Raw genomic sequence first — 90,618 nt, forward strand, 5'->3', positions numbered from 1 at the left:
AAAACCGCTGGGTCAATACACTGCCCATACAGCCGGGCAACATGCACAGCACTTCCGCCGACACCCACGCACTGCAGGCCTGGGTCGGCTTTTCTCCCTCCATGCCTGTCACTGCCGGCGTTCAGCGCTTTGTGGACTGGTACCGCTCTTTTTATCGCGTATAAAAGTCACTGTTTTTGGAGCCGGCTATGTCGGCCTCGTGCAAGGTGCTGTGCTTGTCGATGTCGGTCACCAGGTACTTTGCGTGGATGTGGACGAGAACAAGGTCGTGGCCCTCAAGGCCGGGCAGATTCCTATCCATGAGCCCGGTCTGGACGCTCAGGTCATCAACAACGAGCAATTGGGTCGCCTGCAGTTCACCACCAATGCCGCAGAAGGCGTGGTGCAAAGCGAGCTGATCTTTCTGGCCGTTGGCACACCGCCTGATGAAGACGGCAGCGCTGATCCACACCGCCAAGGAAGTCGAGTTCGAGCCTCTACTGCTCAACGCCGTGGAAGACCGCAATGCCGCGCAGCGCAATGTGCTGTTCGAGCGCATCAGCGCCTTCTACAACGGGCAGTTGCAGGGTAAGATCGAGGCCGTCTGGGGTCTGGCCTTCAAGCCCAACACCGATGACATGCGCGAAGCACCCAGCCGCAATCTGCTGGAGTCGCTCTGGACAGCCGGTGCCAAGGTCCAGGCCTACGACCCCGTAGCCATGAAAGAAGCACATCGCATTTATGGCGACCGCACCGACCTGCAGCTGGTAATAGCTCCCTGGCCGCCATACAGGGCGCGGACTGCCTTGCCATCGTGACCGAGTAGCAGATCTTCCGCGCGCCGGACTTTGACCTACTAGCCAGCACGCTGACCGACAAAATGATTTTTGACGGCCGCAATCTCTATGAGCCGTCCCTGCCCGCCAGCCATGGACTGGGCTATGTCTCGATTGGCCGCCCTGTGCAGCAGCCACGCTGAAACAGTCCATAAAAAAGCCCCCTAGGCCAGAACCTGCGGGGCTTTTTATAGGCATGAAATTCAGGCCAGAGGCAGCTCAATCACAAAGCTCGCACCTCTTCGCCCATCTTGCCGGCCTTCGCAGCGCACCGTTCCTCCATGTCGCTCGGCAATCGAGCGCACCAGTGACAGGCCCAGCCCCACACCACCGGATCGCTCACTGGCTCCCGGCAGACGATAGAACTTTTCAAAGATGCGCTCGCGCTGGGCTTGCGGCACACCGGGTCCATGATCCTCAACACGAATCACGGCCATATGGTTTTCCTGACTCAGCGAGAGCGTAATCTCGCCTTCGCTGTAGCGGCGTGCATTCTCCAGCAGATTGCGCACTGCACGGCGCAGCAGTTTGGCGATTCCTTGCACTTCAAGCGATCCATCCGTCTGCATGTCCAGATCAGCGTCGATGCGCGCGCATTCCTCAGCTGCAAGACCAACCAGGTCCACCGACTCCACAGTCCCCACATCCACTTTGCTGGAGTCCAAGCGGCTGGCCAGCAAGATCTCGTCGACCAGCTGATCCAGCTCCGAAATATTGCGCTGAATCTCGGCCTTGGCACGCGCACTGGCAGGGTCATCGCCCATGAACTCCAGCCCCATGCGAATGCGCGTCAGCGGAGAACGTAGCTCATGAGATGCATTGGCCAGCAGTGATTTGTGCGACGTCATCAGCGTCTCGATGCGCGCTGCAGCGGCATTGAACTGATGTGCCAGATCCGCCACTTCATCGTGACCATGCTCGGGCACCCGAACCGACAAATCGCCCTCACCAAAGCGCTTCACACCGCGCTGCAGGTTCTCCAATCGCTTGAGCAAGCGACGAATAATGGGAAAAACCCCCACCGCAACCGCAATGCCCACCAGACCCAGCATCCACAAAAAGCCAAACGGCGGTCGCAGCCAGAATGCGACAGCCCCATCCCGCGGAGGCGGCCTTCCCTCGCGCCATTCACGAGGTGCCATCCACAACCCGTAGCTCTGTCCATCCTTGGTTTCAATCTCGAAGTGCACCCCATCCACAGGGGAGCCTGACACGCGATTTCCTCGGCCCTCGATCAGCACCTTGCCATCGGGGCCGCGCAAGACCATCTCGCGAGCTGGCGGAGTCGCGCTGTTTTGCGTGCGCTGCTCTTCGGCGATTTTCCAGGCCCAGGCTACGCACAGCGTGAGCACGGCCATGCCAACGACCACGGCCAGCCAGATGCGCAGATAAAGGCGCTGGGAAAAGATATGCAGTAGCTTCATCAGTCTTGCTGTTTGGCAAAGACATAACCCACACCACGCACCGTGAGAATGCGCTTGGGGGTCTTGGGGTCCACCTCAATGGCGGCACGAATCCGCCCCATGTGTACATCAATGGAACGGTCAAAGGCCTCCAGCTCGCGCCCACGCACCGCCTCCATGATCTGGTCACGCGTCAGAACCCGCCCGGCCCTCTCGGCCATCGCCACCAGCAGGTCAAACTGGTAAGAGGTGAGGTCGGCCTGCTTATCAGCCACAGAGACCGTGCGTGCATCGCGATCGATTTCCAGGCTGCCAAAGCGCAGAACAGCGTTTGCAGGTGCAGCCTGGCTCTCACCCCCCTTGCGGCGCAAGATGGCGCGAATTCGAGCCAGCAATTCACGTGGTTCAAAAGGCTTTGGAAGGTAGTCGTCAGCGCCCAGTTCCAATCCAATGATGCGGTCCATGGGATCACCCTTGGCGGTCAGCATCAATACCGGCACCTGTGCCGCAGCGCCTGGCATGGAGCGTATGCGGCGGCAGACCTCAAGCCCATCCATGTCCGGCAGCATCAGATCCAGAATCACCAGATCGGGCAGCTCCAGAGCCCCACCCGCACTGGACTGCAGTTGCTCCAGACCGGTTTTCCCATCGGCCATATGGGTCACTTCCAGGCTGTTATTGCCCAGATAGTCGCTCACCATTTGGGCCAGTCGGACGTCGTCCTCAATCATCAAAAGTTGGTGCGTGCTCATAGGGGGCAGTGTAGTCATGCTCGCGCCTCGATATTGCTTCAAGACGCCATGCTGCAGCACGTCCATGATCCGAGCTTGTCTGGCGCGTAAAGTTGGGTAAACACCAGATTCGCAAAAATAATAGCTAGCAGCGCTTATGCATCATGCGCTTGAGCCCATTTTCACTCTGGATGCCAGAAAGATCAGCAGCAAAACCGGGAAACCCATCAAGGCCGTGGTGTGGAAGAAAGCCTCGTAACCATAGGCATCCACAAACATGCCCGAATAGCCCGCCAGCCACTTGGGAGCAAGATTCATCATGGAGCTGAACAGCGCGTATTGCGTGGCCGAATACTGGACATTGGTCAGCCCGGAGAGATACGCGATGAAGGCTGCAGACGCAATGCCGCCAGCCAGGTTGTCTGCGCTGATGACCCAGATCAGTGCCGTCAGGTCATGGCCGCGCATGGACAGCCAGGCAAACAGCATGTTGGTGCAAGCCGAGAGAATCGCGCCCAGCATCAGGATGCGCATCACGCCCCAGCGGGCCGCCATGGTGCCGCCCAGGAATGCGCCCACCAGCGTCATGATGACGCCAAAGACTTTGGATACCGCAGCAACCTCCTCCTTGGTGTAGCCCATGTCCACATAGAACGGATTAGCCATGATGCCCATCACCACGTCGCTGACCCGGTACAGACCGATCAGCGCCAGCAGGAGCAACGCCTGCCAGCGGTAGCGCTTGATGAAGTCTGCAAAAGGCGCGATCAGCGCTCCCTTGATCCACTCCAGCGCATTACGGGCTGGATCCATGGGCTTGGCCTGAGGTTCGGGCGAGAACAACACCGTGCACATCCCCACCAGCATGCTGGCAGCCATCACGCTATAGGCCACATGCCAAGCCTGCAGCATATAACCAGCACCACCGCCTTGAACTTTGGATGCCACCCAGAGCACGCCAGCACCTGCCCAGATCATGGCCAACCGATAACCGCTTTGATACGAGGCAGCCAACGCTGCCTGCTCATCCAGCTTGGCCGATTCGATGCGATAGGCATCGAGGGCAATGTCCTGGGTTGCTGAACCAAAAGCCACCACCACGGCAAACATGACTAGGGCCTGCAAAGACTTCTGCGGGTCCGTGAACGACATGCCCAGCAAGCCCCCCACAATCACCAGCTGCGCAAACAACAGCCAGCTGCGTCGGCGCCCCAGCAAGCCATGGAGAATGGGCAGTGGCAATCTGTCCACCAATGGTGACCAGACCCACTTGAAGGCGTAAGCCAGGCCCACCCAGCTCAGAAAACCGATGGTGGTTCTGTCGATGTCGGCCTCGCGCAGCCAAAAGCTCAGGGTTCCAAGCACCAGAAGCGGCGGCAAGCCGGCCGAAAAACCCAGCGCCAGCATGCGCAAACTGGTGGGCTGGGCATAGACCTTGAAGGCCTGTCCCCAGCTGCGTTGCGGCTGGGTGGATACATCGGAGGAGGTGCTGCTTTTGGTTGACGGCTCTGTCATGGTCTGGCTCTCTAAGGCAGCAGGCATTATCGGTTGCTCACTACAACACACGGGCGCTACCATCGAGCCGCCCTTCTCTTGTTGTCTGCCTCTTTGATTCATGAGCCGCTATATCGCCCCCTCGCCTGCCGTGCTTGAGCATGCACAGGCATCGGTGCGCAGTTACAACGGCGAGCACCAGGCCCACGCCCATGCGCATGCACAGGTTCTGTTTGCGCTGCAAGGCCGCATGGAGCTGGAAGTCGGCGGCAGGGCCAGCTTTGTGGACGGCGCCTGCGGCATGGTCATACCCGCAGGCACAGACCACGGCTACCTGGCCTCCCCTGTCACTAGGGTCCTAGTCATTGATGCCCCCATGAGCCATGGTCTGGACAAGCCACGCCGCTTTGCAGTGCCTCCTGCCCTGCACTTTCCGCAAAGCAGGCTGTCCGCAGCTGCGCAAATGGCTCTGATTCTGGAAGCCCCCACGCTGCTGCAGCGTCGCGGCCTGGACCTGCAGTGGCTACAGCAGCAAGTGCAAGCGGCCTTGCACGAGAGCTGGCCGACAGCCCGTCTGGCAGGGCTGGTGCATTTGAGCGTGGCGCAGTTTCATGCCCGCTTTGTCGAGCTGGCACGGCGCACCCCGCAAGACTGGCTGCGCGACCTGCGCCTGGATGCCGCTGTGTTGCAGATCAGGCAAGGCAGCGCACTGGAGGCTACGGCTTTGCGCTGCGGCTATGCATCGGCCAGCGCTCTGGCCTATGCGCTGCGACGCGAACGTGGGCTGACATCGCGCCAGCTGCGTGAGCACTCTTCCATCAGCACCTGCACTTCAAGCGTTTCTCGATAGTCAGCCGGGCCGTCACCTGCATGATGGCAGTCTCATGCCTTCCTCCTCTGTACTGTCCTCCTCCAAGCCTGCGGCCCTAGGCCCTTTCGGTCTGGTATTAGCCGCCGCCATGCTCTGGGGTACCACGGGCACGGCTCAGCACTTCGCTCCGACTCAGCTCTCGCCCTACTGGGTGGGCGGCCTGCGCATGGTCATGGCCGCGCTGTTCTTTGTTGCCCTGGCAGCGGTAGTCGACAAAGCCCATGCCAGACCACCCCTGCGCTGGCTGCGCATTCTGTTCTGCGGCCTCTGCATGGCTCTTTACAACCTCAGCTTCTTTGCCGGGATCAAGGCCAGCGGCGTGGCCCTGGGCACGGCCCTGGCCATTGGCAGCGGCCCCATCTGGGCCGGGCTGATGCAGGCCGCAGTGCAAAAGCGCATGCCTGGCCCGCAATGGTGGCTGGGCACTTGCATAGGCGTTGGCGGCGGGATTGTCATGGCGCTGGCCGCCACCGACCGACAGCAGCTGCCCTGGGCGGGCATGGCCCTGTGTCTGCTGGCAGGCCTGTCTTACGCCGCCTATGCACTGGTCAACCAGGCTTTGGTGCTGAAAGCGCCCGTGGCCACCGTCAACGCCTGGGTGTTTGGCTGCGCGGCTTGCATGTCACTGCCTTTTGCCGCCTGGCTGGGCGGGCCACTGCACATGACGGCCAGCGGCTGGGCCGTAGTGGCTTATCTGGGCATGGTGGCCACGGGCCTGGCCTATCTGCTGTTTTCCGTGGGCTTGCGCGGCATGTCTGCCGCCACCGGCGTCGCTCTGAGCAAGGCCGAGCCGATTACTGCTTTTGCCCTGTCTTTGCTGGTGGTGGGCGAGCGGCCTGCATGGTGGTCCGTCATAGGCCTGCTGGGCGTGATCGGAGGTCTGTGGCTGGTCGTGCAGGCCGAGAGGAAATCTGCAGAAACCGTCTGACCCGAAACCGCCAGCAGCTCGCATAGACTTGGCCATCATGCAAGCCCTCACCTCCTTCATGCACATGTCTACCGTCCGCCATAGCCTGCTGCTGGCCTTTGCCTGCGCACCGCTGCTGCACACACCGGCACAAGCCCAGGTCGATGTAGGCAGGGCATCGGTCATGCGCCAGCTGGTTCCTGCCGAAACGCTGGAGGGCTCTGCCACCCAGCAGTACCAGGAGCTGCTGCAAAAGGCCAAGGCCCAGGGGGCGCTGGCCGATGCCAGCCACCCACAGCTGCAGCGCCTGCGGAGCATTGCCCAACGCCTGATTCCCTACGCTGCGCAATGGAACCCACGGGCCAACCAGTGGCGCTGGGAGGTCAACCTCATCGGCAGCAAGCAGATCAACGCGTTTTGCATGCCCGGCGGCAAGATTGCCTTCTATACCGGCATCATTGACCAGCTCAAGCTCACCGACGATGAGATCGCCATGATCATGGGCCACGAAATGGCCCATGCCCTGCGCGAGCATTCGCGCGAGCAGCTGGCCAAGAACCAGGCCACCAGCATTGGCATCTCGCTGGGCGCCCAGCTACTAGGCTTGGGCGATATTGGTAACGCAGCGGCCCGCCTGGGCGGGCAGTTGCTCAGCCTCAAGTTCAGCCGCAACGACGAGAGCGACGCCGATTTGGTGGGTCTGGAGCTGGCCGCCCGTGCTGGCTACAACCCAAATGCCGCAGTGAGTCTGTGGCGCAAGATGGGGGAAGCCACGGGCGAAGGCGGCATCGGCTTTCTGTCCACCCACCCTACCGGCCCTGACCGCATTCGCCAACTCGAAGGCAATGTGCCACGCGTCATGGGCTTGTACGAGCAGGCCCGCAGGCGCTGAGCCCTCACCTCAAAGCGGCTGAAAACCCGCTTTGCGACATCCCAGCAGCCTCCTATATTGGCCTGTGACCCACGCACCGCCACAGGAGTGATCGCATGCAGGCTCTGGACACCCATGACGTCTTCAATCAGTTCGACGAGCTGACCGACTTCCATCTGCTGCAAAGCGACCCTGCCTTGCAGGAAGTGCTGCAACGCCAGCAAGCCCAAGGCTTTGTGCCGGCCCTGAGCCGCTTTGCGCAAGAGCTCGGGCAAAAGCACCACTGGAAGCAGGCAGAACTGTGCAATCGCCACTCGCCAGAGCTGCAGCGTTTTGATGCGCGCGGACGCGTTCTGGATGCGGTGGAGTTTCACCCCAGCTGGCATGAGCTGATGGATCTGTATCGCCGGCAGGGGCTGATCTCTCTGCCTTTTGAAAATGCCGCCACCGGTCGCTGGAGTGCCTGGGCGGCAGGCTTTTACCTGCATGGTCAGGTGGAACAGGGCACGTTGTGCCCGGCCACTATGACCACAGCAGCCATCCCTGTGCTGCAAAAAGAGCCAGCGCTCTGGAGCCAGTTGCAGGCGCAGCTGTTCAGCCATGAATACGACCCGCGTGACCTGCCCATGGGCCAGAAAACATCCATCTGGATTGGCATGGGCATGACGGAAAAGCAGGGCGGCTCGGACGTGCGCGCCAACACCACGGTGGCGCGTCCCGTGCATGAAGGCGGACGCGGTGGCGAGTATCTGCTGCGCGGCCACAAGTGGTTCTTCTCGGCCCCCATGTGCGACGCCCATCTGGTGGTGGCCAGCATGGCCACGCCCAGTGGCGAGCTTGGTGGCCATGCCTGTTTTTTTGTACCGCGCTGGCGACCGGATGGAAGCAAGAACCCGGTGCGTGTGCAGCGCCTCAAGGACAAGGTCGGCAACCGCAGCAACTCTAGCTCCGAGGTCGAGCTGCAGGATGCCTGGGGCATTCTCATAGGCGAGGAAGGCCGAGGCATTCCCACCATCATTGAAATGGCCAGCTACACGCGACTGAACTGTGTGCTGGGCAGCGCCGCCATTTTGCGCAGTGCCACCGTGCAGTCACTGGCCTATGCGCGCCAGCGCTCGGCTTTTGGCAAGCGGCTCGCAGACCAGCCTCTGATGCGCACCGTGCTTGCGGATCTGGCACTCGAAAGCGAGGCCGCCATGCAGCTGGCCATGCATCTGGCGCAGGCCTATGAGCACGAGGCCGAAGGCGATCTGCTGGCCCGCGCCTGGAAGCGCATCATGACCCCGGCCGCCAAATTCTGGGTCTGCAAGCGCTCGGTGGAGCTCACGGGCGAAGCCATGGAGGTGTTTGGCGGCAACGGCTATGTGCAGGACAGCATCGTCTCGCGCCTGTTCCGCGAAGCACCGGTCAACTCCATCTGGGAAGGCTCGGGCAATGTGATGTGCCTGGATGTGCTGCGCGCCATGGCGCGAGAGCCTGAAGCCGCCCACCTGCTGCTGCAGGATCTGATCGACATGGCGGCGGGCGAGCCCCGCTTGATGGCACTTGCGCAATCACTGGCTCAGCGCCTGTCTGCCGCACCCGAATCTCTGGAGCCGCAGGCTCGCAGACTGGTGCAGGATTTGAGCCTGCTCGCGCAGGCCTGCCTGTTGCGCAAACACGCTCCCGGCTATATGGCCGAGGGCTTTATCCACACCCGGCTGGCAGAGCAGCAAGGCGCCCTGGTGGTCGGGGCATTTGACCCGGCAATGCTGGACATGGCAGCCATTTTGGAGCGCTGCCTGCCGTCTTGAATAAAGCGCTGAGAGCAGGCTCAGCCCCTCGGGCAAGGACCATACACAATCAAAAAAGGAGCGCCTAGCGCCAATCAGTATTGGATTTCAGGTGGTTTTTTATCTGAAACCCAATCAGACATAGCGCTGTCAGCTCATATTTTATGGATCTGCCATGGCTGCTGCGCCAGCCCAGAACAGGTCCGCAGCTTCACAAAGCCACGCTCCCCCAGTGCCAGAGTTCAGAGTGCACCGCCCAGGCTTAGAGCGGCGAACACCACCCTTGATACATCGTTGCTCTTAGTGAACGCCGCCCAATGAATCCTGATCCAGCCTGGCCCCCTTGGCCGCCTCGGGCGGAAGGATGGCCATGGTCAGGCTGCTGCTGCAGGTGAGCTTGCCCTCTTCATCGCGCAACTCAATCGCCCAGACATGGGTGGTGCGCCCCAGATGCGTGGGTCGTGCCGTAGCGGTGATCCAGCTGCCTTTGCGGCCTGCGCGCACATGGTTGGCCGTGACGCTCAGGCCCACACAGCGGTAGCCCTCTGGAATGCTGCAGGCTGCGGCCATGGAGCCCAGCGTCTCGGCCAGCACCACACTCACGCCGCCGTGCAGGATGCCGTAGGGCTGGCAGGTGCGTTCATCGACATGGATACGGGCACACACATAGTCGTCCCCGTACTCGGTGAACTCAATGCCCAGGTGGCTAATTGCCGTATTGGCACTGCCTGCGTTCAACGCTTTCAGATCAATCTCACGAGTCCAGATCGCCATACCAGTCCTTGTTTGAGCATGAAAAAAAGGACGCTCTTTCCAGAGCGTCCTTGGATGCTACAAGCTTGGTGCCACAACGCTAGCACCAAGCGGACTAGGCAGCGCGATCAGGCTCTCATATCGCCCTTGTCCATGAAACGCTGGTGCCAGCTCAGCGCCTCGGTCAGGATGTGGGGCGTATGCTGCGCGCCCTTGGCACGGGCACGGTCGAAGTAGTCTTGCAGCTGGTCGCGGTAGTCAGGGTGAGCGCATTGGTCGATGATGACTTGTGCACGCTGCTTGGGCGACAGGCCGCGCAGGTCCGCCAGACCTTGCTCGGTGACGATGATCTGGGTGTCGTGCTCGGTGTGGTCTACGTGCGAGCACATGGGCACGATGCAGCTGATCTTGCCGTCCTTGGCCACCGAAGGTGTGACGAAGAAGGACAGGTAGCCATTGCGCGCAAAGTCGCCCGAGCCGCCGATGCCGTTCATCATGCCAGTGCCCATGACGTGGGTGGAGTTGATGTTGCCGTAGATGTCGGCTTCGATCATCGAGTTCATGGCGATGATGCCCAGGCGACGCACCAGCTCGGGGTGGTTCGAGATTTCCTGCGGGCGCAGGATGATGCGCTCGCGGTAGAAGTCGATGTTGTCCTCGAAGTCCTTGCAGGCTTCCTTGCCCAGCGAGATGGACGTCGCCGATGCCTTGCTCATCTTGCCCGCGCGGATCAGCTCCAGCATGCCGTCTTGCAGCACTTCGGTGAAGCCCAGCAGGTTCTCGAACGGGCCGTGCAGCAGGCCTGCCAGCACGGCGTTGGCCACATTGCCGACGCCCGACTGGATGGGCAGCATTTCCTTGGGCAGGCGGCCCATCTTCATCTCGTGGGAGAGGAAGTCGATGATGTAGCTGGCAATCTTGTTGCTGTTCTCGTCCGGCACGGCAAACACGTTGTCGCGGTCGCCCTTGTGAGTCTCGACCACGGCAATCACCTTGGCGGGGTCAACCTTCAGATAGGGCTCACCAATACGGTCGTCCGCGTGCGTCATGCTGATGGGCATGCGGCGTGGCGGAATGGCCGTGCCGTAGTAGATGTCGTGCATGCCTTCCATCTTGGCAGGCGGCTTGGTGTTGACTTCCAGAATCACCTTGTCGGCGATCTCCAGCCAGGTCTTGTTGTTACCGACAGCGGTCGAGGGAATCAGCAGGCCATCGGCGGTCACGCCCAGCACTTCCACCACGGCGATGTTCATGTGGCCCAGGAAGCCGAACCATGCATGCTGCGCCACGTGGGACAGGTGCATGTCGATGAAGTCGATCTCGCCAGCGTTGATCGCCTTGCGTGCGGTGGGATCGGTGTTGAAGGGCAGACGCTGGCCCAAGGCTCCGGCTTCGGCCATCACGCCATCGCACTCAGAGGCCGTGGACGCACCGGTCCAGACATTGATCTTGTAGGGCTTGCCTTGGGCATGTTCAGCCTTGGCGCGGGCAGCAATCGCCTGGGGCAGGGCCTTGGGGTAACCGGCTCCGGTAAAGCCGCTCATGCCGACATTGACACCGTGAGGGATCAGGGCAGCGGCCTCTTCGGCCGTCATGACGCGCGAGAGGAATTGTGGGTAACGTACGCGATCTGCGATGGACATTGCATGCTCCAAACTCAGAGGCCCCGACCGGACGCGCGAGCCTGACCAGCGCGAGCACGATGGCGTTTTTGCGGCTCATGCTCAGCGCATGGCTGGCACCTCTAAAAAAAACCGCCCTGGTCAGGGCGGCGTATCTCCAACGAGAAATGTTACCAGCGCGGAACATTTATCCCGGGTTTACCCGTAAAGGCCCCGCGCAGCTGTCAGGGGAATATTCCCCGGGTTACATGTTGGTGCTCACTTGGCCTGTACCTTAGTTTCAGATTGACGCTCTCCCAAGTTGAGCAAAGCATACAGAATGATGGCGCCAAAGGTCGCGCAGCCAATGCCGCCCAGCGCAAATTCGCCGAACTTCAGCGTGAACTCGCCCGTGCCCAGAATCAGCGTAATCGCCGCCACGATCAGGTTTTTGATGTCGGAAAAATCGACCTTGTTGTCCACCCAGATCTTGGCACCAGCAATGGCGATCAGGCCGAACACGACGATGGAGACACCGCCCATCACGGGCAGCGGAATGGCCTGAATCAGCGCGCCGAACTTGGGCGAAAAGCCCAGCAGCACGGCCAGCAAGGCCGCCACAAAGAACACGGCGGTGGAGTAGATGCGCGTCGCCGCCATCACGCCAATGTTTTCGGCATAGGTGGTCACGCCCGTGCCACCGGCTGCGCCGCTGACCATGGTGGCCACGCCGTCGCCGATAAAGGCACGGCCCATGTACTGGTCCAGGTTCTTGCCGGTCATGGCCGTCACTGCCTTGATATGGCCCAGGTTCTCGGCCACCAGAATGATGACCACGGGCACGATCAGCAGCATGGCGTTCGTGGTGAAAACGGGTGCGTGAAACGATGGAATGCCAAACCAGGCGGCATTGGCCACGCCGCTCAGGTCCACGGGCTTGCCCCAGCCCAGGCCGTTGGTGAACAGCGCGTAGAGCAGGCTGGCCACGATCAGGCCAATCAGAATCAGCAGACGCTGCAGCATGCCGCGCGTGAAGACCGCCACCAGCGCGACCGACACAAAGGTCAGCGCCTGCATCCAGGCTTCGAAGTTGTTGGCCGCCATGTTCTTGATGGGGATGTGTGCCAGGTTCAGACCGATGATGGCCACCACGGCCCCGGTCACCACGGGCGGCATGAAGCGCTCAATCCAGCGCGTGCCGATGAGCTGCACCAGCACACCAACCAGCATGTAGACCAGGCCACAGGCGATGATGCCGCCCAGCGCCACGCCGATATTGGCATTGCTCGGGCCCTGGCTGGCCACATAGCCGGTGGCGATGTTCACCACGCCGATAAAGGCAAAGGACGAGCCCAGATAGCTGGGCACCTTGCCACCGGTGATGAGAAAGAAGATCAGCGTGCCAATGCCGCTCATCAGCACCGCGAGGTTGGGATCGAACCCCATAAGGATGGGAGCCAGCACGGTGGAGCCAAACATGGCGATCACGTGCTGAATGCCCATCAAGCCGGTTTGCGCCCAGGGCAGCCGCTCATCGGGGCCGATGACGCCGCCGCCCTGCAAGACATCGGACGACCGCTGCGTCCATTGAAACATTCCCATCCCGTCACTCCTGGAGTTATTAAACGGGGCAGATTATGGCAAGCCAGCCTTGTCCGATGGGGCGATGCAAGCACTGGCATGGAGCGCGCAGTGGTCTCTTGTGCACGCTGCAAAACCGGGGCTTGAGAGGAAAAACTATCAATTCAATAGCTGCTAGCGCCAGCCAGTCATCAACATCAGGAATAAATACCTTTAAAACCCATGATTGACCTGCGCAAGCAGCTATCAAAAATACTTATCTCTGCTGCAAGGCCCGCGCAATGCGGTCGCGCTTGACCGTGGGTTTTGGCACCTTGAACGGGAACCACATGCGCACATCTTCTTCCAGGCCGATGCCGTGCATGAAGTTGTAGATAGCCTTCTTGAGCGCCGCGCCCAGTGCGTCGTGGTCAACGCCCGTAGGGTCGATGAAGGGGCGGTCGTTCTTGGCAAAGTTGCCCTCGGGCAGCGGCGGCAGCTCGATACCGTACTCCTCGGGGTTGAGGCCCACGGGCGAGTGCACGGTGCAGCTGAAGCGGTGAAAGAAGCCGCTTTGAATACAGCCGTTGAGGAACAGCTGGCGCACATACTCGAGCGCGTCCACCGTGTCCTGCACGGTCTGCGTGGGAAAGCCGTACATCAGATAGGCGTGCACCAGAATGCCGGCATCCGAGAATGCCTTGGTCACGCGCGCCACCTGGTCCACGGTCACGCCTTTTTTCATCAGCGCCAGCAGCCGGTCGGACGCCACTTCCAGGCCGCCAGAGATGGCGATGCAGCCGCTGTCGGCCATCAGCTCGGCCAGCTCGGGCGTGAAGGTTTTTTCAAAGCGCACATTGCCCCACCAGCTGATGCCGGTGTTGCGCGCAATCAGCTCCTGCGACAGCGCCTTGAGCGCCTTGGGCGGCGCGGCCTCATCGACAAAGTGAAAACCGGTCTGGCCGGTTTCGGCCACGATGGCCTCGATGCGGTCGGCCAGCACGGCGGCGCTGGCGCCCTCGTAGCGACCGATATAGTCCAGGCTGACATCGCAGAAGCTGCACTTCTTCCAGTAGCAGCCATGGGCCACGGTGAGCTTGTTCCAGCGCCCGTCGCTCCACAGACGGTGCATGGGGTTGAGCATGTCCAGCAGCGACAGATATTTGTCCAGCGGCAGGCCATCCCAGGTGGGGGTGCCCACCTCGGCAAACGCAATGTCGGCCTCCATCATGTTGACGTACTGCACGGCGCCCGCATCGTTGCGCACAAAAGTGCGCACCAGGCGCGACTGACCACGCTCGCCGCGCAGGTGTTCCAGTAGCGCCAGCAAGGGGCGTTCGCCCGCATCCAGCGTCACAAAGTCAAAGTAGTCAAAGACACGCGGCTCGCCCAACTCGCGCAGCTCGGTGTTCACAAAGCCGCCGCCCAGCACGGTAGCGATCTGCGGGTGGTGTTTTTTGATGGTCTGCGCGATGCGCAGCGCCGCATACATCGCACCGGGAAAGGGCACAGACAGCAGCACCACCGTGGGCTGGTGGCGCTCCACGGCTTCCAGCGTCAAACGCTCCAGCACTTCATCGACCAAATTGGCGGGAGCCGCCAGCGCCTTGGCCAGCGGGTCAAACGTGGGCTGGCTGCCCGCCAGCGACTCGGCATAGCGCACGAACTCGAAGCGCTCGTCCACCGCATCGCGCAGCACATCAGCCAGATCGTTGAGGTACAGCGTGGCCAGATGCTTGGCCTTGTCCTGCAGGCCTAAAGCGCCAAATGCCCAGCCCAGCGGATCGCCGCCCTCTTCGTCCTCGTACACGTCCAGCGTGGCAAAGCGCGGGCCTTCGGGCAGAAAGTGGCGCCCCACGATGCGGTGGGCCAGCGTGGAGTCTCGCCCCTGCAAAAACGCAATCGTGGGCGCAATCGTGGCCAGATAGCGTTCCTGTTGTTCCACAAAGGACTGCACCGCAGGCGTGAGCTTTTGGACTGGCAGATTTTTGATGCACTCGGCCACGGCACGCAGACCATCGGGCGACAGCAATTGCAGCACCAGCGCCAGCGCCAGATCCTCCTGCACGGCATCAATGCCGCGCGAGCGCAGAAAGCCGGTCAGATAGGCGGTGGAAGGATAAGGGGTGTTGAGCTGCGTCATCGGCGGGATGACGGCCAGCACGCGGGTGGGCAAAGCAGACATGGGGTGCGGGTCGCCGGCATGCGCCGTTGACGGTGTAGACAGGCCTTGATTATCGATGAGGACTTACGCAAACATAGATGCACGCAAGGCTGCGTCCCTACAGCGCAGTTCCTGCTCGAACCTGATTTGCGTAAGTCGTGTCGGTTTGACCGCTGAGCTGTGCTGGTGTGCGCCCATACAGTCACCCTCGCTGCTGCACAGGTGACATCTGCAGGGGCCACCACCAATGACTTGCACGGACTGCAGCGCTAGGCTGGCCTCATGTCTTCCGCACACACCACCACCGCACCACGTACGGCCGAATTTGTGCCGCAGATCAGGCTTTATCAGGAATGGCTGCGCAGCACGCGCGGCCTGTCGTTCGACAGCTACGACGCGCTCTGGCGCTGGTCCACCACGGAGCTGGACGCCTTCTGGCAAAGCATCTGGGATTACTTCGATCTGCAGTCGCCCACGCCGCACAGTGCCGTGTTGGCCAAAAACGTGATGCCCGGCGCGCAGTGGTTTCCAGGCGCGCAGGTGAACTATGTGCAGCAGGTACTGCGTCATGTGCAACCTGCCCAGGCAGCAGGAATGCCCGCCGTCATCAGCCGCAACGAGCAAGGCCTGCAGCGCGAGCTGAGCTGGCCCGAGCTGCAGCGTCAGGTTGCCGCGCTGGCCCTGCACCTGCGCGCGCAGGGCGTTGCCAAGGGCGACCGCGTAGCCGCCTATCTGCCCAATATTCCCGAGGCCATCGTCGCCTTTCTGGCCTGCGCCAGCCTGGGCGCCATCTGGAGCATCTGCGCGCCCGACATGGGCACAAATGCCGTGCTCGACCGTTTCAAGCAGATAGCGCCCAAGGCGCTGATTGCCGTGGACGGCGTGCATTACGCAGGCAAGGACATAGACCGCCGCGAGGTGGTGCAGGAGCTGCGCCAAGGCCTGCCCAGCGTGCAGCATGTGGTGCTGGTGCCGAACCTGAATGCTCATGCAAAGATAGCTGATACCGCAGACTACACAAGCGTTACAGCCAGAAATGATGCTGAAACCGCAGCTTTTGAACCCGAATGGCTGCCCTTTGACCACCCGCTGTGGATCGTCTACTCCAGCGGCACCACAGGTCTGCCTAAACCCATAGTCCACGGGCATGGCGGGATGGTGCTAGTGGCCCTGCAGCTCAAAGCACTGCACAACGACATCGGCTGCAGCTACGAGTCCAACAGCTGGGGCGAGCGCTATCACTGGTACAGCTCCACGGGCTGGGTGATGTGGAATGCGCAAGTCAGCGGACTGCTGGGCGGAACCACCTGCGTCATCTTTGACGGCAGCCCCGGCGGCAGCAAGGACAAGCCCGACTGGGGCACGCTGTGGCGCTTTGCAGCCGAGACCGGCATCACCAGCTTTGGCTCTGGCGCGGCCTTCTACGCCAACTGCATGAAGGCGGGCTTGGACCTGTCCACCTGCGGCGATCTTTCGCGCATACGCGGACTGGGCAGCACGGGCTCGCCGCTGTCTGCTGAAGTTCAGCAATGGGGTACAGACCAATTCGAGAAACTGGGCCGCGCCAATATTTGGTGGAATAACTTATCCGGCGGCACCGACTTCGCAGGTGCCTTTATCGGCGGCAACCGCGATCTGCCACTGGTTCCCGGCGTCATGCAATGCCGCCAGCTGGGCGCGGCCGTCGAGGCCTGGAACGAGCAGGGCCAGCCCGTGATGGACGAGGTCGGCGAGCTGGTCTGCACCCAGCCCATTCCGTCCATGCCGCTGTTCCTGTGGAGCGACACAGATGGCGGGCGTTATCTGTCCAGTTACTTCGATATGTATCCAGCCGGCCATGGGCGCCAACCCGGCGGCGGTGACGGCCCGCAAGAGATGGGGCCGGTATGGCGCCACGGTGACTGGATCAAATTGCTGAGCGAAGGCGGCTGCATCATCTACGGCCGCAGCGACGCCACCATCAACCGCCATGGTCTGCGCATGGGCACCAGCGAGATCTACAGCGCCGTCGAGGCCCTGCCCGAGGTGCTGGACAGCATGGTGGTGGACCTGGAATACCTGGGCCAAGACAGCTATATGCCACTGTTTGTCGCCCTGCGTCCCGGCCTGGAACTGGACGATGCCTTGCGCGCGCGCATCAACACCGCCATTCGCAATGCGCTGTCCCCGCGCTTTGTGCCCGACGACATCTTTGCCGTGGCCGAGATACCGCGCACGCTCAGCGGCAAGAAGCAGGAGCTGCCCATCAAAAAGCTGTTGCTGGGTCAGCCGCTGGCCAAGGTGGTCAACAAGGACGCCATGGCCAACCCCGGCTGTCTGGACTGGTATGAAAGCTTTGCGCGACAACATCTGACGCGCACTACGGCATCCACCTGAAGCCCCCTTTAAAACAAGGTGCAGACACGGAGATATTGGCTGCCCCTAAAGGCGTGCTCACGCTCTCTTTGGCGCCGCCTTGGAGTGCGTGTAGAAACGTTCTAAAGACCAGAGCACGAACCCAAGGCTTCACTCATGTTGCAAAATGTTTGCCATAGAAGCTGACAAAGAGTTCATGAGGTGTGGATTGAAGGCGCTTGCGCGCAGTCTGGGATGTTTGCTGTATTGCTGTGCAAGCTGGGGAAATGCCCAGACCTGTGAGGGTGCACAGAATATTCGTCTAGTCCGTCCCGTGGCAATCAGCGAGCAGGAGCGAAAAGCCATTCAGGCCATGGCTCCGTTGCGCGTGCTGGCAGTCGATGCGCCACCCATGTCCCGCTATGACAAAGACAGCCAGAGCTATGGCGGGGTTGGCGTCGATGTATGGTGCTTCATCACCCATCAGCTGGGGCTTCGCTACCAGATCGAGCCAGGGCGCGAGCAGACAACCAGCCACAAGATCCAGCAAGTACAAAACGGCAGCGCTGACGCATTCATGCCGCTGAGCCTGACAACCGATAGAGCCAGGCTCGGCCACTTCACCCTGCCCTACTACGAGAGCTACTACGCCATCATTGCCCGCAAAGGACAAAAGCTGTCCATACGCAGCATCAACGACCTGGCCGCATACCGGGTCGGCGTTGTCAAAGGCGTGGCCCTGGACGGCAAACTACAAGGCATTGTTCCCGCAGAGCAACTGCAGCGCTTTGACCAAGCCAGCAGCGAAGGCCTGTTCCAGGCATTGCAGCAAGGCCAGATTGATGCGGCAGTGTTCAGCAAGGGAATCTTTGAAGAGAAACGCTACATCCACGACTACTTCGACCTGGAAGTCATCAACACCCTGACCGATGACCCACGGGAGTACCGCTTTTATTTCAGCCCCTCGCCCCAGAGCCGGCAAATCGCACAGGTGTTTGACCGCTATCTGGCTGCCATCGACACTTCGCACTCCACCGCCAAGCATGAAGAGGGAGAGCGCCAGTTCATAGAGCGCTATGTCCAGCAGCGCAACCAGCGCCAGTTGTGGCAGCTGACCAGTCTTGGCATTGCTGCGCTGGTGCTGATACTGGGCCTGGGTCTCTGGCACTACCGGCGCGTGGCCAGACTGCTGGCCAGGCACAATCAGGAGATACAGTCTCAAGCACAGGCTCTGGCGAGTGCGAACGAGAAACTGGAGCGTTTGAGTCTGTCCGACGGGCTGACCGATCTTGCCAACCGGCGGGCGTTTGACCAGATTCTGCAGCACGAGCATGCGCGCAGTCAGCGCACGGGGCTGCCGCTGAGCGTGATCATGGCGGACCTGGATCACTTCAAGGCCGTCAATGATCACTACGGCCACGCTACTGGCGATGAGTATCTGCGGGCCGTGGCCCTGGTGCTGACGCAGACCGCCACAAGAGCCACCGATCTGGCCGCACGCTATGGCGGTGAAGAGTTTGCCTGCCTGCTGCCCGACACGGGCGAGCAAAGCGCGCAGGCATTGGCCGAGCAGATTCGCGCAGCCGTCGCCAGACTTGCGCTGCCCAATGCACAGACCGCAACGGGCTTGCTCACCATCAGCCTAGGCGTGGCCACCCGCGAATCAGGGCAGGCCACCGCGCAAGAACTGCTGGAGCAGGCAGATGCCCAGCTCTACCTCGCTAAAAGCCTGGGAGGCAACTGTGTGCAAAACACCACCTTGCGCACCCATGCTCGCGAACTCGCCAGCACGCTCTAAGACCGGCTAAAAGCCTGCAGCCTAGCGACCGATGAATTGCGGCAGGCGCTTCTCGCGCCAGGCAGCCCCGCCCTCTTGCAGGTCAGCCGATTCAATGGTGGCCTGCACGGCGGCATCGATGCTGGCCTTGTCCTGCACGCCGCGGGCAATGGCATTGAGCTGCTTTTTCATGCCCAGCAAAGCCAGCGGTGCCATGCCCGCCAGCGTGGTCTGCAACTGCGCCACCCGCTCGCTGATATCTGCGCCATCGACCAGATCGGTCAAGAAGCCGCAGTCCTTCATGGCCTGAGCCTGAAGCTTTTCACAGGTCAAAAACAGACGCTTGGCCGTATCCACACCCAGACGGGTGACGTAACGCTCCATGCCCGAGGCATAGAAGTGCAGACCCAACCGCGCCGCAGGCATGAACATCTGGCTATGGGAGCCGCCCACCCGGAAGTCACAGGCCAAGGCCATGTCCGTGGCGCCACCAAACACGCCGCCTTGAATGGCGGCAATCGTCACCGGGCGGCAGGTCTCAATAGCATCCACCATTTCACCGAAGGAGCTGCCCTTGTTCTGGCTGTTGGCAATCTCGCCAATGTCATAGCCGCTGCAAAAATGCTTGCCCACCGCCTGCAGCGTCAGCACCAGCACAGCCGGGTTGGCATTGACCTCATCAAGATGGCGGCGCAACACGCTCAAATCTTCGGGCAGCAGTTTGTTGGCAACTTCGGGGCGGCGCAAGGTAATGCTGGCGCGGGCTCCCTGGATCAAAAGCTCTGGAGACATGCCTGTATTTTCATCCATGTCGAGCCGCAAAGATGGCCCGTAGTCGCATCAAGTGTTGCAGTGCAAACACTCAGTGACCATATCTTTTGCCAGTACACAGGTACACTTTGGCGTCCTCATAGAGCACCTTGCGTGCGCTGCCCCCATCCCATGTCTGTTGAATCGACCGGCGCCGAGCGCCCCAGCTTTGACCTCAAAAGCGCGCAACTGCCAGTGCTTTCCGTCGTGCTTCGCAGCACCGACATGCAGGCGCTGGCCCAGGATCTGGCCCGCCGTCTGGCCGATGACCCGGATTTTTTCGACAACGACCCCGTTCTCATCGACCTCAGCCACGTCTGCGATAGCGCGCAGGACATCGACTTTCCCGCACTACTTGAGGCTTTGCGCACCCATCACACCGTGCCTGTGGCCGTGCGTGGCGGCAACGATGCCCAGATGGAGGCCGCCAAGGCTTTGGGCCTGAGCGCTGCCCCCGATGCCATGCCCGCACGTCGTGCAGAGCCGGAGATTCACGAGATCATCCGCGAAGTCGAAGTCGTGCATGAGGTCGAAGTACCTGCACCGCTGGCCGATGCCGTGATCGTGGATCGCCCTCTGCGTTCGGGCCAACGCGTCTATGCCAAAGGCACGGACCTTGTGGTTCTGGACATGGTCAGCTATGGCGCAGAAGTGATTGCCGACGGCAACGTCCACGTCTATGCACCGCTGCGAGGTCGTGCGGTGGCGGGGGCTAGTGGCAACACCAGCGCAAGAATTTTTAGCACTTGCATGGAGCCACAACTGCTCTCCATTGCAGGTATCTACCGCACAATTGAAACCGATCTCCCCAAAGACGTCGCCGGCAAGCCTGCCAAGGTGCGTCTGGATGGAGAAAAAATCATCATCGAGCCGGTATGAACAAAGCCGGTCGCCTATCAACCAGCTCCATTTGTCTTTAAGGAATCGTGCAAACATGGCCAAAATCGTCGTCGTGACCTCTGGCAAGGGCGGAGTCGGAAAGACCACAACCAGCGCCAGCTTCGCATCGGGCCTCGCTCTGCGCGGCCACAAGACCGCCGTGATCGACTTTGACGTGGGTCTGCGCAACCTGGATCTGATCATGGGCTGCGAGCGCCGCGTGGTCTATGACCTCATTAATGTCATACAGGGCGAAGCCAATCTGAATCAAGCCCTGATCAAGGACAAGCAGTGCGACAACCTGTTCATCCTGGCCGCATCGCAAACCCGTGACAAGGAAGCCCTCACGCAGGAAGGCGTGAAAAAAGTGCTGGACGATCTGTCCGCCATGGACTTCGAGTACATCATCTGCGACTCCCCCGCCGGCATTGAAAGCGGTGCGCTGCTGGCCATGCACTACGCCGACGAGGCGTTGGTGGTGACCAACCCTGAAGTCTCGTCCGTGCGCGACTCAGACCGCATTCTGGGCATGCTCAGCTCCAAGACCGACCGCGCCACCAAGGGCGAGCGCATCAAGGAACACCTGCTGATCACGCGCTACAACCCTCACCGCGTGGAAGACGGCCAGATGCTGTCGCTGGAAGACATACAGGACATTCTGCGCATAGAGCTGATCGGCGTGATTCCTGAATCGGAAACCGTGCTGCAGGCCTCGAACCAGGGTATTCCTGCCGTGCACATGCAGGGTTCTGATGTTGCCGAGGCTTATCAAGATGTCATTGCCCGCTTTCTGGGCGAAGAAAAGCCAATGCGCTTTACCGAAGCCGTCAAACCCGGCTTCTTCAAGCGCATGTTTGGTGGGAGGTAAGCCTGATGTCCATGTTGTCGTTTCTGCTCGGTGAGAAGAAGAAGTCCGCCTCGGTCGCCAAGGAGCGACTGCAGATCATTCTTGCGCGCGAACGTGTGGGCGGCGGCGAAAGCAGCAAGCCCGACTATCTGCCGGCTCTGCAAAAAGAGCTGATGGCCGTTATTTCAAAGTATGTGGACATCAACCCCAATGACATCAAGGTACAGCTGGAGCGCCAGGAGAATCTTGAAGTGCTGGAAGTGAAGATCGAGCTGCCGGAGGCACGGATTACCACCCCCTGAGGCGCTTCGCGCCTTCCCCCTCTCTCGCTACGCGGGAGGGGGACGACAGCCTCGCTGCAGGACGGCCTTTGCTCGCTGTCACTGAATCAGGCCATGCGGGCGGTAGACGCTCGCGAAGCGACTCATATATTCATAGCTGCTTGCGCTTGTTGGATAAAGGAATGGGCCTGAAAAGGCCCATTTTTTTATATACACATCCGTTTGGGTGGTCGGACTGCCATGGCTTATTCCCGCACCGGCTCACGCATGGTGACCAGCTCTTCGGCCACCGTGGGATGAATGCCGATGGTCGCGTCAAACTGCTGCTTGGTCGCGCCGCATTGGAGTGCCACGGCAAAGCCTTGCATCAGCTCACCCGCGCCTTCACCCACCATGTGCACACCTCGCACGCGCTGGTCAGCCTTGGAGACGATGAGCTTGAGGAAGATGTTCTCAGGTTCTGCGCCCATGCGATTGCTCAGCGGCCGGAAGCGGGATTCAAAGATCTGCACCGCACCAAAGCGCTCACGAGCCATCTCTTCAGACACACCCACCGTACCCACCTGCGGGTGCGAGAACACCGCCGTGGGCACCAGCTCATAGTCAGGCGCGCTCTTGCCGCCCTGACCAAACAGATGATGGGCGACGACTGTTCCCTCCGCCAGCGCCACTGGGGTCAGTGCCATGCGGTCCACCACATCGCCTACGGCGTGAATCGACGGCACATTGGTGGTGAATTTGGCGTCCACTTCGATAGCCCCTTTGGCATTGACTTTCACGCCAGCCGCATCCAGCCCCAAGCCTTCGAGCAGCGGCACCCGCCCTGTGGCATACATCACGCAGTCCACCACCAGTTGCTCGCCGCCCTGCAGCTGCAAATGCAGGCCGTCGGTCTGCTTGTCAATGGACAGGATTTCCTCATTCCACCGGAAGCTGACGCCCAGCTGTGCCATTTCCTGCACCAGATGCAGACCCAGGTCGGCGTCAAATCCGCGCAGCAACTGCTGGCGGCGGTGGAGCAAGGTGGTCTGGGCTCCCAGGCCGTTGAAGATGGAGGCAAACTCCACCGCGATATAGCCGCCGCCCACCACCACCACACGCTTGGGCAACTGCGCCAGGTGGAAGGCTTCGTTGGAGCTGATGGCATGCTCGATGCCTGGAATATCGGGCAGACGGGGCGTCCCCCCCGTGGCAATCAGAATGTGTCGCGCCTGAATGCTCTGACCATTCACCTGCACTTCATGCGGCCCTGAAAGCGAGGCATGGCCGTGGATGACCGTCACCCCGGCCCCAGCCAGCATGCGGTCATACACGCCATTCAGGCGTGTGATTTCACGATCCTTGTTGGCAATCAGCGTGGCCCAGTCAAACTGCGGCTTGTCCAGTTGCCAGCCATAGCCTTTGGCTTCCTCGGCCTGCTGGCTGAAGTGCGCGGCGTGACTGAGCAGCTTTTTGGGAATACAGCCCACGTTGACGCAGGTGCCACCTAACTGGGCCGCCTCTACCACCGCCACGCGGGCGCCCAGACTGGCCGCCAGACGACTGGCACGCACACCGCCCGAGCCGCCACCGATGACCAGAAAGTCGTAATCAAAGTCCTGTTGCTGCATGTTTTGTCTCGCTGGTTGGGAGCTTCAAGACTGAAGCTCTTTGCTTTGCACTCTACAAGACAAGACTGCCGCAGCGGGCTTAACACCGCGTTAAAACGGTTTGTCACCAATGACCGTGGCACGGTGCATGCGGCGCACGGCAGGGAAATAGTCCTGAACCGCATAGTGCTGGGTAGAGCGGTTGTCCCACATGGCGATGGTGTTGGGCTGCCAGTGCAGGCGCATCTGGTACTCCAGAATGCCGGGCTGGCGCAGCAGATACTCCATCAGGTCTTGCTGCTGGGCATGGATTTCGTTGGCCGAACGAAAGCCTGAATAGTCGGAAGTGAAGTTGGAGAAATGCGTGACGAAGGTCTCGTTCACGTACAGGATTTTTTTGCCACTTTCGGGATGGGTTCGCACCACCGGATGCACCACTGGCGGATATTTGGTGCGGGCCTGGGCTTGCTCCTGTGGTGTCATGCGGGCACCGAAAGACGGCAGGATGTCATGCACGGCAAACAGCTTGGCAATCTGCTGCTTGCGGGCCTCAGGCAGTTTTTCGTAGGCCAGCTCCATGTTGACCCAGACCGTGTCACCGCCCACTTCCGGGCATTCCACACAGCGCAGCACCGAGGCCATGGAGGGCGTCTCGCGCCAGGAGACATCGGTGTGATAGACGTTCTCGGTACCCGGCATCTTGCTGTTGCCACCCAGCAGCACCAGCTCCGGGTGCTCAGGATGTGGCGGAAGCACAGGATGCAGCTCCAGATCCCCGAAGCTGCGCGCAAACGCCACATGCTGGGCTGCGGTGATGTTCTGGTCCCTGAATACAAGCACCTTGTGTGCCACCAGCGCCTGGCGCAGCTCCCCGGCCTGCTGCTCGCTCAGGGGCTGGCGCAAGTCCAGACCCGAAACCTCCACGCCTATGGCAGGTGTGATGCGCCTGAGTTCAATCCCGGTCTTGCTCTCCACACCCACTCTGGCATGGGTGTGTACCGCCACGTCTTCGCACTCGATCATGTTGGGCCTCCAAAACATGGAATTTGTCCGCAGACCTGATCATGCAGGTCTGCCGGTCAATCTAGGCCGGGTACAGGGGATCGGTATCGTTCAAGCCGACTAGGTAGGGCTACCAGTCAGGCTTCAGCGGTGCTCTCTGAGCGCTCTTATTTCTGAAAGCCGTGGGTGTGCATATGCCCTGCGTGGTAGAGCAAAGGGGCGCGGTCCAGATGATGTTCGCAGCGCTCCACTTCCGCGATGAAGAGCAGGTGATCGCCTTCTTCATGCAGGTTGCGGTGGCGACATTCAAAAACCGCTGCACAGCCTTCCAGCAAAGGCACTCCATGCTTGGAGTTGTGATGCGCTGTGTGGCTGAAGCGATCCGCGCCCTTGCGTGCAAACAGCTCGGCCAGCGGCTTTTGCGAGGCGGCCAGCACATGGATGGCGTAATGCGTGCAATGGCGGAAAACTGGCAGCGAGTTGGCGTGCAAGTTCAGGCTCCAGAGCACCAGGGCTGGAGACAGAGAAAGAGCATTGAAGGAGCTGACCGTGGTGCCCACCGGATGGCCCTCTGCACTGCGCGCCGTGATGATGGTCACGCCCGTGGCGAACTGGCCCAGCGCATCGCGAAATTCGCGCTGCGAGAAAGGCACGGCAGAACGCAAGACGGAGGAAGGCAAGGCAGAGTTCACGAAATTCGGCGCTAAAGACAGCGACCTCAACGGTGCACTGCGATTGAAGTTCAGCAGACTGTCAGCAGCTGCAGGGTTGGGCCGATTATCAACTTGAACCTCTCGAGTCACACTTCGTAAGGGATTAGTCGTCACGTTGTCATCATTTTTTGATAGCTATAACTGCTTGCCTGCTAATGGATGAAGAGCTGAAAGCCTCAAAACTCACGCTTTGCTGCCAGCAAGCTTTCTCTGCTCCTCTGGGTCAACCAGCTGCCGGCTTTGGCCTTGCTGCAACGCTGCAATTGCATCAGCAGCTCATGGTCGGGCCAGGGCAAGGCATGTCGGGCGCACAGGTCCTGCTGCATACGGGCTAGCAGGGCCGCCGTCATCTCGGCATCCACCATGGCGCGGTGGGCTCGACCTGTGGAGGGCAGCTGCAGATAGCGCGCCAGATTGCCCAGGCTGTGGCTGGGCGCCTGCGGATAAATGCGCCGTGACAGCAGCACGGTGCAGGCAAACGCCTGCGTCGCGGCTTCTCCCGCCAGCGCCAGCTCGGCCTGCCAGAACTTGCTGTCGAATGATGCGTTGTGCGCCACCATGGGTGTATCCCCCACAAAACGCGCCGCCTCGCGCATGACCTCTGCGGCCGCAGGGGCCGTGCGCAGCATCTCGTTGGTGATACCCGTCAGCTCGGTGATAAAGGGCGAGACCCAGGCACCGGTCTGCATCAAGCTCTGGAAGCGATCGACCACGCGCCCCTGCTCCAGCATCACGATGGCCACTTCGGTGGCCCGAGCGCCCTGACCTGGCGACATGCCCGTGGTTTCAAAGTCGATGACAGCAATCGCAGAACTCATGGCTGCATTGTGCCGTGCATCTCTCGCCTCAATCCGAGCACAGATCATCCTCACCGGGCAGGCCCAGGCTTTGCACCACATGCTCGAGTATGCGAAACAGCTGCTCGCTCTCGGCACTGCCCAGCTGGTTCTCTACCTCTACATAAATGTTCTCGAAAAGCGGCACGATGCGCTCCACGATCTCGGCGCCAGCGGGCATCAGCGCAAACTCCGAGCCGCGCAAGTCGCCGACATGCCGGCCACGCTTGATGAGCTGTCGCCCCTCCAGCGTCTTGAGCAGGCGCGAAAGGCTGGGCATGCTGATAAAGGTCAGCTGCGACAGCTCCATGGGCCGCAACCGTTTTTCCGACATCCACATGGTGCGCAGCACACGCCACTGCTGCTCGGTCAAACCATGCTCGCGCAAAGTCGGCCTGAAGCGCGAGGTGACGGCCTCCCTGGCCTTGAGCAAGGCCAGTGGCAAAGAGCGCGCAAAGCTGCGCGAAGCAGGGGCAGCAGGTGTGGGATCAGGCTGGGTCATGGTCGTGATCGGTAAGCTGGCCGGCATTGTAGTGAGAGCCCGGCTCAACAATACAGGCAATCTTCGCAAAACTCCAAGCGCAGACGCACGCGTGCTCCACGCTGACCTCCGGACGTCGCAAAGGCGTCAGCCCGTAGCGGCCAGCGAGCCGCTCAGGCCGCGCAGCTCTGACTGTCCCCAGAAGCCGAAGTCCAGTGCCGGGCGTTCACCACTCATCAGTGCCGCCATCGCCTTACCCGAGCCCGCACCATGCGTCCAGCCCAGCGTGCCATGGCCGGCATTGACCCAGATGCCTGCGGCCTGGGTGGCACCGATGCAGGGAATATTCGTCGGCGTCGCAGGGCGCAGGCCACACCAGAATTGCGGATCACCTCCCTCTTCAGGCAAGCGGGTGTCGCAGACGCCAGGCATCAGCGCTTCCACGCGCCTGACCAGCATTTCGCAGCGGGCTCTGGCCGTAGGCGTGTCCAGCCGCATGTCAAAGCCTCCCAGCTCAATCGTTCCCGCCACACGCAGCTGGTTGCCCAGACGGCTCATGGCGACCTTGCAGCTGTCGTCGATGGTGGAGACAAACGGTGCTTTTTCTGGCTGCAGCAGCTCCAGCGTCGCGCTATAGCCCTTGCCGGGATAGATGGGCAGCTTCACTCCCAATGGCTGGAGCAGCAGCGGCGTGTAGGAGCCGCAGGCGACCACCACCGCATCCGCGCTCAGGCGGCGCGCAGCGCCGCCGTTTTTTGCGTGAATCTGCACGCTGGCGGGCTTGCCTGCAGCTGCAGCTTGCAGGCTCAAAATGTCGTGCTGATAAAGGAATTCCACACCAGCAGCTGCGCACAACTGCGCCAGCTTTTCGGTGAAGACACGCGCATCGCCGCTTTCATCGGACTCGGTAAAAGTGCCGCCTGCAATATGGTCTGCATAAGGCGTGAATGCAGGCTCGATTTTCAGCAATTCATCGCGGCTGACAAGGCGGCGCTGCACACCGTATTGGCGCATCAGCTCCACGCCCTCGGCAGCCTCATCAAAGGCTTTCTGGGTGCTGTAGAAATGGGCAATGCCGCGCTCCAGGCGCTCGAACTCAATGCCGGTCTTCTTGATCATTTCCTTGAGCGCCGCATGACTGTAGGCGCCCAGCGCCACGATCTGCTGCACATTGCGGGCAAAGGCCTTGTCATTGCACTGCGCCAGAAACTGCAGGCACCAGTGCCATTGGGCAGGATTGAGCTGCGGCCGAAACAGCAGTGGAGCCTCTTTGTCGAACATCCACTTCAGCGCCTTCCACGGCGCCTGGCGATTGGCCCAGGGCTCGCAATAACTGACCGAAATCTGCCCGCCATTGGCATAGCTGGTCTCCAGCGCAGGGCCGCTTTGGCGATCAACCACGGTGACTTGATGACCGCGCTCGCGCAGATGCCAGGCGGTGCTGATGCCGATGATGCCGGCGCCCAGGACGATGATGTTCATGCAGGCAGTGTCCGCACTCTTGCCCACAACCAAAAGCATCATTAAATTTTCAGCAGTTTCATCAGTTCTGCTAATGCAGCTCAAGATTGATTGTCTATGAGTTACTGGGACCCGGTTGCACTGGAATGTCTGGCGGCCATCGTCGAAGAAGGCGGGTTTGAACGCGCGGCGCAAAAGCTGCATATCACCCAGTCCGCCGTGTCGCAGCGCCTGCGCGCGCTGGAGTCGCAAGTGGGCTCCGTTCTGGTCGAGCGCACACGCCCCGTCAAGCCCACCAGTGCTGGGCGCTTGCTGCTAAAGCATGCCAAGCAGCTGCGTCTGCTGCGGGCCGATCTGGCGCACGAGCTGCAGGAGCTGGCACCGCAGACCGGACAAAGCCAGGCCGGGGAAATCATCTCGATTGCCATCAATGCCGACAGCATTGCCACCTGGGCCATGACGGCGCTCGATGCGCTGGTGAAAAGCGGCCTGCCGCTGGAGGTGGTGGTGGACGACCAGGACTTCACGCAGGAGCTGCTGCACTCGGGCCAGGTCATGGGCTGCGTGACCACGCTAAGCCAACCCATGCGCGGCTGCACGGTACAGCCTCTGGGTGCCATGCGCTATGTGGCCGTTGCCTCACGCGAGTTTGCGCAGCAGCGGCTGCCCCAAGGCCTGACACGCAAGAATTTCAACCGGCTGCCTTACCTCTCCTTCAACCGCAAGGACGACATGCAGGCCGAGTTTGTAGCGCGCTGCCTGGGGCTGCGCAGCGTGTCTTTGCAGCACCAGATTCTGCTGCCCAGCTGCGAGGCACAGGTGCGCGCCGTGCGGGCCGGCTGGGGCATTGGCGTGCTGCCGCAATTGCTGGTGCAGCCTGCTCTGGACGCGGGCGAGCTGGTCGATGTGGCAACGGGCCAGTCGCTGTCCATCGCACTGTTTTGGCATTGCTGGAATCTGCAGTCCCAGGTGCTGACACGCGTCAGCCAGGCCTTGCTGGATGAGGCCATGCAGTCGCTCCAGACAGATGGATTCACTGCATAAAAAAGGCTGCGCTTTGCAGCGCAGCCTGAGGGGATATCACGCGGAGGTACTTTGTTTTTTGTAGCTGTGGACGCTCGTCTATCCTTGATTTCAAGCTGATTTATGGCTGAATTGTTTGAACCACCAGCGCCATCAGCTATGAAATTATTAGCGAATCAGCAGCACCGGAATCGTGCAGCCTGCCAGCACCTGCGAGCTGACCGAGCCCATGACCAGGCGGCCCAGCGCGCCGTGACCATGCGTGCCCATGCCGATCAGGTCGAACTTGCCGTCCTGCGCTTCCTTGATGATGGTGTCGGCAATGGGGCCGACCTTGGCAAGGCTTTGCGCTTCCACGCCACGTGCCTTCAGGAACTCCTGCACGGGCTGCAAAATCTTGGTGGATTCCTCATCGTAGTACTGCTCCACCACGTCCTTGCCCAGCGCAGCGCGTGCACGGGGAGGCAGTGTGGGCTGCACGGTGATGATGGTGTAGTCATGGCCCGTGCCCAGCATCTCCTGATGCGAGGTCAGGTAGTCCAGCATTTTCTGGGTGTAGGCACTGCCGTCCACGGCGAGCAAAATTTTCATGGAAACATCTCCTTGTTGATAGTGAAAGACTACGCGCTTGCAGCCTGCCGCGTCTTGACTTGGCTCAAGTCAATTGTCGAAGCTGGCAAAAAATCCTTTTGTTCACCCTTGCGAGCATAGCCAAGCGGATTGGCCACCACCCGGCATTGCCAGTCGCTACCGTCCTCGCGCTGGCCACGGGCGATGTAATCACTGGCGCAATGCAAATGGCCGTGCAGCCACAACTGGGCGTGGGGCAAAAAGTCATCCATGACATTGCAGAAACCGGCCGTTCCCGGCACCAGGCCATAGCGAGGGTCAGCGCTGCGCAGGCTGGGGGCAAAGTGGGTGACGGCGACCGTGGGCCCGTCAAAGGGCTGCTGCAGCGCATTCCTCAGCCAGTCCTGGCACAGCAGACTTTCTTCACGCATGGGCTCGGCCAGGAAAGGCTCGCCATGGCGGGTTCCGCCCGTCTTTCGCAAATAGAAGTTGGCCGCCCGAAACGCCTTCTCGCGCAGCTTATGCAGGCGCGTGACATCGCTCACGCCTTCATGCATGGCCATGGCATCAAAATCGCTCCACAGCGTGGTGCCCACAAAGCGCACGCCATCCATGACCACGGTTTCACGATCGAGCCAGATCAAGCCCAGCTGGTCGCAGACCCGCTGCAGTCGCAGGCGGGCCTCGTCAAAGTCCTGCATGTCGTACTCATGATTGCCGGGGACGAACAGCACCGGTGTGGGCCAGCTCGCATACTGGGGCAGCGGCGAAAAGCGCTCCAGCCCGAAGTGCTCACCGGCCACCTGGGTGCTGCTCTGGTAGGAGCCAATATCACCGGCCAGCACCAGCACATCAGCCCCCGAAGCCGGCTGGGCCACAAACTGGGGATGGACTTCGAGGTGCAGGTCGGACAGCAACTGAATCTTCATACGCCTAGTTTAGAGGCTGTACCCCTCAGCCATGCTGAGCCACCTGGGCGAAACCATTGGCAAAAGTGATCTCGGCCGAGCGCGTCAGCGTTCTGAGCAGCCAGTCATAGGCTTGTGGATGAGGCCCACGGCGGCGCCACAGCGCATCCACATGCACCGGAGGAACGTCAAACGGCAGCTCGCGCAGCACCAGCTGCTCGCTCATGCCGGTAACTGGCACAAAGTGGCGCGGCAAGATGGTCAGCAGATCGGAGTTGATGACCACCCGCGCAGCCGTGAAGAACTGGTTGACCGTGAGCACCACTTCACGCGAGCGCCCCAGTGAGGCCAGCGACTCATCGATAAAGCCGAACGAGCGCCCCGAAAAACTGACCAGCATGTGGCGCGCCGCGCAGTAGTTGTCCATGGTCAGCTTCACATGCTCCAGCGGGTGGCCCTTGCGCATCACGCACAGGTATTCCCCCTCATACAGGCGGCGGCTGTCAAAGGCCACCAGCCCGCCGGCCTGTGCACGCGCCGTCAGATCGGCCAGCACGGCCGGGAAGTAGCCCACGGCCATGTCGGCCTCTCCGTCGTCAAGAAAGGGCCGCGGATCACGCGTGGTCAAGGGCAGCACGCGTATCCCTATGCCCGGTGCCTCGCGTTCAAGAATCGGGTACAGCGGCGGAATCAGCGTGGCCGCCGTCGCATCGGCCATGGCAATCACAAAGGTGGTATCGGCCGTGGCCGCATCAAAGTCATCAGGGACCAGCACGCCTTCAAGTTGCTGCAGTGCTTCACGAATCGCCGGCCACAGCGCCTGGGCACGTGGCGTGGGCTCCACGCCCTGTCCCTGGCGCACCAGCAGCTCATCGCCCAGTGCTTCGCGCAAGCGGCGCATGGCATTGCTGACGGCGGGCTGGGTGATATTGAGCTTGTGGGCAGCTCGCGTCAGGCTGCGCTCGGACATGACCTCGTCGAAGACGCGCAGCAGATTGAGATCCAGAGAGCGGAAGTTCAAAGACATGGCATCACCCAATACATCACTGCCGTGAATGCTACAGATTCAAAATATAAATTTGAACACACCTAGGGTAATCCCTATAGTTATGCCTACTCCCCGGGCAATTCGCCAAAAGCGTGGGTCAAAGGGTCAACTGCCATGAGCAACTTTATTTACAACTCCTACTGTGTCGAGCACCCCGGTGTGGTGCGCATTTATCAGGCCAGCGATGAACGCATGGCCGCCTTGGCTGCCGAGCATCAGGCCAAGTCTCAAGCCAGCACACGCTGGATCGTCGCCCTGGTGGTGCTGGCCGCTTTGGCTGTGGGCATCTTTCAAGCCACGGAAACCTGGAACAACGGCCACATGATGGCGGCCTGGCTGGTGCTGTGGGCGATGGCCTTTGCCAGCGTCGCACTGTTCTCCGCCCCCGCACGCCGCGCCCTGAACATGGCCCGCAGCGGTTACCGCGCCTGGGTCAAGAGCCGCCAGCAAGCCGCTGCCGACGAGCGCGTCTGGAACGCCGCTTTGCAAGACGCACGCCTGATGGCCGATCTGGCCCGCGCCATGGATCGCCAGAGCCGCTAAGCGCCCTGCACCATCCAAAAAAAAGCCGCTGCCCACAAGGCCAGCGGCTTTTTGCATGGGGGAATAGATTTTTGAGTCAAACAAGTCTCTAGCCCAGATCTAGAAAGTGCTTACAGCTACAATAATAGAAGCAAACAAAAAGCCCTGCTGAAAAAATCAGCAGGGCTTTTTTAGTGGACACAATCTCCGTCAGGGACACCGCGCAAGGGCCGCCCCGACGCGCTGGTGTCGTCCCCCTCCCATAGCGCAAAGCGCGTAGAGAGAGGGGGAAGCCGCAAAGCGGCTCAGGGGGAGCTTTATGCGCTCAGGCGCTCTTCCAGCTTTGCCTTGGTATCCAGCATGGCCTTGGGCAGGTTGTAGGCCAGCTTGTCGAAATGCTCGCCGTGCAGCTTCATTTCTTCAGCCCAGGCAGCCTTGTCGATATTGGTCACGCTGTCGAACTGGGCGGCATCGAAGTCCAGGCCGGTCCAGTTGATTTCGGCGTACTGGGGAGCAATACCGAAAGCGGTTTCCTGACCTTGGGCCTGACCTTCCAGACGGTCGATCATCCACTTCAGCACGCGCATGTTTTCGCCGTAGCCGGGCCAGACGAACTTGCCTTCGGCGTTCTTGCGGAACCAGTTGGTGGTGAAGATCTTGGGCAGGGTCGCGCCCTGGGCTTCGATCTTGGCGCCCAGATCCAGCCAGTGCTGGAAGTAGTCGCTCATGTTGTAGCCGGCAAAAGGCAGCATGGCGAAGGGGTCGCGACGCACCACACCTTGCGCGCCAAAGGCAGCGGCGGTGGTTTCGGAGCCCATGGTCGCAGCCATGTACACGCCTTCGGTCCAGTCACGCGCTTCGGTCACCAGAGGCACGGTGGTGGAGCGACGGCCGCCGAAGATGATGGCATCGATCTTCACGCCAGCGGGATCGTCCCAGGCTTCGTCCAGCGCGGGGTTGTTGATGGCAGCCACGGTGAAGCGGGCATTGGGGTGAGCGGCCTTGGCACCGGTTTCCTTGGCGATCTGGGGTGTCCAGTCCTTGCCTTGCCAGTCGATCAGGTGATCGGGCAGCTTGCCCTGGTCCTTTTCCATGCCTTCCCACCACACGTCGCCGTCATCGGTCAGCGCCACGTTGGTGAAGATCACGTTCTTGTCCAGGCTCAGCATGCAGTTGGGGTTGGTGAGCATGTTGGTGCCGGGAGCCACGCCGAAGTAACCGGCTTCGGGGTTGATGGCGCGCAGCGAGCCGTCGGCCTGAGGCTTGATCCAGGCGATGTCGTCGCCGATGGTCGTGACCTTCCAGCCGTCGAAGGCCTTGGGCGGCACCAGCATGGAGAAGTTGGTCTTGCCGCAAGCCGAGGGGAAGGCCGCTGCCACGTGGTACTTTTTGCCTTCGGGGTTGGTCACGCCCAGGATCAGCATGTGCTCGGCCAGCCAGCCCTGGTCACGGCCCATGGTGGAGGCAATACGCAGCGCAAAGCACTTCTTGCCCAGCAGCGCGTTGCCGCCGTAGCCCGAGCCGTAGGACCAGATTTCACGGGTTTCGGGATAATGAACGATGTACTTGGTCTTGCTGCAAGGCCAGGTGGTTTCGTCTTTTTGGCCTTCGGCCAGAGGCGCGCCAATGGAGTGCACACAGGGCACGAACTCGCCATCGGTGCCGATCACGTCAAACACGGCCTTGCCCATGCGGGTCATGATCTTCATGTTGACGGCCACATAGGGACTGTCGGACAGCTCGATACCCACGTGGGCAATGGGCGAACCCAGAGGGCCCATGGAGAAAGGCACCACGTACATGGTGCGGCCAGCCATGCAACCGTCGAACAGAGGGTTCAGCGTAGCGCGCATTTCGGCAGGGTCCATCCAGTTGTTGGTGGGGCCTGCGTCTTCCTTCTTGGCGGAGCAAATGTAGGTGCGGTCTTCGACACGGGCCACGTCGGACGGGTCGGTCCAGGCCAGGAAGGAACCGGGGCGCTTGGCCAGGGGCTTGAAGGTGCCGGCGTCCACCAGTTGCTGGCACAGCGCGTCATATTCGGCTTGCGAGCCATCGCACCAATGGATCTTGGCAGGCTTGCACAGTGCGGCCATCTCGGCCACCCAGGCGATGAGCTTGGGATTCTTGACGTAGTCTGGAGCCTGAATGTTCAGGTTTTGCACAGCGGCGTTCATGGGGCAGTCCTTCAATTAAAAAACCAATTTTTCAAAGAAGCAGGCAGTCATCCATTGCCATGCATCCATCTGCGTCTTTGAAAAAAGGCTCGAAGGTGTCTCTCTTACTTTCCCTGGCGCTTGTCAACGCCTGAACTCCTGCTGCAACCGTCAAAACAGCCTGACCTTGAAAGGCAGCGGGACACCGATTCTAGGTAGGGGCTTTGAATTTGTCAGCAAAACAAAGGCAAAAAGTATGCATTTTGAGCATAAAAATATGCACATCAGTATTCTCCATGGGCTTCTTCGGGCAAGAAAAAACCCCGCATTGCGGGGTTGGGTGGAGAGATGAAAGCTTACCGGGGCTAGGCCATGTTGACGGCAATGAACGCCAGCAGAAACATCATGACCGCACCGGCGGCGGGAATGATGACCGGGATATAGGGCACCACGGCTTCCACCGCATCCTGCGGCTCGTGCTCGACAACGGGATCATGTGACATGCGATCAATGCTCCTTTCCACAACAAGAGTTGCCTGCATTCTGGCGCACCTGCTCCGGGGCATCGCTCAGGGAAATCCCGCCAGCCGCGTCAGCCTATGCGCTCTGCCTGCATGCCCGCTGCACGCAGCGCCTGCAGCACCTGCTCCACATGGGGCTGATTGCGGGTTTGCAGCACCAGCTCGATCTCCACGTTCTGCGCCGCCAGCATGGTGAAGGCACGCTGGTGGTGAACCTCTTCGATGTTGGCGCCTGCGGCAGCCACCGTGGTGGTGATCTGGGCCAGCACGCCGGGCACGTCGCGGGCGCTGACACGCAGACGCGCCAGCCGGCCAGAGCGCACCATGCCGCGCTCGATGATGGCGGCCAGCAGCATGGGGTCGATATTGCCGCCCGACAGCACCAGTCCCACCTTTTTGCCCTTGAACGGCTGCGGGTGGCGCAACAGCGCAGCCAGACCGGCAGCGCCAGCGCCTTCAACCAGCGTTTTTTCAATCTCCAGCAGCATCAGCACGGCCTGCTCGATATCGCCCTCATCCACCAGCAGCAATTCGTCCACACAGCGCTTGACCACCTCCTGCGTGATGATGCCGGGCTGGGTCACGGCAATGCCTTCGGCAATCGTCGAAGTGCCCATGGGCAGATCGGTCTGGCGCAACGCATTGACCATGGAAGGAAAGCGCTGTGTCTGCACACCGACCACTTCAATGCCAGGCTTGATGGCCTTTGCCGCCGTGGCAATGCCGGCAATCAGGCCGCCACCGCCGATGGCCACGACCAGCACATCCAGATCGGGCTGGGCCTGCAGCATCTCCAGCGCCAGCGTGCCCTGACCAGCGGCAATGGCTTCGTCGTCATAGGGGTGGACGAAAGTCAGTTGCTGCTCCTGCGCCAGCTGGTAGGCGTGGGCACGCGCTTCGGCCAGCGTGTCGCCATGCAGCACCACCTCGGCACCAAAGCCGCGTGTGCGCTCCACCTTCACGCCGGGCGTGAAACGCGGCATGACGATGACGGCGCGCAGACCCAGGCGCTGTGCGTGATAGGCCACGCCTTGCGCATGGTTGCCCGCGCTCATCGCCACCACGCCGTGGGCGCGCTCCTCGTCGCTGAGCATGAGCAGCTTGTTAAGCGCACCACGCTCTTTGAAGGAGGCCGTGAACTGCAGGTTCTCGAACTTGAGAAATACCTGCGCGCCCGTGATCTGCGAAAGCGTGCGCGACTCGACACAGGGGGTCAGCAGCACCGCACCGCTCAGGCGTTGGGCGGCGGCTTGGATATCAGCAAAGCTCAGCATGGTGAAGCGCTCCAATACAGCGAGGGGTGATGCCTTTGTGTCTCAAATAAAGGAGCTGATTGCGCTTGCTAGTCAAGGATTTCAGGATCTTTCCAACCTGAAATCAAGATAGTCATTGCGCTAGCAGCTCTTTATTCAGGAGTTGTCCTCGGATGACTCTGCCTGGCTTTTGGCCAGTCGTTCGCTCTTCCAGTACACATCGTCGCCGCCATCCACGCGATTGAGCACGCGAGACAGCACAAACAACAGATCGGACAGGCGATTCAGATACTGGCGCGGTGCGGCTCGCATGGCTTCGGCCTGCTCCAGCGCCACCACATTGCGCTCGGCGCGGCGGGCCACCGTGCGGCAGATATGGGCTTGCGATGCCGCACGCGTGCCTGCGGGCAGGATGAACTCCAGCAGGCGCGGCAACCCGGCGTTGTAGTGGGCCAGCGCGTTATCGAGCTGCAGCAGCGCATCATCTTTGAGCAACTCATATCCGGGCATGGACAGCTCACCGCCCAGGTTGAAGAGCTGGTGCTGGATGTCGATCAGCAACTCGCGTACATCCTGCGGCAGCGGCTCGCACAGCAGCAGGCCGATATGCGAATTGAGCTCGTCCACATCGCCCATGGCGTGCGGGCGGCCGCTATTTTTAGAAACGCGGGTGTTGTCACCCAGGCCGGTGGTTCCGTCATCGCCGGTGCGGGTGGCGATCTGTGTGAGGCGGTTGCCCATATGTCTTCCTTGTTGGTCGTCTAACAGTGCGAGGTCACGATTGTGCTTTACACACCGCTGGCAAATGTTGTCTCAAGCAACAAGCTGCAAGAGTGCCGGCTTGACAGGAGCATGAGATTTGGAATGCGGGCCTGAAACCTGCTTTTCCACTCGTTTCATGGAGTAGCTGCGATGGAAATGCAAAGCATCAGCTATGGCACCACTAGCGCAACACGCCCTTTGAGGTGATGAGCGTCATTCTGCTTTCCGCGCTGACCTTGGCAGCGCAGGTGCAGCAATGACGCATGGCGCCGCCAAAGACCACAAGGCTTCTCATATCCAGACAGTGCTCCCTCGGCGCGCACCAGACACCCCGCCGACAAGCTCACCGGCAACAGGCACGTATAAATACGCGTCATCCGGGCGCTGACCGAATGGTATTCTTTTGACCCCTTCAAGAGTTCCAAAGAGTCATGAACGCACCTGTTGCTGCGCATGAGCTGCAAGCCATGCAGCGCCCCGTTTCCGATGAATTTCTGCAAGCGCTGGCGACACGCTTTGGCACGCAGTGCTCCACCGCGCTGGCGGTACGAGAGCAGCATGGTCGTGACGAAGGCTCGATTGCAGCGCCCCCTCCTGCCGCCGTGGTGTTTGCCGAGTCCACACAAGACGTGCAAGACGCCGTCAAGCTGTGCGACCAGTTCAATGTGCCCGTGATTGCCTACGGCGCAGGCTCATCGCTGGAAGGCCATTTGCTGGCGGTACAAGGCGGCATCACCATCGACGTCAGCCGCATGAATCAGGTGCTGTCGGTGAACACCGAAGACCTGACCATCACCGTGCAGCCTGGCATCACGCGCAAGGCATTGAACGATGCGATCAAGGACACCGGCTTCTTCTTCCCCATCGACCCCGGAGCGGACGCCTCGATTGGCGGCATGACATCGACCCGCGCCAGCGGCACCAACGCCGTGCGCTACGGCACCATGCGCGAAAACGTGCTGGCACTGGAAGTGGTCACCGCCAATGGCGAGGTAGTGCGCACCGGCAACCGCGCCAAGAAAAGCGCCGCAGGCTACGACCTGACGCGTCTGCTGGTGGGCAGCGAAGGGACTCTCGGCATCTTCACCGAGATCACGCTGCGCATCTACCCGCTGCCCGAAGCGGTAAGTGCGGCCATCTGCTCTTTCCCCAGCATTGAAAAAGCCGTGCATGCGGTGATCCAGACTATTCAGATGGGCATTCCCATCGCCCGCGTGGAATTGGTCGATGTGAACTCGGTGCGCATGGTCAATGCCTACAGCAAGCTGGAGTTGCGTGAGGAACCCATGCTGCTGATGGAGTTCCACGGCTCGCCCACGGGCGTGAAAGAGCAGGCAGAAATGGTGCAGGACATTGCCAATGAGTTCGACGGCAATGCCTTTGAATGGGCCGAGCGCCCCGAAGACCGCACGCGCCTCTTTACCGCACGCCATAACGCCTACTTTGCAGCCGTATCCAGCGTGCCCGGCTGCCGCTGCATCACGACGGATGCCTGCGTGCCCATCAGCCGCCTGGCCGATGCGCTGCTGGAATGCGTGACCGAGGCGGACGCCAGCGGCATCCCCTACTTCCTGGTGGGCCACGTGGGCGACGGCAACTTCCACTTCGGCTACCTGATCGATCCCGACAACGATGCCCAGCGCCAGCAGGCCGAGCAGCTCAATCACACTCTGGTGGCCCGGGCCATTGCACTGGGCGGCACCTGCACAGGGGAGCACGGCATCGGTATCCACAAGCAAGGCTTTTTGCTGGAAGAAGCAGGCGCCGGAGCAGTACAGATGATGCGCGCCATCAAGCAGGCGCTGGACCCCAAGAACATCCTGAATCCAGGCAAGATCTTTCAGCTGTAAAAAGCATAGCTATCTGCGCTTGATCCATCTGCGAAAACCATAAAAAAGGGCCTGATTTCTCAGGCCCTTTTTGCATCCGCAACCAGTGCTTACTTGCCAACCTTCAGCTGGCCGCCACGGCCCAGGCCGCCCTTGACTTCCTGCGCCTTGTAGTTGCGCAGCGAGATCACCATCTTGTTGTAGGCATCCATGAAAGCTGCCACGGTGGCCTTGCCTTCGGGTGTGCGCGAGAAGCCTCCCAAGCTACCGCCCACACCACCGCCAAAGGCACCCAGAGCAGCGCCGTAGTTGGTGGCCGTGGCATTGCCTTCGGAGATCGACAGCTGCACACCCGAGCGGATGTCAAACATGCTCATGGTGACCACCGACTGCTTGCTTTGCAACGAACCAGCCAGCGCACCTGCAGTGCGGCCGAACAAGCCGCCCAAACCGGCCGCCAGACCACCAACGGAGTCATTGTTGATGATGATGGAAGGCTCCAGATAGTAGTCAGCGGCAACGCGCTGGCCCTTTTGCTGGCGCGAGCCGGCACGGAACTCACCGGAGTTGCGCTGCTTGTCAGTGATGGAGCTCAGCTTGCTTTCCGTGCGGTTGTTGCCGATGGAGGTGATCACAAAGCAGTTGGACTGCTGCACCGCCAGACGAATCAGCGGCTCAATGGTCGTGATCTGAGTGGCTGCACCAAAGCTGGCATACCAGTCCTTGCCGCGGCCATCATCAACGGCAATGGTGCCCAGGGGGGCATCACAGCGCTCCAACGACGAGTTGGCATCGACGCTGGTCGCGCCACCCGCTGCACCGCTGGCTGCGGTGGGTGACGAACCTGTGGAGAGCAGACCGCCACCTGGGGTCACGCAGCCACCCAGAGCAAGCGCCGAGGCAATGGCAGCCAGTCGCAGTGTTGTCTTCTTGGACATATTGATGCTTTCTAAAAATATAAAAAGTGACGATGGGCTCAAGGCCCATCAACGGTAATACCAACCCGATGATCGCCAGACCATGTAGTAGGGGGCGTGTGCGTACCAATAACCCCAGGACTTGCGTTCGTCCTCGATCGCCTGGTAGCGGGCATGAGCATTCTGTTTGGCAGCCTGGGCCTGTGGCAACAAGCGCTGGGCCTCCTTGAAACCCTTGGCTGCGGCGCGCGACAACCAGGCTTCGGCCTCGGCAGGATCCGAGCCCATTTCTTCAAAGCCCAGCAGATACAGGCGGCCCAATGCGAACTGCGCATCGCCATTGCCGGCGTCTCCCGCCTTGCGCATCCACTCGATGGCCTGGTAGCTGTTGCGCTCCACACCATCGCCGCGCAGATAGCGCAGGCCCAGATCATACGCAGCGCGCGGATCGGCCTCTGCCTTTTGCACCAGAGCCGCCAGACGACGCTCGGCCTCTGGGTCCACAGGATCGCCACGGAAGGTCGCCGTATTGCGTGCGACTTCTGAGCAATTATTTCCCTCGCACAGACGTACAGTGGAGGAAGCGGGCGTAATCTGCGCCTCAGGGGTTTGAGCAGCGCATGCTGTCAATGCGAGAACCGCCAATGAAAGACTGGGGGCGAGCAAGCGCATGAAGGTCTCCTATTCATTTTTGCCTTGGCAAGGCAAAAAGTATACATAAGCAAAAATTGGTAATTTTTACGATCAGTTGACACCGTGGGCACCCCTCTCAAGAGGGGTATCACTTACAAATTGAAAATCAAGGCAGCAGCAAGCGCATGCTTGCACGCCAGGCGGCCAGCACATGGCCTGCAACTGGGCTTTGTGTGCAACGACTGAGTGCACGCAAGCAGACTCTGAAAACAAGCAAAACTCATGCTCGACAAGCGGCTCTCTCTTTTTTGGCCCCTTCCTGCCTTGCTGACCTGGCTGCTGGCCTGGGCAATGTTGACGGTGTTTGCCCGCTTCATGCCCTGGTGGCTGGCTCTGCTGCTGGCCTGCAGCTTCAGCACCGTCGCCAGCCTTGCTGGGAGCAGCTGGTGGCGCCGGGTCATCATTGCCGCCGGATTTCCGCTGTCTTTTCTGGCCTTGTCAGGCAGCTTGCTGCCTGCCTGGGGGTGGTTGCTGCCACTGGCCTTGTTGCTGCTGATCTATCCACTCAACGCCTGGCGCGATGCGCCTGTCTTTCCCACGCCCAAAGATGCGCTCAAAGGCTTGGCGGACGTCATACAGCTGCCTGACCAAGCACTGGCACTGGATGCAGGATGCGGCATGGGCGATGGCTTGCGTGCATTGCGCAGCGAGCTGCCGCAAGCGCGTCTGCAGGGTCTGGAGTGGAGCTGGCCGCTAGTGGCTATCAGTGCTTTGCGCTGCCCCTGGGCCCGCGTGCGACGCGGCGACATCTGGCTGGCGGACTGGAGCGGCTATCAGCTGGTCTATCTGTTTCAGCGGCCCGAGAGCATGGGCCGTGCCGCCGTCAAGGCAGCGACGGAGATGTCGCCCGGCAGCTGGCTGGTGAGTCTGGACTTTCCGCTGCCGGGGACGGATGCGACGGCCTGCCTGGCAGGCAATAGCCGCCACAAGGTCTGGATCTACGCCATGCCGCTGGATGGCGCAGAACGCAGCTGACGCGGCTTACTTGGCGCCGCCACTGGCCTTGCTCACATAGAGGGCGACGGCGGCGATGTCCGCTTCGCTCATCGTGGCCTTGAACGAAGGCATGGTGCCAATGCCATCTTGCAGGGCGCGCACCACGCGGGCCATATCGGGCTTGAGTTCATCGAGCACAGGGCCGATAGCGCCCTCAGCACCAGCGTCTTGCAGCGTATGACACACAGCGCAAGCGGGCACTGCGGCGGTGTTGAACAGCTCTTTGCCGCGCGCCATCTGCGCAGCTTCATCGGCCTGGGCCGCCCCCACAAAAGCGGTCAGCATCACGGCAGCAAGGATGGAAATGGTCTTCATCATTGTTCTGGGAAAAATCGATTCATCAAGGGGAGATTCACAACCCCGGCAATGCTTCTTTCACCGTCGGGGTTGCTGGCCATCACATCAGGCCACCGTCACCGTCACTGCGTGGTCAGCCCAGCTGGTGTTGTTGTAGCCACTCTGGTTTTCACCACGCGTTTCGGGCTGCACATTGCCCTTGACGTCGGTGGCGCGGCTGGCCAGCGTATGCGTGCCCTTGGGCAGATGGGCCAGCAGCGCGAACTGGCGCCATGCGTACTTGCCCATATCGGGGCCAATCAGCCGTGCCTGCTTCCAGGTCTTGCCGCCGTCGATGGAGACTTCCACCCCCTTGACGGCGTCCATGCCACCAAAGGCCACGCCTTGAATCTGCACCATGCCAGCGGCTAGCTGGCCGTCTTCGGGAATGGGGCTGTTGATCCAGGACTTGACGCTCATCTCCTGCACCGAAGGCTGGCTGGGGTCACCCTTGCTGCCGGGGGGAGAGATGCGATAGCCATGCGACATGATCTTGGCTTCGCTCTCCTTGGGCGTAAAGGCCAGCTGCTTGATGTACTTGATGTTGTTCACACCGGTGTAGCCGGGCACGATCAGGCGCAACGGGCCGCCATGGGCAAGAGGCACGGGCTCGCCGTTCATCTCCCAGGCCAGCAGCGCGTCTTCCAGCGCTGCCAGGGGCACCGAGCGCTCCACGATCACGGTCTTGGGGTCCAGGCCTGCAGGCAGCACTTCGCCGCCTGTGCCGGTCATGTAAACCATGCCGTCAGCCACGCCGCCCAGCGCCTTGACCACGTCACGCACGGGCACGCCGCTCCAGACCACGCAACCTGCAGCGCCCACCGTCCAGGGCGTGCCGCTGGGCTTGCTGGGGAAGAAGGCACGGCCGTTGCCCGAGCACTGCAGCACCATGGTCACTGTTTCCAGGCCCAGCTTTTTCAGCTCGCCCACCGTGAGCTTGGCAGGCTTTTTCACGCCCTCAATCTGCACGGTCCAGGCATCACGATCGGCCACGATGGACTCGGGTGGTGTGGGCAGGTTGTTGCGCACATACAGCTGGTTGGTCGGCGTCACCACGCTGGAACCGAATGCACTGCGCTTGGTCTCGATGGTGGTGGAGCTGTGAACAATCACAGCGTCCGCATTCTTAAAGCCTGCGTAAGCGGGCAAAGGCTTGGCGGCAGGCGCTGCAGCGGGCGACCCGGCCTGCGCCAGAGCTTGGCTCTGAAAGCTGGCCAATCCTGCGGCAGCCAGAGCGCTGGCACTGCCAGCAAGCATTCGGCGCCGTGGCAAGGAAGTAAGTTGTTGCATGAGAGGTCTCCTCGTTACTCTGTGGGTGAAAAAAGAGGCAAAGAATCGGGTCAGCTATCGGCCTGGTCTGGTGCTCCCAGCACACGTGATGCCATGACCAAAGCCTGCTTCTTCTGTGCGATCAGCACCAACGGGCGGCCTTCGCGCGAGCGCACCACTTGCCAGTAGGTATTAGCCCACCAGCCTTGTCCATCGGGGATCTGCTGAGGCTGCTCAAAGGCGAGCACGGTGACGATGCCGCCTTTTTCAAAAAAGGTCGTCAGGTGATACGCGCGGCTGCCGTCGATCTCGCAGGGCCGCATGAGCTGGGTGTAGCCGGGCAGCTTCTGGTCGGCAGGCCAGTCCATATGCTTGGCGACCTCGGCCTCCGGAATGAACTGGCCGCGCAGGGTGCGTTCGTAATATTCATGTTCAATGGCCGAGCGCACCATCTCGGGCGGGCGCAGATTCAGCACCCCCCCCAGGGCTGCACTGCTGACGATCACGGCGGCACACAGCATCTGCAGGCCACGACGCGCATACCAGGGCGTGTGGCGCAGCAGGTGCGCAGGCACTTCTCCGGGCTCGAAGGCCAGCGCCAGCTCGGCACGCGCGCGCAGGTCGAAGGCCGTATCAAAGGCGGAGTCTTCGGGTCGGTCTTGGTATTTCATGGAGCACGTTTTCTCAGCGGTATCACGCTCGCAGCAACGGGGGATGGAGCAGGCTGGCGCACCGGCTCCTGCAGCGCCGCTCTCAACGCATCGCGCGCTCTTGCCAGGCGCGAGAGCACGGTTCCAGGCGCAATGTCCAATGCCTCGGCCATCTGCGTCGTAGGCATGTCATCGAAGTAGTAAAGCACCAGCACTTCACGGTGAATGGGGGCAATGCGGCCCAGCGCCTTCACAACGTCCAGCTGTGCATCGAGCGCATCATGGTGGTTCACGCCCTCTTCAGCGCTGTCTTGCAGCGGCAGGGCCTGCAGTTGTGCTGGATCAAAGTGACGAAAGGCATGACGGCGCATGATCTGGAACAACCAGGCTCTGGCCATGCTTTGGTCGCGCAGCTGATGGCGAAAACGCCAGGCGCTGGTAAAGCAGTCCTGCACCACATCCTCGGCCGTGGCGCGCGAGCCCGTCAGCGCCCAGGCGCTGCGCAGCAAAAAGCGATAGTGCTCGCGCACCCACTGGTTGTAGCGCGACTCGGCGGAGAAGATCATGGTGCTAAAGAGCGCACAGATGCCGCTTTCATTCCATGCCTGCGCAAATATTTTGCAAGCCGCCGCTCTGAATTAGCATCAAATCGGCACCTAGCCCTTTATCCACAAGCGCCTGCAGCTATACATTTTGCGCATGCATGCCAAAGAATTGTGCCGGTGGCATGCCCACGGTGCGCCGCACCATGGCGCTGAAGGCACTGGGGCTGTAGTCCAGCTCGGCGGCAATGCGCTGAATCGGCCAGTTGCGTGCGGCCAGGCTCACCGCATGGGCCAGCACCACCTGCTGGCGCCACTGGGTAAAACTGCATTCGAGCTGCTGGCGAAACAGGCGCGCCACCGTGCGTGGGCTAGCCCCGGTGTCGCGGGCCCAGTCCTCCAGCGTTTCAAACCGCGTAGGGTCAGCCAGTACGGCCTCGCACAGCAGGCGCAGGCGCTTGTCCTGGGGCAGGCTCACCCCCAGTTGCACGGCACTGGCGCGGCGCAGCTCGTCGAGCAGTAACTCGCTCAGGTGATGCTCACGCGCCCTGTCCTGCGCGGACAGGGCCAGACTGTCATCGGGCAAGGTGGGCAACTCGCGCACCACGGCCCGCAGCAGCGCCGAAGCATTGAGCACCCGGCACTGACGCCAGTGCGCCTCCTGCTCGGCGCTGACGTTGGGGCCGCAGCGGCCATTGGTTTGATAGAAGTACATGGTGCGCAGATCCGCGCTCTCCACCATGGTCACGGCATGCTCCATGTCCGGCGGCACCCACAGCGCCCGCGACGGCGGAACGATGTACGTGCCCTGCGCCACCGTCAGGCGAATCGTGCCCGTGGTAGAGATGGCCAGCTGCCCCCAGGGGTGGCGGTGCGGCTTGACCTGGGTGTCGGCTTCCAGCCAGCGGCATTTAGCGCGCACGGGCCGCTCGGCCGAAGGAACGTAGAGGTGCGGTGTGATGGTCTCGACATAGGTCGAGGCCTTTCCCGCACGCAGCGGCTCAGTGACAGAGGTTCGGAACATGGCAGCGTATGCAGTGGTTGGCTGGTTTGCGACAGCAATTGGCAGACTATCGCATACAAGACGCGAGAGGTCTGCCTAAGATGCGACACATGAACCGCCCTGCCTCCACAACACCTCAAAACCAGGCGCCTGAGACACTGCGCAGCGACGCGCGCACCATCAGCCTCATCGGCCTGGCCCATGGCTCCTCTCACTTTTTTCACCTGCTGCTGCCGCCGCTGTTTCCCTGGCTGATCAAGGACTTTAACTACAGCTATGCCGAACTCAGTGTCATGGTGTCGCTGTTCTTCATCGTCTCCGGCACGGGTCAGGCTCTGGCCGGCTTTGCCGTGGACCGCTTTGGCGCACGCCCCATTCTGTTTGCTGCCCTTGGCAGCTTTGTGGTGGCGGGCCTGATTGCCAGCACCGCCCAGGGCTACAGCATGCTGCTGGCCGCATCGTTCTTTGCCGGTCTGGGCAATGCGCCCTTCCACCCGGTGGACTTCACCATCCTCAACAAGCGCGTGTCGCAGCAGCGCATCGGCCATGCGTTCTCGGTGCACGGCCTGTCGGGCAATATCGGCTGGGCGCTGGCACCGCTGTTCATGGCGGGTATCACCACTGCCACCGGCTCCTGGCGTCTGGCCTGCCTGTGCGGCGCCATTTGCGCCGCCGTGGTGCTGGCCATCATGGTGATCAACCGTGATGCGCTCGATGACCGTGCCGAGACGGCCAACTCAGCCGCCAAGCCCGTTGCTGGCAATGCGGCCGTGGCAGATGAACACCCCATGGCCTTCATGAAGCTGCCCTCGGTGTGGCTGTGCTTTTCCTTCTTCTTCTGGAGCACCTGCGCACTCAGCGCCATCCAGAGCTTTGCCAGCCCCGCCGTGCAGGCCATGTACGGCCTGCCGCTGTCCGTGACAGCGCTGATCGTCACCGGCTACATGCTGTGCGGTGCTGCCGGTATGGTGGTGGGCGGCTTTCTCGTGGGGCGCGTGCAGCGGCTGGAGAAAGTCATTTCGATTTGCATGCTGGGCTCTGCCGCGCTGCTGTTTCTGGTCGGCACGGGCGTGCTGCCCGGCATGGCCGCTGTAGTCGTTGCATCGCTGGCCGGTGTGGGCACGGGTCTGGCCGGCCCATCGCGTGACATGCTGATCAAGCGTGCAGCGCCCCCCGGAGCCACAGGCCGTGTCTACGGCACCGTGTATTCGGGCCTGGACCTGGGCTTTTGCCTGGCCGCCCCCGTGTTTGGCTACATGCTGGACCACCAGATGAACAACACCGTGTTCTACGGCTCAGCCATTGCGCTGGTGCTCAGCGTGGTGTCCGCCGTCATCGTGGGCGATGGCGTGAGCAAGAAAAACAAGGCTCCGCTGGCCGCAGCCTGATCGCCTCGCCCCTGTCTCACAAGCCCTGCCCGCATCATGCCGCAGGGCTTTTTTAATGGTGTTTTTCCCCAGGCGATTGCACCTCTCGGCACCCGCAGCCACTGCTAAGCTGAATGGCCATGGGCCCCACCGCCCTCGTCCCAGCGTGCGCTTCCCCTTCAAAAACCCAGCCAGTCAGCACGCCTCATTTTGCATCCCATCAGGAGACAAGCATGCACCGAAGCATCACTCGCGCAGCCACCCTATTCCGCTTGGCCCCCATGGCCTTGGCCTTGAGCCTGGGCTGCGCCCATGCCGCGCCCCAAGCTCCGCTGCTGGAGCAGGCCCAGAAGGAGCAGCAGGCCTACCTGGACACCTTGCGCGACCTGGTGCACATCGAGTCCGGCAGCAAGGATGTGGCGGGCGTGAAAAAGATCGCCGAGTACATTGCCACCCGGCTGAAGGCCCAGGGTGGCAAGGTCGAGGTGGTCGAGCCCAGCGATATCTTTCGCCTCGATGACACGCCCGAAAAGCTCGGCCCCATGGTGCACGCCGAATTCAAGGGCAAGGGCACAAGCCGCATCATGCTGATCGCGCACATGGACACCGTCTATCTGCCCGGCATGATCAAGGATCAGCCGTTTCGCATCGACGGTGACAAGGCCTATGGCCTGGGCATTGCCGACGACAAGCAAGGCGTGGCGCTGATCATGCACATCGTGCCCCTGCTCAAGAAGCTGGGCATCGAGGACTACGGCACGCTCACGGTGCTGATCAATGGCGACGAAGAGATCAGCTCGCCCGGCTCACGCAGCACCATCACTCGTCTGGGTGCCGAGCAGGATGCCGTGTTCAGCTTTGAAGGCGGCGGCACCGACGGTGGCCTGCGCCTGGCGACCAGCGGCATTGGCTCAGCCTATCTGTCGGTACAGGGCAAGTCTTCGCACGCCGGAGCCAAGCCCGAAGATGGTGTGAACGCACTGTACGAGCTCTCGCACCAAATTCTGCAGATGAAGGATTTGTCGCAGCCCGAGAGCGGCCTTAAGCTCAACTGGACCGTCTCCAAGGCCGGCACCAACCGCAATGTGATTCCCGCCGAAGCCACGGCCCAGGCCGATGCCCGCGCCCTGCGCGTGGCCGACTTCACGGCGCTGGAAAAGGCCATGCAGGAGCAGATTGGCAAGCAGCTGCTGCCTGACAGCAAGGTCGAGCTGAAGTTCGAGGTGCGCCGTCCGCCGCTGGAGGCCAATGACACGGCGCGCAAGCTGGCCGCCCATGCCCAGGGCATTTACGAGCAGGAGCTGAAGCTACCCATGAAGGTCATGGACAAGGCCACGGGCGGCGGCACCGACGCGGCTTTTGCCGCGCTCAAGGCCAAGGGCGGCGTGATCGAAGGCTTTGGCCTGTCGGGCTATGGGGCGCACTCCAACAATGCGGAATATGTACAGATCAACACCATCGTCCCGCGCCTGTATCTGGCCGCACGCATGATTCAGGATCTGTCTCGTGGACAGATCAAATAAGCAAATTTAATAGCTTCTTGCGCATGACAAGAAAGCATTTCAGGCAGTTTTCAGCCTGAAACCCAAAAGGGGCTTGCGCTGCAAGCTCCTTTTTTCATAGACACGACATGCTCGGCGCATGCTGCGCAGCCCCGTCAACGGCGACGTATGCGGTAGAGAACATGCTCGGCCAGCGCGTGCTCCTGCGGCACAGCCGGGTGCATGAAGGTCTGCGCATCGGGCTGCATGCCCAGGCGCTGCATCACGGCCTGCGAGGGCTTGTTCAGCACCGCCGTGAACGCCACGACCTCACCCTGCTGCAGCACATTCCACGCAAATTCCAGCGCGGCTTTTGCGCCCTCGGTCGCCAGGCCTTGACCCCAGTATGGGCGGGCCAATCGCCAGCCCACTTCCACACAGGGCGAAAACGGCAGCTCTGGCGCGGGAGTGTGCAGGCCAATCATTCCTGCCAAGCGCCCTGAAGCTCTGTCCTGCACCGCCCAGAAGCCCCAGCCCTGCTTTTCAATCAAGGCCTGGGCCTTGGCGGCCAGGGCGTCGCTGGCCTGTCTGTCCAGCGTGCTGGGGAAGTAGCGCATGACCTCGGGGTCTGCATTCAGCGCGGCAAATTCCGGCAAGTCCTGCGGCTCCCATTGCCGCAGAATCAAGCGAGGCGTGGTCAGTGGCTCAGCCTTCACCACGCAGCTTTTCGATGATGCCGTTGAGCTCATCCAGCGAGCCGAACTGGATGGCGATTTCACCCATTTCATGCGCCTTGCCATGGCGGCGCACCGTCTTCTTGATGCGCACTTCCACATCGGCGGTAAGCAGGTCGGACAGCTCTTCCTCGATGCGCTTCACGTCGCGTGACTTGCCATCTTTCTTGACCGACTTCTGCGCCGTCAGATTGAACTCGGCACCGATTTTCTTGACCAGCGCCTCGGCCTCGCGCACCGACATTTTCTTGGCCGCAATCTGGTTGCCCGCCGTAATCTGCGTGGCGCGGTCCAGCGTCAGCAGCGCACGGGCATGGCCCATGTCGATATCGCCGGCCATCAGCATGGTCTGCACGGGCTCGGCCAGATTCAGCAGACGCAGCAAGTTGGTAGCAGCACTGCGCGAGCGCCCCACAGCCTGCGCGGTCTGCTCGTGGGTCAGACCAAACTCCTTGACCAGACGGGCCAGACCCTGAGCCTCTTCCAGAGGGTTCAGATCTTCGCGCTGAATGTTTTCGATCAGCGCCATGGCGGCGGCGGCCTCATCCGGAACCTCGCGCACCAGCACCGGCACTTCGGCCAGACCTGCCAGATGGGCGGCGCGAAAACGGCGCTCACCGGCAATGATTTCGTACTTGCCCGCGTTCTCGCCCTTGGAGAGCTGGCGCACCAGAATCGGCTGCATGATGCCTTGAGCCTTGATGCTCTCCGCCAGCTCGTACAAGGCCCCCTCGTCCATGCGCGTGCGCGGCTGATACTGGCCGGCCACCATCACATTGAGTGCCAGTGTGCTGGGTAGATTGGCCGGCGAACTGCTGGTCTGTGCATCCTGCTTTTCGCTGACCTTGGGGCCGAGCAGAGCTTCCAGACCACGCCCCAGGCCCTTGGGTTTCTTAGTCACCATTGCTGAATTCTTTCCTTAAAGGGTGAGCAGGAGTTCATGCCCTGCATCCCAGAGTCCCAGCCCGCTGGCCGTATTGATATGGCCCGCAGCACCAGCATTCACAAACCGGCTTCCCCAGCCCTCGGCCATGGCCTGCGCACGGGCCAGAGAGCAGTTCGGATCATTCTCGCTGCCCACCAGTATCGACGGGAAGGGCAGCAACTGCAGCAACACGGGCGACCAGCCGGGCAGCACGGCACGCAGGTTTTCCTGCTCCGTGTCACCGGGCGCAACCAGCAGTGCACCACGCACCTTGGTCTTGGCTACCGGCGCATGGGCCGCCCACCAGGCCACCAGCACGCAGCCCAGGCTGTGCGCGACCAGCGTCACCGGGCGCGGCGCATCGAGCACCAGCTCTTGCAGCTGAATGCTCCAGTCGCCACGCAGCGGATGCTGCCAGTTGTGCTGCTCGAGCCGCTGATAGCCATACTGCTGCTGCCACAAGCTTTGCCAGTGGCTCGCATCGGAGTTCTGCCAACCCGGCAGCAGCCAGACATCCTGAGGGTTCAATGCATCAGATGTCATAGCTGCTCACGCTTGCCAGATAAGGGCTGGAATGCTGTTTCACGTGAAACACTCATATTTTCTTGATGCGCTTGACCATTTCCTGCGCAAACTCAACAAAGGCCTTGCTGCCCTTGGCCGAGGCATCGAAGACCACTCCGGGCAGGCCATAGCTTGGAGCCTCGGCCAGGCGCACATTGCGCGGAATCACGGTATCGAACACCTTGTCGCCAAAGTGTTCCTTGAGCTGATCGCTGACCTGTTGCTGCAGTGTGGTGCGCGGATCGAACATCACGCGCAGCAAGCCGATGATTTGCAAGTCAGGGTTCATATTGGCATGCACCTGCTTGATGGTGTTGACCAGGTCGGTCAGGCCTTCGAGCGCGAAGTACTCGCACTGCATGGGCACGATCACCCCATTGGCGCAGCACAGACCGTTGAGCGTCAGCATGGACAGCGAAGGCGGGCAGTCGATGAGCACAAAGTCATAGTCATCCTTGACTGCGGCCAGCGCCGCTTTGAGCCGCTCGTTGCGGCGCTCCAGCGAAACCAGCTCGATTTCCGCGCCCGAGAGTTCGCGGTTGGCACCCAGCACGTCGTAGCCGACCTGCTCGGATTTCACAGCCGCCTCTTTGACGCTGGAATTCTCCAGCAGCACGTCGTAGACCGACAGTTCCAGCGCGCGCTTGTCTACGCCGGAGCCCATGGTGGCGTTGCCTTGCGGATCCAGGTCAATCAACAGCACGCGCTGGCCGACCTTGGCCAGACCTGCAGCAAGATTGACGGTGGTGGTCGTCTTGCCCACTCCACCCTTTTGATTGGCAACACAGAAAATTTTGGCCATTGAACTTCTCTTTTAGTTGACGGCCAGCTTGAGGCCAAAACCGATCAAAAACACTCCGGCTGTTTTTTCCAGCCACTTCACCACGGCCGGATTGGCACGCAGGCGCTCGGCCAGCACCGTTGTCAAAGCCACGACGACTATGCTGTAGAGCAAGGTAATCAGGGCGACGGTGGCTGCCATCACACCAAAGGTCATCAGCCCCTGATGCTTGGCGGGGTTCACGAACATCGGGAAGAAAGCCATGTAGAAAACGATGGCCTTGGGGTTCATCAGTGTGATCAAAGCACCCTGACGAAAATACTGGCGCGGCTGAATTTCAATCGCCGGGGCATCACCGGGCTTGGCTGTTAGCAGCTTGTAGCCCAGCCAGGCCAGGTAGGCAGCCCCCACCCATTGCACAGCATGAAAGGCTGCCGGGTAAGTGGCCAGCAGCGTGGCAACGCCTGCAACGGCCAGCCACATCAACGCCTGATCTGCCGCCATCACCCCCAGGCAACATGCGATGCCTGCCCTCCATCCGCCCTTGCCTGTGGAGGTAATCAAGGCCAGATTGCCTGGCCCGGGGATCAGCAAGAAGACGGTAACGGCTGCCGCAAAAGCGCCGTAATCAGAGATGCCAAACATTCAAACCCTGCGCGATGGAAAACAGCAAGTTTATGCGAGGGGCATGGCTGGCGCACCGCCTTGCACAGATGTTGCCCGATACGGTGTGTAAAAAGCATTTTTCGCCGTTGCCAGCGGCACCGACACGCCCACCTACGGCCTAGGTCGAAGACACCGTGCAAAGGCCGCCCTGCGGCGAAGGTGTCGTCCCCCTTCTAGGGGGAAGCGGCAAAGCCGCTCAGGGGGTTACTGCAGTTTTAGCCAAATGACGCAGCGCTCGGCATCCAGGCCGGGAACTTGCAGTGGTTCCACGTGAAACACCTTCACATCCGCAGGCAAGGCTGCGATCTCATCATCGGGGTGCTTGCCCTTCATGGCAAACCAGATTCCGCCCTCGGCCAGTGCCTTGCGCGACCAGGTGGTGAAATCCAGCAGCGATGCAAAAGCGCGGCAGCTGATAACAGGATACTGAGTCTTGAGGTTTTCCACCCGGTCGTGGATGCCACGCAGATTAGGCAGGCGCAAGGCCGCGGCGACCTGTTGAATAAAGGCGGCCTTCTTACCCACGGTATCCACACAGTTCACATCGACGTGCGGGCAGCAGATGGCGAACACCACACCGGGCAAGCCACCGCCCGAGCCCACATCCAGCAACGGCAGACGCTTGCCCTCTTCTCGCGGCAAGGTATTCACATGGCGCAGCAAGGCAGGCACGGCTGCCAGGCTATCGAGCAGGTGATGGGTCAGCATCTCCTGCGGGTCACGCACCGATGTCAGGTTGTATACCTTGTTCCACTTTTGCAGCAGATCCATAAAGGACATCAGCAAATCGATTTGCGCCGAGCTCAGCTCCAGCTTCAGTGCCTGGACGCCTTGCTCCAGTTGGGTACGCAAAACCTGACTCATGCGGATGCCTCTTCACTCTGAGCGCTGAAGCCCTTGAAGCCACCCTTTTTCAGATGAACCATGAGCAGCGAAATCGCAGCGGGCGTGACGCCCGAAATACGCGATGCCTGTCCCAACGTTTCGGGCTTGTACTTTTGCAGAATCTGGCGCACCTCAAAAGAAAGCGCAGCGACCTGGGTGTAGTCAAAGTCTGCAGGCATGCGCAAGCGCTCAATATGCGATGCACGCTCCACCTCATCTTTTTGCCGGTCGATATAGCCCGAGTACTTGGCAGCAATCTCCACCTGCTCAATCGCTGGCGCACTGAGCTCACCCAAGGCCTGGGGCTGCATTTCAGCCGATGTGTACTTGCCTTCATTCAGGCTCATGAGCTTGTCGTAGTCCACACCAGGGCGACGCAGCAGGTCGAACAGGTTGTACTCGCGCTCCATGGCCTTGCCCAGCACACGCTCCGCCTCTTCAGCAGCCACGATGCGGGGGTTGACCCAGGTGGACTTGAGGCGCTCTGTTTCACGTGAAACAGCATCGCGCTTGCGACTGAAGGAATCCCAGCGCGCATCATCCACCAGACCCATCTGGCGGCCCACTTCCGTCAGGCGCATATCGGCGTTGTCTTCACGCAACTGCAGGCGGAACTCGGCACGGCTGGTGAACATGCGGTAAGGCTCGGTTACACCCTTGGTAATCAGATCATCAACCAGCACGCCCAGGTAGGCCTCATCACGACGAGGCAGCCACGGACCTTCACCACGGCATTGCAGTGCAGCGTTCAGACCCGCGAACAAGCCTTGAGCCGCAGCTTCTTCATAGCCCGTCGTGCCATTGATCTGGCCCGCAAAGAACAGCCCCTGAATCTGCTTGGTCTCAAAGCTGCTCTTGAGCGATCGCGGGTCAAAGTAGTCGTACTCGATGGCATAGCCGGGACGCAGAATGTGCGCGTTCTCCATGCCCTTCATGCTGCGCACCAGTTCGTACTGGATATCGAAAGGCAGGCTGGTCGAGATACCGTTGGGATAGAACTCGTTGGTCGTCAGACCTTCTGGCTCCAGAAAGATCTGATGGCTTTCCTTGTCGGCGAAGCGATTGATCTTGTCTTCCACGCTGGGGCAGTAGCGCGGGCCCACGCCCTCGATCTTGCCGGTGAACATGGGGCTGCGGTCAAAGCCGCTGCGAATGATCTCGTGCGTGCGCGCATTGGTATGCGTGATCCAGCAAGGCATTTGCTTGGGGTGCATGGCGCGGTTGCCCATGAAGCTGAACACGGGCACCTCACCCTCGTTCACGCCACCGGGCATGCCATCACCGGGCTGCTCATCGCACTGGCTGAAGTCGATGCTGCGGCCATCGATACGCGGAGGCGTGCCGGTCTTCAGACGCCCCTGAGGCAGCTTGAGTTCCTTCAGGCGTGCGGACAGACTCACAGCAGGAGGATCACCCGCACGGCCTGCTGCATAGTTGTTCAGTCCCACGTGAATCTTGCCGTCGAGGAAAGTGCCGGCCGTCAGCACCACAGTGCGGCTGCGGAACTTGAGTCCCACCTGGGTGACGGCGCCCACCACGCGGTCGCCCTCTACCATCAGGTCATCCACCGCCTGCTGGAACAGCCAGAGGTTGGGCTGGTTCTCCAGCGTCTCGCGAATCGCTGCCTTGTACAGAATACGGTCTGCCTGTGCTCGTGTGGCACGTACCGCTGGGCCTTTGGAGCTGTTCAGGATACGGAACTGGATGCCGCCCTTGTCGGTGGCCAGTGCCATCGCTCCGCCCAGTGCGTCCACTTCCTTGACCAGATGGCCCTTGCCAATGCCACCGATACTGGGGTTGCAGCTCATCTGCCCCAGGGTTTCGATATTGTGGGTCAGCAGCAGTGTCTTGCTGCCCATGCGTGCAGCGGCCAGCGCAGCCTCGGTGCCGGCGTGGCCGCCACCGACCACGATCACATCAAATTCCTGTGGGTACAACATATTCTTGCTCCGGGCCATGCCCGGCCCTTGTCCCTGCACGAAGCACCCATGCCTCGGCTCTCATGGCAGGCAGGCATGTGTTTGCTCCATGTCCAGCCCTGCGGGGAACCGACAATTTTCCCACCATTGGCCCAACAATGCCTTGTCAGGGGTTGAGCTTGTTGTTTCACGTGAAACAACAGAGCCAAACCGCAAGCCTAGATGTTTGCCCTGATTGCCCCGTCTATGCATGAAAAATGCAAATGCTCTGTGCTGCAATCCATGAAATGAAGATTCTCATTTTTGCGGGCAGTACCCGCCAGGACTCGTACAACCGCAAGCTGGCCAAAGTCGCAGCCTCCATGGCTGAGCAACAGGGCGCAAAGCCAACTTTGCTGGAACTGTCGGACTATGACATTCCACTCTACAACGCCGACCTCGAAGCTCAGGGAACGCCTGCCGATGTTGTCCGCCTGAAACAGGCTATGCATGACCATGCCGCCTGGATCGTCTGCTGCCCAGAGTACAACGGCAGCTACCCTGCCCTGCTCAAGAATGCCATTGACTGGGCCTCCAGCCCTGTCAAGAACGATCCTCTGTGGTCCGACGGCGTTCTGCCATTTCGCAACAAGGTTGTTGGCATGGCCAGCGCCTCTCCGGGCGGCATGGGAGGCCTGCGCGCCCAGTCACACTTGGCACCATTGCTGCTGAATCTGGAGTGCTGGGTCGCTCCGCGCAGCCATGCCGTCGGTCATGCGGCAGAGGCATTTGATGCATCGGGTCACTTGGTACGTCCTCACAACCAGCAAGGCATGGAGGTCTTGGTGCAACAGGTTCTTTGGGCTGCGCAGCGCCTGCAATAGGTCGGCAAAGGCCTCCTTGATCTGGACTACTGCCATGCAAGCATGCATTTCAGCAGCAACCGGTTTAGCATGAGCGCTTGTCTTTTCAATGCATAGAGAGCCACTCACCATGAAGCTTTACTACAGCCCCGGCGCTTGCTCCCTGTCTCCGCACATCGTGCTGCATGAAGCAGGCCTCCCGTATGAAGCAGTGCTGGTCAGCACCAAGAGCCACAAGCTCCAGGACGGAACGGATTACTACAGCATCAATCCTCTGGGCTACGTGCCTTTTCTGGTGCTCGACGACGGAGACAGCCTGCACGAAGGCCCGGCCATCGTTCAGTATCTGGCCGACCTTGCTCCTGAAAAGAACCTGGCTCCGGCCAATGGCACGATTGGCCGCTACCACCTGCAGGAATGGCTGAACTTCATCAGCACCGAAGTCCACAAGGGCTTCAGTCCCCTGTTCAGCCCTGCAACTCCGGAAGACTTCAAACCCACGCTGCGAAGCAACCTGCTCAAGCGCCTTGGCTGGGTCAACGCACAGCTGTCCAACAAGTCCTATCTGATGGGTGACCAGTTCACCGTCGCAGATGCCTATTTCTTCACGGTCACAGGCTGGGCCCAGTTTGTCGGTCTCGATATTTCTGAGCTCAAGCACATTCAGGCCTACCGCGAGCGCATCCTGGGTCGCCCTGCGGTACAGGCCGCGATGAAGGCAGAAGGCCTGCTGAAGTAAACGCCCTATCTGGATAAAGAAAAAGCTCGGCACTGCCGAGCTTTTTTATGGGTGCTTGATTCGCCGTTCAATTCAAGCGATTGATGCTCGCTTCAGGCATGCTCCTGCAGCCGGGCCTTTTGCACAGGCAAAGCGGCGCTTGAGCCTGGAGCCGAAGGAGCCATGCCCGGTGGGGTTACGCCTCTGGAGCTGTGCCTGAATCCAAAGGCGGCAGAGCCCTCCTCCAGCTTGAACTGATGCACCAGTTGCGCCAGCCTTGCTGCCTGTTCCCGCAGCGATTCAGCCGCCGCCGCAGACTCTTCCACCAAGGCAGCGTTTTGCTGCGTCATGCGATCAATATCACCTACTGCTTGATTGACCTGACCAATGCCCAGAGACTGCTCGCTGGATGCGGCCGTAATCTCGCGAATGATGTCGCCCACCCGCTGAGCGCTGTCCAGCGTTTCCTGCATCGCCTTGCCGGCACTGCCCACCTGACGCGCACCAACATCCACAGTCTGCACACTGGTGTTGATCAGTGACTTGATCTCGCTGGCAGCCTGTGCCGAACGCTGAGCCAGGCTGCGCACCTCGGCTGCCACCACCGCAAAACCACGGCCCTGCTCGCCTGCCCGCGCGGCTTCCACAGCGGCATTCAGGGCCAGGATATTGGTCTGGAAGGCAATGGAATCGATCAGGCCGATGATGTCGCCGATCTTGCGGCTGGAGGCCGATATTTCCTCCATGCTGCGCACGGCCTGACCGACGATTTCTCCGCCCTGTACCGCTGTCGAGGATGCCGAAGATGCCAGCTGATTCGCCAGCTGCGAAGATGACGCCGTCTGCTGCACCGTTGCCGTGAGCTGGGCCAGCGAGGCCACGGTTTCCTGCAAGTTGCTGGCTGTCTGCTCCGTGCGCGCCGACAAATCCTGATTGCCCGTAGCAATCTCCTGGCTGGCAGTGGCAATACTTCCGCTGGCATCTCGAACCTGAGCCACCGTACTGCTCAACGACTGCTGCATTTGCTTGAGTGCCTGCTGCAAATCCGTCAGCTCATCCTTGCCACTGACCGCTGCCTGGTGTGACAGATCGCCACCGGCAATCGTCAATGCCATCTGGCGGGCGACCTCCAGTGGGCGGCAGATGGACAGCATGTTCAATAGCGTCAGCGGGATCACCACCACCAGCGCCAAGATCACGGCCAGCACAAACATCCAGCGAGTCTGGCCTGCCACATTGCGCTCGGCAGCGACCAGAGAATCGGCCTGCTGGCGCAGCAAATCGTCAAGCTGCGCCAGCAGCTTGTCAGCCTCCACCACTTCAGCCAAGGCTTTGCCGCTCATGCGATTGGCCGTGGTGGCAGAGTCATAGCCTCCCGCTTCGAGCTGGCGCGCCACCGGCTCAAAAAACTTTCGATAGTTATCGACATGGCCAATGATGCTTGTGGCCAGTTGTGCGTTCTGAGCATCAGCACCTGTCACAAACTTGCCCAGCGTCTGTTTGGATTTGTCGATGAACATGCCCCACTGCTGATAAGCCTTGCGCACTTCTTCAGGCTTTTCATACTGGATGACCATGTCCTTTTCACTGATGCGAATACCACCGAGCTCCATGCGCAGCTGTGCCATGTAACCGGACTGGACAAAAGCCGTGTTTGCAAACTCCTGGCTCATGCCCTGGATGCGGAGCATGCCCATCATTCCCGCCCCACCCAGCAATGCCAGCAACAGCATCACCACTCCAATGGCACCCAGCATGCGCGTGCGAATCGTGAAGCCCCTCATCATTTCCAACAGATTCATGAATCCCTCTCGACGTTGAATGACTGGCATTGTCGGGCCAGAAGCCTCAAATTGTTTCAAATTGTCAATAGATCTGAAGTAGCTTAGCTTGGAAGCAAGACCACAGCGCTCTTCAATATGACAAGTTCTTATCGACAGCATTTGCGACTTATCAACCCTGTTTGGCTTCGTGTTTTGTCAAAAGCTTGACCTTGTCATGATGTTAGGGTTGAGCATTCACTCACAGAGAGCTGCCATCCCGGCGGACTCATCTTTTGAAGGAGCTATCCATGCAACAAACATTTGAAGTTCAAGGCATGACCTGCGGCCATTGCGAACGTGCCGTCACCAACGCCATTCAAGCGGTTGACGCGCAAGCCCATGTCAAGATTGACCGCGCAGCCAATCGTGTGGAAGTCGAAACCAGCGCCAGCCGCGAAGCCGTGGCAGCAGCCATTGCCGAAGAAGGCTACAAGGTCGCCTGATCCAGGCCCATCCCCAGCGTCAGCAGCCCTCAGGAGACACCAGAAGGCCGCTGACGCGATTTTTCGGAAGTCACCATGCCTACCCCTCACCCAACGCTGAAAACTGCTCAGAACTGGCCTGTTGTCATCGGTGAAGCGGCACGCCGCGCCGGGGTTTCTGCGCGCATGGTTCGGCACTACGAGTCGCTGGGCCTGCTGGCGCCTGTGCATCGCACGGATAGCGGCTATCGGCAGTACACCGAGGCCGACGTGCACACGCTGCGCTTTATCCGCCGCGGACGCGATCTGGGCTTCTCCATGGAAGAGATCGGCACCTTGCTGGGACTTTGGCAAAACCAGGACCGCGCCAGCAGCCAGGTCAAGACCATTGCCCAAAAACACATCACCGCGCTGACGGAGCGCATTGCCGCTATGCAGTCCATGCAGCGCACGCTGCAAAGCCTGGTGCAGTGCTGCCATGGCGATGACCGCCCCGACTGCCCCATTCTTGACGACCTGGCCAGTGCAGATGCCCGGCCTTCGGCTGAGCGCCCATAAGCTGCCACCAGCGGCCGCTGTCACAAGGCGCTCACAAACGCCTGCAGGAGATGTATCGAAGGCCGTTTCACGTGGAACATCCCTGCCTCTCAAAATCGTCAACTGCGAGACGTGCTGCAGTGCAACAAATACTGCAGAATATGCACCGGATTCCGGGGGAGTCTTTCTTCTCCGAATCCTTGTATTTCATCATTAGCCATTGCAGCAGCAATGGAGGAGACAGTTGACATGAACACACGCGACATCTTCGTCGTCAGCGCCGCTCGTACGGCCATTGGTACTTTCGGCGGCAGCCTTAAAGACGTTCCCAACACCCAGATGGCCACCACCGTGGTCAAGGCCGCTATCGAGCGCGCGGGAATTGCAGCCGAAACCGTGGGCCATGTGGTCATGGGCAATGTCATCCCTACAGAAACACGCGATGCCTACCTGTCCCGCGTCGCTGCCGTCGATGCCGGCTGCCCCATCGAAACCCCGGCCTACAACGTCAACCGCCTGTGCGGCTCGGGCCTGCAGGCCATCGTCTCGGCTGCGCAATCCATCGCTTTAGGCGACTGCGAAGTGGCGATCGGTGCCGGCTCCGAATCCATGAGCCGCGGCCCCTACTTCGACCAGGCTTCGCGCTGGGGCGCACGCATGGGCGACGCCAAGAGCATCGACTACATGCTGGGCATCCTGCACGACCCCTGGCAAAAAATGCACATGGGCATCACGGCCGAGAACGTGGCCGAGCGCTACAAGATCAGCCGCACCATGCAAGATGAGCTGGCCGTCATCAGCCAGCAGCGCGCAGCGGCTGCCATTGAGGCGGGCCGCTTCAAGGAACAAATCGTTCCCGTGGAAATCGCCACCCGCAAGGGCGTGATCGTTTTCGACACAGACGAGCATGTGCGCGCCTCCACCACACTGGATACGCTGGCTGGCATGAAGCCCGCATTCAAGAAGGAAGGCGGCACCGTCACAGCCGGCAATGCCTCCGGCATCAACGACGGCGCAGCCGCCGTGCTGATGATGAGCGGCGAAGCCCTGAAGTCCTCGGGCGCCAAACCCCTGGCCCGCCTGGTCGGCTATGCCCACGCGGGTGTGGAACCTGCGTACATGGGCATCGGCCCTGTGCCAGCCACGCAAAAAGTGCTGGCCCGCACCGGCCTTAAGATCGAGCAGATGGACGTGATCGAAGCCAACGAAGCCTTCGCCGCCCAAGCCTGCGCTGTGATCCAGGAGCTGGGCCTGGACCCCGCCAAGGTCAACCCCAATGGCTCTGGCATCTCGCTGGGCCACCCCGTGGGTGCCACCGGCGCCATCATCACCACCAAGGCTCTGTACGAGCTGCAGCGCACCGGTGGTCGCTATGCGCTGGTGACCATGTGCATTGGCGGCGGCCAGGGCATTGCCGCGATTTTTGAGCGCGTCTGAAACGCTGAATTTCAAGCGGTTCAAACCGCTTGAGCCCCTCATCAAAAAAGCCTGCTGGAATCATCCAGCAGGCTTTTTTTAATAGCTGCTTGCGCCTGATTTATCTACATTTCAGGCTCAAAACATGCTGAGTTCATTCATGCTCAAGCGCAACCAGCTATTGTTTTTAAAGTCTTCAAAACGGGGCTTCTTCCGGCGCAGTATCCGCAGGTGCCGTCGCAGGCCCTGTGACCGTGCCCTGGCTGCGTCCCTGCGCCAGTCGCACTGGCAAGGTTTCCGCCGCTGGAGCGGCCTGCAAAGAGGCGGGCAAGCCATCGCCCAGACCCGTGCGCCCTTCTCCACCCAGCGCCTCGATCAGATCGGGGATCAGGCGCGAGAGCTCGCCCGTGGCAATCGTCACATCGGTATCAAAACCACCGTCGTCTTGCGACTGTCCGTCCATCACGGCATCCAGCAGCGCAATCTTCTTGATCTGCAGACCTTCGGTCAGCACAAAGCTCACGCGATCATCCCAGGTCATGGCCAGCTTGGTGGGCAGCTTGCCGTGCTCGATATGCTGGCGCACCTCGTCGATATCGAGCGGGTGGCGCGCATATCGCACCACGGCCTTGGACTCGTCCGCAGCCTTGAGTTCGCACTCGCGGTCGATCGCAAAACCCGCTGGCGGCTCCTGCGTCATCAGCCAGTGCGCCATGGCGGCCTGCGGGCTGGTCTGGGTGTCGACCAGCGCCACCGCAAAGCCCGGCAGTCCTTCCACCAACAGCGTCACGATCTCGTCGGCACGGCCCTGGGCGCTGGTGTCCAGCACCAGGGTACGCGCCTGCGGATCGATCCAGACCCACATGCTGCCCTGCTTGGTGAACGCCATGGGCAACAAGTCCAGCTTGGCCTCGTCCTTGAGTTCCTTTTTCTCTTTCTTGCCGGGCTTGCGACCTTCGGTTTTTTCGATGTGCTCGGCCTTTTCGTTGACCTTGCGGTTGAGCACGCTGGCGGGCAGCATCTTGGACTCGCTCATGAAGCGCATCACCCATTGCCCGGCCACGGATTCGGCCAGCGGGCCGTGCTGCTCGCCACGCGGCGGAACCCAGCCCACAGAGCGCTCCTGCGTGGCACCGCACTCGGCAAATACCGTCTTTTGCAGCGCATCTTCCAGCACCTGCAGATCGCCCTGCCAGCCTTCGGCAATGCGATAAACAATCATGTTCTTGAACATCAAAAACCTTTGCTAAATCTTCAGTCGACCTGCGAATTTCAACGTTGAAATCACGCGAAAAAAAGCGGCTGCCAACGCAGCCCATGCATGCATTGTTGCGCAGCTGCAGCCACGCAAACTTATCAATACTTTACAGAGCGGCTGCAAAACCTCACGCCGCAGAAACATGGGGCCCTCACACTTCAGTCATCCGCTGCCGAATGCCTTTCAAGCGAAGGATCTAGCGGCTACTTCTTCCACTTCATCTGAAAAGGAAATAGACATGACCCGCTTTCGCCAAACACTGACCGGTGCCGCTGTTGCCACTGCCCTGCTCGCTTCCCTGAGCCTGCCCAGCTTTGCCCAGACTACGGCTCCCGCAGAGCCCGCAGCCGCTGCCCAGAAGGCCTCCGAACACCACAAGCACCATCATGGCGACAAGCGTAGCCATCGCATGGAGCACATGAAGCAGCGCATGGAAAAGCTCAAGACCGACCTGAAGCTGACTGCGGCCCAGGAAAGCGCCTGGACCACCTACACCGACTCCATGAGGCCCGGTGAGCGCCCTGCCCGTGGCGACCGTGAAGCCTTTGCCAAGCTGACCACCCCAGAGCGCATCGACAAAATGCGTGAAATGCGTGCCAAGCGCAACGCAGAGATGGACCGCCGTGCAGAAGCCACCAAGGCCTTTTATGCCCAGCTGAATGCAGAGCAGCAAAAGACCTTCGACAGCGCCACCCTGCGCATGCACCAAGGCCCTGGTAAGCACGGTGGCCACCACCGTCATGCAGGCAAGCCCGGCCAAGAACGCCCAGCTCCTGCACCCGCCAAAGCCCAGTAAATACTGATATGGCGACAAAGCCCTCTGATGAAAATCAGAGGGCTTTTTTCATGCCATTGGCAACTTGACTGACTGCAGCCACCCGCCTTTGCCGACAGGCAATTTACACACAAGAATCTACTGTTATATCCACAGCACTTTCAGCATCGGCAACGCCCCAACGGCCCTCAATCCATTGCGGCAATGCATGCAATTGGAGGGACTTGAATATGAATTCGTTAAAGATTGCCAGCTATTGCAGCGCAATGCTGCTGAGCCCACTGCTATGCAGCCAAAGCTTTGCACAACCTGTACAAAACAATACCCTCTATGTTCAGTACGGGCAGGCTGCTCACAGCGCAGATAGCTGGGCGCTAGGCATCACCATCCCCTGGAGAGACTGGAATTACGCCCTGGGTTCGGGACTGGTCACCGGCTATTGGGATATCTGGGGCGGACAGTGGTCGGGCGACTACCAGGGCCGCAACCGTGCAACCTGGGTCATTGGAGCCAAACCCACCTTGCGCTGGCGTCCCAATCAGGGCCAATCCCCCTGGTTCATGGAAGCAGGCGTGGGGGTGAGCTATGCCATCAACCACCGCTACCAAACGGACCACAAGGACTTCTCCACCCGATACAACTTCGCAAGCCATATAGGCATCGGATACTTGTTCGGCGAGCAACGCAAAAACGAAGTCAGCTTTCGGCTGGAACACCACTCGAATGCAGGCATCAAGAGCCCCAACCCTGGAGAAAACTTCATTCAGATTCGCTACGCCCGGCACTTCTGACGCAGCAACTTCATCTCCAACCGACAAGCCACTTTAAGTGGCTTTTTTCATGCCTGTCCTTTGCCAAAAGGATTGTGGATAAACATGGTGATAAAAATCATTAAAAACCAATGTTTTCCACAACTGGATGTATCGCCCAAAAGTTTCTCCCAAAACAAGGACAGCAGGAGCCTCTATCGGAGCACAGCTTTTAACAAAGGCTAAGTCGTTGTTTTACTTATAAATTAATAAGTTATCAACAGTTAAGTAGGATACTTACTACTATTACTATTGAAAAAAGTAAGACTAGGAATAACAACTTCAGTGAAAGTTTTCACAGCATACACGGATGCTTTGGACAAAAAAAATGTCCGACAAATTCATGTCGAACACTTTTTAAAAAGTCACACGCTCGCCAAGCTATGTGATGAGAAGTCATATATCAAAGTTATTCACTATAAAAAAAATAGCGTTATGTACTTATAGATAAAGGATTTAAGGCTACCTCAATAGTTTTTTATAAGGGCTGCCAGAATGTGGACAAGCATGTATGAATTTCAGTGTTTTCCACAGATATTCATCAATAGGGCAAGTTGTTCAAGTCTGGAAGACAGCAGCAGCCTCTACTTGTCTCCATGCTTACACCCTAGAAAAGTGCTTGATTTCTCGTTGATTTATGAGGTTATCCACAGTATTGATCGATCTTTATTACTACGACTATATTTTTATAAGACTTCTAAAGAATAACTAAAGACAAGTTCGATAGATCATTAAAAAAAGAAGCGGTCAGAATGGTTCTGAGGCCTTCAATTCCTCTGTAGACAAGGGAAACATGACAAAAAAAGGCTTTATCGAAATTGAAGCGCGCCAGTCTGAAAATTTGGCGTAAGATGCGCTCCCTCTGATGAACGGACTTGGGGATAAGAAGGACTTGGAGAGCCTTCAACCGCATAGTTATCAACAGAATGTTATAAACAGCTGGGGGTAATCTGGTGTGAACCGCAGGGCGGTCATGCGGATGGCTCTCGTTATTTCTTCATTCAAAAAAATTCAACACATGTAAGGTGTTGTTTTCAAAGAAATTTTCTGTATTGGGTCCTGAGAAACAGAGAAGAGCCCGCCGGCCAACGCTGAAGGGGGTACGACTTGCATCTGATCAGGACAGGATGGCCATCCTGCATTCGCATAGATTCCCGATGACGTCTACGCACCGCTATCTTTTCTGGCAGATCGGGAAGGTCAGGTCGATTTGTCGAGGGAGCTTGCCGCTACGCATGACGGCATGCAGCTGTTAGAAAAATTACAAAAGCCTTGTGCAACCAGTCATGGTCGTCACAAGGCTTGGAAGCGATCCAAATCGCTTTGAACAGTGCAGGCAGGGTAGGGGCTTGAAAGCTCTTTTTAGCCTCGCTGAAGGCCTCTCAGACCGGTCTGCGCTGCAAAGTGAAGGGAGGCAGACCCTTGATCAATTGCTGGCCGTAGTGGGTGCCAGTCAGCCGCTTGTCATAGCAATAGACATGGGCCAGATCTTCCTCGGTGCGAATGGCGCGGCCCACCCATTGAGCCAGGCGAATGGCTGTAGCTGGCACCACCAACTCGTTGAAAGGATTGCGGCCACTGCTGCGCAGCCATTCGGACCGTGCCTCACCCACAGGATCATCGGGTGGAGCAAAGGGCAGCTTGGTGATGAACAAAGACTCGCAAAGCGCTCCCGGCAGATCCAGTCCTTCGCCAAAGGACTGCATGCCGAAGATGATGGATGGCTCGCCCATCTCCACTGCTTCGCGGTGCCGTTTGAGCAGGGTATGACGGGGCAGGGCAGTCTGAACGAGCACTTGGTCGCGCATGTGGGTAGACAGAGCTTCCACGGCCTGGCGCATTTGTTCGCGTGAGGTGAAGAGCACCAGTGCGCCGGCGTCAATGTGACTCAAATCGTTCAGCAAAGCTTCAACCATTTCTGCCGTGAAGCGGGCTGCTTCACGGGGGTCTGAGGTGGTTTCGCGGGCAATCAGCGTGCCTTGGCGTGCATAGTCAAAGGGGCTTGGTACTTCCAGCGTGGTGACAGCTATGTCATTGGACAGCCCAGCTTCGCGCAGAAAGAAGTCGAAATTTCCGCAACTGGTCAACGTCGCGGAGGTCAGCACTGCGCCACGTACCTTAGACCACAGATGTTGACGCAAGGTGGAGCCAGGCTGGATGGGGCTTGCGTGGGCCTTGACCACGATGAACTCCCCATCCATCTCCAGCGTGAACCATTTGGCATGGGGCACTGTTTTGCTGTCACCGTCGTTCTCGTTGTTCTGCAGCAGCAATTGCGTGGTGTTGAAGATGGCTTCCAGTCTGGGAGCCAGGGCGCCCACCTGCGCATAGACAGTGGACAGGCGCTGTGCTTCCTCGGGCTTGTCCTTGATTTCGGCGCGCAAAGCTTTGGAGACGGCACGCAGTGCATCCAGAAAGGCATCAGCATGGTGCGCAACCTGGCTCAGAGGCTCTAAAAGCGCTTCTGGCAGCTCGCCACGGGCTGCCCGTACCCTGGCTGGTCCATAGCTGTCTTTTTGCGATTTAAGGGCCTTTCCGTAGTGCTCCATGACCAGTCTGGCCAGCTCCTGCATCTGCTGGCGCAGCTGGCTGGCATGTTTGGGTACATCGGCCAGCTCTTCCACTTCTGCGACCTGATTCACACGCAACGCGCGGCTGGCAAGTTTGTCTATCCAGGTCAGGCGACTCAGATCCATTTCGCCTGCGAACTGGTCCAAGGCAGTGGCGGGCAGATGGTGGGCTTCATCGAGCACCAGCAGGCAGTTATCCAGCTCCGGCAGCAGCTTGGATCCCAGCGAAGAAAGCAGCAAATCATGATTGGCAACAATGACTTGCGCGGCTACTAAGTCCTTGCGGCGCTCGTAATAGACACAGTTGCTGAAAGCCGGGCAATGCTTGCCTGTGCAGGAAGAAGACTCGGCCGCAACGGGGCTCCAGGCCTCTGCCTCGGGAGGTGTTTCCAGAGAGTCTCGGTCCCCGTTCCACGCTTCTGTGGCTAGCGCATCGGCCATGGATTTATAGAAATGCATGCGTGCCTGCAACTCGTGCTGAGGGCGCTTGAACGGGGTCTGTTTTTGCTCATCGCCAAACAGGTCGTCCATCTCCTCATCCTGTGCTTCCCCTGTGCTTGCCAGGCGCTCCAGCTTGAGCTTGCAGACAAAACGGCCACGCCCCTTGGCCAGGGCGAATTTGAAGGGCTGGTCCAGCTTTTGTGCCAGTGCTGGCAAATCCTTGTTCACCAACTGTTCTTGCAGTGCCACGGTTGCAGTAGAGATCAGCACCCGCGTGCCACGCGACAGTGCCATGCGAATGGCCGGGATGCTGTAGGCCAGCGACTTTCCAACGCCGGTCCCAGCTTGCACGACAGCGATGGCACGACGGGGTTCTGGCTCGCCTTCATCGACTTTGCCGAGCTGGGCCTCGCTCAAGGTTTTTGCGATCTGGGCTGCCATTTTTCGCTGTCCATCACGGCTGCGAAATCCAGGCATGCCACCGACCACGGCATCAAAGGAATTCAGGGCCTCTTCAGCCCACTTTTTTTCATACATTTCAGCGTTTTTTGAGACGCAAAGACGCTGTGCTTTTGCGTTTTATAAGTATTCGTACAGAGATATGTATTAAATAAGATTGAATTTCTTATGCAATACGCCATACAAACAGCAGTGTTTGTGTGGCCTGAGATGTATCTCATTGAAAGTCTCTTGGTGAGACTTCTCCACCACTTGTATGTGACTTGTTCATTGTAGTTGTGGATTGTTGAGTGTGGAGTTCTTCAGAAACTTATCCACAGAATAATGTCGATCAAATCCTGTTGTAATCATGTTTACAACCTTGTTGTTAACTATGTTGACTATGTTGTTAAATTTTTATGAATAAAAAGATTTTTTTAGATTTGAGAATGTCGTTGATAGAGGTGGAATTCGAAGTTTTCAAGCTCTGTGAGTAAGCTTATTCTTGCCAACTTCTCTTTGAGAAAGCCAAGGAGCTGTGATATTTATCCACAGGTGCAATGTGTGATTTTCTGGGGTGTTTTATCTGTGAAAAAAGGCATGACTCTAGGGCTTGCAGCCGTTTTGTATGCCAGAGATGCTTTTTCTGTTGACAGATGCTTGAGAGTGCGTATGACGTGCTTGATCTATCCACTGAGTGGATAACTTTCAAGCTCTACTTTTGATAGTACTTATCCATTGATTGACAATGGTTTGAGGCACTTTTTCTTGAAATTCAAAGGACTTGCCTTGAACATCTTTGCCTCGTTATTTTTTGATACTAGTAGTACTCATGTATGAAAAAAACATCAAAATTGCTTGTTTTTTGAGCATTTTTTGATTTTTCATCGAAAGTGATGAAAAAGTGAGCAAACCGCTTCAATGGATGTCTTGAGCACTTGCCCTCTTTGAAATGGAGGTCGATCTGCGCTTGGTGACCTGCAGGGCCTTACTAAACCGTAATGCTTGCGTCACCCACGGCAGGAGGCGTCGTTCCTAGCATGGCAGTCAGTACTGAAGGTGAAGTCATGGCCCCGCCTGTCGCCCGTCAGTGATGGACATACAGGTGAACGATGAACAAGAACCTCGTGGGATTGCCGGGCTCGGCGTATTTGCAAAACGGATCGCTGACGAAAATGCCGCTGGTGGTGGCTGCTCTGGCAATTGCCACAGTGCTGGCGGGCTGTGATGTCTCCAGAGCCACAGAAGAAAAGCAGACGCTGGCTGAGCCCTTGCCTAAGGGGTTTATCCATGTCAAACCAGAGTCGGTGAAGATGCTGGACATCGCTGCCGTGGCCGACCCCCAAGGCGTGCAGATGGCGTGGGCACCTGCACATGTGGCTTTTGTGGAAGATAGGGTGGCCTCCGTGTCTGTACCGGTATCGGCGCGTGTTCAGACAGTCAGCGCGCATGTGGGCGATATGGTCAAGGCCGGTGATCTGCTGGCTACACTGGTCAGCCCTGATGCACTGCGTACCCGCTATGACGTGGCTGCCGCCAAGACAGCGCATGACGTGGCCGTGGTGGAGGCCCAGCGCCAGCAGACCATGGTGGACAAGGGTGTCGGCGTGGAGGTGGATTTGCGTGCTGCACAGGCCAAAGTGCGTGAAACCTCGCAGGAGTTAGCGCGTGCTCAGGGCACAGCCGCACTGCTGGGCTCGGGTGGAGGGGATCGCATAGAACTGCGTGCACCGCGTTCCGGGATCGTGGCCGAGCGCAAGGCCGTGGTGGGAACGTCTGCCGAGCCTGGCGCAGCACTTTTCACGATTGGAGATCCTCAGGCCATGAATGTAGTGGCTGAGGTGTTTGAGTCTGATTTGCCAGGCATTCTTGTGGGGAGCTCCGTTCAGGTCGAGGTTCCTCAGTTGCCCAAACCCCTCAAGGGTACGGTGCGATATCTGGGCGCTACGCTGGATAAGGAGTCCCGCCGGGCTGCCGTGGTGGTGGCGTTGAGTGAGCAGAACCCGGTGCTGCGTCCAGGTATGCAGGCCAAGGTGGGTGTGCAGCTGTCGAATCTGCATGAGATGCTGATTCCTGTCAGTGCCGTGCTCATCAAGGATGAGAGCCACAGCGTTGTGTATGTCCAGCATGAGAACAGCCAGTTCGAGGCGCGAGCGGTGACGCTGGGTCGTCCATCGCGTGGCCTGGTTCCAGTCATCAGCGGACTCAAGGTTGGTGAAAAAATTGTGGTGCGTGGTGGCCTGCTGCTCGACGGCGCAGCCAGTCAGCTACTGTAGTCCTAGCAGGAGCCTGAACCATGCTGCGTTCCTTTATTGCATTCGTTGTCCATCGTCGCTTGCTGGCATTGTTTGCCACGCTGGCGATCGCTGTTTACGGCGTCTACGCCTATCTGCAGACAGCCATTGAAGCCTATCCTGACGTGACCAATGTGCAGGTCGGGGTGATCACTCAGGCCCCAGGCCTGGCGCCTGAAGAAGTGGAGCGTCAGATCACCCAGCCGCTGGAGCGAGAGCTTAATGGCACGCCGGGGCTGATATCGCTGCGCTCGGAGAGCTATTTCGGTCTCTCCATGATCAATCTTGTCTTTAACGATGACGCCCAGAGCTTTAAGGCGCGTGCAGAGGTTTCGCAGCGACTGCCTCAGGCAGATCTGCCGGATGGCATGACGCCGGAAATGGCGCCTGACTACACACCGCTGGGAAAAATCTTCTACTACCGCCTAAAGAGTGACAGGCACAACCTGGCGCAGTTGCGTACCGAGCAGGAATGGCATGTGGTGCGCGTGCTCAAGCAGGTGCAGGGCGTGGCTGATGTAGTGAGCATTGGCGGCTTCGTCAAAGAGTTCCACGTTGAAGTGGACCCTGAAAAACTCTACAGCCTGGGCCTGTCTTTGGACGATGTGAACGATGCCCTGTCCAAGTCCAACCGCAATGTGGGCGGAGGGCTGATGCGCCGGGGTGAGCAGTCCTTCATCATTCGCGGCATTGGCTTGCTGCGCACACCGCAGGAAATTCAGGATGTCGTGGTGGCCATGCGTGGCAAGGCCCCCGTTACCATTGGTGACGTGGCACGCGTGGCGCAGTCGCATACCCCTCGTCAGGGCTCGGTCGGCATGGATGACCAGGACGATGTGGTACAAGGCATTGTGCTGCTCAAGCGCGGGACCAACCCCTCCACGGTTCTGGACGAGATTCATCTCAAGGTCGCCGAACTCAATGGTGGTGGTTTGCCCGCAGGCATGGAGATGGTCACCAATTACGACCGCTCTGACCTGGTGGGGCATACGCTCAAGACCGTGCAGCACAACCTACTGTTTGGCGCGACGCTGATTGTTGCCGTGCTGTGGCTGTTCTTGCGCAGCTTGCGCGGCTCGTTGATTGTGGCGACGGTGATTCCTCTGTCGCTGCTGGTGGCCTTTATTGGACTGCACTGGCTGGGCATGCCTGCCAACCTGATCTCCATGGGAGCCATCGATTTCGGCATCATGGTGGACGGTGCGGTGGTGCTGGCAGAAAACATCATTCGCAATGCACGCCAGCGCAAGCCACAGACGGCCAATGACATGCGCCACATCATTGTGGATTCGGCGGTTGCCGTGGCCAAGCCCACGCTGTTTGCCATGGCTATCGTGATTGCCGCGCTGATCCCGGTATTTTCTCTGGAAAGCATTGAAGGCCGTATCTTCCGCCCGCTGGCCATGACCTACAGCTTTGCCTTGCTGGGCGCACTGGTGTTTGCCATGGGGCTGGTGCCGGCCTTGTGTGCGCTGTTTCTCAAGCCCAAGCATGTGATGGTGGAAGAGCCCAAGATCTTTGACCGGGCACACCATGGTTATCAGCATTGGATTGCCGGCGTACTGGGAGCTGCCAAATGCCGAACGGCCGTGATTGCCGTGTTTGTGAGCGTGCTGGTGGTGGCCGGGGGTTCAGCCAAATGGCTGGGTACCGAGTTCCTGCCCGAGCTCGATGAGGGCGATGCCTATGTGCTGGTGCAGATGCCGGCTTCCATCTCGCTGGAAAAAGGCCAGGAAGTGCTGCGCGATGTGCGCCTGCGCCTCAAGGTGTTCCCTGAGGTTATTAGCGTCACTACAGAGCAGGGGCGCCCCGAATCGGGCACCGATAACGAGACGCTCAACCTGGCCAAGGTTCTGGTGCGCCTCAAGCCTCATGAGGAATGGCGCAAGAACTTGACCAAGCCCGCGCTGATTGAGCAAATGCGTACAACGCTGGGCGAGATTCCGGGTGTAGCCTTCAACTTTGCACAGCCCATTCGTGACAGCGTGGAAGAGTCCACATCGGGCGCACGCGGACAGGTCGTACTCAAGCTGTTTGGCCCGGATATTCCCACGTTGCGCGGCCTTCTTCAGCAGACCAAGACGTTGGTGAAAGACATTGATGGCGTGGTGGATCTTGACCTGTATCGCGATGCTCCGGCACCGCAGGTGCATGTGCAGTTCGATCGCCAGGCGCTGGCACGCCAGGGCATTGCCATGGAGACCGCGCAGAAGACACTGGAAGTGGCTTTGGCCGGCAATGTCGCCACCACTTTGTGGGAGGGCGAATATCCCGTGCCGGTGCGTGTGCGACTGCCTTATGTAGATCGCATGGATGAAGAGCGTATCCGTAACATCGCCATACCGCTGCCAGAAGGTGGCTCCGTACCTCTGGGTTCGGTCGGTACTGTCAGCATGAAGATTGGTAATTCCTCCATCTTCCGCGAAGGTAATGCGCGCTACATGGCGCTCAAGTTCAACGTTGAAGGGCGCGATATCGGCTCGGTCGTGAAGGATACGCTGGCCACCTTCAAGAAGAACGTCACTCTGCCAGAAGGCTATCAAGCCGTCTGGGGCGGTGAGTGGGAGAACCAGCAGCGCGCGGCTGCACGCCTGAAGGTAGTGGTGCCGTTGTCGTTGGTCATTGTCTTTGCCCTGCTGTTTGGTGCGTTGGGTCAGGCGCGCAGCGCTGGTGTCATCTTATTGTGCGCTCCATTTGCCATGGTGGGCGGTATTGCCGCATTGCATCTGGCACATATCGAGCTGTCCATCAGTGCGGCGATTGGCTTCATCGCTCTGCTGGGGCAGGTGGCACTGGCTGGATTGCTGGTGGTCTCCGCGGTTGAAGATTTGCGCCGCCAGGGCATGCCCTTGATGCAGGCCTTGATCGAAGGCGCTGCCGAGCGTATGCGCTCCATCGTCTTGGTGTCATTGCTGGCGCTGCTGGGCCTGTTGCCCATGGCCTTGTCCACCGGCGTGGGCAGTGAAACCCAGCGCCCCTTTGCATCGGTCATTGTGGGTGGCATGGTGGTTCTGCCGCTGGTGGCCTTGGTGCTGCTGCCCGTGCTGTATGCCTTGCTGGGCCCCAAGAACATGTTGACGCAGGAAGAACGTGATGAAAGCGCGCAAGATGAATAAGTGGCACTCTCTGGCCATGGAAGCCGCCCTGTGCTGCAGCGTTTTTGGCAGCACGGCCCATGCTGCCGATGCGGCGGATGCGGCAACCCAGAGCATGGCAGCCGAGGGGCGTATGACTGCTCCTGTGCAAGCTGTGACTTTGCAGGAGTACCTGCGCATCGTCATGCAAAACCAGCCGAATCTGGCCGCAGATTTGATGCAGCGAGAGCTGGCCAGGGCAGACAGCAAAACGGCAGCCACCATTCCTAACCCCTCCATGCATTACTCCAGCAAGCGTGGTGAAAAAGAGTGGGGCGTGGAGCAGCCCATTCCCATCTTTGGTCAGCGCGGCATGCGCATGGAAAACGCCAGACTGGGAGAGAAGTCTGCAGCGGCCAATGCCGATGTCGCGGTTGCCGTCACCATGAGTGATGCAGCCCATGCCTTCAACGAGTTGCTGGTGGCCCAGCAGCGCTATCAGGTGTGGCTGGCTGCGCGCGATGAACTGGAGAAAGCAGGGAGCATCGTCAAGGGCCAGATCGAAGCAGGTACGCGCAGTCGCTATGACGGCGCGCGCCTGAACCTGCAACAGGCTCAGATGAGCATGCAGGTCAGCAAGGCGCAGGCAGGCTTGCGAGATGCAGCATCCCGTGTCGCTGCCATTGCTGCCATGCCCCAATGGCAGGTGCGAGTGGAAGGCAGTTTGCAGGCTGCCGATTTGCGCAAGGCTCCCAGTTATGAACAGCTGTGGAATACGGCTCAGACTCGTCTCCCTAGTCTGAGAGCAGCGCAGGCAGAACTTGATCAATCGCGCCAGAAAATCAAGCTGGAGCAGCGAGAGGCTTTGCCCACTCCATCGCTTGGTCTAACGCGCATTCGCAATAGCATGGATGGTAACTTCAACCAGATTGGCGTGAGCGTGGAAATTCCGCTGTTCGATCGTCGCCAAGGTCCGATTGAACGCGCCAAGGTTGAGGCCGACCAGGCCGAGCTGCGACGCGATGCGGCGGTGCTTGCTGCACAGTCTGAGCTGCAGCGTTCTTTGCAGCAGCTGTCACTGCGCCGCACGGCCGTGCGTGACTATGAGAAAGAAGGACTGGCGCAGATTGCTCCACTGCACCAGATGGCACAAGATGCCTACAAGCTGGGCAAGGGTACGATTCTGGAGCTGATCGATACCCTGGGCTCGATTACCGAGCACCGGCTGGAGCATCTGGAGCTGGTCAAGGATATGCTGGATGCCGAATGGGAAGTGCGGCTGGCCAGTGGCGACCTGCCCCTGATTCAGCCTTGAGCGAGGCCGGGAGATGCTGCAGACCCCTGCTTCCCCTCCTCCTTGCTCTGCTGTACAGCATACAGTGGATGGCAAGGCAACGGCTTATAGTGTCTTCCCTCCAACGGCCAGAGACAGACTCCACATGTTCCGCTATCTCATCATCGAAGACGATGCACTCAATGCGCGTTACATCGCTGAAGGTTTGCGCCAGCAAGGCGCGCATGTCAGTGTCTGCGGTGACGGCGTTCAAGGCATTGCACAGGCCGTTGGCGAGAACTGGGATGTCATCATCCTCGACCGCATGTTGCCAAATGGCTTTGACGGGCTGCAGATTCTGCAGGCACTGCGCTCTATGGGAAAACAGACTCCGGTCCTTGTCCTGAGCGCCTTGTCTGCTACAGATGAGAGAGTGCGTTGCCTCAAAGCAGGCTGCGATGACTATCTGACCAAGCCCTTTGCTTTTTCCGAGCTGTCGGCGCGGCTGGAAGCACTTGTACGCCGGGCTCAGATACCCGCTCCCACGCGTGAAATGCATGTGGCTGATCTGCGCGTGAACCTGATCTCACGCAGTGCAGAGCGCGCAGGCCTGCCTCTGTCGCTGCAGCCACGAGAGTTCCGTTTGCTGGCGTTTCTCATGCAGCACGCGCACCAGATCGTCACACGCACCATGCTGCTGGAGTCCGTCTGGGATTACCGGTTCGATCCGCAGACCAATGTGATCGATGTGCACATCAGCCGCCTGCGCAGCAAGGTGGACAAAGGCTTTGCCACAGCCCTCATTCATACCGTGCGCGGCGTGGGCTACAGCCTTTCGGATCAGCCGCAAAATCTGCCCGAGGTCGTCTGATGACGCGCTCCAGGCCCTGGAGCTCGCTGGCCTTCCGGCTGGCGCTGAGCTATGGCGCACTCATGGTGCTGACCATGACCATAGTGCTGTCGGTGTTCTATATTCAGACCGTGGGAGTCGTGCGCGTTCGCCTCGATAAGCAGGCTGAAAACCATGTGCGCAGGCTGCTCGATCACTCGGCCAAATACGGCCCCGGAGCGCTGGAAAGCGAGATTCTTCTGACCATTCGCGATGGTGTGGATACGGACACTGAAATCCTCATCCTCATGGACCCGAGTGGCGAGCCTATCGTCAGCAACGCAGAAGTCTATCCGCACCGAAAACTTACCACCATGGGAGTGCGAGAGCTTACCGTCAAGCGCAATGACCGCCTGATGATCGGACGTGTGGCCGTCGTTGAGACGCCTGATGGCAACCTGCTGGCAGTGGGCAGCGATATGCAACTGCAGCGCGACATGGAAGAGCTGTTTGGCCAAGCCAGCTTGTTAGCCGCCATTGCCGCCTGCATCATGGCTCTGATAGGAGCCATCGTCTTCAGGCGCGTGGTCGATGAGCGTGCAGCAGCTATTCGCAGCACCATGTCACGTGTTGCTGCGGGCGATTTGCGCCAGCGCATTCCCGTCGATCAGCGTGGTGATGAATTCACGCTGCTCAACCGCGATATCAATGCCATGCTCGACCGGCTTGAGCAGTTGATGGAAGGCATACGCCATGTCTCCAACAGCATTGCGCACAACCTCAGAACACCGCTGACGCGCATTCTGCTGCGTCTGCGTAATGCACAGCAGGCCAGCCCTGAAATGCAGTCAGCCACGCTGGCGCTGGTCGCCGAAGAGGTGGCGGAGCTAGGCGTGGTTTTTGAAAAGCTTTTGCAGATTGCTGAAGTCGAAAGCGGTGCCAGCCGCAAGCATTTCGCCTTGGTGGATCTGCGCGATTTATTGGTGGATGTTGTGGACTTTTACGAGCCGCTGGTAGAGGTCGCAGGTGGCGTTCTGCGGCTGGATGTCAAGTCGAAGGTAAAGGCATTGGGCGATGGCGACTTGTTGGCCAGCGCTGTCTCCAATCTTGTCGACAATGCCATCAAGTACGGGGCCGCCTCAGGCTCGGAGCACGGTGCCGATGTACAGCTGTACGCAGGGCCTGCGCTGGAAGGCACAAGCGACGATGGTGCATGGGGTGTAGAGATCACAGTGCGGGATCATGGAGCCGGGGCCGACTCACAGACGCTGGAGAAAATGACGACTCGCTTCTACCGTGCGGAATCAGACCGGCAGGGTTACGGACTGGGCTTGGCCAGCGTGCTTGCCATTGTTCAGCTGCATGGTGGAAAGCTCAGCTTTCACAACGCCAATCCAGGGTTGGTCGCCCGCATCTGGCTGCCTGCTGTCACCATTTCTTGAGCGAATGGTGACAGCTCCTCAGCGCTGAGAAAGCGCCTTGTTGCCATAGGCGCAAAAACCGGGCTTAGGCCCTTTTTTCGGGTGCAGTCTGCAGGTCTCTGGGCGTTTTTCATACACCGTGCAGCGTCGCGTTTCCTTGTCCAGAAAATTGCAGTCACCACCTGCACGGCGGGCCATGGTGAAGATTTCGTGCTTGGGGTTGAAGTGGTCAATCAAGCGCATCTTCAGCAGACGCTTGGCAATCAATTTGGGTTCGATGTTTTCGACCTCGAATGGGTCCACCAGTTCCAGACGCACCAGATCTGACAGGCGTACTTCCAGCGGCATGGTGCAGCAATTGGCGGCGCAGCTGTCGCACATGCCGGGCTTGTACTTGCTCCAGGTTTCCAAGCGGTCGACGTCAACAATGCGGATGGAGGATTTCATGTGGGAAAGCGGGGCTCATCAGAGTGCGCGATGCTGCCACGGTTCATGTATTTTTTCTGTGTGGAGTAAGGATGAGCAGGTAGCCTACATGGGATTTTTAGCTTGAGGAACGCATCTTAGAAAGTGGATGATGCCCAGTCGTTCACCGCTTTGTGTACCCGTGAAGCGGGTAAGAACTCCTGTTCTAAACGTCCTTTTTCAAGGTTTCGCAAATGTGCATCTAGTGCCGCGTCTGCAGATTGAGAAAAGGAAGCGCTGCAAGCATGAACGGGCTCAGTTACGGCCTGGCCTTGATAATCTCTGAAGGTATCCATATCCATCAGCAGGGCTTGCAATTGCGAGAGCTGTTTGCGTGCAGTTTCCAGCATGAGAAGACCCCAAGTGTCTATATCTCCCCAGTAGGCTACAGAGCGCTCTTTCAGCCATGGAGCATCCAGCCAGTTCAGGTTCAGGCCTGCTCCCAAAATGGCAATGGTGTCATCCATTGGCATAGGAAGCTGATGCAGACATTGCTCGTTTTCCACCAGCAAAATACGGCGCGAAGGCAACGCTGTTGTTCGCAACTCGCTCGCTGATACACGCAGGCGTGCAAACGGCAGCAGATCTGGGGCCAGAGGCACTACCAGCAGCCAGTGGTCATCCTCGACAAGTGCCCCTAGAAAAGTGCTCAGGCCCTGCCGGCTGGCTTCTTTGGCAAAGCGCTCATCCAGCAAAGCGGTCAGCAGTCCTGTATGGCGCTCATAGAACTTGCTGTCATTGCCATCCACTGCAAGCGCTCTTAGAGGGCGGCCTAGTGCACAGCCGGGCTCCAGTTGCATGGCAAGGCGTGCAGCAGTCTTGACATCGTCTACAGAGACGTTTTGCCATTGGGTCAAGCGTCGTGCCAGCAAGCGCTGAAAGCCTGGATGCTCTACGGCAGCGATGATGGCGCACAGCCTGCTGTATTCCACCTTGACCTGTGCATGCCCGGCAGGTCTTAGCTGCTGTATGGCGGCTAGCCATTCAGAGGGGCGATTCAGTTGCCAGTGGGCGGGGACAGCAATCGCATCGTTGCTGCCACGGTAGCTGCGCTCCTGCCACTTCACGATGCCCAAGCCCTGCTGTTCCACATTGCGCCACTGCTGGAGGTGACTTCGCAGCAGGGCTGCATCATTCATGAAGACCTGCGTGCCCGGCTGACCAATTGGCAAGATCAGAGGCCAGGCACCCGAACCACCTAAAAGTTGGCGCTCGCGCCAGTCTGCGCTGCTCCATTGCTGCACTAGTCTGGCAGCTAGCTCTTGCGGTGACTTCATGGCTGATTTTGCGTGGCCGCTTTGCGGAACTGGTCAATTTCTTCCCAGCGCAGCGATGCCAGAGTTGCCTGTGTGCCGCGTCGGTGCACCACAACGGCCGAGCGCGTATGGCAGCGAAGCAGCCGCACTTCCTTGTTGGGTGTGACAAACAGCGCATGCAGACCAAACTCGCGCAGGGCCTGAATGATGCGGGCTGCTACGGCTTGCGAGCTTTTGGAGAAGGCCTCATCCAGCACGATGGAGCCAAACACCGGCCTATCGCTGCCGGTAGGGCACAGCGCATAGCTGAGCGATGCTGTCAGAACATAGCTGGCGATGATTTCTTTCTCGCCGCCGCTGCCGCCTTGCGAGCCGGTGCGACGCTCAAGCAACTGACCGCTGGAGCGGTCCAGCACCAGCACGGCAAATTGCAATCGGTAGCGTGGGTCCAGCAGCGCTTGTGCGGCCTTGCTGCGCCGGTTGCTGGCGTGCTCCTGCAGCATTTCGATGATGGTGCGCAGTGCACGGTAGTGGCTGCTGCCGCCATCATCGCGCAGGCGTTCGGTGCGCAACTGTGCTTGTGCTTTGGTCAGGTTCTGCAAGCTCTGGTGCACGACGGGGCGCGGTTCAAGCTGCAGATAGCGGCCGGGTTGAAAATCCACACGCTTGAGGGTTTCATTGAGCCGGGCGATGCGATCTTCGATGTCGGCCACATGCGCCACGATGCCGTTGAGCAAGGTGTCCACGCCTTGCTGCGACGTTTCGTTGAGGTATTCCTGAAAACGCTGGCGCTTCTGAGGCAATGCCTCTTCTTCCAGCACCTGCAAGCGTTTGAGAAATGGGTTTAGTGCCTCCAGCTCTGGAGCATGGTCAGCCAGTGCTCCACGGTCCTCGTTTTTGGCCTTGCCCATCTGGCGAATGATCTCGTTGTGCAGACCGGCGAGCTTCTTGTTGGAGTCATTGATTTTGCTCTGCAAGGCGCTGGCAGCATCGCGCTCCTGAATATCCAGATTGTCTCCGTCCAACTCGGGAAGTGGTTTGCCAGTTTGTCTGGCCAGTTGTTCTGGAAAAACGTCATCAATGCCTGCGTCACCAGTCAGGCGGGACTGCAGTAATTGCTGCTTTTGCTGTGCCGTCTGCAGGTGAGTTTCATCCTGCGTCTGCGCACTTTGCAACGCACGTAAATCGTCTTCGGCTTTTGTTGTCTGGGCTTGTGCAGCAGTCCATTGTTGCTTGGCCTGTGCGGTATCAGACTGCGGATTCAGCAATGTCTGCAACTGATGCTGTTTGTTGAGCAGTAGTTCCTCCGTCGCTGCTGTGTCCAGATCTTCCAGGCGCAGAGACTGTAGCGCTTGCCACAAGCTACGCTGATTGCGGGCATTGCTCAAGGACTGAAGTTGCCCTATCTTTTTGGCCTCTAACGATTTCCAGATTTGCGCTGCATGCTCTGCTTGTTGTAGCAGCTGTGCCAGCCGGTCACGGTTGTCGAATCCCGTCATCCAGTCCTGGTCAAGACGCTTTTGGTCTTGCTTATCAAAATGATCGACGCGGCCAGACATTAGGCCTTGCGCCGTCATCGCATGGGGCGTTGTTTGCAGCGCCTGCACATCATCAACACAATGACGATCCAGGCTTGCCAGCAACTGACGCAGGGCATGCAAATGCGTTGCAGGGGTTTGTGGTTTGAGATTGAGCTTGCAGGCGAAACCATCGTCGAAAAAGCTTTGCACTGCGCCACTGGCTCGTACCTCCAGCAGGCGCACATGCAGGCGGTTGTGGCGCTGGTTGACCCAGTGCAAGGCTTGCTGCATGGCATGCGGTGGCACCAGAATGCGTAGTCTGTGGCTGCCAATGGCGCGTTCGATGGCTCCACGCCAGATCTGGTGGCTTTTCTGCACTTCCACCAGCTCTGCAACAAAGGGCAAGTCTTCCTCAGGCAAGTCCAGATGCTGCGCCAGATCGGCTCGAAATCGCTGAAATTCCATGGGCAGATTGGAGCCGGGGCGCTGGCGTACTGCATCGTGCTCGGCTTCCAGGTCTTTCCAGGCCTTGTGTGCGTTGCGCTCGTTCGTAATGGCGGCTTCGGCATCTGCCTGCAACTGCAGCTGGAGGGCATCCAGCTCTTGCAACGCCGTGCTTGATGTGGACTGGTGCTCCAGCAGGCTTTTGGCGCCTGAGGAGGTATCCAGCTCCAGATTGCTGGCCAGTTTCAGGTACTGATCCAGGTTGCCTTGCTGGCGGCTCAGTTCTTTGCGTGCCAGCTGTATGTTTTCCTCCAGTGTGGTGATATCTGCGCCACCGGCTTGCAGGTAAATACCGTGCAAATCCTGCTCATGCTGGCGCGAGGTTTGCACATGGGTTTGTGCTCGGTGCAGCAGCTGGCTGCGTTGTTCAAGTTGCGCCTGCAACTGCTGGTGGCGACGCTGCCACCATTGCAGGCCCTGGGCTGCAAACCATTGCGGAAGATGCTGCTGCAGGTTTTGCTGTTGTGCGAGCAGGTGACTTTGCTGCTGCTCTCGGCCAGCCAGATCGCGTAGCGGCAGCAGCGAGACGAATTGCGCGTTGGCAATCTCCAGGTCGGTATGAATGGATGCCAGTTCGCCAAAGCCATCAACGACTCTCTGGGCATCTTCATAGGCAGCATGGTCGTCCAGCACCAGCTCTCTGAAGATTTCATCGATGCTGTTGAGCTGCTTGAGGCCTGCTGCGCGGTTGAGCAAAGTGAAGGCGTTGGAGCCCACTTCAAAAAAGCTGTGCAGCTTGGCCAGATACGACGATTTGCTGGTGTACATCTGCAAGTCTTCGCTGTCCTTGGCCAGACGTGCCAGAGCACGTGAGCCGCCGCTGTGCAGCTCTTCCAGCCAGAGGTTTAGCGTCTGGCCCTGGCCTTGTGCAAAGAACCAGCGCTTTTGCATGTCGCCAGTGGACTGGCTGCTGCCATCAAACCAGAACAGCGCACCCAGCAGCACGGATTGGGCAAACGGTGCCGTGCCACGCTCCAGCCGCGCAGCAATGCCGGTGATGCACTTGTCCGGCCGTGCAATGTGGTTGCCGCTTTCATTGCCCTGGCCGCTGGCACCACGCACATAGCTGACCAGATCGCGGTCGCTTTCATGTCCGCCAGTGGAGGCAAGGTTGTAGCGCGGTGTTGCGCATAGCAGAGTCATCAAAGCATCGACCAGCGTTGTCTTGCCACTGCCGGTGGGGCCGATGATGGCGCTGTTAGCGGGGTCTATCTCTGCCTGGTGACGGCCTGCAAAAGGCCCCCAGTTGTACAGATGCAGTTCATGCAGGATGTAGGAAGCCTCAGTGCTCATGATGCATGGTCCGGGTTATCGGATGCAGTGCCCTCGGTAATGTCACGCAGCTTGAGCAGCAGCGCCTGCAGGTTCTCGGGGTTGAGCAGGTGAACAATCATGGGGCGAATCGTGATGCAATCTTGCGCATCAGCTTCAGACACCATGCCATGCGTGCGCAGCCCATCTAGTAACTGGTTCAGTCGTCTGCGTTCTTGCATATCGCTGCCCGTGGCACCGAGGTAGGTTTCGAGTTGCGGCAGCAAGCTTTCCACTGTGATACGTACGGCTGTGCCGGTACCGCTTTCTTGTTCGCGCTGCAGAAATTCGCGGCGCAGAATGGCCAGCAGCAGAGATTGCTCAAGGTTCAGTCGCTGGCGGCGCATCAGCGGGTGGGTCCAGTCGTCCTGCTCGCTCTCATCGACGGCCTCGATATCTTCATCTGCTCTGACAGCAAGAAACGCCAGCCCACGCACGTCGTCTACTTCCAGGCGCAGATCCAGCGGCTCCAGCAGCAAGTCAAGCTGCGAAGTTTGAGCAGCAATGAGACGGTACATCGCGGGCTTTGTGGCTTCTTCCAGCCACCCATTCGCCAGTAAAAACTGTAGCGCTTTGCGCAAATTTCGAGGAGTTCTCAGCTCGGTTTTGGCTGAAGCATCAATACCATCCTGCGCAGGCAGCTCCTCTTTTTGAAAAACTTCGGGAGCTGTCGCCACTCCGGGTTGTGCGGCAATCAGGTCAAAAATATCGGGCTCTTGATTCATCAAAGCTCCCAGTGGATCTGGGCCAGTTGTGCGCCGTCCAGGGCAACGCGCGGTACGGTGAAGGACCATGCTTGCTCGCCGTCCTGCGTGCTGATCTGCTCTTGTTCATCCTGAAGTTCAATGCCCGCCTCACGGGCCATGGACAGCCACAGAGCCAGCGTCTCCAGGTCATGCTGAGCGGGCGGCAAAACTTTGGCCAATTCGGCCAGCGTCATGGGCTGGCCGTGTTGCGCCAGAGCTTGCAGTGTTTCCTGCAGCAAAGCCTCGCGGTCCAGCCCTTCAAAAGACTGCCAGAAATCGCTCTCCATCTGGCTCAGATCAGTGTGTTCTGTAGTCAGCAGCAATGCGGCTTGCTCGCCGCTCTCCAGGGACTTGATACGCAGGCGCTCAATCAGTGGAATGCTGCCAACGGCAATACCCAGTGGTGGCAAAGGAGCCGGACTGCGGCGTACCTGCTGGCGCTGCCAGTTCACGCTCAAGGCCTGCTCAAGCACCTCGTTGAGCAACTGGCCCACACGCAGGTTTTCGGCGGCCTGACCGGACTTCATGAACTGACTAACTTCGCGCTCGCTGCGGGCGCGTACCGCTTGCACCACCTTGGCTTCTTTGATGAGCTGCATCACCAGTGTTTGCATGGTGCTGCGCTGCAAGCCGTCCAAAGCCTTCTCAGTGGCTGGATGCAGCAAAATTTGCCGGATGCGCTGACGCATCTCGGTTAGCTCAGTCTGGTTGGATAGCTGTTGGTGAAAGCTGTCAAACACACGCCCTTCCTGTGTGTTCAGCAGGTTGGCATGACCATCGAGCAACTGATCCATCACGGCACCGCGATGGTGGCGGGTGCTGATGATGGCCTCGCGCAAAGAGCGATCGGCGTTGCGCCAGGAGTCTTCCACGCGCCTGAAGTCTGCCCGCAAGCTGGTTGCCAGGGTATAGATCTCGCGAATGCCTTCGACCGCCTGTTCAGGTGTCAGCTCTGCAATATGGCCTGCAAGTGCGGCATCCAGTTGCTGCTGCAAATCGTCCAGGCGCCGCTGCAAGTGCGTGATGCGGCTTTGCGGATCGGGGTTGAGGGCTGCGGCCAGATTGTCGATTTCGCGCTGCACCACAGCCAGTCGTGATGCGGTGGACGTCATCATGCGGCCATCAAGCTGGGTGAGAAAGCTCAACGCCGTCTTGAGCGCATCGGTCTCAAAAATACAGCCTTCACGCTCCACCACCAGTCCGCGTCGAATCCACGCCCGAATCTCTCGCCGCGCATCACCCAGCGTATCTGCGCTATCAATTTCAAAGTCGGTATCGTTGGCATGCGAGGCCAGCATGTCTGCCAGTGCCTGAGTGGCTGCGTCAAACGGCACACCATCACGCTGATGTTCAAACAATGCATCCAGACAACTGAGAACCAGCGGCGCCCGCCGAGAAGCCAGCAAAACCCATGCCGGATGCTGCTGGCGCGCGGAGATGTATTTCTGAGTGCGTTGCTGGCTGAGGCTGAGCATGTTCAGAATTGTAGGGAGAAGCGCAAATTCGTCGAAGCCTCTAAAGCAGTGCATTGCCCATAAACAAACAGGCTGCTGTTTTTCAACAGCAGCCTGTTTGGCATATCAAATGCTGTGCCAAATCATGTTGGATGACAGAGTTAGTGAAAAGCCAGCTGTTGACTTTAAAAGGAAATTTCATTCTCGCTGACACATGCTTTTTCACTATCGACACAGATAGTGAAAACTTCCGGAACTCGCGACACAATAAGTGAAAAATTCCTGTGTACAGCCGTGCATGATCTGCAAACGACGTTCAATGTGGCACAAGCAGAGCTAGTAATATTTGATCTTGCAACTGCTCGCGCGGGCGGAGTGTGAGCAATACGTAGTGTGGATCTCTCCGACAAGGTTCGCCATCGTCATCAGTTGTAGTGTAGAGCGGAGGGCTCCTCTCCATGCACAGCCCAACGCCCCAGCGCTTGAAGTTTGTAATCCAGTGGATCATGCAGCGTGTGCGTGCGCACGTTGCGCCAGAAGCGGTCAAACCCTAGGTCGGCATGGGTGCCGCGTGCACCTACCACGTCGAACATTTCCTGGCTTGCGAACAATGTGGCGCGGTGGGCCATCACTTTGGCTTCAAACACTGCAATCGCGACTGCAGCGCGCTCGGAAGCCGTGAGTTGCTCTCCTTGTAAGAATGCCTTCTGGGCGAGGCCGGCTGCATGGTCTGCCATGAGTGCCGCAGCGGACACCTGGGCCTGTATGTCGCCCATGCGCCGCAGCAAGAACGGATCGTCCGTGGCGCGATCCACCGTAGCGCTCACCCAAGGTTGTGCGTGGGCCAGTGCATAGTCGCGTGCCTGTTGTTGTGCACCTTGCGCCACTCCCACAAACAGGTTCACCAGTACCAATTGTGCCAAAAGGGTGCGCAGCGTGTGAAACGGAATAGTGGTGTGCTGCACATCGCGCATTACCTGGTTGGTGGGCAGTGCGACAGCAGTAAAGCGTACTGATCCGCTGTCTGTCTGCCGCTGTCCGATGGGATTCCAGTCATCATGTACGGCAATACCGGGAGTACTGGTTTCGAGCAGTCCCAGCACGGGCTGCGAATGTCCTTCGAAGCAGGCGGAGACAGTCAGATAGCGTGAGCCACGAGTGCCAGAGCAAAAGCCTTTGGTGCCGTGCAGCGCGTAGCCGCCGTGGGGATCAGCGGTTGCTTTCAAGCGTTGGTCGCGTGGGTTCAAAGCGTTGCCCCACCAGCCGTTTTCATCCACGGTGCGACGCAGCCAATGCCGTTGCTGCGAGGCGTTGCCGTAGATCAATACGGTAGCCACCTGCAACTGGTGAAAGGCCAGCACATGGGCCAGGGCGCTATCCACCGTGGCGATTGCTCGCACATGACGGTAAATGTCGGGCCAGCTGCGCTCATCGCCACCATGCACGGCGGGGATGGCCAAGCGCAGTAGGCCATGGTCGCGCAGCAAGGCTTTTTCAGCAGCCGCATGACCGCCCGCGCGATCGCGTTGCACGGCGGTCGAGGCCAGGGTGTTGAGCAGGTCGGGAAAGTCAGACGCAAACATGGTTGATATCAGATGAGGGAAAAAGTCAGTGGCAAATGGCGCCGTCTTCTAGCAATGCAGCCTCCATTACGATGGTGCTGGCGCGGTGCTGGAGTGCCTGGGTGTATTCGCTGCTGCGCAGCCACTGTTGAGTGGCGTGGTGCAGCCATGGTGGCAATGCCTTGGCCGGAGTCGCGCTAGGCTCACTAGCGGCGGCTGTGTGCAGATTCCATGGCTTACCAAGAGGACCGTAAAACCGCCAACTGGTTTGCTGTAGCAAGCGTTGCACCACGCCTGGCTCCTCGGCCAGCAGGTCGCATTGGCCGGCCAGGAAATCACTGATGGCATGAATGGAAGAGAGAGTGATGTGGGGCCGCGCGTTCAGCGTGCTCCACAGATCGCGAGGTGCAACACCAGCGCCCACACACACGACAGGGGATGGGTGTTGTGGCGCAGCAGTGCTGGCAGCAGGAAGCCACGAAAAACGCTGCCACCACGTGGGCAGGTGATGGCGAGCCCACACAGCCCAAATTGCAAGCTCTTGCCGTCTCCTCACCAGTTGCAGTTGAGCACTGCCGTAAGCGCGCGCGGCAGGTCGGCCGGCATTGGTGAATTCAAATCCTTGAAGTTGCAGATCGGCATGTTCTGCATCCTGATATTCCACGGGAAGCTGCAACCGCTTGCCAAGCCATTGCGCAAATGCAGCATCGAACACATCGGGCTCCGGCTCCAAAGGCTGGTCAGGTGCAGAGGGGCGAGGGTAGGTGCGCGTAGCCACCCACAGTGCGCCACGTTGTACCGCTCGCTCCAGCGCAGCACTTTCGGAGGCTGAATCCACAGCTGGGGTCGCTTGCGACGATACGCGCGGTAGCACCGCATACCCCAAGGCGCACAGAGCTACAACCGCTGTTGTCAGCACCACATGAAGGTGCACGCGGAAGGTGGAGCCTGTGCGGTTTACAGCGTGTCGTAGCACTTGTAGCTCAGGCATGGAATTCCAGGCCATGGCGCCACCGTGTCAGCCTTTTTTCGATGACGGCCAGCACATAGTTCAACGCCAACCCTAGCAACGCCAGCAGCACGATGCCGGCATACATGCTGGGTATCTGGAAGATCTCTTGCGAGTTCAATGTCAAAAAGCCCAGCCCTGCGTGTGAGCCAATCATCTCGGCAGCGACAAGCGCAGTGATGGAATAGGCGCCAGCCAGACGCACACCCGTAAATATCGATGGAGATGCCGCTGGCAAAATCACCTTGCGAAAGATGAAGCCGCGCGACGCGCCCATGGAGATCGCAGAGTGGATCAGCAGTTTCTCCACTTGCTTTACTCCGCTGATGGTGTTGAGTAGCACGGGCCAGAATGCGGCCCAGAAGATGATGGCAATTTTGGAGGCCTCGCCAATCCCGAAGAACAGCAAAAATACTGGGAACAAGGCCAACGCGGAGACCTGGCGAAATAGTTGGAGCAGTGGATCCAAGAATTGCTCCAGTCGGCGGATGACCCCCATCAACAATCCCAGTGCCACACCGGCTGCGATTGCCAGCAGCAAGCCAGCCAAGGACCGTTGCAAACTGGCCAGCACATGCTTGCTGAGTTGGCCGCTGGTGACCAGCTGCTGGATCGCTGCGAGTACATCGGAGGGTGGGCTGAGAAAGGCAGAACTGACGATTCCTAGGCGCGGTAGTAACTCCCAAATGGCGAAGAATGCGATCAGGCCGGCGCTGCGTTCCAACCAGCGGCCGGTGGTGCGCCACCAAGGCGCTGTCGGGCGTGTTGAAGCAGTTGCTGCGGCAGGCACGGTGGAGACGGATGTGGCGGCGGTCATATGGCAAATCCTCGCAATGCAGGGGCGTAGTCGGGGGCGGTGGGCAGTACCGGCGTCAGGGGCTGCTGACGGTGCCCGCTGGCAAATGCGACTTCGTCGCGCAGCACATCCCATGCTTTTTCGCGCAGGTGGACAAAAGCGGGTGAGTGCCGGATCTCCGCGGGACGTGGACGGCCCAATGGGACGTCCAGAATGGACTTGATCCTTCCTGGACGGTGGGTCATCACCGCAATACGGTCTGACAGGTAGATGGCTTCATCCAGGCTGTGGGTGATGAACACGATCGTTTTCTTGTGTTCCCCCCAGATGCGCAGCAGCTCGGACTGAAGGATTTCGCGCGTCTGTGCGTCCAGAGCCGCAAAGGGCTCGTCCATCAACAGCAGGTCAGGCGAATAAGCCAATGACCTGGCGATGGCGACGCGCTGGCGCATGCCACCCGACAGTTCGTGCGGATAGCGGTGGCTAAAGCCAGTCAGGCCAACGAGCTGCAGAAAATGCTCGGCTGTTTCGCGGCGCTCGCGTTTAGCGACCTTGCGGATCTCCAGCCCCATCTCGATGTTTTGTAGCACCGTGCGCCACGGAAAGAGCGCGTACCCCTGAAACACCACGCCTTGGTGCCGGTTGATGCCATCGCTGGGCTTCCCATCGATGGTGATGGTGCCGCCCGTCTTGTGCGCCAAGCCCGCCAGCACATTCAGGAACGTTGATTTTCCGCAGCCCGAGGGGCCAAGAATGGATAGAAATTCGCCTTCGCGGACGACCAACTCAAAGTCATGCAATGCAGAGATTTCTTGCTTGCGACCTTGGTCATCTTGAATAGAGAAGTCCATACGCACATCGCGTGCCTGAATTTTGATGCCAGGCGCATGCGTAGCGGTGTGGTGCAGCCGGGCATTCATGCAGCGTCTCCTTTGGCAAAAGGATTGAAGGCATTTGTGTACACATCCTTGACCTGTACCTTGCCGGGAGGCAACTTGCCTTCGCGCTCCAGAATGTCGATGTAGTACTGGATGGGTGGCTCCGTGATGATTTGATCATCTACATAGGCGTAGCGCTCCACATGCTTGAGGTCCATACCCAGCCGCTCTGCGGTGTACTGGCGAGACTCCAGCGGATGTTCATTGACCCAGTTTCCAGCCTTTGCGATGGCTGTCACCACATCCCGCACCACTTGCGGATGTGCACGGGCAAATTTGCCGTTGACGCTATATGGCGACATGCCGCCCAGACCTCGGTCTAGGTCGTAGTCACTCCACAAGCGCAGCAATTCTGGGTTGGCTTCAGCGCCGCCAGAGTGTGGTGGGTGAATGATGGCCAGGTCCACGCTTTTGCCCACTACAGCTTGTTCGTTCTGGTTGTCCGGTACCACTAGGAAGTTGATCTTGGTGACGTCGACACCGTGCTCGCGCAAGAAGGTTTTGGTGACGAACTCGGCACACGCCCCAAAACTGTTGAATCCAATCGTCTTGCCTTCCAAATCCTTTGGCTGGCGGATGCCGGAATCCTTTCGCACAAAGTACTTCATGTGCGGAGCTTCTTGCAGTGTCTTACTACCGGCAGCAATCACCTGCATGTCGGCCCCGGCAGCAATGGCGGAGATCACCAGTGGCACCATCCGCGCGCCAAAGTGGATGTCGCCCGTTCCTACCAAGGGAATGATCTGGGGTGCGGCTACTTTGCCCACGTAGTTGGGGCGTGTGGAGGTCCCTTCGAAGTAACCCAGTCGGTCGGCCAGGTAGATCAGATCGAACGAGGGGTTGTCGGGATAGTTAAAGGGCACGATCTGGGTGCTGTCTTCCTGACCGGTAGTCGCGACGGGCGTGCTGTCCTCAGAGCGCGAGCAAGCCATCAGTCCCAGCGGTAATGTGCTGGTGGCAAGGATACGGGCCAGTGCTTGGCGACGACTGTGCATATGCAATCTTTCCTGGATGCAGTGCAGCGGCAGCAGCCGGCGTAGTGAAACGGTTGCTGCGCGTGCGATGTGGTGTATTCAGAGCTTGGCGATGGAGACTTCAGTGGACTTCACCAGGGCCACCACATCGGAGCCGACGGACAGCTTGAGGTCATCCACAGAGCGGGTGGTAATGACTGAAGTGACGATGCCCCATGGTGTTTCGACATCGACTTCTGACACCACGTCTCCGCGGATGATTTCGCGCACTTTGCCCTTGAACTGGTTGCGCACATTGATGGCTTGAATAGACATGTTGAATTCCTTTAAAAGAGAGGGGAAGGGCAGACCTCAAGCGGCCTATGACGGTGGTGAATGAATCAGCTTTGCGAGGCTTGGCGCGGTGTAAATTGGTTGCCAACGATTTCTCCAAATGGCCCATTGGCAGTACCGCCTTTGAGCTTTTGCTGGGTCTGAACGGGCAGCAGCGGAAAGACCAGCTCGGCGAAGCGGTAGGCCTCTTCAAGATGCGGGTAGCCAGACAGCACAAAGGTGTCGATGCCCAGGGCGGCATATTCTTGAATGCGGTCAGCCACGGTTTGCGGATCGCCCACCAGTGCGGTACCAGCCCCGCCACGCACCAAGCCCACTCCGGCCCACAGGTTGGGGCTGATCTCCAGATCGTCTCGGTTGCGCTTGCTGCCACCCGCATGCAGCGCGCGCATGCGGCGCTGACCTTCGGAATCCATCTTGGCAAGGGCTGCCTGAGCAGCTTGGACGGCCTCATCGGTTAAGTGGCTGATGAGTGAATCGGCCGCTTGCCATGCCTGGGCATCGGTCTCCCGCACAATGACATGCAGGCGGATACCGAAACGCACTGTGCGACCATGCTTTGCTGCTTTGGCGCGTACATCGGCAACCTTGCGGGCCACCTCGGCTGGTGGTTCACCCCATGTCAGGTAAGCATCGACTTGCTCGCCGGCTAACTCATGTGCAGCGGCGGAAGAACCGCCGAAATACACGGGTGGATAGGGCTTTTGCAATGGTGGGTACAGCAGCTTGGCGCCCTTGACCTGCAGGTGAGTGCCGTCAAAGTCGTATGACTCGCCGGTATGGCTGCGTGTGACGATTTCGCGCCAGATGCGGATGAACTCGCTGGATTCTTCATAGCGTGTGGCATGGTCTAGAAACACACCGTCACCCTCCAACTCCGCCTGGTCACCGCCAGTGACCAAGTTGATCAGCAGGCGCCCTTCAGACAGGCGATCAAAGGATGCAGCCATGCGTGCTGCCAGCGCGGGCTGGTGCAAGCCAGGTCGCACAGCTACCAGGAACTTGAGGCGGCGGGTAACGGGTATCAGGCTGGAGGCCACCACCCAAGGGTCTTCGCAGGATCGCCCGGTGGGAATCAGTACGCCCTCATAGCCCAGGCTGTCTGCGGCGCTGGCAACCTGCTTGAGGTAGTTGTGGTCTACAGGGCGTGCGCCTTGGGAGGTGCCCAGGTAACGGCTGTCGCCATGGGTGGGAAGGAACCAAAAAATTTGCATCATTGTCTCCAGCCGCGAAAGCGGTGTTGGTGGTTAGTAGCTCAACGTGAAATGGACGCGCCGGGCATCGGCCAGAGCAGGCCACTGGCGGTGGGTCAGAAAGCCCCAGGCCAGTGCTGATGTGTTCAAAATTCGGTCGCGTTGTTTGATAAAAGCTTGGGAGGTCATGGTGTGTCTCCTGAAAATGGGCAATAGTTCGTCCTCCAGCGCATGTCAGCCGGAAGTTCATTGAAGAAAGCAAAAGGTGATTCGCTGGTCGTAGCGCGTGTGTCAGACGCTACATCGCACTTGTGAGAATGGAATCTCTGGAAAAAATGCTCCCGCAGCGGAGCGCTGCAGACTTTCAGTCAGCAGCAAGTGCACGGCATCGTCAATGCGCGATTGCAATTCGGGGGCAGTGCTCGCAGTGCCGTCGGAGTGCAGTTGGATCTGGCTGTCGACGCCGTAGATGCCTGGAAGAATGTGTTTAGCGCCTAGCGACTGCAGAACGGGACGCAAGGCATAGTCCATTGCCAGCATGTGGTGCGGGCTGCCACCGGTGGCCAAGGGCAAAACGGTTTTACCCTTTAATGCGGTTTGGGGCAGCAGGTCCAGCCATACTTTCAAAGCCCCCGCGTATGCCGCTTTGTAGACAGGGGTAGCAATCACCAGTACCTGGGCATTTTCTACACGCAAGGCGGCATTGATGACATCGGGATGCTGAAAGTCTGCGTGCAGCAGCGCTTGTGCGTCGAGTTCTCGTACAGCTAGGCGATCAACCGACAGTCGATGTTGGGAGAGTCTGTCGCCCACATTGTCTAGCAGGGCTGCTGATCGCGAGGTTTGCGTGGGGCTGCCAGCAATTAATAAGATAGACATTTTTTTAAAACCTCTGGCAACTGCGCAGTGAGGTGGAGTGAATTGCTGTGCAGTGTTATGAATTTTTTTAATTTTGAAAAACAATAATTTTCTTTTTTATTATTTATATTTCATCTAAGAGATATAAGTTTTTAGTTTATGTATAAATAGATCTACTACTAATCCGTCAAACGGACCTATCTAATAGATATATGTGCCAGGATTGGTTAGCTTGCTTCATAGATTTTGTGGTATTAATTAAATATTTGAATCTTATAAGATGATTCCATAATATCTAAAAAATTTTTTATTGGTTCATCTTTTTAATATCGACTCTAAATTAAAGACTTATCAGTTTTTTCTGCCCGCAGATGGGCGTTGTTGCATAAATCCAGTTTGATACGAGCTAACCCAAACCCCGTCCGTGGCTATGCCACGGCTGCCGTCTGAGGGCGGCCCAGCTCAGTAAACCGATTCAATATGGCTGCTC

79 protein-coding genes and 1 pseudogene are annotated in these 90,618 nt (G+C 59.4%); 28 read left to right on the forward strand and 52 right to left on the reverse strand.

Annotation, left to right across the window (positions count from 1 at the left end; all coding sequences use genetic code 11):
- The first annotated feature begins 160 nt into the window (after nucleotides 1-160).
- Nucleotides 161-958: pseudogene (locus AC2I9W_RS16045) on the forward strand (UDP binding domain-containing protein).
- Nucleotides 959-1,018: 60 nt separating this feature from the next.
- On the opposite strand, the gene AC2I9W_RS16050 reads toward AC2I9W_RS16045, so the two are convergent.
- The 3 genes from AC2I9W_RS16050 to AC2I9W_RS16060 all read right to left on the reverse strand — a co-directional run bounded on the left by AC2I9W_RS16050 (nucleotide 1,019) and on the right by AC2I9W_RS16060 (nucleotide 4,464).
- Nucleotides 1,019-2,239: a HAMP domain-containing sensor histidine kinase gene (locus AC2I9W_RS16050; protein ID WP_486410924.1), complete on the reverse strand. Its 1,221-nt coding sequence runs from the start codon at nucleotides 2,237-2,239 to the stop codon at nucleotides 1,019-1,021.
- A complete protein-coding gene (locus tag AC2I9W_RS16055) occupies nucleotides 2,239-2,970 on the reverse strand; it encodes a response regulator (protein ID WP_486410925.1) in 732 nt (243 codons plus the stop codon). Before AC2I9W_RS16055 ends, AC2I9W_RS16050 begins: the two co-directional genes overlap by 1 nt.
- A 141-nt stretch (nucleotides 2,971-3,111) precedes the next feature.
- A complete protein-coding gene (locus AC2I9W_RS16060) occupies nucleotides 3,112-4,464 on the reverse strand; it encodes an AmpG family muropeptide MFS transporter (protein ID WP_486410926.1) in 1,353 nt (450 codons plus the stop codon).
- Nucleotides 4,465-4,564: 100 nt separating this feature from the next.
- Between AC2I9W_RS16060 and AC2I9W_RS16065 the strand changes: the two genes are divergently transcribed.
- The 4 genes from AC2I9W_RS16065 (at nucleotide 4,565) to AC2I9W_RS16080 (ending at nucleotide 8,885) form a co-directional block, all read left to right on the forward strand.
- Nucleotides 4,565-5,293, forward strand: a complete 729-nt coding sequence (locus AC2I9W_RS16065) for a helix-turn-helix domain-containing protein (RefSeq protein ID WP_486410927.1) — start codon at nucleotides 4,565-4,567, stop codon at nucleotides 5,291-5,293.
- A gap of 34 nt (nucleotides 5,294-5,327) precedes the next feature.
- Nucleotides 5,328-6,242 (forward strand): DMT family transporter, encoded by a 915-nt coding sequence (locus tag AC2I9W_RS16070; RefSeq protein ID WP_486410928.1) that lies wholly within the window; start codon nucleotides 5,328-5,330, stop codon nucleotides 6,240-6,242.
- Nucleotides 6,243-6,279: 37 nt separating this feature from the next.
- Complete coding sequence (locus AC2I9W_RS16075) at nucleotides 6,280-7,113, forward strand: M48 family metallopeptidase (RefSeq protein ID WP_486410929.1); 834 nt, start codon at nucleotides 6,280-6,282, stop codon at nucleotides 7,111-7,113.
- A gap of 95 nt (nucleotides 7,114-7,208) precedes the next feature.
- Nucleotides 7,209-8,885 (forward strand): acyl-CoA dehydrogenase family protein, encoded by a 1,677-nt coding sequence (locus AC2I9W_RS16080; protein WP_486410930.1) that lies wholly within the window; start codon nucleotides 7,209-7,211, stop codon nucleotides 8,883-8,885.
- Nucleotides 8,886-9,164: 279 nt separating this feature from the next.
- Here the strand turns inward: AC2I9W_RS16080 and AC2I9W_RS16085 are convergent, their stop codons facing one another.
- The 4 genes from AC2I9W_RS16085 to AC2I9W_RS16100 all read right to left on the reverse strand — a co-directional run bounded on the left by AC2I9W_RS16085 (nucleotide 9,165) and on the right by AC2I9W_RS16100 (nucleotide 14,963).
- Entirely contained in the window at nucleotides 9,165-9,638 is a 474-nt protein-coding gene (locus AC2I9W_RS16085; RefSeq protein ID WP_486410931.1) for a PaaI family thioesterase, read from the reverse strand.
- Between the two features lie 107 nt (nucleotides 9,639-9,745).
- Complete coding sequence (gene scpC, locus AC2I9W_RS16090) at nucleotides 9,746-11,260, reverse strand: succinyl-CoA:acetate CoA-transferase ScpC (RefSeq protein WP_486410932.1); 1,515 nt, start codon at nucleotides 11,258-11,260, stop codon at nucleotides 9,746-9,748.
- 237 nt (nucleotides 11,261-11,497) lie between these two features.
- A complete protein-coding gene (locus AC2I9W_RS16095; RefSeq protein WP_486410933.1) occupies nucleotides 11,498-12,820 on the reverse strand; it encodes a solute carrier family 23 protein in 1,323 nt (440 codons plus the stop codon).
- A 235-nt stretch (nucleotides 12,821-13,055) separates the two neighbouring features.
- Nucleotides 13,056-14,963 (reverse strand): B12-binding domain-containing radical SAM protein, encoded by a 1,908-nt coding sequence (locus tag AC2I9W_RS16100; RefSeq protein WP_486410934.1) that lies wholly within the window; start codon nucleotides 14,961-14,963, stop codon nucleotides 13,056-13,058.
- A gap of 261 nt (nucleotides 14,964-15,224) precedes the next feature.
- Between AC2I9W_RS16100 and AC2I9W_RS16105 the strand changes: the two genes are divergently transcribed.
- On the forward strand, nucleotides 15,225-17,318 hold the full coding sequence (locus tag AC2I9W_RS16105) for an acetoacetate--CoA ligase (protein ID WP_486410935.1): 2,094 nt from the start codon (nucleotides 15,225-15,227) through the stop codon (nucleotides 17,316-17,318).
- 292 nt (nucleotides 17,319-17,610) lie between these two features.
- Nucleotides 17,611-19,074, forward strand: coding sequence for a diguanylate cyclase (locus AC2I9W_RS16110; protein WP_486410936.1), 1,464 nt, complete (start codon nucleotides 17,611-17,613; stop codon nucleotides 19,072-19,074).
- 21 nt (nucleotides 19,075-19,095) lie between these two features.
- Here AC2I9W_RS16110 and AC2I9W_RS16115 read toward each other — a convergent pair whose 3' ends face one another.
- Nucleotides 19,096-19,845 carry an enoyl-CoA hydratase/isomerase family protein gene (locus tag AC2I9W_RS16115; RefSeq protein WP_486410937.1) on the reverse strand — a complete coding sequence of 250 codons (750 nt, stop codon included), beginning with the start codon at nucleotides 19,843-19,845 and terminating at the stop codon, nucleotides 19,096-19,098.
- A gap of 150 nt (nucleotides 19,846-19,995) precedes the next feature.
- On the opposite strand from AC2I9W_RS16115, the gene minC reads away from it, so the two are divergent.
- The 3 genes from minC to minE are packed head-to-tail and all read left to right on the forward strand — an operon-like array spanning nucleotide 19,996 to nucleotide 21,891.
- Nucleotides 19,996-20,742 (forward strand): septum site-determining protein MinC, encoded by a 747-nt coding sequence (minC, locus tag AC2I9W_RS16120; RefSeq protein ID WP_486410938.1) that lies wholly within the window; start codon nucleotides 19,996-19,998, stop codon nucleotides 20,740-20,742.
- 55 nt (nucleotides 20,743-20,797) lie between these two features.
- A complete protein-coding gene (minD, locus tag AC2I9W_RS16125) occupies nucleotides 20,798-21,610 on the forward strand; it encodes a septum site-determining protein MinD (RefSeq protein WP_486410939.1) in 813 nt (270 codons plus the stop codon).
- A 5-nt stretch (nucleotides 21,611-21,615) separates the two neighbouring features.
- Nucleotides 21,616-21,891, forward strand: a complete 276-nt coding sequence (minE, locus tag AC2I9W_RS16130; RefSeq protein ID WP_486410940.1) for a cell division topological specificity factor MinE — start codon at nucleotides 21,616-21,618, stop codon at nucleotides 21,889-21,891.
- 224 nt (nucleotides 21,892-22,115) lie between these two features.
- Here minE and gorA read toward each other — a convergent pair whose 3' ends face one another.
- The 6 genes from gorA to AC2I9W_RS16160 all read right to left on the reverse strand — a co-directional run bounded on the left by gorA (nucleotide 22,116) and on the right by AC2I9W_RS16160 (nucleotide 28,015).
- Nucleotides 22,116-23,480, reverse strand: a complete 1,365-nt coding sequence (gorA, locus tag AC2I9W_RS16135; protein ID WP_486410941.1) for a glutathione-disulfide reductase — start codon at nucleotides 23,478-23,480, stop codon at nucleotides 22,116-22,118.
- 90 nt (nucleotides 23,481-23,570) lie between these two features.
- Nucleotides 23,571-24,482 carry a TauD/TfdA dioxygenase family protein gene (locus AC2I9W_RS16140; RefSeq protein WP_486410942.1) on the reverse strand — a complete coding sequence of 304 codons (912 nt, stop codon included), beginning with the start codon at nucleotides 24,480-24,482 and terminating at the stop codon, nucleotides 23,571-23,573.
- A gap of 146 nt (nucleotides 24,483-24,628) precedes the next feature.
- A complete protein-coding gene (locus AC2I9W_RS16145) occupies nucleotides 24,629-25,153 on the reverse strand; it encodes a flavin reductase family protein (protein ID WP_486410943.1) in 525 nt (174 codons plus the stop codon).
- 197 nt (nucleotides 25,154-25,350) lie between these two features.
- Nucleotides 25,351-25,992 (reverse strand): 3'-5' exonuclease, encoded by a 642-nt coding sequence (locus AC2I9W_RS16150; RefSeq protein ID WP_486410944.1) that lies wholly within the window; start codon nucleotides 25,990-25,992, stop codon nucleotides 25,351-25,353.
- Between the two features lie 28 nt (nucleotides 25,993-26,020).
- On the reverse strand, nucleotides 26,021-26,512 hold the full coding sequence (locus tag AC2I9W_RS16155; RefSeq protein ID WP_486410945.1) for a MarR family transcriptional regulator: 492 nt from the start codon (nucleotides 26,510-26,512) through the stop codon (nucleotides 26,021-26,023).
- Nucleotides 26,513-26,638: 126 nt separating this feature from the next.
- Entirely contained in the window at nucleotides 26,639-28,015 is a 1,377-nt protein-coding gene (locus AC2I9W_RS16160) for a D-amino acid dehydrogenase (protein WP_486410946.1), read from the reverse strand.
- A 54-nt stretch (nucleotides 28,016-28,069) separates the two neighbouring features.
- Here AC2I9W_RS16160 and AC2I9W_RS16165 point away from each other — a divergent pair, with 54 nt between their 5' ends.
- Nucleotides 28,070-28,996 carry a LysR family transcriptional regulator ArgP gene (locus AC2I9W_RS16165; RefSeq protein WP_486410947.1) on the forward strand — a complete coding sequence of 309 codons (927 nt, stop codon included), beginning with the start codon at nucleotides 28,070-28,072 and terminating at the stop codon, nucleotides 28,994-28,996.
- Between the two features lie 147 nt (nucleotides 28,997-29,143).
- On the opposite strand, the gene AC2I9W_RS16170 is transcribed toward AC2I9W_RS16165, so the two are convergent.
- From AC2I9W_RS16170 to AC2I9W_RS16180, 3 genes are read right to left on the reverse strand one after another with little or no spacing between them, the layout of a single operon-like run.
- A complete protein-coding gene (locus tag AC2I9W_RS16170; protein ID WP_486410948.1) occupies nucleotides 29,144-29,566 on the reverse strand; it encodes a universal stress protein in 423 nt (140 codons plus the stop codon).
- Nucleotides 29,567-29,595: 29 nt separating this feature from the next.
- Entirely contained in the window at nucleotides 29,596-30,474 is an 879-nt protein-coding gene (locus AC2I9W_RS16175; protein ID WP_486410949.1) for a metallophosphoesterase, read from the reverse strand.
- 25 nt (nucleotides 30,475-30,499) lie between these two features.
- Nucleotides 30,500-31,480 (reverse strand): LysR family transcriptional regulator, encoded by a 981-nt coding sequence (locus AC2I9W_RS16180; protein ID WP_486410950.1) that lies wholly within the window; start codon nucleotides 31,478-31,480, stop codon nucleotides 30,500-30,502.
- Between the two features lie 135 nt (nucleotides 31,481-31,615).
- Between AC2I9W_RS16180 and AC2I9W_RS16185 the strand changes: the two genes are divergently transcribed.
- The gene (locus tag AC2I9W_RS16185) at nucleotides 31,616-32,044 is read left to right on the forward strand and encodes a hypothetical protein (RefSeq protein ID WP_158388549.1); all 429 of its coding nucleotides are present in this window, start codon (nucleotides 31,616-31,618) and stop codon (nucleotides 32,042-32,044) included.
- 296 nt (nucleotides 32,045-32,340) lie between these two features.
- Here AC2I9W_RS16185 and AC2I9W_RS16190 read toward each other — a convergent pair whose 3' ends face one another.
- The 4 genes from AC2I9W_RS16190 to AC2I9W_RS16205 form a co-directional block, all read right to left on the reverse strand.
- Nucleotides 32,341-34,197, reverse strand: coding sequence for a phosphoenolpyruvate carboxykinase (GTP) (locus AC2I9W_RS16190; protein ID WP_486410951.1), 1,857 nt, complete (start codon nucleotides 34,195-34,197; stop codon nucleotides 32,341-32,343).
- Nucleotides 34,198-34,541: 344 nt separating this feature from the next.
- Entirely contained in the window at nucleotides 34,542-34,679 is a 138-nt protein-coding gene (locus tag AC2I9W_RS16195) for a hypothetical protein (protein WP_486410952.1), read from the reverse strand.
- Nucleotides 34,680-34,768: 89 nt separating this feature from the next.
- A complete protein-coding gene (locus tag AC2I9W_RS16200) occupies nucleotides 34,769-35,971 on the reverse strand; it encodes a threonine ammonia-lyase (protein WP_486410953.1) in 1,203 nt (400 codons plus the stop codon).
- A gap of 135 nt (nucleotides 35,972-36,106) precedes the next feature.
- Nucleotides 36,107-36,691 carry a cob(I)yrinic acid a,c-diamide adenosyltransferase gene (locus tag AC2I9W_RS16205; RefSeq protein WP_486410954.1) on the reverse strand — a complete coding sequence of 195 codons (585 nt, stop codon included), beginning with the start codon at nucleotides 36,689-36,691 and terminating at the stop codon, nucleotides 36,107-36,109.
- 452 nt (nucleotides 36,692-37,143) lie between these two features.
- Between AC2I9W_RS16205 and AC2I9W_RS16210 the strand changes: the two genes are divergently transcribed.
- On the forward strand, nucleotides 37,144-38,562 hold the full coding sequence (locus tag AC2I9W_RS16210; RefSeq protein ID WP_486410955.1) for an FAD-binding oxidoreductase: 1,419 nt from the start codon (nucleotides 37,144-37,146) through the stop codon (nucleotides 38,560-38,562).
- Between the two features lie 89 nt (nucleotides 38,563-38,651).
- Here the strand turns inward: AC2I9W_RS16210 and AC2I9W_RS16215 are convergent, their stop codons facing one another.
- Both AC2I9W_RS16215 and AC2I9W_RS16220 read right to left on the reverse strand, forming a co-directional pair.
- The gene (locus AC2I9W_RS16215; RefSeq protein WP_486410956.1) at nucleotides 38,652-39,479 is read right to left on the reverse strand and encodes a hypothetical protein; all 828 of its coding nucleotides are present in this window, start codon (nucleotides 39,477-39,479) and stop codon (nucleotides 38,652-38,654) included.
- Nucleotides 39,480-39,527: 48 nt separating this feature from the next.
- The gene (locus tag AC2I9W_RS16220) at nucleotides 39,528-40,130 is read right to left on the reverse strand and encodes a tetratricopeptide repeat protein (protein ID WP_486410957.1); all 603 of its coding nucleotides are present in this window, start codon (nucleotides 40,128-40,130) and stop codon (nucleotides 39,528-39,530) included.
- Nucleotides 40,131-40,373: 243 nt separating this feature from the next.
- Between AC2I9W_RS16220 and AC2I9W_RS16225 the strand changes: the two genes are divergently transcribed.
- The gene (locus AC2I9W_RS16225; protein WP_486410958.1) at nucleotides 40,374-41,126 is read left to right on the forward strand and encodes a class I SAM-dependent methyltransferase; all 753 of its coding nucleotides are present in this window, start codon (nucleotides 40,374-40,376) and stop codon (nucleotides 41,124-41,126) included.
- Between the two features lie 6 nt (nucleotides 41,127-41,132).
- On the opposite strand, the gene sorU is transcribed toward AC2I9W_RS16225, so the two are convergent.
- The 5 genes from sorU to AC2I9W_RS16250 form a co-directional block, all read right to left on the reverse strand.
- Nucleotides 41,133-41,465, reverse strand: a complete 333-nt coding sequence (sorU, locus tag AC2I9W_RS16230) for a SorU family sulfite dehydrogenase c-type cytochrome subunit (protein ID WP_486410959.1) — start codon at nucleotides 41,463-41,465, stop codon at nucleotides 41,133-41,135.
- 84 nt (nucleotides 41,466-41,549) lie between these two features.
- On the reverse strand, nucleotides 41,550-42,773 hold the full coding sequence (gene sorT, locus AC2I9W_RS16235; protein ID WP_486410960.1) for a SorT family sulfite dehydrogenase catalytic subunit: 1,224 nt from the start codon (nucleotides 42,771-42,773) through the stop codon (nucleotides 41,550-41,552).
- A gap of 50 nt (nucleotides 42,774-42,823) precedes the next feature.
- Nucleotides 42,824-43,423: a hypothetical protein gene (locus tag AC2I9W_RS16240; RefSeq protein ID WP_486410961.1), complete on the reverse strand. Its 600-nt coding sequence runs from the start codon at nucleotides 43,421-43,423 to the stop codon at nucleotides 42,824-42,826.
- Entirely contained in the window at nucleotides 43,420-43,968 is a 549-nt protein-coding gene (locus AC2I9W_RS16245; protein WP_486410962.1) for an RNA polymerase sigma factor, read from the reverse strand. The genes AC2I9W_RS16240 and AC2I9W_RS16245 overlap by 4 nt, the downstream gene beginning before the upstream one ends.
- Before the next feature lie 118 nt (nucleotides 43,969-44,086).
- On the reverse strand, nucleotides 44,087-44,968 hold the full coding sequence (locus AC2I9W_RS16250) for an AraC family transcriptional regulator (RefSeq protein WP_486410963.1): 882 nt from the start codon (nucleotides 44,966-44,968) through the stop codon (nucleotides 44,087-44,089).
- 89 nt (nucleotides 44,969-45,057) lie between these two features.
- Between AC2I9W_RS16250 and AC2I9W_RS16255 the strand changes: the two genes are divergently transcribed.
- Together AC2I9W_RS16255 and AC2I9W_RS16260 are read left to right on the forward strand one after the other, a co-directional pair.
- On the forward strand, nucleotides 45,058-46,335 hold the full coding sequence (locus tag AC2I9W_RS16255) for an MFS transporter (RefSeq protein ID WP_486410964.1): 1,278 nt from the start codon (nucleotides 45,058-45,060) through the stop codon (nucleotides 46,333-46,335).
- A 212-nt stretch (nucleotides 46,336-46,547) separates the two neighbouring features.
- Complete coding sequence (locus AC2I9W_RS16260; protein ID WP_486410965.1) at nucleotides 46,548-47,837, forward strand: M20/M25/M40 family metallo-hydrolase; 1,290 nt, start codon at nucleotides 46,548-46,550, stop codon at nucleotides 47,835-47,837.
- 134 nt (nucleotides 47,838-47,971) lie between these two features.
- Here AC2I9W_RS16260 and AC2I9W_RS16265 read toward each other — a convergent pair whose 3' ends face one another.
- The 7 genes from AC2I9W_RS16265 to mnmG all read right to left on the reverse strand — a co-directional run bounded on the left by AC2I9W_RS16265 (nucleotide 47,972) and on the right by mnmG (nucleotide 54,290).
- Nucleotides 47,972-48,514, reverse strand: coding sequence for a GNAT family N-acetyltransferase (locus tag AC2I9W_RS16265; RefSeq protein ID WP_486410966.1), 543 nt, complete (start codon nucleotides 48,512-48,514; stop codon nucleotides 47,972-47,974).
- The gene (locus AC2I9W_RS16270) at nucleotides 48,501-49,433 is read right to left on the reverse strand and encodes a ParB/RepB/Spo0J family partition protein (protein ID WP_158388510.1); all 933 of its coding nucleotides are present in this window, start codon (nucleotides 49,431-49,433) and stop codon (nucleotides 48,501-48,503) included. The genes AC2I9W_RS16265 and AC2I9W_RS16270 overlap by 14 nt, the downstream gene beginning before the upstream one ends.
- Nucleotides 49,434-49,448: 15 nt before the next feature.
- A complete protein-coding gene (locus tag AC2I9W_RS16275) occupies nucleotides 49,449-49,997 on the reverse strand; it encodes an RBBP9/YdeN family alpha/beta hydrolase (protein ID WP_486410967.1) in 549 nt (182 codons plus the stop codon).
- Nucleotides 49,998-50,049: 52 nt separating this feature from the next.
- Nucleotides 50,050-50,820 carry a ParA family protein gene (locus tag AC2I9W_RS16280; protein ID WP_486410968.1) on the reverse strand — a complete coding sequence of 257 codons (771 nt, stop codon included), beginning with the start codon at nucleotides 50,818-50,820 and terminating at the stop codon, nucleotides 50,050-50,052.
- Nucleotides 50,821-50,832: 12 nt separating this feature from the next.
- Nucleotides 50,833-51,444: a LysE family translocator gene (locus AC2I9W_RS16285; protein WP_486410969.1), complete on the reverse strand. Its 612-nt coding sequence runs from the start codon at nucleotides 51,442-51,444 to the stop codon at nucleotides 50,833-50,835.
- Nucleotides 51,445-51,669: 225 nt separating this feature from the next.
- Nucleotides 51,670-52,329 (reverse strand): 16S rRNA (guanine(527)-N(7))-methyltransferase RsmG, encoded by a 660-nt coding sequence (gene rsmG, locus AC2I9W_RS16290; protein WP_486410970.1) that lies wholly within the window; start codon nucleotides 52,327-52,329, stop codon nucleotides 51,670-51,672.
- Entirely contained in the window at nucleotides 52,326-54,290 is a 1,965-nt protein-coding gene (gene mnmG, locus AC2I9W_RS16295; protein WP_486410971.1) for a tRNA uridine-5-carboxymethylaminomethyl(34) synthesis enzyme MnmG, read from the reverse strand. Before mnmG ends, rsmG begins: the two co-directional genes overlap by 4 nt.
- Before the next feature lie 266 nt (nucleotides 54,291-54,556).
- On the opposite strand from mnmG, the gene AC2I9W_RS16300 reads away from it, so the two are divergent.
- Both AC2I9W_RS16300 and gstA read left to right on the forward strand, forming a co-directional pair.
- Nucleotides 54,557-55,132 (forward strand): NADPH-dependent FMN reductase, encoded by a 576-nt coding sequence (locus AC2I9W_RS16300; RefSeq protein WP_486410972.1) that lies wholly within the window; start codon nucleotides 54,557-54,559, stop codon nucleotides 55,130-55,132.
- A gap of 109 nt (nucleotides 55,133-55,241) precedes the next feature.
- Nucleotides 55,242-55,850: a glutathione transferase GstA gene (gstA, locus tag AC2I9W_RS16305; RefSeq protein ID WP_486410973.1), complete on the forward strand. Its 609-nt coding sequence runs from the start codon at nucleotides 55,242-55,244 to the stop codon at nucleotides 55,848-55,850.
- A gap of 92 nt (nucleotides 55,851-55,942) precedes the next feature.
- Here the strand turns inward: gstA and AC2I9W_RS16310 are convergent, their stop codons facing one another.
- Entirely contained in the window at nucleotides 55,943-57,631 is a 1,689-nt protein-coding gene (locus tag AC2I9W_RS16310) for a methyl-accepting chemotaxis protein (protein WP_486410974.1), read from the reverse strand.
- A 269-nt stretch (nucleotides 57,632-57,900) separates the two neighbouring features.
- Between AC2I9W_RS16310 and AC2I9W_RS16315 the strand changes: the two genes are divergently transcribed.
- From AC2I9W_RS16315 to AC2I9W_RS16325, 3 genes are all read left to right on the forward strand, one after another.
- On the forward strand, nucleotides 57,901-58,095 hold the full coding sequence (locus AC2I9W_RS16315) for a heavy-metal-associated domain-containing protein (RefSeq protein ID WP_486410975.1): 195 nt from the start codon (nucleotides 57,901-57,903) through the stop codon (nucleotides 58,093-58,095).
- Between the two features lie 75 nt (nucleotides 58,096-58,170).
- On the forward strand, nucleotides 58,171-58,632 hold the full coding sequence (gene cueR / locus AC2I9W_RS16320; RefSeq protein ID WP_486410976.1) for a Cu(I)-responsive transcriptional regulator: 462 nt from the start codon (nucleotides 58,171-58,173) through the stop codon (nucleotides 58,630-58,632).
- A 228-nt stretch (nucleotides 58,633-58,860) separates the two neighbouring features.
- Complete coding sequence (locus AC2I9W_RS16325) at nucleotides 58,861-60,048, forward strand: acetyl-CoA C-acyltransferase family protein (RefSeq protein ID WP_486410977.1); 1,188 nt, start codon at nucleotides 58,861-58,863, stop codon at nucleotides 60,046-60,048.
- 175 nt (nucleotides 60,049-60,223) lie between these two features.
- Here AC2I9W_RS16325 and AC2I9W_RS16330 read toward each other — a convergent pair whose 3' ends face one another.
- On the reverse strand, nucleotides 60,224-61,261 hold the full coding sequence (locus AC2I9W_RS16330) for a recombination-associated protein RdgC (protein ID WP_486410978.1): 1,038 nt from the start codon (nucleotides 61,259-61,261) through the stop codon (nucleotides 60,224-60,226).
- A 262-nt stretch (nucleotides 61,262-61,523) separates the two neighbouring features.
- Between AC2I9W_RS16330 and AC2I9W_RS16335 the strand changes: the two genes are divergently transcribed.
- Both AC2I9W_RS16335 and AC2I9W_RS16340 read left to right on the forward strand, forming a co-directional pair.
- Entirely contained in the window at nucleotides 61,524-62,081 is a 558-nt protein-coding gene (locus tag AC2I9W_RS16335) for a Spy/CpxP family protein refolding chaperone (RefSeq protein WP_486410979.1), read from the forward strand.
- A gap of 209 nt (nucleotides 62,082-62,290) precedes the next feature.
- Nucleotides 62,291-62,851 (forward strand): acyloxyacyl hydrolase, encoded by a 561-nt coding sequence (locus AC2I9W_RS16340; RefSeq protein WP_486410980.1) that lies wholly within the window; start codon nucleotides 62,291-62,293, stop codon nucleotides 62,849-62,851.
- A 1,400-nt stretch (nucleotides 62,852-64,251) separates the two neighbouring features.
- On the opposite strand, the gene dinG is transcribed toward AC2I9W_RS16340, so the two are convergent.
- The gene (gene dinG, locus AC2I9W_RS16345; protein ID WP_486410981.1) at nucleotides 64,252-66,417 is read right to left on the reverse strand and encodes an ATP-dependent DNA helicase DinG; all 2,166 of its coding nucleotides are present in this window, start codon (nucleotides 66,415-66,417) and stop codon (nucleotides 64,252-64,254) included.
- Between the two features lie 1,013 nt (nucleotides 66,418-67,430).
- Here dinG and AC2I9W_RS16350 point away from each other — a divergent pair.
- The 5 genes from AC2I9W_RS16350 (at nucleotide 67,431) to AC2I9W_RS16370 (ending at nucleotide 75,230) form a co-directional block, all read left to right on the forward strand.
- The gene (locus AC2I9W_RS16350; RefSeq protein WP_486410982.1) at nucleotides 67,431-68,594 is read left to right on the forward strand and encodes an efflux RND transporter periplasmic adaptor subunit; all 1,164 of its coding nucleotides are present in this window, start codon (nucleotides 67,431-67,433) and stop codon (nucleotides 68,592-68,594) included.
- A gap of 20 nt (nucleotides 68,595-68,614) precedes the next feature.
- Nucleotides 68,615-71,728 (forward strand): efflux RND transporter permease subunit, encoded by a 3,114-nt coding sequence (locus AC2I9W_RS16355; protein ID WP_486410983.1) that lies wholly within the window; start codon nucleotides 68,615-68,617, stop codon nucleotides 71,726-71,728.
- Nucleotides 71,706-73,001, forward strand: a complete 1,296-nt coding sequence (locus tag AC2I9W_RS16360) for a TolC family protein (protein WP_486410984.1) — start codon at nucleotides 71,706-71,708, stop codon at nucleotides 72,999-73,001. Before AC2I9W_RS16355 ends, AC2I9W_RS16360 begins: the two co-directional genes overlap by 23 nt.
- Nucleotides 73,002-73,125: 124 nt before the next feature.
- Entirely contained in the window at nucleotides 73,126-73,830 is a 705-nt protein-coding gene (locus AC2I9W_RS16365) for a response regulator transcription factor (protein WP_486410985.1), read from the forward strand.
- Entirely contained in the window at nucleotides 73,830-75,230 is a 1,401-nt protein-coding gene (locus tag AC2I9W_RS16370) for a sensor histidine kinase (RefSeq protein WP_486410986.1), read from the forward strand. Before AC2I9W_RS16365 ends, AC2I9W_RS16370 begins: the two co-directional genes overlap by 1 nt.
- Nucleotides 75,231-75,248: 18 nt before the next feature.
- Here the strand turns inward: AC2I9W_RS16370 and AC2I9W_RS16375 are convergent, their stop codons facing one another.
- The 14 genes from AC2I9W_RS16375 to ssuE form a co-directional block, all read right to left on the reverse strand.
- Nucleotides 75,249-75,656 carry a YkgJ family cysteine cluster protein gene (locus AC2I9W_RS16375; protein WP_486410987.1) on the reverse strand — a complete coding sequence of 136 codons (408 nt, stop codon included), beginning with the start codon at nucleotides 75,654-75,656 and terminating at the stop codon, nucleotides 75,249-75,251.
- 116 nt (nucleotides 75,657-75,772) lie between these two features.
- Nucleotides 75,773-76,951: a Wadjet anti-phage system protein JetD domain-containing protein gene (locus AC2I9W_RS16380; protein ID WP_486410988.1), complete on the reverse strand. Its 1,179-nt coding sequence runs from the start codon at nucleotides 76,949-76,951 to the stop codon at nucleotides 75,773-75,775.
- The gene (locus AC2I9W_RS16385) at nucleotides 76,948-80,247 is read right to left on the reverse strand and encodes an ATP-binding protein (RefSeq protein ID WP_486410989.1); all 3,300 of its coding nucleotides are present in this window, start codon (nucleotides 80,245-80,247) and stop codon (nucleotides 76,948-76,950) included. Before AC2I9W_RS16385 ends, AC2I9W_RS16380 begins: the two co-directional genes overlap by 4 nt.
- The gene (locus AC2I9W_RS16390) at nucleotides 80,244-80,990 is read right to left on the reverse strand and encodes a DUF4194 domain-containing protein (RefSeq protein WP_486410990.1); all 747 of its coding nucleotides are present in this window, start codon (nucleotides 80,988-80,990) and stop codon (nucleotides 80,244-80,246) included. The genes AC2I9W_RS16385 and AC2I9W_RS16390 overlap by 4 nt, the downstream gene beginning before the upstream one ends.
- Complete coding sequence (locus AC2I9W_RS16395) at nucleotides 80,990-82,486, reverse strand: DUF3375 domain-containing protein (protein ID WP_486410991.1); 1,497 nt, start codon at nucleotides 82,484-82,486, stop codon at nucleotides 80,990-80,992. Before AC2I9W_RS16395 ends, AC2I9W_RS16390 begins: the two co-directional genes overlap by 1 nt.
- A 404-nt stretch (nucleotides 82,487-82,890) precedes the next feature.
- Entirely contained in the window at nucleotides 82,891-84,048 is a 1,158-nt protein-coding gene (locus AC2I9W_RS16400) for an acyl-CoA dehydrogenase family protein (RefSeq protein ID WP_486410992.1), read from the reverse strand.
- Between the two features lie 25 nt (nucleotides 84,049-84,073).
- Entirely contained in the window at nucleotides 84,074-85,033 is a 960-nt protein-coding gene (locus AC2I9W_RS16405) for a hypothetical protein (RefSeq protein ID WP_486410993.1), read from the reverse strand.
- The gene (locus AC2I9W_RS16410) at nucleotides 85,011-85,853 is read right to left on the reverse strand and encodes an ABC transporter permease (RefSeq protein ID WP_486410994.1); all 843 of its coding nucleotides are present in this window, start codon (nucleotides 85,851-85,853) and stop codon (nucleotides 85,011-85,013) included. The genes AC2I9W_RS16405 and AC2I9W_RS16410 overlap by 23 nt, the downstream gene beginning before the upstream one ends.
- Nucleotides 85,850-86,752 (reverse strand): ABC transporter ATP-binding protein, encoded by a 903-nt coding sequence (locus AC2I9W_RS16415; protein ID WP_486410995.1) that lies wholly within the window; start codon nucleotides 86,750-86,752, stop codon nucleotides 85,850-85,852. Before AC2I9W_RS16415 ends, AC2I9W_RS16410 begins: the two co-directional genes overlap by 4 nt.
- Entirely contained in the window at nucleotides 86,749-87,765 is a 1,017-nt protein-coding gene (locus AC2I9W_RS16420) for an ABC transporter substrate-binding protein (RefSeq protein WP_486410996.1), read from the reverse strand. The genes AC2I9W_RS16415 and AC2I9W_RS16420 overlap by 4 nt, the downstream gene beginning before the upstream one ends.
- 78 nt (nucleotides 87,766-87,843) lie before the next feature.
- Nucleotides 87,844-88,059: a TOBE domain-containing protein gene (locus AC2I9W_RS16425; protein WP_486410997.1), complete on the reverse strand. Its 216-nt coding sequence runs from the start codon at nucleotides 88,057-88,059 to the stop codon at nucleotides 87,844-87,846.
- 65 nt (nucleotides 88,060-88,124) lie between these two features.
- Nucleotides 88,125-89,291 (reverse strand): FMNH2-dependent alkanesulfonate monooxygenase, encoded by a 1,167-nt coding sequence (gene ssuD / locus AC2I9W_RS16430; RefSeq protein ID WP_486410998.1) that lies wholly within the window; start codon nucleotides 89,289-89,291, stop codon nucleotides 88,125-88,127.
- Between the two features lie 33 nt (nucleotides 89,292-89,324).
- Nucleotides 89,325-89,459, reverse strand: a complete 135-nt coding sequence (locus tag AC2I9W_RS16435; RefSeq protein WP_486410999.1) for a hypothetical protein — start codon at nucleotides 89,457-89,459, stop codon at nucleotides 89,325-89,327.
- 102 nt (nucleotides 89,460-89,561) lie between these two features.
- Complete coding sequence (gene ssuE, locus AC2I9W_RS16440; protein WP_486411000.1) at nucleotides 89,562-90,149, reverse strand: NADPH-dependent FMN reductase; 588 nt, start codon at nucleotides 90,147-90,149, stop codon at nucleotides 89,562-89,564.
- Nucleotides 90,150-90,618: the final 469 nt, after the last annotated feature.

The sequence above is a fragment of the Comamonas sp. FUJ_7 genome (assembly GCF_057369555.1).

What these genes read in the sequence shown, in the direction of transcription:
- AC2I9W_RS16050 (WP_486410924.1), bottom strand. Translation starts at nt 2,239, where the DNA reads ATGAAGCTACTGCATATCTTTTCCCAGCGCCTTTATCTGCGCATCTGG.
- AC2I9W_RS16055 (WP_486410925.1), bottom strand. Translation starts at nt 2,970, where the DNA reads ATGAGCACGCACCAACTTTTGATGATTGAGGACGACGTCCGACTGGCC.
- AC2I9W_RS16060 (WP_486410926.1), bottom strand. Translation starts at nt 4,464, where the DNA reads ATGACAGAGCCGTCAACCAAAAGCAGCACCTCCTCCGATGTATCCACC.
- AC2I9W_RS16065 (WP_486410927.1), top strand. Translation starts at nt 4,565, where the DNA reads ATGAGCCGCTATATCGCCCCCTCGCCTGCCGTGCTTGAGCATGCACAG.
- AC2I9W_RS16070 (WP_486410928.1), top strand. Translation starts at nt 5,328, where the DNA reads ATGCCTTCCTCCTCTGTACTGTCCTCCTCCAAGCCTGCGGCCCTAGGC.
- AC2I9W_RS16075 (WP_486410929.1), top strand. Translation starts at nt 6,280, where the DNA reads ATGCAAGCCCTCACCTCCTTCATGCACATGTCTACCGTCCGCCATAGC.
- AC2I9W_RS16080 (WP_486410930.1), top strand. Translation starts at nt 7,209, where the DNA reads ATGCAGGCTCTGGACACCCATGACGTCTTCAATCAGTTCGACGAGCTG.
- AC2I9W_RS16085 (WP_486410931.1), bottom strand. Translation starts at nt 9,638, where the DNA reads ATGGCGATCTGGACTCGTGAGATTGATCTGAAAGCGTTGAACGCAGGC.
- scpC (WP_486410932.1), bottom strand. Translation starts at nt 11,260, where the DNA reads ATGTCCATCGCAGATCGCGTACGTTACCCACAATTCCTCTCGCGCGTC.
- AC2I9W_RS16095 (WP_486410933.1), bottom strand. Translation starts at nt 12,820, where the DNA reads ATGGGAATGTTTCAATGGACGCAGCGGTCGTCCGATGTCTTGCAGGGC.
- AC2I9W_RS16100 (WP_486410934.1), bottom strand. Translation starts at nt 14,963, where the DNA reads ATGTCTGCTTTGCCCACCCGCGTGCTGGCCGTCATCCCGCCGATGACG.
- AC2I9W_RS16105 (WP_486410935.1), top strand. Translation starts at nt 15,225, where the DNA reads ATGTCTTCCGCACACACCACCACCGCACCACGTACGGCCGAATTTGTG.
- AC2I9W_RS16115 (WP_486410937.1), bottom strand. Translation starts at nt 19,845, where the DNA reads ATGTCTCCAGAGCTTTTGATCCAGGGAGCCCGCGCCAGCATTACCTTG.
- minC (WP_486410938.1), top strand. Translation starts at nt 19,996, where the DNA reads ATGTCTGTTGAATCGACCGGCGCCGAGCGCCCCAGCTTTGACCTCAAA.
- minD (WP_486410939.1), top strand. Translation starts at nt 20,798, where the DNA reads ATGGCCAAAATCGTCGTCGTGACCTCTGGCAAGGGCGGAGTCGGAAAG.
- minE (WP_486410940.1), top strand. Translation starts at nt 21,616, where the DNA reads ATGTCCATGTTGTCGTTTCTGCTCGGTGAGAAGAAGAAGTCCGCCTCG.
- gorA (WP_486410941.1), bottom strand. Translation starts at nt 23,480, where the DNA reads ATGCAGCAACAGGACTTTGATTACGACTTTCTGGTCATCGGTGGCGGC.
- AC2I9W_RS16140 (WP_486410942.1), bottom strand. Translation starts at nt 24,482, where the DNA reads ATGATCGAGTGCGAAGACGTGGCGGTACACACCCATGCCAGAGTGGGT.
- AC2I9W_RS16150 (WP_486410944.1), bottom strand. Translation starts at nt 25,992, where the DNA reads ATGAGTTCTGCGATTGCTGTCATCGACTTTGAAACCACGGGCATGTCG.
- AC2I9W_RS16155 (WP_486410945.1), bottom strand. Translation starts at nt 26,512, where the DNA reads ATGACCCAGCCTGATCCCACACCTGCTGCCCCTGCTTCGCGCAGCTTT.
- AC2I9W_RS16160 (WP_486410946.1), bottom strand. Translation starts at nt 28,015, where the DNA reads ATGATGCTTTTGGTTGTGGGCAAGAGTGCGGACACTGCCTGCATGAAC.
- AC2I9W_RS16165 (WP_486410947.1), top strand. Translation starts at nt 28,070, where the DNA reads ATGAGTTACTGGGACCCGGTTGCACTGGAATGTCTGGCGGCCATCGTC.
- AC2I9W_RS16170 (WP_486410948.1), bottom strand. Translation starts at nt 29,566, where the DNA reads ATGAAAATTTTGCTCGCCGTGGACGGCAGTGCCTACACCCAGAAAATG.
- AC2I9W_RS16175 (WP_486410949.1), bottom strand. Translation starts at nt 30,474, where the DNA reads ATGAAGATTCAGTTGCTGTCCGACCTGCACCTCGAAGTCCATCCCCAG.
- AC2I9W_RS16180 (WP_486410950.1), bottom strand. Translation starts at nt 31,480, where the DNA reads ATGTCTTTGAACTTCCGCTCTCTGGATCTCAATCTGCTGCGCGTCTTC.
- AC2I9W_RS16185 (WP_158388549.1), top strand. Translation starts at nt 31,616, where the DNA reads ATGAGCAACTTTATTTACAACTCCTACTGTGTCGAGCACCCCGGTGTG.
- AC2I9W_RS16190 (WP_486410951.1), bottom strand. Translation starts at nt 34,197, where the DNA reads ATGAACGCCGCTGTGCAAAACCTGAACATTCAGGCTCCAGACTACGTC.
- AC2I9W_RS16195 (WP_486410952.1), bottom strand. Translation starts at nt 34,679, where the DNA reads ATGTCACATGATCCCGTTGTCGAGCACGAGCCGCAGGATGCGGTGGAA.
- AC2I9W_RS16200 (WP_486410953.1), bottom strand. Translation starts at nt 35,971, where the DNA reads ATGCTGAGCTTTGCTGATATCCAAGCCGCCGCCCAACGCCTGAGCGGT.
- AC2I9W_RS16205 (WP_486410954.1), bottom strand. Translation starts at nt 36,691, where the DNA reads ATGGGCAACCGCCTCACACAGATCGCCACCCGCACCGGCGATGACGGA.
- AC2I9W_RS16210 (WP_486410955.1), top strand. Translation starts at nt 37,144, where the DNA reads ATGAACGCACCTGTTGCTGCGCATGAGCTGCAAGCCATGCAGCGCCCC.
- AC2I9W_RS16215 (WP_486410956.1), bottom strand. Translation starts at nt 39,479, where the DNA reads ATGTCCAAGAAGACAACACTGCGACTGGCTGCCATTGCCTCGGCGCTT.
- AC2I9W_RS16220 (WP_486410957.1), bottom strand. Translation starts at nt 40,130, where the DNA reads ATGCGCTTGCTCGCCCCCAGTCTTTCATTGGCGGTTCTCGCATTGACA.
- AC2I9W_RS16225 (WP_486410958.1), top strand. Translation starts at nt 40,374, where the DNA reads ATGCTCGACAAGCGGCTCTCTCTTTTTTGGCCCCTTCCTGCCTTGCTG.
- sorU (WP_486410959.1), bottom strand. Translation starts at nt 41,465, where the DNA reads ATGATGAAGACCATTTCCATCCTTGCTGCCGTGATGCTGACCGCTTTT.
- sorT (WP_486410960.1), bottom strand. Translation starts at nt 42,773, where the DNA reads ATGCAACAACTTACTTCCTTGCCACGGCGCCGAATGCTTGCTGGCAGT.
- AC2I9W_RS16240 (WP_486410961.1), bottom strand. Translation starts at nt 43,423, where the DNA reads ATGAAATACCAAGACCGACCCGAAGACTCCGCCTTTGATACGGCCTTC.
- AC2I9W_RS16245 (WP_486410962.1), bottom strand. Translation starts at nt 43,968, where the DNA reads ATGATCTTCTCCGCCGAGTCGCGCTACAACCAGTGGGTGCGCGAGCAC.
- AC2I9W_RS16250 (WP_486410963.1), bottom strand. Translation starts at nt 44,968, where the DNA reads ATGTTCCGAACCTCTGTCACTGAGCCGCTGCGTGCGGGAAAGGCCTCG.
- AC2I9W_RS16255 (WP_486410964.1), top strand. Translation starts at nt 45,058, where the DNA reads ATGAACCGCCCTGCCTCCACAACACCTCAAAACCAGGCGCCTGAGACA.
- AC2I9W_RS16260 (WP_486410965.1), top strand. Translation starts at nt 46,548, where the DNA reads ATGCACCGAAGCATCACTCGCGCAGCCACCCTATTCCGCTTGGCCCCC.
- AC2I9W_RS16270 (WP_158388510.1), bottom strand. Translation starts at nt 49,433, where the DNA reads ATGGTGACTAAGAAACCCAAGGGCCTGGGGCGTGGTCTGGAAGCTCTG.
- AC2I9W_RS16275 (WP_486410967.1), bottom strand. Translation starts at nt 49,997, where the DNA reads ATGACATCTGATGCATTGAACCCTCAGGATGTCTGGCTGCTGCCGGGT.
- AC2I9W_RS16280 (WP_486410968.1), bottom strand. Translation starts at nt 50,820, where the DNA reads ATGGCCAAAATTTTCTGTGTTGCCAATCAAAAGGGTGGAGTGGGCAAG.
- AC2I9W_RS16285 (WP_486410969.1), bottom strand. Translation starts at nt 51,444, where the DNA reads ATGTTTGGCATCTCTGATTACGGCGCTTTTGCGGCAGCCGTTACCGTC.
- rsmG (WP_486410970.1), bottom strand. Translation starts at nt 52,329, where the DNA reads ATGAGTCAGGTTTTGCGTACCCAACTGGAGCAAGGCGTCCAGGCACTG.
- mnmG (WP_486410971.1), bottom strand. Translation starts at nt 54,290, where the DNA reads ATGTTGTACCCACAGGAATTTGATGTGATCGTGGTCGGTGGCGGCCAC.
- AC2I9W_RS16300 (WP_486410972.1), top strand. Translation starts at nt 54,557, where the DNA reads ATGAAGATTCTCATTTTTGCGGGCAGTACCCGCCAGGACTCGTACAAC.
- gstA (WP_486410973.1), top strand. Translation starts at nt 55,242, where the DNA reads ATGAAGCTTTACTACAGCCCCGGCGCTTGCTCCCTGTCTCCGCACATC.
- AC2I9W_RS16310 (WP_486410974.1), bottom strand. Translation starts at nt 57,631, where the DNA reads ATGAATCTGTTGGAAATGATGAGGGGCTTCACGATTCGCACGCGCATG.
- AC2I9W_RS16315 (WP_486410975.1), top strand. Translation starts at nt 57,901, where the DNA reads ATGCAACAAACATTTGAAGTTCAAGGCATGACCTGCGGCCATTGCGAA.
- cueR (WP_486410976.1), top strand. Translation starts at nt 58,171, where the DNA reads ATGCCTACCCCTCACCCAACGCTGAAAACTGCTCAGAACTGGCCTGTT.
- AC2I9W_RS16325 (WP_486410977.1), top strand. Translation starts at nt 58,861, where the DNA reads ATGAACACACGCGACATCTTCGTCGTCAGCGCCGCTCGTACGGCCATT.
- AC2I9W_RS16330 (WP_486410978.1), bottom strand. Translation starts at nt 61,261, where the DNA reads ATGTTCAAGAACATGATTGTTTATCGCATTGCCGAAGGCTGGCAGGGC.
- AC2I9W_RS16335 (WP_486410979.1), top strand. Translation starts at nt 61,524, where the DNA reads ATGACCCGCTTTCGCCAAACACTGACCGGTGCCGCTGTTGCCACTGCC.
- AC2I9W_RS16340 (WP_486410980.1), top strand. Translation starts at nt 62,291, where the DNA reads ATGAATTCGTTAAAGATTGCCAGCTATTGCAGCGCAATGCTGCTGAGC.
- dinG (WP_486410981.1), bottom strand. Translation starts at nt 66,417, where the DNA reads ATGTATGAAAAAAAGTGGGCTGAAGAGGCCCTGAATTCCTTTGATGCC.
- AC2I9W_RS16350 (WP_486410982.1), top strand. Translation starts at nt 67,431, where the DNA reads ATGAACAAGAACCTCGTGGGATTGCCGGGCTCGGCGTATTTGCAAAAC.
- AC2I9W_RS16355 (WP_486410983.1), top strand. Translation starts at nt 68,615, where the DNA reads ATGCTGCGTTCCTTTATTGCATTCGTTGTCCATCGTCGCTTGCTGGCA.
- AC2I9W_RS16360 (WP_486410984.1), top strand. Translation starts at nt 71,706, where the DNA reads ATGAAAGCGCGCAAGATGAATAAGTGGCACTCTCTGGCCATGGAAGCC.
- AC2I9W_RS16365 (WP_486410985.1), top strand. Translation starts at nt 73,126, where the DNA reads ATGTTCCGCTATCTCATCATCGAAGACGATGCACTCAATGCGCGTTAC.
- AC2I9W_RS16370 (WP_486410986.1), top strand. Translation starts at nt 73,830, where the DNA reads ATGACGCGCTCCAGGCCCTGGAGCTCGCTGGCCTTCCGGCTGGCGCTG.
- AC2I9W_RS16375 (WP_486410987.1), bottom strand. Translation starts at nt 75,656, where the DNA reads ATGAAATCCTCCATCCGCATTGTTGACGTCGACCGCTTGGAAACCTGG.
- AC2I9W_RS16380 (WP_486410988.1), bottom strand. Translation starts at nt 76,951, where the DNA reads ATGAAGTCACCGCAAGAGCTAGCTGCCAGACTAGTGCAGCAATGGAGC.
- AC2I9W_RS16385 (WP_486410989.1), bottom strand. Translation starts at nt 80,247, where the DNA reads ATGAGCACTGAGGCTTCCTACATCCTGCATGAACTGCATCTGTACAAC.
- AC2I9W_RS16390 (WP_486410990.1), bottom strand. Translation starts at nt 80,990, where the DNA reads ATGAATCAAGAGCCCGATATTTTTGACCTGATTGCCGCACAACCCGGA.
- AC2I9W_RS16395 (WP_486410991.1), bottom strand. Translation starts at nt 82,486, where the DNA reads ATGCTCAGCCTCAGCCAGCAACGCACTCAGAAATACATCTCCGCGCGC.
- AC2I9W_RS16400 (WP_486410992.1), bottom strand. Translation starts at nt 84,048, where the DNA reads ATGTTTGCGTCTGACTTTCCCGACCTGCTCAACACCCTGGCCTCGACC.
- AC2I9W_RS16405 (WP_486410993.1), bottom strand. Translation starts at nt 85,033, where the DNA reads ATGGCCTGGAATTCCATGCCTGAGCTACAAGTGCTACGACACGCTGTA.
- AC2I9W_RS16410 (WP_486410994.1), bottom strand. Translation starts at nt 85,853, where the DNA reads ATGACCGCCGCCACATCCGTCTCCACCGTGCCTGCCGCAGCAACTGCT.
- AC2I9W_RS16415 (WP_486410995.1), bottom strand. Translation starts at nt 86,752, where the DNA reads ATGAATGCCCGGCTGCACCACACCGCTACGCATGCGCCTGGCATCAAA.
- AC2I9W_RS16420 (WP_486410996.1), bottom strand. Translation starts at nt 87,765, where the DNA reads ATGCACAGTCGTCGCCAAGCACTGGCCCGTATCCTTGCCACCAGCACA.
- AC2I9W_RS16425 (WP_486410997.1), bottom strand. Translation starts at nt 88,059, where the DNA reads ATGTCTATTCAAGCCATCAATGTGCGCAACCAGTTCAAGGGCAAAGTG.
- ssuD (WP_486410998.1), bottom strand. Translation starts at nt 89,291, where the DNA reads ATGCAAATTTTTTGGTTCCTTCCCACCCATGGCGACAGCCGTTACCTG.
- AC2I9W_RS16435 (WP_486410999.1), bottom strand. Translation starts at nt 89,459, where the DNA reads ATGACCTCCCAAGCTTTTATCAAACAACGCGACCGAATTTTGAACACA.
- ssuE (WP_486411000.1), bottom strand. Translation starts at nt 90,149, where the DNA reads ATGTCTATCTTATTAATTGCTGGCAGCCCCACGCAAACCTCGCGATCA.